We start from the raw sequence: 114,215 nt of genomic DNA on the forward strand, positions 1-114,215 counted from the left end.
GTCGTGGGTCTCAGCCACGAACTGCGCACGCCGCTGAATGCCGTCCTCGGTTATGCCCAGATCCTCGAACGTGATGAGACGATCCCTGCGCCGCGCCACTCTTCCATCAAGGTGATCCGCCGCAGCGCCGAGCATCTTTCCGGCCTCATCGATGGCCTTCTGGATATCTCGAAGATCGAGGCCGGCCGCCTGCAGGTCTATTCGAACGAGATCAATATCCAGGACTTCCTCGACCAGATCGTCGACATGTTTCGGCCGCAGGCGCAGGCAAAGGGCCTGTCCTTCATTCATGAGCGCTCGCAGGCCCTGTCGCAATTCGTGCGCACCGACGAGAAGCGGCTGCGCCAGATCCTCGTAAATCTCCTCTCCAACGCCATCAAATTCACTGACGAAGGCAGCGTCACCTTCGATGTCGCCTATCGCAGCCAGGTCGCGACCTTCACCGTCTCCGACACCGGTCGTGGCATCGCCGAGAAGGACCTGACGCGTATTTACGAGCCCTTCCAGCGTGGAGAGGCGGAAAGCGTGCGGCCCATGCCAGGCCTCGGGCTTGGCCTCACTATCACCCGCCTTCTGACCAACACGCTCGGCGGCGAAATCTCCGTCACCAGCGAGAAAGACAAGGGCTCCACCTTCCGCGTCCGCCTCATGCTGTCGGCAGTGATGCGTCCCGCAGCACCGCCGCAGGAGAAAAAGATCGTCAGCTATGACGGTCCGCGCCGCACCATCGTCGTTGTCGACGACAATGAGGATCATCGCGAGATGATGCGCGAAATCCTGGTCCCCCTCGATTTCATCGTGCTGACGGCGGCGACCGGCCCGGATTGCCTGACGCTGGTTGAAGGCATCGAGCCGGATCTGTTTCTTGTCGATATCTCCATGCCCGGCATGAATGGCTGGCAGCTAGTCTCCCGGCTGCGCGAGACTGGACGCACTGCACCGATCCTGATGCTGTCAGCCAATATCGGTGATGCCGCCGCACACAGCGACAGCGATGACAGCCACAATGATGCGATCGGCAAACCTGTTGATATCAAGCAACTGCGTGACAAGCTGGCTCTGCATCTCGGCCTGAAATGGCTTTATGCCGACGATCAGGCGCCGGCGCCGGTGATCGCCCCCATGCCGCTGAAGAGCCCAGGTGCCGCGCATGTGCATGAACTGCTTCGCCTCGGCGAGATCGGCTATATCAGAGGCATAGAAGCCAAGCTCGCCGACCTTGCCAAAGTAGAGGCAAATCAGCCATTCACAGAGAAACTCCATTCCTATGTCGCCGCCTTCGATCTCGCCGGCTTCATGGATTTCCTGCACAAATTCGAAGAAAAAGGTGAAACCGTTGGCTGAGCTTCCCCGCGACATCGTTCTGCTGGTCGATGATTCGCCGGAGGCTCTCGGCTTCCTGACCGATGCGCTGGAACAGTCGGGCTTTTCCGTGCTGATCGCCACATCGGGCGCAGCCGCGCTCAACATCGTCGAGCGCATCACGCCCGATCTCATCCTGCTCGATGCGGTCATGCCCTTGATGGACGGCTTCGAGACTTGCCGCCGGCTGAAGGCCAATGCCGCAGTCGCCCAGGTGCCTGTTATCTTCATGACCGGGCTGACCGAAACCGAGCATGTCGTGCATGCTCTGGAATCAGGCGGGGTCGACTATTTGTCGAAGCCGATCAACATCGACGAATTGCGCGCCCGCATCCGCGTTCATCTGCGCAATGCCCGCTCGGCACAGAGCGCGCGCGTGGCGCTCGATGCTGCCGGCCGCCATCTGCTCGCGGTGAAGGGCAATGGCGCAATCCACTGGTCCACGCCGCAGGCAACCCGCCTCGTCAACGCCGCCATGGGCAGCGATGACGGCATGGAAGTCGTCTCCCGCACGATCGGCAACTGGATGAAAGAGCGCGCCGCTGCCGCCCGCGATGCCCTCATCTCGATCGCACATGCAGGTCAAGCAGCGCTGCAACTCGCCTTCCTTGGCGCCATCGGCCCGGACGAGTATCTGTTCCGCCTGACGGCCGCCAACAAGCGCAACGACGACCAGGTCCTGCGCCAGCACTTCTTGCTGACGCAGCGCGAATCCGAAGTGCTCATGTGGATCGCCAAGGGTAAGGCTAACCGTGATATCGGCGAAATTCTCGGTCTCTCCGCGCGCACGGTGAACAAGCACCTGGAGCAGATCTACGTGAAACTCGGTGTGGAGAACAGAGCATCCGCCGCCGTGAAGGCGGCGCATGTGTTGCATGAAATGTRAGGGATAGCCGGCGCCGCGCCTTAAACCACGCGGTCCGGAACGTCTCGCCCCTCAAAGAACGCTGTCACATTCTCCACGACCTTCATTCCCATCGCTGTGCGGGTTTCCTCCGTCGCGCTGCCGAGATGCGGCAACAGAACGACATTCTCCATCCGCCGTAACGCTTCAGGCACATGCGGCTCCGCCTCGTAGACGTCGAGCCCTGCGCCGCGGATCGTGCCTTTATCAAGCGCTGCAATCAACGCTGTCTCATCGACCACGTCGCCGCGTGCCGTATTGATGAGAAAGGCGCCTGGCTTCATTGCCGCAAACCGCGCCGCGTTCATCAGATGCCGGTTTTCTGCTCCGCCTGGGCAATGCAGCGAGGTGAAATCGGAAGCCGCAAGCACCTCCTCCACCGAAGCAAGCTGACGTGCACCATAGCGAGCCGCCTCCGCCGGATCGACCTGTGAGCGGTTGTAGAACACGATGTCCATGCCGAAACCGAAATGGCAACGCTGCGCGAAAGCCTTGCCGATCCGGCCGAAGCCGATAATGCCGACGGTCTTCCCGGTCACCTTCGTACCGACCATATGCGTCGGGCACCAACCCTTCCATTCACCGGCGCGCACCTGACGCTCGCCCTCCCCGCCGCGGCGCGCGACGGACAGCAGGAGCAGCATGGCGATATCAGCCGTGCAATCGGTCAGGACCCCAGGCGTGTTCGTCACCACGATGCCCTTCGCCTTGGCACTGGCGATATCGATGTGATTGAAGCCGACCCCGAAATTGCCGAGGATTTTCGTACGGACATCCCCGGCAAAGACCGCTGCCGGCAGCTTGTCGGAAACGGTCGGGAGCACGGCATCATAATCCGCCAGCGCCTGACGCAATTCGCTTTCAGCAAGCGGTACATCATCTCTGTTGAGCGTCAGGTCGAAGCGCTCTGCGAGCACGGCCTCTACCGCGGCAGGCCAGCGCCGGGTGACGAGAATGCGGGGGTTTGGCATGAATCTGGATCCTCCATCCTTGCCTCTGGCTTAGGCCATGAAGGCCAGGAATGGAATGGCTTTCGAACCCGTAAAGACTGAGATCTTGAACTGCGGAGGCGAAACGAAAGAAGCCCGGTCGATGACCGGGCTTCCATAACAGGCATCACTGCCAGAGGCTTACTTCTCAGCCTTCTGGAAGTAGCTGTACTTGCCGTCGTCGCCCTTCTTCCATTCGTACATGACGTAGCCCGGAAGCTTCGGGTCGCCCTTTCCGTCGAAGGAGATGTCGCCGAGAACGGTCGGGAACGGACCCTTTTCCTTCATGGCCGCAGCAAYGGCTTCAGCGTCCGTAGAACCGGCAGCCTTGGCAGCAGCAGCGATTGTCTGCAGAGCAGCGTAGGAATAGAGCGTGTAAGCTTCCGGGTTGAAGCCGGCAGCCTTGAACTTCGCAACGAGGTCCTTGTTGGCCGGGTTGACCGTCGGATCCGGGCCGAATGTGTTCAGCGTACCGGCAACGGCGTCACCAGCGATGGAAGCAAGTTCGTTCGAGACGATACCGTCACCCGAAACGAGCGCTGCCTTCAGGCCCTGGTCGGCCGACTGGCGGATGATGAGACCGGCTTCGGTGTGCAGACCACCCCAATAGATGATGGAAACACCGGCTTCCTTCATCTTTGCGATGAGAGCCGAGAAGTCCTTGTCGCCGACGTTCACGCCTTCGTACATGGCTTCGGTGACACCAGCGGCATTCAGAGCCTTCTTGGTTTCGTCAGCGAGACCCTGGCCGTAAGGAGTCTTGTCGTGAATGACGGCGATCTTGGCGTCCTTGAAGTGGTCGGCCAGATACTTGCCGGCAATCGCGCCCTGCTGGTCGTCACGACCGCAGGTGCGGAAGGTGTTCCACAGGCCGCGCTCGGTGAAAACAGGGTTGGTAGCAGCCGGGGTGATTTCGAGAATGCCGTTCTCGGCGTAAACTTCAGAAGCCGGGAYGGAAACGCCCGAGTTGAAGTGACCGATAACGAACTTCACGCCGTCAGCAACGAACTTGTTGGCAACGGAGATGCCCTGCTTCGGGTCGGAAACGTCGTCGCCGAGTTCGATCTTGATCTGCTCGCCGTTGATGCCACCAGCAGCATTGATGTCGGCAGCTGCCTGCTCGGCACCCTTCTGCAGCTGTGCGCCGAATGCAGCGTTCGGGCCTGTGAGCGGGCCACCAACGCCGATCAGGATGTCAGCTCGTGCGATGCCGCCGAAAGCGACGATCGCCGTCAGTGCCACCGCTGACAAGAGAGACTTCTTCATATTGTTACTCCCAATTTTTGGGCGGGTTTCGTTAGAAGACCCAGCGCACTACCCACCATTGACTACGCCGGGAAAGCTGTTCCACTCTGGAGGCAATTCATGCCTAGTTTCAACGGGCTGTCAATGTTTCTCCTTCCACGAAAACGCGGAAGTTTTTTCGTACAGCCAGTAATAGTTGTTGACCATTTGATTGGTGCGGCGATAGCGGAACCCGGCTGTCGAGAAGATCAGCAGGGTGATGAAATCAATAATGTAGAAGAACGCGCTGAGCATCGGTCCGTCGAACAGCGCATGATGCAGGAACTGCATCGCCCAGGCCAGCAGGAAGGTATAGACGACGACCAGCGGATAGTTGCTCCAACCGTCCGCAACCGCCTTGCCGGCCCGCCATGCTGTCCAGAAACCGATGAGCACGACAAACGCGCGGATGACGAGCTTTACGCCGTTGTCGCTTTCGAAGAAAAGTCCCTGCATAGTCAAACTCTCCCTTCTGCAGCGATCAATGCCGCCCGCCTTCGAGATAGGCGGCGCGAACTTCCGGATTTGCGAGCAGTTCCTTGCCGCTGCCGCTCATCGTCACCTTGCCGTTGACGAGCACATAGGCGCGGTGCGACAGCTTGAGTGCTGCGAATGCGTTCTGCTCCACGAGGAAGACGGTCAGCCCCTCCTTCTCGTTCAGCACCTTGATGGCCTCGAAGATGCCCTTGACGATCAGCGGCGCAAGCCCGAGCGAAGGTTCGTCGAGAAGCAGGAGCTTCGGGCGCGCCATCAGCGCACGGCCGATCGACAGCATCTGTTGCTCGCCTCCCGAAAGCGTGCCGCCGCGTTGCGACTGGCGCTCCTTGAGGCGCGGGAACATTACAAAGACCTTCTCCACGTCCTCATTGAAATATTTGAGGTTGTCGAGGCCGGCACCCATCTGCAGGTTTTCCAGAACGGTCATGCGCGGGAAGATACGGCGGCCTTCGGGAGACTGCGCGATACGCAGCCGCGCAATCTCATGCGTCGGCAGCTTGGTGATGTCCTGGCCGTCGAAGATGATCGAGCCGGTGCGGGCCTGCGGGCTACCGCAGATCGTCATCATCAACGTCGACTTGCCGGCGCCGTTCGCGCCGATCAGGCTGACGATTTCGCCCTTTTTCACCTCGACATCGATCCCGGCGAGCGCACGGATATTGCCGTAATACGTTTCGACGCCCTGAACCTTGAGAAGCTGTTCCCCGGCCATTAGATTGCGCCCCCCTCTACGATCGCAATGACCTCTTCAACTTCTTCGTCTTCGACACCGAGATAGGCCGCGATGACCTTCGGGTCGTTCTTCACGTGGTCAGGGTTACCGTCGGAAATCTTCTGGCCGTATTCCAGAACGATGACGTGGTCGGAAATTTCCATGACCACCGACATGTCGTGCTCGATGAGCAGGATCGAGGTACCGGTCTCAATGCGGATGCCCTTCAGCAGCGCGTTGAGCGCTGCCGATTCGCGTGGATTGAGGCCGGCGGCAGGCTCGTCGAGGCAGAGCAGCTCCGGACCGGTGCACATGGCGCGGGCGATTTCCAGACGACGCTGAGCGCCATACGGCAGATCGCCGGCCGGATCGTCGGCGCGGTCGATCAGATCGGCCTTCTCCAGCCAGTAGCGCGCCAGCTCGATGGCTGCTGCCGCTTCCTTCTTGTAGGGACCGATGCCGAGAAGACCGAGCACGGTGAAACCCGAAGCTTTCATCAGCTTGTTGTGCTGGGCAACGAGCAGGTTTTCCAGAACCGTCAGGCCCGAAAACAGGCGGATATTCTGGAAAGTACGCGCGACCTTCGCTTCCTTGGTGATGCGAAAATCCGGCAAGCGTTCGAGCAGATACTGCTTACCGCTCTTCTGCGTCAGCGTGATCATGCCCATCGTCGGCTTGTAGAAACCGGTGATGCAGTTGAAGACGGTCGTCTTGCCTGCTCCGTTCGGGCCGATCAGCGCGGTGATTTCGCCGCGCTTGGCCTCGAACGAGAGGTCGTTGATGGCCATCAGGCCGCCAAACTTCATCGACAGGTGCTCGACCTTGAGCAAAGTGTCATTCGACATGGTGTTCTCGACAGGGCTCATCAACCATGGCCCTCCTTGGTAAAGCTTCCGGATATCGCCTTGCGCTCCTTGAGGAAGGCGGTCGGCTCACGCGAGCCGACGAAACCGCGCGGCTTGAACAGCATGACGATGACCATGGCGAGGCCGAAAAGCAGCATGCGATAGAGTTCCGGCGTGAATTCCGGTCCGAAGATGACCTTGAGGAAATCCATTTCACGCAGCAGTTCCGTGCCGCCGACCATGACGACGGCAGCGATCGCGATACCCGTCAGCGAACCCATGCCGCCCAGGACGACGATAGCGAGGATGACCGCCGATTCCAGGAACACGAAGGACTCCGGCGAGACGAAGCCCTGGCGGGCTGCGAAGAAGGAACCGGCGAAGCCGCCGAACATCGCACCGGTGGCGAAAGCCGTCAGCTTCGTCGTCACCGTGTTGATGCCGAGCGAGCGGCAGGCGATCTCGTCCTCACGCAACGCTTCCCAGGCGCGGCCGATCGGCATGCGGCGCAGGCGGATCGTCACATAGGCGGTGAGCATGCAGAGCGCCAGGATAACGTAGAACAGGAAGATCTTGTAATAGGCCGACGACGACGGCAGGCCGAAGACCTTGGCGAAATTGTTCGCCTTGCCGACATCGAAGCTCAGGATACCGAAGACCGAAGCCTTGGCGATGCCAGAGATACCGAAGGTGCCTTTGGTCACTTCGGTCCAGTTGATGATGACGAGGCGGATGATTTCACCGAAGGCAAGCGTGACGATCGCCAGGTAGTCGCCGCGCAGGCGCAGCACCGGGAAGCCGAGAATGACCCCCCAGAGAGCCGCAAAGATGCCGGCGAGCGGCAGCAGTACCCAGAAGGACAGGCCGAAATGGGCCGACAGCAGCGCGTAGGAATAGGCGCCGACCGCATAGAAGGCGACATAGCCAAGGTCGAGCAGACCGGCGAGACCGACAACGATGTTCAGCCCCCAGGCGAGCATCACATAGATGAGGATCTGGATGCCGAAATTGTCGACCCACTTCAGCGCGCCCTGCGGACCGAGGAAATAGGCCGTCGCCAGCGGATAAACCAGCAGGAATACGAGGGCGATCTTCAGGAAATGCGTCCGGAAAAAGCCCTTGTCCGTCGAAATCTCCAGATCGCCCCGGCGCGCCTTGAGAAGCTTGCGCTGGTCGAGATGCGGCTTGACGAAAACCACCATGATGAAACGGCCGATGGCGGCGACCAGCACGAAGACTGCAAGCAGACCCCAGCGCTGAACGATGATCAGCTCGTTGTTGATGTTCTGCTGCGTGCCGAGACCGACATAGAGAACGAACAGGCCAAGTGAGATGAGACCGGCGAAGAAGGCTTCCCTAAGCCCCTTCTGGACAAGCCCCGCGTTGGACTTGCCAGTGGAAGTGTCGATGTTTGCCATGACTTATACCTTCTCGACTTCCGGCCGCCCAAGAATGCCCGTCGGCTTGAAAATCAGCACGAAAGCGAGGATGGCGAAGGTGGCGACATCCTTGTACGCGATGGTGAAATAGGCCGACCACAGGGATTCGATAAGACCGATCATCAGCCCCCCGAGAACGGCACCCGGCAGCGAGCCGATGCCGCCGAGAACGGCTGCGGTGAAGGCCTTGACGCCCGGAATGAAGCCGTCATTGAACGACGCGACGCCATAATACATCAGGTACATCGTGCCGGCGACGGCTGCGAGCGCCGCCCCCATGACGAATGTAATGGAGATCGTCTGATCGACATTGACCCCGAGCAGGGCCGCCATCTTGCGGTCCTGTTCAGTAGCGCGCTGGGCTCGTCCGAGCGCCGTCTTGTTGACGATGTACCAGAAGGCCGCCAGCAGGACCACAGTGACCACGATAATGATGATCTGCTTCAGCGAGATCGAGAGACCGCCAACATTATAGACCGTGCGGACGAGCGGCGGGATCGGCTTGTTGCGCGGCCCCTGCGTGACCTGAATGAAATTCGACAGCGTGATCGACATGCCGATCGCTGTAATCAGCGGCGCCAGGCGGAATGAGCCGCGTAGCGGGCGGTAGGCGACGCGCTCGATCGTCCAGTTCCACAAACTCGTCATCAGCATCGCGACCACAAGCATCGCCAGCAGCAATACCGCTACCGGAAGACCTGCGAAGATGGATGTGAGAACGAGAAAGACGATAAGAGCAGCGAAGCCACCGAGCATGAAAATATCGCCATGGGCGAAGTTGATCATGCCGATAATGCCGTAAACCATCGTATAGCCAATAGCCACAAGGCCATAGATGGATCCGAGAGTCAGCCCGTTGAAGAGCTGCTGGACGAAATACTCCATATGTCATTTCCCCTGGATGCGAACCATATTTAAGTTGCATCTCTTATTGGTTTTATCGCCTGTGCTTTCACACAAGCCACTAGCTCGCATTGCATAGCGGTTTCATTGGAAATGTGAAGACAAAAAGGATTTACTGCGTCAGAATCTTGGGTAAACAGGCCTAAATGGCGCAATTCAAACCAAAATCCACACAAAAGCGGCATCGATTGGCAAATTTTTAGCCAGGGCGGAATTCACCAATTAATCTTAGATGCTAAACGAAGCCACGCTGGCCTTCTGCGTAAACTGTTCCGCAAGTTGACGAAATTTCAAGCTCGAAGATGCCGCTCATTGCAAATGCCAGTTTTCGAGCACTGCTCCTGACGAGCTTTGTGCAAACCGGCGAACCCATGCTAGTGTGACTGCATTCCGCCAAAGGGGTGCGGCAGCGCCGGGTATACACTATATAGTGAATGTGATCCCAAGACGAATTCGCAGACGAACGGCAGGAATATGCTGAGGACATTTGAACGCGCGGCACTCGAAGCCGGCAAGGTCATCATAGAAGTCTTCGACAACGGCTGCCCGGTGAGAATGAAGGCAGATGAAAGTCMGGTGACGATTGCCGACCAGGAGGCCGAGCGCATCATATTGGCGCATCTGGAACGCGATTTCCCTGAGATCCCCGTTATCGCCGAAGAATCGGTAGCTGCCGGCAAGGTGCCTGATATCGCCGGAAAGTCCTTCTTCCTTGTCGATCCGCTCGACGGCACCCGCGAATTCCTGGATAAGCGCCAGGAGTTCACCGTCAACATTGCATATGTGGAAAGCGGCGTTCCCATCGCCGGTATCGTCTATGCCCCGGCACTCGGAATCGCTTTTTCCGGCGAGCGCGCAAGCGCGGAGAAGCTGGTGATCGACGAGAACTTTGCGATAACGGAGAGAATGCCGATCAAAGTGCGCAAGCAGCCGGCAGAGAGTATGGCGCTCGCCAGCTTCAGGCATGACAGCCCCGAGACCAGCCTTTTTCTCGCCAGGCATGCGATCTCCAAATGTACCAACATCGGCTCGTCCCTGAAATTCTGCCTGCTGGCAGAAGGCAAGGCCGACGTCTACCCACGCTTCACCCGCACCATGGAGTGGGATACCGCGGCCGGCGACGCAGTGTTGCGCGCGGCCGGCGGATCGACCGTCACGATGGACGGCCAGCTGCTCATCTACGGCAAAACCGGTGCGGCTGCCGATTTCGACTTCGCAAATCCCCATTTCGTCTCCTGGGGCGGCACGAAGCCTGCGCTCGCACGGGCGTAGCGATCGCCGAAAGTTTCGCATCTTTCAGCTTTGTCGCAGGAATATCGCAACGGGGTGGTTTTACATCGGCGCCCTGATGCCCTTCCTCGGGAAATCACACTTGGCTTCGGTCTTCATTTTTGATTCGGAGGAGACGTCCTTCCGCTCGGACAGCGCGACCTCTCGCCGCAATGTCGCCACAATCAGGGCCGCCAGCAAGCTGTGACTTCGGTAACATCGCCGCAGCAAACAGACATAATAATGGAATATCCCGTAATTACGGAAACCCCGTTCCGCTGGATCGTCTCATTCCCACTCTGGCACAATAGGCAACAAACTCGACCCTGGCACAACCGAGATCGCCTCGACCCTGTAGGGGATGGAGCGTTTTGGTACGGTGTGGGTGCCTGCAATCACAACCGTMGTTTGCCGTCCCGAATCTGCCAAACACATAAAATTGCTAATAAAAACCCCGGTTGAAAAATAAAACTCCTGATTTTGCATTAACTTAACGCAACTGCGAAGTTTGCTGCGCTGCGAAATTTCTCTGGACTCGGTTAAACAAATGTCGCAAATTTAGGATGTAGTAGGGTTAAACGTCGCCTAACATTGTGGCGCCTTATTGTGGCGCTAACCAAACCTGCGAATGACACCGCCGAAAGCTTCAAAATAAAAGCTTCAAAATACAAAGGGTAGATCCTTGAGCGTCATGGACCTTAACAAAAGTATTTCTGAAGAGAGCTTTCGCGTTCCGCCTGTTCATCAGGTAAACGCGAGGTTCCCAGTTACCGCACTCGACAGCATCGTTCCGCCACCTGCCTCCATGCAGTTCGTGCTGAAGCGAGCCTTCGATATTTTTGCTTCGATCAGCGCACTCATCGTGCTTGCTCCTCTTCTTCTGGTCGTCGCCGCCCTGATCAAGATGGACAATCCCGGTCCGGTGCTTTTCAAGCAGACCCGCTGGGGCAAGAACTGCCGCTCCATCAAGGTCTACAAGTTCCGCTCGATGCGTACCGACATGTGCGACGTCACGGGCGTTGCCCAAACCGTGAAGAACGATCCGCGCGTCACCCGCGTCGGCGCTTTCCTGCGTCGTTCGAATATTGATGAGCTGCCACAGCTTCTCAATGTGCTGAAGGGTGACATGTCGGTTGTCGGACCGCGCTGCCATGCAATCGGCATGCGTGCCGGCGGCATGCTCTATGAAGAGCTGGTTCCGCAATATCATCATCGCCACGCAATGCGTCCCGGTATTACCGGCCTGGCTCAGATGCGCGGCCTGCGTGGTCCGACGGACCGTCCAGCCAAGGCGCGCGCCCGCATTGCCTCCGATCTCCATTATGTCGAGAACTTCTCGCTGGTGATGGATATCCGCATCATCTTCGGAACACTGATTTCCGAACTGAACGGCGGCAAAGGCTTCTGATTGAAAAAGAGAGGGTATCGGCTGTTAGAGCAGCCGATACCTGAATGCTCGGGCGACAGCCTGCATACGGTTGACCGAATCCAGCTTGCGCATCGCGCTCTTCAAATATCCCACCACCGTATGCGATGAGAGATCGAGAATGATCGCAATCTCATCGCTGCTCTTGCCCGCGGCTGACCAGCGCAGGCATTCGATCTCCCGCCGGGTGAGGCTTTCCGATGGCCTGTCTTCCGGCTTCTCGTCGCTCGGCAGTGTGTCCAAAAGCTCCATGCAGCCATAAACCAGCGCCGTCGCTTCCTCGCGAGAGGGCATGGCACGCGTACCGGAAAAAGCGAAGATGTATTGTTTCAGGTCAGCGTCGTGCAGCGCAAACGCGAAGGTATGCTGCAGCCCGTGCATCTGAAACATCGTGTTCAGACGGCGGTTTTCCTGATTCGCTGCATTGCCACCAAAAGACCCCTCCTCGCAGAAGACAGGCATGATCGTGYGCTTCATGACAGCGACCAGCTTGCTGCAATAGAAGAGGTCCGCCTCCTCGTAAAAGTTGACGAGGCTCTGCGGCCAGTTGCTGATCAGCTTGTTTTCCAGAAAGGCCGTCCGGTCCCCGCGCGGGAATACGGAAAACAGGTGGAATTCGAATCCGGCAGCCTTCGTCAGCTCGTCCAGGCGGCTTGCACCGTCGACGGCGGAAATGCCCGCAGGACGGGCTGCGAAGGGCGAAAATGCGGTATCATCGGCGCAGTCGCGGACTGCGCGTTCACGTCTCTTCATTCTCTTGTTCCTTCACGGGCCTGGCTTCGCCTCGGCCTCGCAACCGGCCGCGGATTGGACGCGCCGGACGATCAGGAAAGACGGCATTTGCCCCGCATCCGAAGGATACGAAGCATTCAAATGGCCATCTTTATTGATACTGCGAGAAGAACGGAGACGAAGTCTTTGCGCTCATGCTTATGTTGCAGCGCTTATAAGATTATCCGGGAAAAATATGTAACATTTATTCCGCATGGCTCCCATGCAGTCGCCTCAAATTGACGTAACGGCAGGCGATCCGCAAATCACCCCCGCTGGGCATCTAAAGTTGTTATCAAAGTGTTACGATGGGTTTAGGCAATTTTTAAATGTGGCAAGTTAGAGTGGCGTCCGTGGTCTTGCGTTGTGTAGAGAGTCCAATGACCGAAATGATACGTCCCCGAGTGAAATATGTCATCGGCCCCGATGGCAGCCCCCTGACGATTGCGGATCTTCCCCCGCCGAATACGCGGCGCTGGGTCATCCGCCGGAAGGCAGAGGTTGTCGCGGCTGTTCGCGGTGGCTTGTTGAGCTTGGAAGAAGCCTGCGAGCGTTACACGCTCACTGTCGAAGAATTCCTTTCCTGGCAGTCCTCCATCAACAGTCATGGCCTCGCCGGTCTGCGCACCACGCGCATCCAGCAGTACCGCCACTGATCCCATTCCATTCTAGTTGATTATTTCGGGCCGGACGCGTTTCCCTCAAGGGAATGAAGAAGGCCCGAAATCATTGCCGAGGCCGCGTAACACCAGAGGCCGGGCTGCGTAAACGCATTCGCAAGTCCCGTCGTCTTCGCCGCCGCAATCACGATCGCGACGAGCAGCACGTCCATCATGGACCACTTGGACAGATGCGGCACGACGTTGCGATAAAACAGGCTGCCGGTGCCGCCGGCAGCCATGGATCCCGCCGCGATCCCGATCATCTTCAGAACCGGCAGGACAATCGAGACGAGCGCAACGACTGCCGCAAGCGCCACGTCACCGCCATTCCAGAGCGAAGCCACGATTTCCAGGAGCGACGGCGTCTCGTCGAAGAACCAGAGCTTCTCGAAGCGGACGAGCGGCAGGACGAGGCCAAGCGCCAGAAGAAACGGCGCTGTCACCAGCAGAACGGGCCGAATCGCCGAAAGCCTGCTCAATTTGCCGCCTCTCCCTTGAACACACTGTCTCCTGCCACCACGGCTTGGCACGCCGGCGCCGCCATGTCACGTTCCCGATCACATAATTCATCAGGAGACGGACATGGATATCAGGATTGAGGAAAACACCTCCGGCGGCCGCTATGTTGCAGCCTTGGAAGGCCATGAAGCGGAGATGACCTATTCTCGCACATCGCCGAAACTGATCATCATCGATCATACCGGCGTGCCGGACGCTTTGCGCGGCAAGGGCGTCGGCCAGGCGCTCGCCCTTCACGCGGTCGAGGCGGCCCGCGAGGGCGGCTGGAAGATCATCCCGCTCTGCCCCTTCTTTAAATCACAGGCGCAGCGCCACCCCGAATGGAATGACGTGGTAAACTGAGGACGTCGCGCATACGATAGAAACACCAAAAGCCATGCATGACGGACACTGCGTCCGGCATGCATGGCTTCTGTGGTTATCCCCAAGGCGCCGGTACCGGCGCCTGCAATATTCGTCAGGCCCGGGCGCGAACTGCGCCGTCGCGCTCTTCGAGCGCCGTTGCCCTGGCATATTCCGCCTGCATTTCCTCTAGCGCCAGTTCCAGCGCCTCCTCCTGAACCTTCAGTTCCTTGATCGAAACCTGAAGATTGTCGGCGCGCTGACGTGCGGCCTTAGCGAAGGTCGGATATGCAAAGTGATTCGGGTCGGAAATACCGGACTTCTTTTCTTCTACGACGATCTGGCTCTCCAGATCCTTCGTCATCCGTTCAAATTCGGACATCATCATCTGCAACTGCTGCAATTGACGACGCTTTTCGTTAACCTGAAACTCTTTCAGGCGAACGAGGCTCTCTCGCGACTTCATACGCATTACTCCCGTGATGCGAGACCCCGGCTCAACTCTAAACTGCCCTTGCGCGCCGCTTTGACACGGTTTGCCGAAAAATTTCCTCCGATATTAACAAAAACCTACCGCTGGTAACCTTTCGTTTACGGGCATCGTTAATGATAGGTCCGATGATTTARGGGTCGGTAAACGCCAATACAGGAAACCGAACCTTTTCATTAGCGAGTCAGATGAATCACTTAGCGCAGATTCTTAATGTCGAAGTTGAGATTTGTGGTTTGAGATTTCCATTGGAAAACATAGAAATGGAAAAATTATTTAATAAATTCGATACTCCTTGCCAGAGTGAATTAGAATTTGTTAACCATTTCGTGGCAGCTTCCAAATCACGTAGCTTATTCGGTATCGCGTAGGGGGCCAGGCCACCTTTCGGCGGCGGTAAAGGGGATAATTATGCGGGTACTTCTCATCGAGGATGATAGCGCTACGGCGCAGAGCATCGAACTGATGCTCAAATCTGAGAGTTTTAATGTTTATACGACGGATCTCGGCGAAGAAGGCGTGGATCTGGGCAAGCTGTATGATTACGACATCATCCTTCTCGATCTGAACCTTCCGGACATGTCCGGATATGAAGTGCTGCGCACTCTCCGTCTGTCGAAGGTCAAGACGCCGATCCTTATCCTCTCGGGTATGGCTGGCATCGAAGACAAGGTTCGTGGCCTCGGCTTTGGCGCCGACGACTACATGACGAAGCCGTTCCACAAGGACGAGCTCGTCGCCCGTATCCACGCCATTGTCCGCCGCTCCAAGGGTCATGCCCAGTCGGTCATCATCACGGGCGAACTTATCGTCAACCTCGACGCCAAAACCGTCGAAGTCGGCGGCCAGCGCGTTCATCTGACGGGCAAGGAATACCAGATGCTGGAGCTTCTCTCGCTCCGCAAGGGCACCACGCTCACCAAGGAAATGTTCCTGAACCACCTCTATGGCGGCATGGACGAGCCGGAACTGAAGATCATCGACGTCTTCATCTGCAAGCTGCGCAAGAAGCTCGCAAATGCTGCCGGCGGCGCAAATTACATCGAAACCGTCTGGGGCCGCGGCTATGTGCTGCGCGAGCCCGATGGTGCCGAATACGCCGAAACCGCCTGATCCGCCGAATCCCCTTACCGAAGAAAAGTCCCGCCTCTCCGGCGGGACTTTTATTTTGTCGGCAATGTCCGGAAAAGAAAAAGCCGCCCCACAAGGACGGCTCGCGTTAACGATTTGCGCGACCTCTTCAGGCAGCGATTGCGCGATTTCCGAACACGGCGGTGAGGATCTTGCGGTCGAAGGGCTTGAGCAGGAAGTCGGTGGCCCCTGCCCGCTTGCCGGCCATCAGCTTCTTCAGATCGGCCTCGATGACACAATAGTAGATCTTGACCTCTTTGCCGCCGTCCATGGCGCGGATATTGGCGATGAGTTCGAGCGCGCCTTCCATACCCGAATCGACGATCAGATATTCGGGTAGCTCAGCCTGGCAGCGCTGCAGCGCCTCTTCGGCATTCGAAGCTTCGCTGACCAGAAAATCGAGCTCGGAAAGGATTCGCTTGCCGACCTTGCGAACGATGTCCGAACTATCGGTGATCATGAATCTCTGCATGGCGGCTCCTTATCCCTCGCGCTGTCTCCGTCGAGGGCCTTCCTAACCTTCGAGGATAGGTTCATCAGGCTAAGGAATCGTTACTGCGCCCGCCTCGATCAGCGATCGATGAACTAGGCTGCGGCCACCTTGGCAGTGAAGACGATCTCTTCGGCGCTGGCCGAATAATCCAGAATCATGCCGCATTCTTCCGCCAGCAGCACAGTATAATAAGGCTGGATCGAATGCGCATCGATCGCTTCCTCGACGGTACCGGTGGCGATTTGGACGAATTTCGGCGGCATGCGCATCAGCTTGCCCTTCGCCACGAGCTTGAAACTCGCGTCGAATTCCGGATTCTCCAGCGTAATATCCAGATTGCCGCCGCGCGGAATGGAAGAATATGCGACGAGGAAGAGGTTCAGGAGCAACTTGACCCGGTTCTTGGCGACAATCGCGCGCGGGCCGCTCCAGCTCAGCTCGGTCTTCTTCTCGGCCACGGCAAAGTCCTTGGCTGCACGTTCGGCCTCGCCGGTATCGATCGAGGCGCCGACGGAACCGGATGCACCGAAGGCAAGGCGTGCGAATTTGAGACGAACTGAAGCATTGAGCGCACTGGTGCGGATGAGATCCATCGCGTCCGAATCCGCTCCGCCTTCGTCCAGAAGCTCCAGACCGTTATTGATCGCGCCGACGGGCGAGATCACGTCATGGCACACACGACTGCAAAGAAGTGCGGCCAGGTCCGGGCCGGATAGAGTGAGATTCGGGTTCTTGGACATCATCGTCTCCTGAGGGCGGCAGTATCATTCCACCCGGTAGTGTGCCTGATCAAAATTGCGCGAAGTTTGCGACCGTACTTGCCGCCATAATGACACCATATTTGGTAAACCGATTGTTAAGACGATCGGAGCAAAATGCATCAAATGCCAATGCCCCCGACAATGACGAATGGATGACATCATGCGCCTCCAATTTCTCGGAAGATTTATCGGCTTCTGCAGGTTGCTGACCGCTATCATGGTATCGTCGGTGATTGTTGCTGGACAGGCCGCTGCCCAGCAGAACAATGGCCAGTACACGGTGCAGGAAATCGTCGATGCCGGTCACTCCTTCTTCGGCGAAACCAGCGGCGGCCTTGCCAAGGTCGTTGAAAGCGCCTTCCAGAAATACGGCCTGCCGAACGGCTATATTCTCGGCCAGGAAGGCGGCGGCGCCTTCATCGCCGGCCTCACTTACGGCGAAGGCCAGCTCAACACCAAGAATGCCGGCGAGCACCCGCTTTACTGGCAGGGTCCGTCTCTGGGTCTCGACTACGGCGGCCAGGGCTCGCGCGTCATGATGCTGGTCTATGACCTGCCCTCCATCGACTCTATCTATGCGCGCTTCGGCGGCGTCAGCGGCTCTGCCTAYGTCATCGCCGGCTTCGGCATGACGCTTCTCAAGAACAACAATGTCCTGGTCGTGCCGATCCGCACGGGCGTCGGCGCCCGCCTCGGCATCAATGTCGGCTATCTGAAAGTCACCCCGAACCCGACCTGGAACCCCTTCTGAAAAGCCCAAATCACCGCTAATATCCTTGGGAATATGGTCTTGCCTGTGCTCGCAGCCTTGCCGCTGCGGGCTCTGCGTGCTTAATCAGGCGGACTGACCCGTATCAACCTTCGAATCGATGGCCGCGCCGTGATCGAATATGCTCTCTTGTTCGGATTGGGCTTCCTGACCGCGGCCTTTCTTGTCTTTCTGGTCTCGCCTGCCGTCCACCGCCGCGTCGTCTGGTATACCGAAAACCGCCTGAAGGCGACCATGCCGCTGAGCCCGCAGGAAGTGCGGGCGCAGAAGGACATGGTGCGCGCCCTCTATGCCGCTGAAAACGCCCGCACCGCACAGGACCTGCACCGCGAACGCGAAAAGTCGCTCTCCCTCCAGCTGCGCCATGACGCACTCGCCGTCGATGCCGGCAGGCTGGCCTCGGAGGTCAACGAGGCGCGTGCACAGATCGGCGAGATGCAGGTCGAGGCTGCCGAGCATCGCTCCCACCTGCGCAAGGACGAAAACTATATCAGCCAGTTGAAGACCAGCCTGCACATTGCCGAACAGGCGGGCTCCAACAAGGATAGCGAATTGGAAACTCTGCGCGCGCGGCTTTCCAAGATCACGGAACAGACCAACAACCTGAAGATCGACCTTGCTGCGCGCGAGACCGAGGCCGAAAATCTGAAATTCCGCACCAATGCCCTGCGAGACGAACGTGATACGATGCGCCAGGACATAACGGTGGCACAGAAGCGTGCCAAGGATGCCGAGCAGAAGCTCAGCCAGCAACAGCACATGGTCATCCGCCTGGAAGACAAGGCCGCCCGCGAGGCCGCTTCTGCCGCGGACAAGGAAGCCCTGCTCGGCCGCCGGCAACAGGAGATCGCCAAGCTGAAGGATCAGGTGAAGGCTGCCAATGCCGAAATCCGCAAGGCCGCAAAGGCGCTGCGCGATGCCGGCCTCTCCAAGGCGATTGCCGATCTGCCAGCCGAACCCGCCGGCGAGACCGAGCCCGCCACGCTGGATGTGGCGGCCATCACCGCGCAGATGGGCGATAATGTGCGCCGGCGTAGCGCCGCACTTGCCGACCATCTGCAGAAGGCAAGAAACAATACCGGTCGTGACGGCGCCCTTCGCGAGGAGATCGCCTCGATCGCCGCCAACATGGTAGCGCTCACGGCGCTCGATGAAGGCCCGTCCTCTCCGATCCTGCCCCTCCTGCCCGGCAGGGAGAAGAAGGGACCGAATGAACGCGTGAACCTCGCCGACCGCGCGGCTGCGATCATCGCCGATCCGCAGCGCTGAACTTATTCAGATCCGCTCCATCGCCGAGGATATGGCAAAGAGCGCAATACCTGTGGCCGTTGCCACATTGAGACTGTCCAGTCCTTCGGACTGCGGAATGCGCGCACTGCGGAAACGGGAAAGCACCGCCTCCGGCAAGCCCTCGCCCTCGGTGCCGACGACGAGCGCCATGCGATCGGAGGCTGGTATCTGCCGGATGTCAGTCTCGCCGCGTGGCGAAAGCGTCCAGATAACAAAGCCCCGCTCGGCAAGGCTCACGAGAAGATCGAGCGCATCGCCGCCGCGACGATAGGGCATGCTCAGAACAGAACCGACGGAAACGCGCAGCGCCTTGCGGTAGAGCGGGTCGCAGCAGGTTTCGTCAAGGAGGATCGCATCCGCCTTGAAGGCAGCGGCATTGCGGAACATCGACCCGGCATTGTCGTGATTGGAAATGCCGCAACCGACGAGGACCAGCGCCTGCTCGGGCAGCGTATCCAGAAAGACGGTTTCCGTGGCCTGCTCGCGGCGACCGAGCGCAAGCACGCCGCGATGCATGTTGAAGCCGACGATACCATCGAGAACATCGGCGTCGGCCACATAGACAGGTACGTCTTTGGGAAAGCGGTCGAGGATCTCCGCCACGCCGTCGAGCCTGTTGCGAAGCAGCAAGATCTTTTCGGCAGAAAATCCTCTACCCGCCGCATGCGCATCGGCGAGCATACGCAGCACGACGGTACCTTCGGCTATGAAGCGGTTCTGTCGCCCCGTCAGGTCGCGCTCGCGGATATCGCGAAACTCCGCGATCCGCGGATCGTCCGGGGTTTCGATCGTGAGAGGCTTTCCGGCCATGCCGGTCTCAATTGCCCGACAATGTGATTTCGGCCACGATGCGGCCCGCCTTGATATCGAAGACCAGCGCCTTGCGCTTGCCGTTGACATCGGCGCCGTAAAACAGGATCTGTCCGCCCGAAAGCGATGTCTGCTCGATCTTGAAGCCGAGTGGCAGCGAGGCCGTCGAATTCACCGGCGCGTCGGAGGGAACACCGGAAGAGCCTGCGGACGCTGTAGTCTGCGAAGGTTCCGTACGCGTCACCTTGTAGACAACAGCGCCGAAGACCGCCATAAGGCTCACGAACATGATGGCGCCCGAGACGATCTGCAGGCGAACCATCTTGCGCCGGACACTTTCCATAGCCGGATCAAGGGGCTTTTCTTCCTGCTCATCGTCGGCTGGCTCGAATTTCGTCATCTATGGCGTCCCGTTCTAAAAAATACGTCGGAGAAGAAGCGTCTTGAGCGACCCCTTTAAACAAGCAGATGACAATAGAAAAGTCCTGACCGCCGATGAGACAGCCGAAGGCCGCCTCGACGCCTGGCTGACCGCGCAGGTCGGCGAGGAGTTTTCCCGCAGCCGCATCAAGGCGCTGATCAAGGATGGGCAGGTCTTTTTGAAGGGCGCACCGATTACCGATCCCCAAAAGAAGGTGCGAGCCGGCGACAGCTACGAGATCATCCTGCCTGAACCGGAAGACCCGGCGCCGAAGGGGGAGGACATTCCGCTCGATATCCTCTACGAGGATGAAGACGTCATCGTCATCTCCAAGCCGGCTGGTCTCGTCGTCCATCCGGGTCCCGGCAACTGGACCGGTACGCTCGTCAATGCGCTGATCTACCATTGCGGCGACACCCTCTCCGGCATCGGCGGCGTACGCCGCCCCGGTATCGTGCACCGCCTCGACAAGGATACGACCGGCGTCATGGTCGTCGCCAAGAACGATATGGCTCACCGCCACCTCTCGCTGCAGTTTGCCGACCACGGCCGCACCATGCCGCTGGAACGCGCCTATCAGGCGATCGTCTGGGGCCGTCCGCGCTCACTCTCGGGCACGATCGACGCACCGCTAGGCCGTGACACCGGAGACCGTACCCGACGTGCCGTCAAGCGCCCGGACAACGAGAACGCCGACGAGGCGATCACCCATTACCAGGTGCTGGAGCGTTTCCATGAAAGCCCGGATGCGAGCGCGCTCGCCTCGCTCGTCGAATGTCACCTGGAAACGGGCCGCACGCACCAGATCCGCGTCCACATGGCTCATATCGGCCATCCGCTATTGGGTGATACCGTCTACGGCGCCGGCTTCAAGACCAAGGCCAATCTTCTGCCCGACGAGGCCCGCAAGATCGTCAAGGCTTTCGGCCGCCAGGCGCTGCACGCCTTCATGCTGCAATTCGAGCATCCGCGCACTGGCGAGGTGATGCACTTCGAGGTGCCGCTGCCGGATGATATGGTGGAACTCGCCGACGCCCTGCGCGCATAAGAAATGCCGCTGCTATCTCTTGGCGCCGGCACCCAGGACCCGATGCGTGGCATTGTCGAGAGCGTGGCTGGTGTCACGCCCGTCCTGCGCCAATCCCCTTGCGGTATTTCCGCAGGATGAAAGGGCGGCCGAAAGCGTGAGCAGCAGAAGGGCGGCAAGGGCTGGTCTGATCATCTGTTTCCCCTCATGGAATCGGCGGGCGAGAGTGCTACCGTCACTGGAAAAATGCAGCAGTTGTCCGTAAAATCAATGCCTCCAGCCGCCACTGGCAGAGGCCGGATAACGCCCTCGTGAACGCCGAGACGACCTTGAATCCCTGTTTCGCCATACTTATCTGTACATAGACTTATTGCGGGCTTGGAGAGAGCCGCATGTCCCGGTTTGCCTTTAACGCAAGGGCGCGTTCCATCGGGAACCGGAATCCATATAAGGAGGGTGCATTATGGCCCGAAATAACTTGCCGTCCATTACCGCCGGCGAAGCCGGTCTCAATCGTTACCTCGACGAAATCCGTAAATTCCCGATGCTGGAGCCGCAGGAAGAGTACATGCTCGCCAAGCGTTACTCCGAGCACGGAGATCGCGACGCGGCACACAGGCTCGTCACCAGCCACCTTCGCCTCGTTGCGAAGATCGCCATGGGCTATCGCGGCTACGGCCTGCCGATCGGCGAAGTCGTGTCCGAAGGTAACGTCGGCCTCATGCAGGCCGTTAAGAAGTTCGATCCGGAACGCGGTTTCCGCCTTGCCACCTATGCTATGTGGTGGATCAAGGCCTCGATCCAGGAATATATCCTGCGCTCGTGGTCTCTGGTGAAGATGGGCACGACCGCCAACCAGAAGCGTCTGTTCTTCAATCTGCGTCGCCTGAAGGGCCGTATCCAGGCCATTGATGAAGGTGATCTGAAGCCAGAACATGTGACCGAGATCGCCACCAAGCTGAACGTCTCCGAGGAAGAGGTCATTTCGATGAACCGCCGCCTGTCCGGCGACGCTTCGCTGAATGCTCCGATCAAGGCTTCTGAAGGCGACAGCGGCCAGTGGCAGGATTGGCTCGTGGATGACCATGAGAGCCAGGAAGACGTGCTGATCGAGCAGGATGAACTCGATACGCGCCGCCGCATGCTGTCCAAGGCCATGAGCGTGCTGAACGACCGTGAACGCCGCATCTTCGAGGCACGCCGGCTTGCTGAAGATCCGGTAACGCTGGAAGACCTTTCGTCCGAGTTCGACATCAGCCGCGAGCGTGTCCGTCAGATCGAAGTCCGCGCCTTTGAGAAGGTGCAGGATGCGGTCCGCAAGGAAGCGCTTGAACGCGCCAAGGCAGTGCGTGTGGTCGAAGCCACCGCATAAGCCGGTTGTCTTTATGATATGAAAAAGGCGGGTCCTTGCGGCCCGCCTTTTGCTTTGCACGATTTTGATGCGCCAGGGAAGCGCCGGCCTTATTTACTGGCTGGTCGAAAGGTCCCCGAGGGCCGTCCATTCCTTGATCGCCGAGGTAAAGGCAGTTCCTCCGGTGGCGCCCTTCTGCATAGTCAGCAGCGCCCGGCGGCCATTGCGATAGGTGATCGGAATGTCGATCCAGTCGCGAGTGCCGAGCAGGTCCAGATTGGCCTTGCGCGCATCCGGATAGTCGTTGAGCGCGATCATGTGGAAATCGTCGGTGATCTTGGCCGGCACTGCAATCAGCGGATCGCCGCGATCCTGCTCCGTGCGCTTCATCGAGATACGCTGAACGCTGTCGATGCTGCCGCCCTCGAAATTCGGCGGAACGGAAAAGACGATCTCGACGAGATGGCTTGCCGGCAGCGACGGATCGGAATTGCGCTTGAAGGTCAGGAGCGCTGAGAGGTTGCGCTCCGGCACGGTGACGTTACCCTGCACGGTGGCTTCCTGGCGGCCGTCCTGCCCGGCTTCATGCTGCATCGTCCAGACAACCGAACCCTCGATTGCGGTCGGCGAGCTTTCGCCGATCCGCTCCTCGTAGAGGAACATCTTTTCCGTAGCGCCAACAGGCACATTCTGCGCCGGTGCGGCCGCGGGGCCGTTCGGCGTCAAGTTTTCGGCAGGCGCTGCATCGGACTGGACGCTCGGTGTGCTGGTATCGGCTGCCGCGACATTCTGCTCGGCGACCGACTTGCCTTCTGCCGTCGGCGTGCCCGGCACTGCCGCAGCGCCGTTATCGACTTCTGTCCCATCGGCGAGCAGCCGCTGGGTGAACTTGGTATTGGCGGCTGAACCGTCCAACGAGGCAACTTGCTGGTTGGGTCGCGTCGGCAGTGTCGCAGCACTCGGATTTGCCGGCGGGGTCGTGGCCGGCGTGCTGCTCTGCTGTGCCGGAGGCGTTGTCGTCGACGTGGCCGTCTCGTTGCGCACAGCCTGTGACGGTGCGGAGCTGACGAGGCCGTCCACCATTTCCATCACCGCATCGCGGTTCATCCAGCCGGCATAGGCGCCACCACCGATAATGCCCAGCGTGACGAGGATCGCCAGAATGGTGCCGATGCCGAAGCGTCGGCGCTTGGGCTCCATGCGGAAGCTCTTGCCCTGCATCTTGGAAGCGACGATCTGGTCCAGATCCATCGGCGGGTTGCCGTCGTCGTCATCGGCAACAGCATTGCGTCGGTCGTAGCCGCGCAGCGCACGCGCCTCACGCCAGTCTTCGCTGGGGGCGGCGGGTGTGGGAGTCGCGGAGCCTGAACCATTGCCGGCATGCACTTCCGCAAAGATATCGACATCGTCGAAATGCGCGGAAGTCGGTGTTTTCTTGTCCGTGCCAGCCTCGATCGGTGGCAGGTCGTCGAAAGCGGCCGCTTCCCAGGAGAGATTCTCCTTGGCAGCCGGCATGACGGCCGGCGATGCGCTATTGCCGAGCGTCGAGATGACCTCATCGAAAGCGCGCGCCGAAGCATCGGCGGGAACGGCGGGAACCGCCTCTGCATAGGACTCGAGCTCTTCGCGCGCCCACTCTGTCTCGGCTTCCTGCGGCGCAGGGGCCGGCGTTTCGGCAGCCGGTTCGGACCACATGCGATCGAAATGCGCCGCCGCATCTGCAGCAAGCGGTTCCTCGCGTGCATGCTCGACGAATTCCTCGACTTGCGGCTGCGATTGCGGCTCGAAATTGGCCATCGGCTCGACGAGCCGATTGGACGCACGGTCTATGCCGCGCGGAGCCGGCTGATGAACCTCCTCGTGCTGAAGCTCTTCTTCCACCTCATGGGCGGTTTCAGCTACCGGCTCGGCAGCGACCTCATCCAGCCGCGGCTCTTCCGGATAATGCTCTTCTACAAGCTCAGGAAGCTGCTCGGGCTCGGCATGAACCTGCGCCTGCTCCGGCGCACGCCATTCTTCGGCAGGCGTCTCTTCCTCATGAGGCGGATGCCACTCGGCATGCTCGGGCACCACCTCTTCGGCGGAAGCGGCAGCCTGAACGACCTCTTCCGGCTCGGCAGGCTGMTGCTCGTTGACAGGATGTTCTGCTTCCTGCTGCTCAGGGCTTTCAGGGACAGGGGCCTCAGCAGCAGGCGCCGCCTCTGCGACAGGCTCCTGCTCTAGAGCAGGCTCTTGATGGACCTCGGGGGCCGAAGCGGCCGCAACCGGCTCCTCGACATCAGTGGCCTCTGCATGCTCGGTCTCGACTTCACGGATTGCGGCCTCAAGCTTATCAAGCTGACGTTGCAGCATGGCTTCCGGCGGACGCGGCTTCATGTTCTCGAGCTGCCGCTGCACAGCGCCGCGCGCACGCTCGTAGACCTTCACCCGCATTTCGGGCGTATTTTCAGACAGGCCGTCGACTGCCCGCCGAATAACTGCAATAAAATCCGCCATCAGTACTTTCTCAAGAAGTCCGGCACACTCCCGAACGGTCGCCCTAAGTGACCCGCGACATTAATCCTCAAACGGATCGGTCACAAGTATGGTGTCGTCACGCTCAGGGCTTGTGGAAAGAAGCGCGACGGGCGCACCGATCAGCTCTTCGACCTGGCGAACATACTTGATCGCCTGCGCCGGCAGATCGGCCCAGCTGCGGGCGCCAACCGTCGATCCCTTCCAGCCTTCCAGCGTGATGTAAATCGGCTCGACTCGAGCTTGCGCCGCCTGGCTTGCCGGAAGATGGTCGATCTGTTCGCCATCGAGCATATAGCCGACGCAGATCTTCAATTCATCGAGGCCGTCGAGCACATCAAGCTTGGTGAGCGCGATGCCACTGATGCCATTGGTCGCGACCGACTGGCGCACGAGTGCGGCGTCGAACCAGCCGCAACGGCGCTTACGGCCCGTTACCGTGCCGAATTCATGACCTTTCTCGCCGAGGAACTGACCGATCTCATCCGTCAACTCGGTCGGGAACGGACCTTCGCCGACTCGCGTCGTATAGGCCTTGGTGATGCCGAGGATATAGCCGAGCGAACCCGGACCCATGCCCGAACCGGCAGCGGCCTGGCCGGCCACCGTGTTGGACGAGGTCACGAAGGGATAGGTGCCATGATCGATATCGAGCAGGCTGCCCTGCGCACCTTCGAAAAGGATGCGGGCGCCCTTGCGGCGTTCCTTGTCGAGGAACAGCCAGACTGTATCGCGGAAGGGCAGCACACGGTCGGCGATCGAGGTCAGCTCATCCATGATCGTCTGGTGGCTGACTTCGGCAACACCGAGGCCGCGGCGAAGCGCGTTGTGATGGGTCAGGATGCGATCGACCTTGCCCGGCAGGGCTTCAAGGTCCGCAAGGTCCATGACGCGGATGGCGCGGCGGCCGACCTTGTCTTCATAGGCCGGGCCGATGCCGCGCCGCGTCGTGCCGATCTTGGTGCCGCTGTTGGAAGCTGCATCTTCGCGGAAAGCGTCCAGTTCGCGGTGCAGGGAAAGAATGAGGGTCGCGTTGTCGGCGATACGCAGGTTTTCCGGCGTGACCTTCACGCCCTGGGCTTCCAGCCGGCCGATCTCCGCAATCAGCGCATGCGGATCGACGACGACGCCGTTGCCGATGACGGCCATCTTGCCCGGGCGCACCACGCCGGATGGCAAGAGCGAGAGCTTGTAACTCGTGCCGTCGATGACGAGAGTATGACCGGCATTGTGTCCGCCCTGATAGCGCACAACGATATCCGCACGTTCCGAAAGCCAATCGACAATCTTGCCTTTGCCTTCGTCACCCCATTGCGAACCGACCACGACTACGTTCGTCATCAAACTCTTCCTGTTACCGGCGGAGAACCGCACACCTGCTCAAACCCGCGCATCTATAAAGCTTTGTTTTTGGGAAAGCGACCCTGTTGTCACAGCAGATTCGGCTTTTTACGTGACAAATCAGCCGTCAGCAGGCTAAGCCCGATCGAAAAAGCCTCCCAGAGACGGCAAGACGGGAAGATCAGCCTTTGCAAGCTACAGCCTATATCTGCCTCGTCATTGCAACTCTCTGCTGGGGCGGCAATGCCGTTGCAGGCAAGCTGGCGCTCGGCCATGTCAGCCCGATGATGCTGACCTTCCTGCGCTGGTTCCTGGCCGTCATGCTGATCGCCGCCGTCTCGCTGCCGCAGTTGAAGAAGGACTGGCCGGTCGTGCGCAAAAACCTGCCCCTGCTCTTCTTCTACGGCGTCATCGGCTATACGATCTTCAACGCCATGCTCTATTCGGCCGTGCAATACACGACTGTGATCAATGTCGCCATCGAGCAGGCCGGCATTCCCATGCTGATCTTTCTCTTGAATTTCGCCTTTTTCCGAACCGGTGTTTCGCTGGCGCAGGTCGTCGGCTTCGGCATGACGCTTATCGGCGTGGGGCTGACGGCAGCCCACGGCGATCTCGCGACGCTCCTGCGGCTCAACCTGAACCGCGGCGACGGCCTGATGCTGATCGCGGTGGCGGCCTATTCCGTCTATACGATCTTTCTGCGCTGGAAGCCCATCGTCGACTGGCGCACGCTGATGGCGATCCCGGCACTCGGTGCGGCCCTGACTGCCCTGCCGCTGCTCTTGTGGGAGGCCTCCCGCGGCGCGGCTCAATGGCCCGATGGACAAGGCTGGGCGATTGCCTTCTATACGGCAATCTTCGCCTCTCTGCTGGCGCAGATACTTTATATCAGAGGCGTCGAGGAAATCGGCGCCAATCGCGCCGGCCTGTTCATCAACCTCGTCCCGGTTTTCGGTACGCTGCTGTCCGTCGCCCTGCTCGGTGAAACGCTGCAGCTTTTCCATATGATTGCGCTGGCGCTGACGCTCGGCGGCATCGCCATCGCCGAAAAGGGACGGCCGAAGTCGGCTGCGCCCACCGTGCCGGCTTCGCCTGTCGACTAACCAAGCTCCAGCGTCGTCACGCCAAAGACGTTCTTCAGCGGGATTTCCGGCGCCGGACCGCGATACATGCGCGCGGTCTCCATGACCGGCTCAAGCCCCGCGCTTTCGGCAAGCGCAATCGCCTCGGCATTGGCGGCGGGGATATCAATATAGATCGACGCACCGTGCGCCTGGGGAATGAGGCCGGCCAGAAGGGCGGCAGCGCTGTCCGCCTCAGCGGCGAAAAGCGGGCCGATCTTGTAACCCTCATAACAGCGGCGGATCGTGCCGTAACCGCGGATCTTGCCGCTCTTGCGCACGACAACAGAACTTCGCCCCTTGCGGCCCGTGCACCAGGCAGAAAGGAAAGCCGGACGGGGCTGCGGGAAAATGCCGCTGTCGTAGCGCTGCAGGCCTTCGAGCCGCGCATCCGGAACCGGTTGTGCGACGAGCGAGGATTGCGGCACGGATGACGGCACGCCGCCATAGCGGATCGTGTTGTAGGCAACCTCGAAACCGGCCTTCCGATAGGCTGCCTGCTGCGCAGCAACCCCGTCGAGACCGATCGTACGGTTTCCCGCAGAAGCGATGCCCGCGTTCCAGATCGCCTTGCCGAAACCTCGGCCGCGGAAGTCGGGGTGGACAATGTAGAGGCCGAGGAAGGCGAAGTTGTCGCCATATTTGACGACAGAGATAGAGCCGACCGGCACCTCACCGATGGCGCCAACGAAAAATCCGGAAGGATCGGCTTCATGGAATGCGATCGCATCATCGAGGCCGGGATTCCAGCCCTCCTGGCGTGCCCATTCCAGCGCAAGCTCCAGTTCGCCGGGCCGCATGGAACGAACGACAAATTCCGAATTCATGCAACCTTCCCAGATTGAAATCAGCAAGTCCATTCGGTGATGCACCAAGCAATCGTCAAGTCGATTGTCAGTGCGCTCGGACCGGTGATGATGAACTCGCGTTCACGGCTTGAACGATGCGTATCGTCGTTTTGAAATGCAATGCAAAAGAACTTCGATCTCGCCTTACCATGAAACAATGCAATTGCAATCTCAAGAAAATTACTGCGCCCGCAGGATCCTTCCGGCGGGCGCAAATCGAAAGACGGCAGTATCCAATATTTAAGTGTTAACGCAGAAACGGACCCAGCGCTTCGGCAGCACCGATGGTCTGGGCAGCCTGGCTGAGAACGCTGTCGAAAACGAAGCCGACGACGACAGTCAATTGGTGCGAATAGGCCTTCAGCTTATATCCTTCGCTGTCGACCTGTGCCGGAGCACGCAGAGCGAAGGGCATGTTCGGACGAACGAAGCCGGCGCTCGTCGTCAACGGCTCCTCAGGCAGATGGCCGATGGCCGAGGTGTACATGAGATCGCGACCGAAGCCACCAGGGCCAAAGGCAAAAGCCGGCTGGCTTGCAGCCGATACGGTGATTGCGAGCGTCGCGGCGAGAAGAAGTCTGCTCATCTTGAAGTCCCCGTTTTCCAGTCGGCCCGACGATTTCCGCCTGGCCGCAGCGCCGGTCGCATCTGTCCATGCCCGGCCGCTTTCATGAGGGTCACTCTACATGTCGGTATTTGCAGGCCTTTTAAGCCGATCCGTACAATTTTATTGAAACGCGATTTTTTAGACTGTCGCTCTTCAGGCGGAAAACAATCTTTACCATACGCCTTGACCGTATCTTCGCATCCTTACTTCTAAGGTGCCCCAAAACAAAACAGGGCCGAAAACAATGCACGAAGTTCCAGTCAAATCCAGGATTATCCAGAACGTCTATTTCAGCCAGGAAGACGGGCGCCTGCGCATCTGCTTCCGCAACGGTGAAGAGCGTCTGTTCGAAGGCGTGCCGGTCGATGACGTCAATACCATGGTGGCCGCGCCCTCGCCGGGCCAGTACTATATCGACCAGATCAGAAAACGTTATCGTCGTATCGCGGCTTAAGGCGCGTCGATACTTTCACCGGCGCGGCTTTAAATCGATTGCCCCATGCTCCGGATGAGATCGATTGCCACATTGGTCCGAGCCTTATAAATGATGACTTCCGTTGTCCGAGGTCTCGCGAACTGACGATGCAGTCGTCCGATCAGAATATGAAACTAGCGCCGCAGCCGCGAAGAGGCCGCGCCGTCATGTGGCTTCTGATCATTCTCTCCTTTTCAATTGTCGCCGCCACTGTGCTGCTGTCGAATGACATGCGTCACCTGAAGTCGCTGGCTCACTACTTCGGCATAGAACTTTTCCCGCCGGAGGCACCCCCGCCTCCCCCGCCGCCTAAGGTTTTCCGCCGAACCGAACCAGTCAGCATCAAGATCGCGCCGCGAATGTTCGACCCGCCGCAGCCGGCTCTTGCGAGCGTTTTTCTGCGGACCTGGCGCATTTCCGGTCCGGCCATGTGCGAGGCGCTGCGTTCTGCCGGCGTCCAAACAAGTGATTGGACGGCGACCGCCTTCAATTCCGATACGTTCGAATGCTCGTACGAACAGATTTTCAAGAAAGAGAAGGAGCACATCGCCAGCTCGCTCTTCCTCGTCGTTCGCGGCAACGGCAATGGCACGATATCAAGCATGCGGGTGAAACTCGTCGGCCCGGCAACCAACAATGACGGGCAGCTCGACGCTGGCACAATGCGCATCTTCGAAACCATGCTCACGCAGCCGGCGTGGCTGGATTTCCATGATGCGCTGGCAGCAATCCGTAATCTCAGGGATGTGAAGGACGAAGGCTTCGGCTCGCTGATCAACTTCACCCAGGAACATTCGCGTCCGGGCAGCTTCAATTTCACGCTCCTGCTTCAGGAGACCTCCCCCCAACAGCGCCGCACGAAGGATTATTTTTCCGCGAAGACCTGGCTGCCTGCGCCCGATCCCTCCTGGCTGGTGCCGGAACTCATCTTCTGGCGACGCGCCTGATCACTTCGCGCTGGCAACAAGCTGCGGCCTTGACGTGTCGTTGAGCACGCCGGCAAGATCCTGACCGTCCCGTCTGCAACTGACCATGAACAGCTTCGGCGCCAATTCCTTGCGGCTGCATTCGATGAAACTGCGGCGCAAGGCAGTCCGCAGCGCGCCCGCTGCATTCTGGCCGCAGGCAAGACGGCGCCCCTGCACATCGACACAGAGCGCCTGCGGGGCGATGCGCGATACACCAGCAATGACGAACGTGTCGCCATTAAGGGAAAAGGTCGCATTGTCGATGACCTTCAGGGACCGACCGGCGGAGAATTTGAAGGGATAGCGGTCGGGCTCGCGGTCATAGGGCTGATGGCCCGGATCGATATGAACCGGTACAGAGGTCCAGATCGCTCCACTTTCCGCATCCATCCGCGGCGTCGCATCGACCGGAGAGGCAATCAGATAGGAGGCAAAAGCCATCGCACCCGCCACGGCCACAAGCGCGCCGCAGACGCGGCCGAAAAGAATGAGCAGCTCTGCAATCACTCGCAAGAAATCACCGTGCCTGAGGCTAGATAGAACGTTTTTTGAACGCTCACCGGCGGACGATGGTTCCGTGAAGGGCGCGCTCCATTTTCCATAGTGCGCCCGGCCTAATTTAGGGCGTCAAACTTCAGACGCATTTAACTCAAAATAGGTGCAGCCAAACTCTTTCGATCCTTGACTTGAATCGACCAGGGATTAGCTTTGACGCTGTCTTGAACCGCTCGTCGGATCCAGCAGCCACCTCTCTCGCGCGAAACACATCGGGGAGTACCGCATGGAAACTAGACTGCAGTCCAAACTCATTGAAGCGATTGATTATAAGCGCGAAACTCGACACCTCACGCTCTATCTGACCAACGGCCAACGCCGTCATTACGAAGATGTCCCCGAAGGCATCGTCGTCGGACTTGCCGCAGCAGCTTCTCCTGGCGACTTCTACATGAGCCAGATCCGGGGCCGCTTCCGCACTACCTGAAAAATACGGCACGCACCCAAGGCGTGCCGTGTCGGTGCACTAGGAACCAACCTAAATTGTTCACCGATTGGACCRTTCATACCGAGATCGGCCTCGCATCCCTCCATCGACTAGACTTCAGCCTCAAATCTCAGCCGGCCACACTTCGCGATTTGTCGTCGTGGCCGTTTGATGCAAGAAGGCGTCCCGTATCGGCAGCGCTCGAGGGATAGCCGAGCGCAAAGCCCTGCAGGCTGTCGCAGCCGAGCCATGACAGCGTCACGGCATGAGCCTCGGTTTCCACCCCTTCGGCGATTACTTCGACATCGAGAGCCTTGGCGATCTCGACGATCGATCCGACCACGCGCCTCTGCTCGGCCGATTCCACGACATCTGTAACGAGCTGGCGGTCGATCTTCAGCCGTTTCGGTTTCAGCCGCACAAGACCGATGAGCGAAGCATGGCCGGAACCGAAATCGTCGATCTCGATATCGATGCCCATTTGCTTGATGAGGTCGATATTGGCGAGGAACTTATCATCGCAATCGTCGAGGAAGATCGTTTCCACCAGCTCGAAGACGATGGCGCCCGGCGGAATGGCAAGCCGGCGCAACTTGTCCAGCAGAGCTGGATCGGCAAGACGCGCAGGAGAAATATTCACGGCGATGCGAGGTACGCTGCAGCCCATAGCCTGCCAGACAACGCGATCTTCGAGCGCACGCTGCAGGATCGCGGCATCGATCTCTGCCGAAAGCCCATACTCATCCGCAATGCGGAGGAAGACGCTCGGCGCCAGCAAACCCTTTTCCGGATGGTTCCAGCGTGCCAGCGCTTCCAGCCCGGTGATCTCGCGAGTGCGCGCATCGAGCTGAACCTGATAGTAGGGAACGATCTGGCCCTGCTCCAGAGCTTGGGCGAGCTCCTCGGCGAGGCGGCGTTTGCCGCGCAGGTCTTCCTGAAGCTGTCGGCTGAAGAATTCGATGCGGTTGCGGCCGAGCTTTTTCGCCTGATAAAGCGCCAGATCCGATTCGGCGAGCAAATTGCGCGCCCGCCTGTTGCTGCTCCAGGATACCCCGATCGACGCACCGGATTGCAGCATCTCCTGCCCAAAACGAATTTTCTTCCGCAATCGCCGCTGCACATCCTCGACAATCGCTTTCAGTTCGGCGAGGCCGGCGAAGTTGATCAGAACGATGACGAATTCGTCGCCGCCGACACGCGCGGCCATGCCACTTGCAGGAATGGCAGCTGCAATTCTGAGCGATGCCGCGCGCAACACGGCATCGCCAGCCGTGTGACCATGGCTGTCATTGATCTGCTTGAACTGGTCGAGATCGAGGTGCAGAACGGCAAGCATGGATACGCCCCTGTCGGTCGGCAGTTCGGCAAGCCGCTTGTCGAGCAGACGCCGGTTCGGCATGCCGGTCAGGTAGTCACGGTCGGCTACATGCTCGATCCGCGCATTGCTTTCCTCAAGTGCGAGCGCCCGGGCCTCGGCCACTATCTTCTGCTTGCCGAGTTCGGCATTGAGCAGCACGTCGGAGGTCACGTCCCATTCCGCGCCGATGAAGGACGGGGCCCCCCCCTCATCGACATAAAAATGCGCCCGCGACCTCAGATGGCGGATCTCACCGCTCGGCAGGATGATGCGAAACTGGGAATTATAGGCGCCACGGGCGGCAACCGCTTTTTCGAAGTCTTGCTCGGCCCGTTCCCTATCCTCTGGATGCAGGGCATTCGACCAGATCCAGGTCGGCACCTCCCGGTTTGTCTGACCGGTTCCGTAGAGGCGGTGCATCTGCGCATCCCAGAGAATGGCATTCTTATTGATACTGTGCTCCCACACACCGATCTGCGAAGCGTCCAGCGCAAGCTCCAGTCTCCGGAGAAGATCCTGGAACTCTCGCTCGGATCGCGTTGGTTTATTCTCGGGCAATTCGGTTTCAGCCTCGAAGCCTGCAAAAACTCTAATATAGTCGCAAGCCCTCATTAATGAAGCCTTTTTGTAAGTACCGAACTAGTTACTAGGTGAACTGTTCGTTACGACTGCCTCCTTTTCGATCAGTATTGCTTTAGCCAGACAATTTCTTCAATTAGTGATTGTGACGGGGCGAATTCTTGGCAATCTGGCGGAAGTCCGCCGCACCCTCGATCACCGCACCGTCCGAAAGCTGTGTGACCGAACTGCGGTATAGGCGCTGCCAGGGCGTCGCATCGGCCGGCACAGGCGGAATTCCGTCCCCCTTGCGCCGCTCGATTTCGGCATCGTCGACGAGCATGTCGCAGCGCCCCTGGTTGAAATCGATGCGGACGATGTCACCCGTCCGCAGCCAGGCAAGCCCACCGCCGGCAGCACTTTCGGGCGAAGCATTGAGGATCGAGGGGCTGTCCGACGTGCCGGACTGGCGCCCGTCGCCGATCGTCGGCAGACTCTTGATGCCGCGCTTCAGGATATGATCCGGCGGCTGCATGTTAACGACCTCCGCCGAGCCCGGCCAGCCGAGCGGACCGGCGCCGCGGATGGCAAGGATCGTGTTCTCGTCGATACCGAGGCCCGGATCGTTGATGCGCTTGTGGTAGTCTTCCGAGCCATCGAAAACGACAGCCTTGCCTTCAAAGACGCCTTCGCGGCCTGGCTCCTGCAGGTATCGCTTGCGGAAGTCCTCGGAGACGACGCTCATCTTCATGATGGCGAAATCGAAGAGATTGCCCTTGAGCACGAGGAAGCCGGCGCGTTCCTTCAGGGGCTCGTCATAGGGCTTGATGACATCGCGGTCACGCGCCTCACGCCCTCTCAGATTGTCAGCCATGGTCCTGCCGGTGACGGTGCGACAGTCACCGTCGAGCTTGCCGGCCTGCAGCAATTCCCACATTACCGCGGGGGTGCCACCGGCACGGTGGAACTTCTCGCCGAGATAGGCACCTGCCGGCTGCACATTCGCCAGTAGTGGAATGTCGAAACCATGGACCTGCCAATCCTCGGGATATAGCTCGACTCCTGCATGTTTCGCCATGGCGGCAAGATGCGGCTGGGCGTTGGTCGAGCCGCCGATGGCCGAATTGGTCTTGATGGCATTGAGGAAGGCTTCGCGCGTCAGGATATCCGACGGCTTCAGGTCTTCGAGTACGATTTCGACGGCGCGCCGGCCCGTGCGATAGGCCATCTGGCCACGCTCGCGATAGGCAGCCGGGATATTGCCGCAGCCCGTCAGCGACAGGCCGAGCGCTTCGGCCAGTGCATTCATGGTCGAGGCCGTGCCCATCGTGTTGCAATGACCGATGGAGGGTGCCGAATCGAGCGCCGTTTGCAGGAATTCCTCTTCATCGATCTCGCCTGCCGCCAGCTTCCGGCGCGACTGCCAGATCGCCATGCCGGAACCGGCGAGCTTGCCTTCGTGCCAGCCGTCGAGCATCGGCCCGCCCGAGAGAACGATCGCCGGAATATCGACCGTCGACGCCGCCATGATCGCCGACGGCGTGGTCTTGTCACAGCCGGTCGTCAGTACGACGCCATCGAGCGGATAGCCGTAGAGGATTTCAACGAGGCCGAGATAGGCAAGGTTGCGATCAAGTGCTGCCGTCGGGCGCTTGCAGTTCTCGAAGATAGGATGCGTCGGAAACTCGATCGGGATGCCGCCCGCATCGCGGATGCCGTCACGCACGCGCTTGGCAAGCTCGATATGGACGCGATTGCAGGGCGTCAGATCGCTGCCGCTCTGGGCAATACCGATAACAGGCTTGCCGGACCGCAGCTCCTCCGGCGTCACACCATAGTTCATGAAGCGCTCCAGATAGAGCGCCGTCATGTCGATATGATCAGGATTGTCGAACCAGTCCTGTGAGCGCAGGCGGCGCTTGCCGGTCTTGCTGTCGGTCATTTCTTCCCTCCCATTCGGGCATTCGTATCTTCGAGATGGAGCAGCAAGGCACTGTGATCCGTCTCGCCGTTGCCTTTGCCAACAAATTCTGTGAATTCGGCATGCACCGCTTCTGTCAGCGGCAAGGTCAAAGACAGCGTCTTTGCCATCGCCATGACGGCGTCGAGGTCCTTCAACTGATTGGCCGAAGAACCGCCCGGTGCAAATTGCCGGTCGATCATGCGCTTGCCGTGGATCTCCAATATGCGACTGTCCGCAAAGCCGCCACGCACGGCATCCCGGAAGGCCGCCGGCGAACCCCCGCCCGCCTCGATCAGCATCATCGCCTCGGCAACGGCGCCGATCGTCACGGCCACGATCTGCTGGTTTGCGAGTTTGGCAAGCTGCCCTGATCCACTTGGCCCGACATGTGTAGCACGCCCCATTGGCGCGAAAACTTCGGCGAGTTCGGCAATGACCGCAGCATCCCCGCCCGCCATGATGGCAAGAGTACCGGCCGCCGCGCCGACCGTGCCGCCCGAAACCGGCGCGTCGATGTGACGGATGCCGCGCGCGGACAGTTTTTCCGCATGCTCCCGTGCAAAAGGCGGGGCGATGGAACTCATGTCGAAGATAGCCGCGCCCGGTCTCATGGCGTCGGCAACGCCCAGATCGAACAGAACCTGCCCGACGGCCTGTGCATTTGTCAGCATGCAGATGACGACATCGGCTGAAGAAACGGCTTCAGCTGGGGATGCGGCGATATCGGCACCATCTGCGGAAAGAGCCTCAGCCTTGGCGCGATCACGGTTCCAGACGGTGACGGCAAAGCCTGCGCCAAGCAGGCGCCGCACCATCGGCGCTCCCATGAGCCCAGTGCCGAGAAAGGCAATCTTCGGCTTTCCAGTGTTTCCCGATGCGTGTGTCATCCAGCCCTCCCGAACCGTTGCCTGCCTTTGATACCCCCCTTACCTCAGCATGCAACCGTTTTGATGGACGTAACGCATTTTTGTCGCATCCCGCGACATCGCCCCTAAAATCGAATTCGATCGAGTGTACTTCACCTTAAAAACGAAACGGGCGAGGACCGAAGTCCCCGCCCGGTTTACCCGACAAAGGAGAGGTTATTCYGCAGCGACGCTCATATGGTCGTCCTTGTCCTGCGGATGATTGTCGTTGTGCTGGACGAGCGGACGGTTGCCCGTCATCCGGCGCAGGAGCACGTAGAACACCGGCGTCATGAAGATGCCGAAGAAGGTGACGCCAATCATGCCCGAGAACACCGCGACACCCATGGCGGCGCGCATTTCCGAACCCGCGCCGGTCGAGGTGACGAGCGGCACGACGCCCATGATGAAGGCCATGGAGGTCATGAGGATCGGCCGAAGACGCATGCGGCTGGCCTCGATCGCGGCTTCACGCGGCGTCCTGCCTTCGAACTCCAGTTCGCGGGCAAATTCCACGATGAGGATCGCGTTCTTGGCCGATAGACCGACAAGCACCACTAGGCCGATCTGCGTGAAGATGTTGTTATCTCCACCGGTGAGCCAGACGCCGGTCAAGGCGGCTAGAACACCCATCGGCACGATCATGATGATCGCAAGCGGCAGTGTCAGGCTTTCATACTGGGCAGCGAGCACCAGGAAGACGAGCAGCAGGGCGAGCGGGAAGACGACGATGCTGGAGTTACCGGCAAGGATCTGCTGATAGGTCAGATCCGTCCACTCGAACTCGATGCCCGCAGGCAGCGTCTCGTCCAGGATCTTCTCGATCGCTGCCTGCGCCTGCCCGGACGAGAAGCCCGGTGCCGGACCGCCGTTGATATCGGCAGCGAGGAAGCCGTTATAGCGGTTGGCACGCTCCGGACCGGTGCTTGCATCCACCTTCAGGAGAGCTGCAAGCGGGATCATCTGGCCCGATGCCGAGCGGACCTTCAACTGGCCGATATCTTCCGGCTGGGCGCGGAACTTTGCATCGGCCTGCACGCGGACGCTGTAGGTGCGACCGAAGGCGTTGAAGTCATTCACATAGAGCGAACCGAGATAGATCTGCAGCGTCTGGAAGACGTCGGTGACGGAGACTCCGAGCTGCTCGGCCTTGGCGCGGTCGAGGTCGGCATAGAGCTGCGGCACGTTAATCTGGAAGCTGGAGAACAGCCCCGCAAGTTCCGGCGTCTGATAGGCCTTGGCAAGCACCGCCTTCGTGGCTTCATCAAGCGCCTGGTTGCCCAGACCCGCACGATCCTCGATCTGCAGCTTGAAACCGCCCGTCGTGCCGAGGCCGTTGACCGGCGGCGGCGGGAACATGGCGATGAAGGCATCCTGGATGACGCCGAACTTCTGGTTCAGGGCCATCGCGATCGCCCCGCCCGAAAGGTCGGGCGTCTTGCGCTCATCGAAATCCTTCAGCGTCACGAAGACGATGCCGGCATTGGACGAGTTGGTGAAGCCGTTGATCGACAGGCCCGGGAAGGCGATGGCGTTGGCAACACCCGGCTGGGCCAGGGCGATATCGGTCATGCGCTTGATAACGTCTTCCGTGCGGTCGAGGCTTGCGGCATCCGGCAACTGGGCAAAGCCGATCAGATACTGCTTGTCCTGCGACGGCACGAAGCCGCCCGGAACCGTATTGAAGATACTGTAGGTCGCACCAACAAGCACAAGATAGATCACCATGACGATGCTCTTGCGCGATACCAGACCGCCGACGCCCTTGCCGTAATAGTTCGAACCGGCACCGAAGGCGCGGTTGAAGCCACGGAAGAACCAGCCGAAGATCGCATCCATGAACCGCGTCAGCCAGTCCTTGGGCGCATGGTGACCCTTCAGGAGAAGAGCGGCAAGCGCCGGAGACAGCGTCAGCGAGTTGAAGGCGGAGATGACGGTCGAGATTGCGATCGTCAGCGCGAACTGGCGATAGAACTGACCCGACAAGCCCGAGATGAAGGCGAGCGGCACGAAGACCGCAACAAGAACCAGCGCGATCGCGACGATCGGGCCGGATACTTCCTTCATGGCCTTGTAGGTCGCAGCCCGGGGACTGAGGCCGCTTTCAATGTTGCGTTCGACGTTTTCGACGACGACGATCGCATCATCCACGACGATACCGATCGCCAGCACGAGACCGAAGAGGCTGAGTGCGTTGATCGAGAAGCCGAACATATACATGACCGCGAACGTACCGATGATCGATACAGGAACGGCGATCAGCGGGATGATCGATGCGCGCCATGTCTGCAGGAACAGGATGACGACGAGAACGACGAGCGCGATCGCTTCCAGCAGCGTGTCGATGACCTTCTCGATGGAGGCGCGAACGAACTTCGTCGTATCGTAGACGATCTCGTACTTCACGCCTGTTGGCATGGCGAGTTGCAGTTCGTCCATGGTGGCGCGAACATTGTCGGCAATCTCGATTGCATTCGAACCCGGGGCCTGGAGAACGGCGACGGCGACAGCCGGCTTGCCGTCGAGCAGCGAACGCAGCGTATAGTCGGCGGCACCGAGTTCGATCCGGGCAACGTCGCGCAGACGGGTGATCTCGCCATTGGCGCCCGTCTTGACGATGATGTTGCCGAATTCCTCGGGCGTACGCAGACGGCCCTGGGCGTTCACGTTGAGCTGAAGGTCGACGCCCGGCTGGCTCGGCGAAGCGCCGATGATGCCGGCGGCGGCCTGAACGTTCTGCGAGCTGATCGCATTGCTGATGTCGCTGGCGGCAAGATTATGCTCGGCAGCCTTCTGCGGATCGATCCAAACGCGCATCGAATAATCGCCGGCACCGAAAACCTGCACCTGGCCGACACCGGCGATACGGGCGAGCCGGTCCTTGACGTTCAGTGTCGCGTAGTTGCGCAGATAGGTGATGTCATGGCTGTTCCCGTCGGAGACGAGATTGACGACCATGATGAAGTCCGGCGAGCTCTTGACGGTGGTGATGCCGAGTGCACGAACTTCCGCCGGCAGACGGGGTTCTGCCTGCGAAACGCGGTTCTGAACCAGCTGCTGCGCCTTGTCCGGGTCGGTGCCGAGCTTGAAGGTCACGGTAACGTTCAAGGCGCCGTCCGACGTCGCCTGGCTGGACATATAGAGCATGCCCTCGACGCCGTTGATCTGCTCTTCGAGCGGCGTCGCAACAGTTTCGGCGATGACCGACGGGTTTGCGCCGGGATAGGTGGCGTGCACGACGATCGACGGCGGCACGACCTCGGGATATTCGGAGATCGGCAGCGCCTGGAGGCCGATGAGGCCGGCGACCACGATGAGGACCGAAAGAACACCGGCAAACACCGGGCGGTCGATAAAGAATCTGGATATGTTCATTTTAGAGCCCTCTCCGGGGTGAACATGGATGCAAAGTCCCTCTCCGGTGGCCTGAAAAGCCCACCGGCAGGTCATGTCTTTTAGGGTAGCGGCCTCCTCCCCGAGGGAAGGAGGCTCAGATCTTACTGAGCGGTCGCGACTTTCTCTTCCATCTGAGGCGCAACGACTGCACCCGGACGGATACGCTGCAGGCCGTTGACGACGATCTTGTCGCCGACCGCAAGGCCGTCTTCAACCACGCGCTGACCGTCGAACAGCGAACCGAGCTTGATCTGCCGGTAACTGACCTTGTTCTCACCGTCGACGACGAAGACGAACTTCTTGTCCTGGTCGGTACCGACGGCGCGGTCATTGATGACGATCTTGTTCTCGGCCTTCGGCTGGCCCATGCGCACCCGTACGAACTGGCCGGGGATCAGCCTGCCGCCGGGATTGTCGAAGACTGCCCGCACTGCAATGGTACCGCTTGCGGCGTCGACTTCGTTATCGACGAGCTGCAGCTTGCCCTTGATCGGCGTCCCGTCATCGGCAAGCGTGCCGATCTCGACCGGGATCTGCTCGACGGCCTGCAGTGCCGCGCCGGTTTCCGGAAGCTCGGAGAGCGCCTTCGTGACCATCTCTTCGCTCGCATTGAAGCTTGCATAGATCGGATCGACAGAGACAAGCGTCGTCAGCTCAGGAGAAGCCGAGCCGGCCGCGACAATATTGCCGACCGTGACCTCGATCTTGCCGATACGGCCGGAAACCGGCGCTTGAACCTGCGTATAATCGAGATCGAGCTGCGCGGACTGGAGAGCCGCCTGTGCCGAACGCAGGCTTGCCTGGGCTTCAGCTAGCGTGCTCTGGCGTTGGTCGAGGTCGCTCTGCGAAATCGTCCGGTTATCTGAAAGACGGTGGCCGCGGTCGAGTTCCGTCTGCGCCAGGCTGACCTTGGCTTCGGCCGAAGCGACCTGACCCTGCGCTTGGGAGACGGCCGCCTGATAGGGAGCAGGATCGATGGCGAAAAGCAGATCGCCCTGCTTGACCAAAGCGCCCTCACGGAAATGCACTGATTGAATGGCGCCCCCGACGCGGGGACGGATCTGCACACGGTCGATGGCTTCCAGACGACCGGAGAAATTCTCCCAGTTCGTCACATCACTGCTGGCGACGACGGCAACCGTCACCGGCACGGCGGGAGCCTGCGCAGGTTCGGAGGCGGCCGTGGCGGTTGCACTCATCGGCAATTCGAAAAAGATGGCAGCGGCCGAAACGGACGCAGCAACACCCAGACCGGCGCCCACTAGGGCCCAGCGCTTATTTCTGGACGTCATTGGTACTCTCCTTGCGGCCCTGAATGGCCGTAAAAAATCAGTTCGTCTTCAATGCAATTGTGGCTCAACGCTCACGTCCTGAAGGAAATCTCCGAAATGGCGGCTGACGTTGCCCTGCCACGTGGGAGTTCCCTCAGATTTCCCGCCGTAAATGGATGGCCAACCTGTCCCGGCGGGAAGAACATGCTGGCGCACACCAACGCCTGCCTTCTTCAGGCGAGCGGCGTAACCGATGGTTTCGTCGTGCAGCGGATCGTCCTCCGCCGTAAAAATCAGTGCCGGTGCAACACCTGATATACGCGAACACAGGCAAGGCGCAGCATAAGGGTGGCAGCCGCCGCCGCTCAAATAATGGCTCCAGCCTTCCGTCCAGCGCTGGCGCATGCCGATCTTTTCCGCCTTGCGGATCGAGGACGTACCCATAAAAGGATCGAGAAGCGGAGAAAGCAGGATCTGGCCGTCGAGCGCATCCGGCATCTGGTCACGCGCCTTGAGCGCAACACCGGCAGCGACATTGCCACCCGCCTCTTCGCCGGCGACGAAAAGCAGCGACTTGCGGTCGCCGAGGCCGGCCTTCTTGAGGGCGAGATAGGAAAAGATCGAGAAGGAAACTTCGAGCGCCTTCGGAAAGACATTGCCCGAAAGCGTGCTGTAATCTGCGCAAACAACGATCGCGCCTGCCTTGGCGAGGCTGCTTGCGATCGGGCGGTCGGCCTTCGGATCGCTATCGAGAAATGCCCCGCCATGCAGGTAGAGCACGATCGGCGGACCCTTGCCAAAATCAGCGCCCATATAGACGCGCGCAGAAACGGGGCCTGCGGCCACCTTTTCCAGCACCATGTCTTTGATCTCGGGCACCATCGTCTCTATCTCTTCGCTGCTTAGCGATGGACGGACAACGCCCGCCTCTTGCATTTTGAACTAAAAAGATATTGTTATTCAAATCGGGGAATAAGAAGCGATATCGCGATAACACTATTCCAAATCCCGAACAATGTTGCAACGCAAACTGCGGAATTGAACCGATGGATCAGCTCTCGGCAATGCGCGTCTTCATCCGCGTGGTGGAGACGGGCAATTTCACCCGCGCCGCCGACATGCTCGCCATGCCCAAGGCGACGGTGACCAATCTCATTCAGGGCCTGGAAGCGCATCTGCGCACCAAGCTCCTCAACCGCACAACGCGCCGGGTCATGGTGACGACGGACGGTGCCCTCTATTATGAACGCGCCGCACAGATCATTTCCGAACTGGAGGAACTGGACGGCAGTCTTTCAAATTCCCAAAGCCTGCCGACGGGACGGTTGCGGGTAGAGATGGCCGGCGCCTTTGCCGACTCCATCATCGTGCCAGCGCTTTGCGATTTCTACCTGCGTTATCCCGATATCCGCATCGACCTCGGCGTCGGCGACCGCACCGTCGACTATCTCGCCGAAAACGTCGACTGCGCGCTGCGTGCCGGTACGCCCGCCGACCAGTCGCTGATTGCAAGACGCGTTTCGGAGATCGAAATGATCACCTGTGTCGCACCCCTCTACGTCGAGAAATTCGGACTGCCACAGCGGCCGGAAGAACTTGAAACGGAACATTATTCCGTCAATTATTTCCGAGCTCAGAACAATCGCACGGTGCCTTTCGAGTTTCGCAAGGACAATGAGGTTGTCGAGGTAAATCCGCGATACATCGTCTCCGTCAACGACAGCCGCACCTACATGACAGCGGCACTCGCCGGCCTCGGCCTCGCCCAGATCCCGATCTTCATGGCGCGTGGACCGCTCGCAAACGGCGAACTGGTTCAAACCTTGACGGAATGGACCCGCGAGTCGCTGCCGCTCTACGTCGTCTATCCGCCGAACCGGCACCTCAGCAACAAGGTCCGCGTCTTCGTCGACTGGCTGGTGAAACTGCTGGCGGATGCGAATCTCAACGCCCGTTGAAAAACTCACCCACAAAAAGAAAGCGGCCCGTGATGGGAGGGATAACCATCACGGGCCTTGATCTGATGTCTGAAACTGAAGGCCTGTCGCGCGCAGGGAAGGCGCGGCAGGCCCTGGAGTGGAGGTCAGGAGGCTGGCGGCAATCTGCCGTCCACCTCCGTCTAAGCTGATATAGGTGCGCTTAGCCGGATAGTAAGGGGCAGCGCCCAAGAGATCGTTCACAACTTTGCGACAGCCGGTTATCTCTTGATAGCAGGCTTCAGCAGATCCTCGATGCCGATGCGGCGGAAGAGTTCCGCACGGACACGATCGGCGACGCCATTGACGATCTCCGCACCGTCTTCCGTTGGATCGATATGGGTGCGGAACGGCCGCTTGCCGAAGGGCATATTCACCACATCGACGATGGCGGTCGCGACGGAGTCGGCATCCGCATCGGCAGGTTCGAGAGAGGCGAGGCCATTCAGCGCCTGTTCCGGCAGCCCTTTGTAGGGACCGTCGTCATATTCGGCGGCGCGAGCCTTATCGGCCGGCGAGCCGGAATGGGCGAAGTGGTTCGTGCCCTTGGTGAAGGCGCCGGGAACGATGATTGCCGTTTCGATGCCCCAGCGGGTCAGTTCACTCGCATAGGAGACGGCAAGCGAGTCCATCGCCGCCTTGGCTGCGAAATAGGGAGCAAGGTACGGAGGCGTGCCGCCGCGGGTGCTCGAGGAGGAAACCCAGACAACCAGGCCTTTGCCCTGCTTGCGCAGGTGCGGAAGCACAGCGCGGTTCACCCGCTGGGTCGACAGCACGTTGATATCGAAAAGCTCGGCATATTGCTCCGGCGTGAAGGCTTCGGCCGGGCCGAAGGACATATGGCCGGCATTGTGGATGATCGTATCGATATGGCCTTCGGCAGCGATCACCCTGGCGACGCCGGCTTCGACGGAGGCATTGGAGGTGACATCCAGTTCGACGGCTTTCAGTTCTACGCCGTTTTCCTTCGAGAAGGCTTCGACTGCCTCGACCTGCGGCCTGTTGCGGCCTTCGGTTTCGCGCATCGAGGCATAGACAGTGTAGCCGGCCTTGGCGAGCGCGCGGGCAGTAAGGGCGCCGAAACCACTGGAAGCGCCGGTGATGACGATGACTTGCTTGCTCATGATCCTGTTCCTTCTGGAAGAATTGGGTTGCTTGAAAGAATACGGGGAAGAGCGTGGCGGCGCGCCGCCACGAAACCTGTCTCAGACCATGCCGCCATTGGCGCGCAGCACCTGACCGTTGACCCAGGCGCCATCGGGCCCGGCGAGGAAGGCAACGACAGCAGCGATATCCTCTGGCGTACCGAGACGTTCGAGCGGGTTTGCCTTTGCAAGGCGGTCGATCAGCTCGTCGGACTTGCCGTTGAGGAAGAGATCAGTGCCTGTCGGGCCGGGAGCGACCGAATTGACGGTGATCTGGCGGCCGCGCATCTCCTTGGAAAGGATGGCGCTCATCGTTTCGACGGCCGCCTTCGTAGCGGCGTAGACGCTGTAGGTCTCCGGCTTCAGCCCGACGACCGAGCTCGAGAAGTTGATGACCCGGCCACCGTCACGCAGGCGCTTGGCGGCCTCGCGCAGGGTGTTGAACGTGCCCTTGAGGTTGACGCTGATCTGGCGGTCGAACGTGGCGTCATCGACATCGGCAAGACGGGAAAGCAGCATGATGCCGGCATTGTTGACGAGCACGTCGACACCGCCGAAAGCGGCCTCTGCGGCATCGAACATGCGGCGCACCGCGTCCGCATCGGCGACGTCGGCCTGTGCCGTCAGCGCCTTGCCGCCGGCCTTTTCGATCTTCTGGGCCAGTTCTTCAGCAAGAGCTGCATTGCCCGAGTAGTTGATGACGACGGTAAAACCGTCCTTTGCGAGACGTTCAGCGATCGAAGCTCCGATGCCGCGGGAAGCGCCGGTAACGAGAGCGACCTTGTTTTGATTGGCAGACATTTTTCTTTTCCTTTGCTTCGGCGCCGCAGCGCCCCTTCGATGAGAAGAAGATGCCCCTTTCTATCGCACGGATAATCAGCCATTATTCGGCATCACTATCCGGGAAATACGAACAAATAAAATGGACAGATTCGATGCCATGCGGGTTTTCTCCCGCGTCGTGGAGCGCCGCAGCTTCACGCTTGCGGCCGAAGATACCGGCCTGCCGCGCTCGACGGTGACGGATGCGGTCAAGCAGTTGGAGGCCCGCCTCGGCGCGCGCCTGCTTCAGCGCACCACGCGCCACGTTAGCCCGACGCTCGACGGCGAAGCCTATTACCAACGCTGCCTGTCGATCCTCGCCGATATCGAAGATGCCGAAGGCGCCTTCGCCGGCGCCAAGCCGAAAGGCCTGCTGCGGGTCGACGTCCACGGCACGCTTGCAAGGCATTTCGTGTTGCCGAGCCTGCCCTCCTTTCTGGAAACCTATCCAGACATCGAATTTTACATGAGTGAGGGTGACCGGCTGGTGGATCTGGTGCGCGAAGGCATCGACTGTGTGCTGCGCGTCGGCACTCCGCAGGACAGCGACATGGTTGCGCGTCGCGTCGCCATGCTCGACGAGGTCACCCTCGCCTCACCGTCCTATATCGCCGCTTTCGGCACGCCCGACCATCCCGACAGGCTGGACGCGCACCGCATGGTCGGCTTCCGCGCATCCGGCAGCGCAGGCCCGCTGCCCCTGGAATTCATCGTCAACGGCAGTGTCCGCAATATCAGCATTCCCGCGACTGTGACCGTCAATGCCGCGGAAAGCTACATTTCCGCTGCCCGCATGGGCCTCGGCATGATCCAGATCCCGCGCTACCACGCCGAACAGGATCTTGCCGCCGACACTCTTGTTGAGGTGCTCGCCGATTTTCCGCCCACGCAGACACCGGTCTCGCTGCTCTACCCGCGCAATCGCCAGCTTTCGCCGCGCGTACGCGTCTTCATCGACTGGCTGGTCAAGGTCTTCGCTCGACAAAACCCCGAAAACGCGGTTCACTCATATTAGCATTTTCGGAGAAAGAAATATGGCAGTTAGCGATATCATCGTCTACCAGACGGATGAGGGCTTCGTCGTCGAATTCGGTGGCGAGGGGGAGGACAGGATCGCAGTCACACTGCGCAATGCCTCCGATCTCACACATGACAATGCTATCGCAAGGGCGAAGGCACTTCTCACCTCCGCATTCGAGCCTGCTCACGGCGACGGCGCCCGCAACAAGGATGCGGCATTGCTCGAAGAAGAACTCCAGGAAGGTCTCGAGGACTCGTTTCCCGCAAGCGATCCTGTTTCCGTCACCGTTTCCTCCATCCCGATGCGCGACCCGAAGGCCGGTCACAAGATGTGAGCATCAAGAGGCTGTCCTCGGTCAGACCTGTGTCGAGATGATATTGTCGACCCGGACCTGGCCGCGCACGACGCCGCGCTCGGTGATGTCGGTGCTCGGCGCTTCCTCGATAACGGTGTAGAGTTTCTCGTTGCGAAAGGCGCTCGCCATCTTCGTCGACTTGTCCTCTGCCGGCGAACCGTCGATTTCCAGAAAATCGAGCTCAGCCTCCGCCGCCACGACACGTGCATCGCCGGACGTCAGCGCGGCGACGACGACCTCTCCGTGGGAAGGTGCGAGATCCCAGTGGGGGTCATCAGGGGCAGCGGCCGGCACCAGCCGATAAAGCTTGAGACCGTCCATGTTCCATCTCCTTGCTATTGTTGGCTTGCATCCGAAACGCCGGCCGGCGAACCATTGTTCCGGGTGGCGGATCGGCAAAGGGGATGATATCGGCAATTCCCATGACGACAGAAATGATTGACGGCACGATCGGCGCCGGCCCGCTTGCCGGGGAGAGCCTGCGCCATTTCTTCGAACGCGATGCGATCGAGGTCGCCCGCGACCTGCTCGGCTGCCACCTCACGGTCAACGATACGGGCGGGCGGATCACCGAGACGGAGGCCTATTATCCAGACGACGAAGCCTCTCACAGTTTCCGCGGCCCGACGAAGCGCAACGGCGCCATGTATGGCCATCCCGGCAACGTCTATATCTACCGCATCTACGGCATGTATTGGTGCCTGAACTTCGTCTGCACACCGGGTTCGGCAGTGCTGATCCGCGCGCTGGAGCCGGAAATCGGCCTGTTCGGGATGATCGAGCGACGTGGGACCGATGTCCTGACCCAGCTCTGCAGCGGCCCCGGCAAGCTCTGCCAGGCGCTTGATGTCGACATAACCATCAACGACCGGATGCTCGACCATCCGCCCTACGCGATCTCACCGTCTGCGCCCGTCCCCATCGTCTCCGGCAAACGTATCGGCATAACGAAAAATGCCGAAGCACCGTGGCGCTTCGGCATTCAGGGATCGCGATATCTGAGCAAGCCGTTTCGTTAGAGCAATTGCAGCAAAGTTTGCAGCGGTTTTGCGTCCGGAATTGCGTGAAACCGAGAGCTCTGGACGAAGGCGTGCAAACTCATTCCATGACGGCACTGTGGTCGATTGCCGGCGCGGCCCTCGGCTTGCGCAGCAGCAGCACCAGCGGCATGACGGCAAGCGACATCAGCATCAGCAGTTTGAAGTCATCCATATAGGCGATGATGGTCGACTGCAGCGTGATGACGTCGTTGAGCGCCGCGCGGCCGACCGCCGTCAGTGGGCTGAGGCCTTGTGCCGCCGTGGCATTGAAAGCGTGGTTGAACGGCGTCACATAGGCGGCGATCGACTCATGATTGCTCTGCGTATTCTCGACGATCAGCGCCGCGACGATGGAGATGCCGACCGAGGAGCCGATGTTTCGCGACAGATTGTAGAGGCCGGTTCCGTCGCCGCGCATCTGGGCCGGCAGCGTCGCAAAGGCGATCGTCGTCAGCGGCACGAAGAGGAAGCCGAGGCCCGCCCCTTGGATGAAGCCGACCGACACGATCGTCCACTGCGAGACGTCAGGCGTCCAGCCGGTCATGTCGTACATCGCCCAGGCCGTCAGGCCGAGGCCGAGCAGCAGCAGCCAGCGCGTATCTACCTTGCCGATCAGCCGACCGACGATGAACATGCAGAGCATGGTACCGAGGCCCCGCGGTCCCATAACGATGCCCGCGGTGATGACCGGATAGCCCATCAATGTCTGCAGATAGGGCGTCATCAGCGCCAACGAGGCGAGATAGGTGATGCCGATCACGAAGATGAAGATCATGCTGACGGTGAAATTCTGGTCGAGGAACAGCCGCGGATTGACGAAGGATTTTTCCGCCGTCAGCGTGTGCACCAGGAGCAGGTAGAAGGCGGCAGCACAGATGATCGCCTCGACCACGATCTCCCCGGAGGAGAACCAGTCGAGCTGTTCGCCGCGGTCGAGAAAAAGCTGCAGCGAGGCGATGAACAGGCTCATCATCCCGAAGCCGAACCAGTCCAGCTTGGCGAGCACATCCCTCTTCGTCTCCGAGACGAAAATGACAATGCCGGCAAAGGCGAGCGCGCCGATCGGAATGTTGATGTAAAAGACCCAGCGCCAGCTGATATTGTCCGTCAGCCAGCCGCCGATGACAGGACCCAGAACCGGCCCGACCATGACCGAGACGCCGAAGAGGGCCATGGCCGAGCCGCGCTCCTCGACTGTATAGATGTCGAGAAGGATGCCTTGGGAAAGTGGGACCAGCGAAGCGCCGAACAGGCCCTGCAGCAGGCGGAAGGCGACAATCTGTGGCAGCGACTGCGCCAGACCGCAAAGGATCGAGGCGATGACGAAACCGACGATCGCAGTCAGCAGCACGCGCTTGCGGCCGAACTTGGCAGCAAGGAAACCCGACGGCGGCGTCATGATCGCGGCCGCGACGATGTAGGAGGTCAAAACCCAGTTGATCTGGTCGGCGGAAGCCGAAACACTGCCCTGGATATAGGGCAGCGCCACGTTGGCGATCGTCGTATCCAGCGCCTGCATGATGACGGCCAGGATGACGCAGGCCGTGATCGCGCCGCGATTGGCAACCGGGGTTGCCGGTGATGCAGGAGCAGTACTCATGGCCGTTACTCGGGGCTCTTGCCGTGGCCCAGAAGGTTGTTGACGAAATCAGGCAGGCCGCGCGCATGGCCGGTATCGACGTCGACGACTGTGCTCATGCCGACGCGGAGCGGCGGCTTGCCCTGAGAATCGTCGATGCTGACGCGCATCGGGATGCGCTGCACGACCTTTACCCAGTTGCCGGTCGTATTCTGTGCCGGCAGCAGCGAGAAGGAGGAGCCCGACGCCGGGCTGATGCTCTCGACCTTCCCCTTCCACATCACGCCCGGATAGGTATCGACGTAGATATCGACCGACTGGCCGGGCTTGACGTAAGTGAGCTCGGTTTCCTTCGGGCTTGCGGCGATCCATAGATGCGAGGTCGAAACCAGTGAGAAGGCCTGCTGCGAAGCCTGGAGGTAGGAGCCGACCTGCAGCGCGTTCACGTTGGTGACGATACCGTCGAAAGGCGCCTTGACGACGCTGTGGTCCAGCTCGCGCTGGGCGTTGTCGACCTGAGACTTGGCCTGCAGGTAAAGCGGATTTTCCTCGACCGGCTGGTCGGCATTGCCGCCGAGCTGGGCAAGCGTCGTTGCGGCTTCCGCCTTGGCGACGGAAACCTTCTGCTGCGCGGCCTCGAGATTGTGCTTGGCTTCATCATAGGCCGACTGCGTCGCGCTGCCATTGTTGACGAGATTTTGCTGCCGGTCGAACTGATCCTGATAATAGGGCAGATCGGCTTGCGCCTGCGTGATCTCGGCAAGCGACTGCTGGTAGCTGGCCTTGAGGTTCATGATCTGATTGCGCTGCGCTCCAAGCTGCGCCTTGTCGCCATCGAGCGCGATCTTGAAGGAATCCGGTCGCAGGCTGAAGAGCACCTGACCGGCCTTGACCTGCTCGTTCTCATGCACGTTGATTTGCTCGACAAGGCCGGAAACATCGGTCGTGATGCCCACCATGTCCGCCTGGAGATAGGCGTTGTCGGTCGACATGATCTGACCGCCATTGACATAGTAGTAGCCACCGACGGCGAGCGCCACAGGCAGTAGGGCAAAGAGGACGGGTCGGGTGAAGCTGCGCCGGCGGCGGACCTTGTTGCCGCCAGGCGCAGCCACCGCGGCAGCCGCGGGCGCTGAATTGGATGAAGGCGCCTCAGCCACCGTTTCCGGTTGTTGGGGAATTTCTTTTTCTTCGACAGGGTTCTTGGCGTTCGCGTCGGACACGACACGCAGGGGGGATTGGTCAGCCATGTTTCGTCTCATTATCGGCGACCGGAGACCGGCACGCCTGCACCAGGTTCGTCTTCATTATGGATAGGGTGTGGAAAAGCTGCTCGCGCTGTTCGGGCGTGACGCTTTCCAACGCTTCGCCGCGCGTCACGTCGCCGATCTCACGCATTTCGGCGAGAATCGGATGAGCTTCCTCACGCATGTAAAGCAGCCAGATACGCCGGTCCGTGGGATGCTGACGGCGTTCGACCAGACCGCGCTCGGCAAGCTTGTCGAGGATGCGGACCAGCGTAATCGGCTCGATTTCGAGGATTTCGGCAAGCCCGCTCTGATGGATGCCCTCATTGTTGGCGAGATAGGCAAGCGTCTGCCACTGAGACCGCGTCAGCCCAAGGTCCTTTGCGCGCTGCTCGAACCGCTTGCGAAGCAGGCGGGCAACGTCGTGCAGAAGAAAACCGAGTGTTGGATTGTTGGTCATATACCTTCGCCGGTAAGTAATAAGCATCCTTATGATATCGGTAGATATATTGAGCACGGGCGTTGCACAAGGATGCACCCGCAAGATTCCGCATCTGCGGCCAAAATGCCGCAGCCCACGATAAGCAGAGCTTTCGATATGGCTTTTGAAAGATTGAAAGGTGATCGGAGGTTTGCTTGACCAACACCCGGAAGCAAGCTCCGGTGAAAGCTGATGCCTGGAAACCCAAACCGGTTCAATCAATTGGCATTTGCAATTTTTTGATTCTCCCGTTTATAGTCTCTCTTCAGAGGGTTACGGAGAAGCAGATCTCTCCCTCCGGTTGTTTTCGGGGTGCTGACTTGCACCTGTCATCTTACGGCAGCCGCACATGGGTAAGTTCGGACTTAGGACGAAGGCTCGGTGCTTTCGTCTCCACAGCAGGCATGGACAGCGCATTCAAGCATAGGTTCAGGCGGCTGCGATATGCCGCCCGCAACGGGGGACTGGCATGGCTAATTCGCTTCGACAGACATTGGCGCTCGGCTGCTTTGCGGCCTTCCTGCCGCTCATCGCTCAGGCGCAGCAGGCGGCCGCTCCCCCGCCCGTCACCGTTGCCAAGCCCGTCATGCGCGACGTGGTCGACAATGATGAGTTCATCGGCCGTTTTGAACCGGTCGATGAGGTCTCCGTCCGTTCGCGTGTCGGTGGCTACCTTCAGGAAATCGACTTCACCGACGGCGCTCTGGTGAAACAAGGCGACCGGCTCTTCGTCATCGATCAGCGACCCTTCGTAACCGCGCTCAATCAAGCCAACGCCGCGCTGGAAGCGTCGAAATCGGCTCTGGTCTTTGCCGATGCGCAATATAAGCGCGCCCAGTCGCTTGCTTCGAGCGGCAGCCAGTCGGCGCAGACGCTGGACGATCGCCGCCGCGAATTCGATTCCGCCCAGGCCAATGTCCGCGGCGCACAGGCTGCATCCGATCGTGCTACGCTCGACATGGAATATACCGAGATCACCGCGCCGCTCAGCGGCCGTATCGATCGCCGCCTGATCTCCGCCGGCAACCTCGTGCAGACCGACCAGACCGTGCTCACGACGATCGTTTCACTCGACCCGATCGATTTCTATTTCGACGTCGACGAACGCCGCCTGCTGAATTTCGCCGATACGGCACGCAAGCTGGGCAAGGATCTCCAGCAGGGCGGCGGCGGCCTTGATGTCATGGTCACCATCTCGGATCCCAATGCCAAACCTTTCAAGGGGAAACTCGATTTCGCCGAGAACCGGATCGACAATGAGAGCGGCACGATTCGTCTGCGTGCCCGCTTTCCCAATCCCGATCTCGTCCTTCAGCCCGGCCTCTTCGGCCGCATCCAGGTCGAAGCCTCCAACACCTATCAGGCCATTCTCGTCCCCGACGAAGCCATCGGCTCGGACCAGAATGAGCGCGTCGTTTACGTCGTCGGCGCAGATGGCACGGTTTCGACCAAGCCCGTGAGGCCCGGTCCCCGGCTCTACGGCTACCGCGTCATCCGTGAAGGCCTCGACGGCACCGAGACGATCGTCGTCAACGGCCTGATACGCGCCCGGCCCGGCGCAAAGGTCACGCCTCAGATGACCGAACTGCCGAAGGAGCGGACGGACGCTCCGCCGGAAACCGCTGSTGCGGAGAGCGGACAATGAGATTTGCTCATTTCTTCGTAGACCGGCCGATTTTCGCGGCCGTCATCTCGATCGTTCTCCTCGTCGTCGGCAGCATCGCCTATACGCAGCTGCCGGTCTCCCAATATCCGGAGATCGCGCCGCCGACCATCGTCGTGCGCACCTCCTATCCGGGCGCCGATCCGCAGACGATCGCCGATACGGTTTCGACCCCGCTCGAACAGCAGATCAACGGCGTCGAAGACATGCTCTATATGTCTTCCTACTCCAGCGCCGATGGCGCCATGTCGCTGACGATCACCTTCAAGCTCGGCACCGATCTCGACAAGGTCCAGGTTCTTGTCCAGAACCGCGTTTCCATCGCCCTGCCCCGCCTTCCCGAGGAAGTCCAGCGGCTCGGCGTGACCACCGATAAAAGTTCGCCTGACCTGATGATGGTGGTGCATCTGCTGTCGCCCTCGCACCGCTATGACCAGCTCTATGTCTCGAACTACGCCCGCAACCGCATTCGCGACACTCTCGTGCGCCTTGATGGCGTCGGCGACGTGCAGCTTTTCGGCGAGCGCCAGTATTCGATGCGAATCTGGCTGGATCCGGAAAAGCTCTCCGCCTACGGCATGACTTCGGATGACGTCGTTGCCGCGCTGAGAGACCAGAACGTCCAGGTATCGGGCGGCAAGATCGGCGCCCCACCTGTTACCGGTAAGAATGCCTTCGAATATACGGTGCGAACGGACGGACGCTTCTCGGACGTGCGCCAATTCCGCTATGTCATCGTGAAATCGACGACCACCGGCCGGCTTGTGAGCTTGCAGGATGTCGCTCGCATCGAGCTTGGCGCGCAGGACTACGTCACCAACAGCTATCTCAACAATGACCCCGCAGTCGCGCTCGGCATCTTCGCCCGGCCTGGAACCAATGCGCTGGATACGGCCCATCAGATCCAGGGGATCATGAAGGACCTGTCGCAGAATTTCCCGCAGGGTCTGGAGTACCGCATCGTCTATGATACGACCGAATTCATCTCGGATTCGATCAATGAGGTCTACAGGACCATAGCCGAGGCGGCGATTCTCGTGGCGATCGTCGTCCTCGTCTTCCTGCAATCCTGGCGAACTGCCCTCATTCCGATCATCGCCATCCCCGTATCGCTGATCGGCACCTTCGCCGTGCTGCTCGCCTTCGGCTTTTCGCTCAACATGCTCACCTTGTTCGGTCTCGTGCTGGCGATTGGTATCGTCGTCGACGATGCGATCGTGGTGGTGGAAAATGTCGAGAGAAACCTGGCGCGGGGCATGACCCCGAAACAGGCCGCGCATGTCACGATGGACGAAGTCGGAACCGCGGTCGTCGCCATCTCGCTGGTGTTAATCGCGGTGTTCGTGCCGACGGCGTTCATCCCAGGCATTTCCGGCCAGTTCTACAAGCAGTTTGCAGTGACGATATCGGTCACGACGGCAATTTCCGCATTGAATTCACTGACCCTTTCGCCTGCGCTCGCAGGCATTTTGCTCAAAACCCATGATCATGAGAGCAAGCGCAAGAATATCTTCTCCCAGCTGGGAAGCGGTCTTGCAAACGGCTTCAACCGTGGCTTCGATCGAATGAGCTCCGGCTATTCCTGGATCGTCCGGCATCTGGTCAGCAGCTGGGTCGGATTGACCTCTTCGCTCGTCGTCTTCGCCTGCCTGCTGGGCGCGACCTGGTATATGGGGCAGAAGGTTCCTTCCGGCTTCATCCCCACCATGGACCAGGGTTACGCGATCATCGTCATCCAGCTTCCGGACGGCGCATCGCTTGCGCGTACTGACGCCGTCGTTAAGCAGGTGGGCGATATCGCCCGAACGGTGCCCGGTGTCGGCAATGCCGTGCAGTTTGCCGGCTTCAGCGGGGCAACCTTCACCAACGCCTCGAATGCCGGCGTCGTTTTCGTCCCGTTCAAATCCTTTGCCGAACGTGAGGAAGGCGGCGAGACCGCCAACAAGATCATTGGCGAGCTTTACGGCAAGCTGCAAAGCATCCAGGAAGCCTTCATCATTGCCATCCCACCGCCATCCGTGCGTGGCGTCGGAAATTCAGGCGGCTTCAAGATGCAGATTTCGGATCTTGAAAACGCGGACATGACACGCGTCCTTGGTCTGGCCCGCCAGATGATGGGTGCCGCTGCAACGACCGAGGGGCTGACCGGCGTCTTCACCACGTTCTCGGATGCAAGTCCGCAGTATTTTCTCGCAATCGACCGCGACAAGGCACGTTTCCTCAACGTGCCGATTCCCAATATCTTCAACGCACTTTCCATCAACCTCGGCGTCGCTTACGTAAACGATTTCAATGCGTTCGGGCGCGTCTACCAGGTTCGTGCCCAAGCCGACCGACAATATCGCATGGACAGGGATGACATCCTCGCGCTGAAGGTTCGATCGGCAACCGGCGCGCTGGTTCCGCTTGGCACCCTGATGGATATCCAGGATTCCAGCGGTCCGGCGCTTGTCCAGCGCTACAACATGTATGTCTCGGTACCGCTTCAGGGTAATCCCACACCCGGCACATCGACCGGCGACGCAATCAAGAAGATGGAAGCGCTGGCGGCGCAGATCCTTCCGCCGGGAACGACGTTCGAATGGACGGAGCTTGCCTATCAGGAAACCCACACCGGCAATACCGCCGTCTACATCTTCGCCCTGTCGGTGATCTTCGTCTTCCTTGCGCTTGCGGCACAATATGAGAGCTGGGTCCTGCCTCTGGCGATCATCCTTATTGTCCCGCTCGCAGTGCTCGCCGCGTTGATCGGCGTGTGGCTCCGGGGAATGGACAACAATGTCCTGACGCAGATCGGACTTATCGTGCTGATCGGCCTTGCTGCCAAGAACGCCATTCTGATCGTCGAGTTTGCAAGACAGGCCGAGGAAGAAGGAAAAAGCGTCGTGGATGCCGCAATCGAGGCAAGCCATCTTCGTCTGCGCCCGATCCTGATGACGGCCTTCGCTTTCATTTTCGGCGTACTGCCGCTAGCCATCGCCACCGGTCCCGGTGCTGAAATGCGCCAGTCGCTCGGCACCGCCGTGTTCTCCGGCATGCTTGGTGTAACGATCTTCGGCCTGTTCCTGACGCCGGTCTTCTACGTCGTGCTGCGCCGTTGGCGCAAAAAGCCGGCAGAAGTGCCGGCTCAAGCCGATGCTGAGGAAAATGCCGCCTAGAGCAATTCCAGCAAAAGTGCATTGCGGTTTTGCGTCCGGAATTGCGTGAAAACAAAGAGATAGAGTATTTTCATGTTTCGAAGAAAAACGGAAATACTCCAAGGCTCAGGTGGAGAAGAGGTGAACCTGCCCCTGCCAGAAGCGGGCAACGGAAAGCCTGCCGCTCCTGAAGGCGCGGGTATCGAGGTTCAGCCGCATCGGCTGCACATCCGGCTGGTCGGCCGGCGTATGTCCGTGCACGACGAGTTTCGGCAGCGTCAGCGGGCTTTCCAGGAAACGCTGGCGAATGAAGGCCAGGTCGTCGTCGGCCTGCTCTTCGAGCGGCACGCGCGGATCGATGCCCGCATGCACGAAGACGACATTGGGCGTGTCGAGCATGATCGGCAGGGAGCGGATGAAATCGATGTGCGTATGCGGCAGAGACTGACGGATGAAGCCGTCGAGCTGCGCACCGGAGCGGAAAAGCAGCGGCAGGTGATCGGGATCGAGACCGTAGGATCTCAGAAGTTCGGCGGCGCCCATGGTCATCCAGTCGTCATAGGATGCCCAGCCGTCGATATAGTCGAGCATGACGATTTCATGATTGCCGGCAAGGCAGATGCGTTCGAATCCATCAGGCGCCGGATCCATGAGATGGCCGATGACATGCGCCGATTGCGGGCCACGATCGATATAATCGCCGAGCATGACGATGAGCTTGGTGCCCGGCAGATGCTCCGCATCGCGCGCGATCGCCTCTTCGGCCTTCTGCAGCAGATCGAGACGCCCATGCACGTCGCCGATGGCATAGGTCGGAATTTCGGTTATATCCATGCTCACGCGCGGGCGCGGCTGACGTCCAGCCTTCGAACCCTCGCGGCTTCGTGCAAGAGAATCGCTCATCATCATTCCTGATCAGTTGGCCGTCCCCTAACGATAAGTAGAGCATACGGCAAGGCGATCAAGCTGGTAAGAAAATTCAGCCGGCCGGGCTTTTGTGGAAAAACCGGCCTTACGCAAGCTGATGCAATCGCGCACTTTTTTAACATTAGGAAAGAGTGGCAGATGGGCACCATATCGCAGTTACACGACAATGTGCGCCCTCCGGCGCACCGTATCGAGACCGAGGAAGAAGCCGTTTCCACGGCGCGCGAGCTTGCAGCCACCTTTCGCCGGCAGGCAAGCGAGCGCGACATCAACCGCCTCATGCCCAATACCGAGCTCGACACGCTCTCGCAATCCGGCCTGACGGGGATCACCGTCCCCCCGGAATATCAGGGGCTTGATGTTTCCAACGCCCTGCTCGCCGAGATCATCGCCATTATCGCCGAAAGCGATGCCTCGATCGGCAACGTGCTGGCAGCTCATTTCCGCGTGCTGGAGGGGCTGCGCAACCAAACTTCGGAAGAGCTGAAAAGCACCCTCTTTGCCCGCGCACTGGACGGCGATCGTTTCGCCGCTGCCCGTTTTGCCGATCAGGCAAGCCTTACTGCCGAAGGCTCCGGCTTTCGCCTGGCAGGCCGGTCGGAACAGGCCGCCGCCATTCTTTTCTCCGACTGGATCGCTGCAGCAGCGATCGATCCCGGCGGCCGCAGGGTAACGCTCCATCTCCATCGTGACGGCGACGAACTGCAAGCGGTGGACGATTGGGACGCCTTCGGCCTGCGCACCAACGGCACGGCAACGCTGATTGCCGCTAAGCTGCATGTGAATGCCGATACCGTCACCGCTGCCTTATCCGGCGATCACACCACGGAAAAATCCTTGGGTCTTCTGCTGCAGGCAGCCGTCTGCCTCGGTATCGCCCGCGCCGCCTTTTCCGACCTGCTTGTCATGGCGAAGGAGCCCTCTACCCTTTTCGGCAAGATCGGCGAGCGCGCCATCCGCACCGAAACCGCAACCGGCGCGCTGGAACAGGCCGGCCGCAAACTGGATATTGCCCAGGTAAGCCCTGCCGAGGCAGCCATGGCGGAGGCCTATTTCTCCGCCTCCTCCGCCTGCCTAACAGCAACCGAGCTGGCGCTGGACACGGCAAATGCCCTCTTCGAACTAGCCCGGGGTGCCACCGGCAGCATCGCGCTCAACCTCGACCGTCACTGGCGCAACGCCCGCATCCACGACATGGCGATTCAGCGCGAGCCGCTACTGAACGCAGCAGGCGCGCATATTCTGAAAATCAGGGAAAGATGAAGCACTTCCAGTAGAAGTGCGCCGCGGTTTTGCGTCCGGAATTGCGCGAAAACGAAGAGAGCGGATCAGCTCGCGGCAGAAACCGGCACCTTTTCCTCGACAGTTTCGATGCCGCCACCGGCAACGAACTGCTCGAGCGTCATATTGTCGAGAATGGCGGCGATCGCGTCCCGCACTTCGGTCATCGAGCGCCGCACCTGACAGGTCTCGGGATCGGCACAGTCGTCGCACGCCTCGTAAGCCGTGCGGCTGGCACAACGGATCGGCGCAAGCGGCCCATCCAGCGTGCGGATGACATGTCCGATGCGGATGTCCGATGCGGGCCGCGACAGCGAATAGCCGCCGCCCGGCCCCTTTTTCGATCGCAGGATGCCGACATTGCGAAGCTCCAGGAGGATCGTATCGAGAAACTTCTTCGGGATATTGTTGCGCGAGGCGATATCGTTGATGAAGGCGGTCTCGCCCGGCGCCAGCCGCGCCAGATCAACCAGCGCCTTCAACCCGTATTTTCCCTTTTTCGTCAACATGTGGATCGCCCTGCACTTTGCGGCATTATGCTTCTGTAATAGCAGGCAAATAGAGTCAAAACCATGAAGAGACAACAAAATAACCAGTTTTTATAGGCTACATAAGCAATATGTTGCCGTAATACCGCGCTTCAGAGTTTCCTGAACCTTGCAGGCCCCAGAAGATGGTCTCGCACCGCCAATCGATGCGAGACCGGAAGCCCCGTCTAGACCGTTTTCAGCATGCCGCCATCGACGAAATAGGTAGAGCCGATGCTGTAGCTCGCTCGGTCGGAGCAGAGGAAGACGAAGAAATTCGCCAACTCCTCCGGCGTGCCGAAACGCTTGGACGACGCATGTTCATCCGCCACACTCTGCAAGTAACCCTCCCAGTCGCCACCGGTCTCCGCCGTCAGCTGCTTGGCAGTCTTGATCCAGTCAGGCGTCAGGATGAGGCCGGCATTGACGCAGTTGACGCGAATGTTTTCCTTCACCAACTCAGTGGAGAGCGTCTTGGAAAACATCATCAGCGCTGCCTTGGTGACATTGTAGATCGGCTCGTACCAGAGCGGCTGCACTGCGCAGATCGAGGCATTGTGGAGGATCACGCCGCCACCGCGTTTCATCATCTGCGGCGCGATGCCGCGCGCAAGCCGCACGGCCGCCATAACATGCAGATCCCAGTAGTCCTGCCACTTCTCATCCGGCGCTTCCATGACAGTCTCGTTGGAGCCGGTGCCGGCGTTGTTGATGAGAATATCAGCCCCGCCACGTTCGGCTGCCGCCGCAATAATCGCCTGCGTACCCTCGACGGTCGCCACATCGCTCTCAACGGCGATGGCGCTGACGCCATATTTATCGGCAATGCGGATAGCTTCAGCATCCAGCCGCTCGAGCCCCCGCGCCGACAGCACGAGGTTGGCGCCTTCAGCCGCCAGCCCTTCGGCGATGGCAAGCCCGATGCCGACGGAACCGCCAGTGATGACGGCGGTCTTTCCCTTCAATCCAAGATCCATGAAATCCTCCCTATCCGGCCGGCAGACCCGGTCGATCCACCAACTCTTCCGGCATTGGTTCTGCCCGTCAAGCCGTGACGGAAAATCATCGGTGCCGTTAGCTGATCCCTCTTGCCGCAGGCAGCGATCTGTCGCATGGCTGCAGGCATAGTGGAGGAGTTTTCATGCGACTTTATTCAGCATGCATCGAATGGCTGTTCGTCGAAGACGGCGATCATTTCGCCGATCGCATTCGCCGTGCCCATGCCGCCGGCCTCGAGGCCATCGAATTCTGGCGCTGGACGGACAAGGACCTCGACGCGATCGAAGCCGCATTGAAAGAGACCGGCCTCAAGGTGACGAGCCTTGTCGCCGAGCCGATGATCGCGCTCACAAACACCGCCAATCGCGAGACTTGGCTGAAGGGCCTTGCCGATTCCGTTGCCGTCGCAAAACGTCTCGACGCTCCTGTGCTGATCGCGCAGGCAGGCGACGATCTAGAAGGCTTCACCCGAGACGAACAGCGCAAGGCGCTGACAGAAACGCTGCAGGCCGGTGCCGACATCTTGAAAGGCAGCGGCGTGCGCCTCGGCGTCGAGCCGCTCAACATCCGCATCGACCATATCGGCTATTTCCTCGATTCCACCCGCGAAGGGCTCGATATCGTCGATAATGTCGGCCGCCCGGAAATCGGCATCGTCTACGATATCTACCATTCCGCCGTCATGGACGAGCGCACTGAGGATGTTCTGGCCGGTCGCATCGATAGCATCTTTCACGTCCATGTCGCCGACCATCCCGGCCGCAACGAGCCCGGCACCGGCACGATCGATCTTGCCCACCGCCTGAACTGGATCTTCGCCAACGGTTATACCGGCGCTGTCGGACTGGAATACAAGCCGACGAAGCCGGGCGCGGATGCAGTTAGGGCAGCGATTGCAGCCCTGGGCTGACGGTCGCCGTCAGCTGCGACCCGACAGAATCAATCTGATCACTTCACACGTGCACTGAACTCAACTGGTCCCGATTCCTGCTTTGCCGGATCGATCGCCGCCGACACCTTGCACGGACCTGCGGAGCGACGCTCGACAATGCGCGAGGCAACCATTATCCGCCGGGCAGGCATGCCCGGCAGGCGCGGATTTTCGATCCGCTCCAGCAAAAGCCGAAGGCCTACTGCCCCGCATTCCTGCCCTTCCATCCGTACCGTCGTCAGTGGCGGCGATATCTGCGTAGCGGGCGAAAAATCACCGAAACCGACGACGGAAACATCGTCGGGAATGCGATAGCCCTGCCCCAGTAACTCCGAAACCACAGTCAAAGCCAGGCCGTCATGGGCGCAGAAAAAGGCCGTTGGGTGTATGCCCTTCGCCTTAAGATCCCGGAAGGCTTCACCGAAGCCGATCTGCTCATCGAAGCGCAGGACATGCAGCGAAACGTCTTCGCAGCGCTCGGCGATCTCCCGCGCCCCGTAGAAGCGCTCGCGCCGGCCACGGAAACCGGGCGTGCCGTTGACATAGACGATCGACCGATGGCCGAGTTCGATAAGATATTGCAGCACCGCCTGCCCCGCCTCATGATCGGTCCCGGTGACCTGATCAGCCTGCTCCAGTGGGTCGACCCAGCCAAAACGCACGACAGGGATTCCGGTTGCCGTCGCCGCCACGATCGCCTCGCGGTCATGCGGGCCGACGAGCAAAAGCCCGGCACAGGAATGCGCCAGCTCTTCCAGCTGGCCGGGGCTATGGGTCCAGCGGATACGCAGCGCCATGCCCAGCCGATGCGCCTCGCGCTGCAGGCCGTTCTGAACCTGCATGTAGAGCTCACTGTTGACGGCATCGAGATCGTGGAAAACGACGGCAATATCACTCGTCAGCGACTGGCCTGCAGGACGTGTATAACCCAACCGTTCGGCGGTGGCGCGGATCAGCGCACGCGTCTCGTCGCTGACGCCGCTCTTGCCTGCCAGCGAGCGCGAGACCGCATACTTCGAGAGGCCGACCTCCCGCGCGATCGTCTGTAAGGTAACTCGCCCCCTGCTTCCCACTTTCCACCTCGATGTTTCATCCGGAATTGAGACGTTTCGCTACACCGCCCATACCGGAATTGCAAATTCTCGCACTAACAAAACATAACGCTTTACCTAACAATATCCAAATGTATTCTTTCCGTTATCCCAACCTGAAAGCAAAAATAACGATAAGGGTTGCGGATTTTTGGAGGAGAACCCTATGATCAAGCTGAAACGTCGTGCGTTTCTGGCCGGGACTTCGGCCGTTCTGATCTTGCCGGCCCTGCCGGCTTTCGCCGCCGACTACAAGGAAGCGGCCATTCTGAAAGACAAGGTTTCAAGCGGCGCGTTACCGGCCCTGAAGGATCGGCTGCCGGAAAATCCGCTCGTCGTCAAACCGGTCGAAAGTGTCGGCAAACACGGCGGCGACTGGAATATGGCGCTGGTCGGTGGTGGCTCGCTATCCATGCTGTTCCGCTACCAGGCCTATGAGCCACTGCTGCGCTACACGCCCGACTGGTCCGGCGTGACGCTGAACGTTGCCGAAGCCTTCGACGGCAATGCAGATTCCACGGAATATACCATCCGCCTGCGCAAAGGCATGAAGTGGTCGGACGGCCAGCCCTATACCACTGCCGACGTGAAATTCTGGTACGATACTATTCTCACGGACAAGCGGGTCGCCGTGAACGGCCAGGGTCACTGGAAGACATCAGGCAAGCCGGCCAAGCTCGAAATCGTCGACGAACAGACGTTTAAAGTTATCTTCGCGAAACCTAACGGTATGTTTCCGTTGCAGGTCGCCTGGGCCAATAGTGACCACACGACGCGCTGCCCCAAGCATTATCTCGAGCAGTTCCATATTGACTACAATCCGAAGGCCGACGAGCTCGCCAAACAGCGCGGCTTCGAGACCTGGATCGCCGCCTTCCAGTCCGCCTCCGGCTTCCAGGATGATAATGCCTTCTTCCTGAACTCCTCGAAGAAGCCGTGCCTGCACGCCTGGATGTTTACGACTGCGCCCGGCGAGAATACCGAACGCGCCGTTGCCGAACGCAACCCCTTCTACTGGAAGGTCGATACGGAGGGTAACCAGCTCCCCTACATGGACCGCATCGTCTATCAGATGGTCGCCGACCCGCAGGTGCTGCTTTTGAAGGCCATGCAGGGCGAGATCGACCTGATGGACCAGTATATCGCAACACCGAACAACAAGTCGGTGCTCTATGATGCGCGCGAGCAGGGCAAGTATGATTTCTACACGCTGACTTCGACCGAAGCCAACGTGATGAACTTCATCTTCAACCTCAACCACAATGACGAGACCAAGCGAAAACTCTTCCGGAACAAGGATTTCCGTGCAGCGCTCTCCATGGCGCTCGATCGCCAGTCACTGATCGACGCCGTGCTCGTCGGCCAGGGCGCCCCTGCCCAGCCATCGATCAAGCAGGGTGATCCGCTCTACAACGAGCAGCTCGCCACGCAGTTCACGAGCTACGACGTCGACAAGGCAAACGCCATGCTCGACACGATCATCCCGAAGCGCGACGACCAGAACTTCCGTCTGGACGACCAGGGCCGCCGCCTGACGGTGATCTTCGAAATCGACCAGGCACGCGCCGTCTTCCTCGACCTCTTCCAGCTGGTCATCCCGATGTTCCAGGCAGTCGGCATCGATGCGCAGATGCGCACTATGGACCGCTCGCTCTGGGAAACCCGCGTCCGCCAAGGCCGCGATTTCGATGCGACGGCCCACCAGTTCGGTGCGAACGGCGGCGTCGCTGCCATGCTCGACCCGCGCTACTACGTGCCGACGGATTCGAACGCCATGTACGCTCCGGCCTGGCAGCTCTGGTATCTCGACCGCAACAACGCCAATGCGGAAGAGCCCCCGGAAGAGACGAAGAAGCTGCTCGAGCTCTACGACAAGCTGAAGGCGACCTCCGATCCCGCCGGCCAGCAGGAGATCATGAAACAGATCCTGCAGGGTGCTGCCGACAACTTCTATGTCTTCGGCATTTCCCAACCACCGGATGGCTACGGCGTCGTCAAGAACAACATGAAGAACATCACCAAGACCATGCCGAATTCCTTCGGCTGGCCGACCCCCGCTCCCACCATGCCGGAGCAGTTCTACAAGGTCTGATGACCTGCAAAATGATGACGCATTCAAGGCGCCGGCTTTATCGGCCGGCGCCAAGGCCCCTCTTTTGCCAATGATTGGATGAAGACGATGCTCGACGCCAGAAGACAGAATACCGACACGCTGCGCACGCCGGACTGGTTCAAGACTGCAACGCGCTGGACCCAGCTCACCTTCGTGGAAGACGATCCGGAAAAATACGATCCGGCCTTCTGGGTCGATGTCTTCAAGCGCACCAAATCCAATGCCGTATGCCTCAGCGCCGGCGGCTACATCGCCTATTATCCAAGCGAAGTACCTTACCACTATGTGAGCAAATATCTCGGCGATAAAGACATCTTCGGCGCGCTCGTCGATGCCGCCCGCAAGCTCGACATGCATGTCATGGCCCGCGTCGATCCGCACGCGATCCACGACGATGCTGCAAAAGCTCATCCGGAATGGGTGATGATCAACGCCGACGGCACGCCGCGCCGTCACTGGGCCTATCCCGATGTCTGGGTCACCAATGCCTATGGCGACTACAACACCGTCTTCATGCCCGAAGTCGTCAAGGAAATCGTCCGCAAATACGATATCGATGCCGTCTTCGCCAATCGCTGGCAGGGCCACGGTGTCGACTATAGCGAAGACAGCGCACGCCGTTTCAAGGATATGTTCGGCCACGCCCTGCCGAAAAAGGCGGATGCTGATGATCCCGCCTGGCAGGCCTGGCTGCAATGGCGCCGCCGCGTGCTGACTGACATGATCGCCCAGTGGGACGATGCGGTCAAAGCGATCCGCCCGCATGCGAGCTTCATCCCGAATATGGGCGGCGCTTCACTGATGGAATTCGACCTCTCGGTCATCGCCAAACATTGCCCCTTCCTCGTTGTCGATCATCAGGGCCGCAAGGGTCTCGAACTCGGCTGGTCTGCCGGCCGCAACGGCAAGCGCATCCGCGCCACCTTCCCCGATCGCCCGGTCGTGCTCATCACCTCGATCGGCCCGGAAGAAGAATATCGCTGGAAGGATGCCGTCACCTCCGGCGAGGAAATGCAGCTCTGGATCAATGACGGCACGGCTCATGGCCTCTATGCCTGGTTCACCAAGTTCAACGGCGTCGTGCCGGATAAGCGCTGGGTAGAACCGGTCGCCGACGCCTTTGCACTGCAGGCAGCCGTCGAGCCGGTTCTCGAAAGTATGCAGCCGACAGCCGAAATCGCCGTCGTTGATCCTTCGACCACCCTTCGCCACTGGGCGCCGGAAGAACGGCACAATGCCGAGAAGCACGATCTCGGTTTCTACCACGCGCTCGTCGAAGCCCGCCTGCCCTTCGAGCTTCTCTCGGATCAGGTTCTGACCAAGGAAAATCTCGACCGTTTCAAGGTAATCATCCTCGCCAACGCTTCCTGCCTTTCGGATGCGCAGAACGAGGCGATCCGCGGCTATGTCGAACGTGGCGGCAGCGTCGTCGCTTCCTACGAAACCTCACTCCGCGATGAATTCGGCAAGAAACGCAACGAATTCGGCCTTTCGGATGTGCTGGGCGCCAAGTTCGTTTCCGGCCCGCGCGGCATCGTCAAGAACACCTATGTGGCACTGTCAGGCGATCATCCTCTCAACCAGGGCTACGAAGGCGCCGAGCGCATCATGGGCGGCACCCGCCTCATCCATGCCGATGCAACAGGCAATGCGACGACACCCTTCCTCTATGTGCCCGATTTCCCGGACCTGCCGATGGAGGAAGTCTATCCGCGCAAAGCTCCTGAAGGCGCCGGCGTGATCGCCCGCGAAACCGGCAAGGGCGGCCGCACGGTCTATATTCCCTGGAATATCGGCGAGATCTTCTGGGAAGTCTTCGCCGTCGACCACGGAAAGCTGATTGCCAATGCCGTCAACTGGGCGCTCGGCAAGACCTCGCGCGTCACGGTCGAAGGTCCCGGCGTCATCGATATGGCACTGCGCGACAGTGCCGAAGGTATCGCGGTCAGTCTCTTCAACCTCACCAACCCGATGATGATGAAGGGGCCGATACGCGAAAATTACCCTCTGGCGGCCCAGACGGTTTCAGTGGAAATTCCTCAGGGCAAGTCGGTCGCCAAGGCATGGCTCACCGTTACCGACCGCGCCGCAAACTTCAGCGTCAAGGACGGCCGCGTACAGGTGGAAGTGCCTGATATCGAGCGGCTGGAGGTTCTGCACCTCACCTGGAAATGAGGTGTCGAGACAAGGAGGAGCGTTTTCGGCCTGGAGGGGCCGAAAGCGGATGGAGATCCGAAGGAAGCGCCTGACCGGGCGCTCTCAACGGGAGGAGAAACATTCCGATGCTTGGCTATATCTTCAAGCGCGTGCTCTACATGATCCCGACCCTGTTCGGCATGTCGCTGATCTCGTTCCTGATCATCCAGCTGCCGCCGGGTGATTACCTGACCTCGATGATCGCGACGATGAGCGACAGCGGCCAGGCGGTCGACCCCGCGCAGATCGAGCGGCTGAAAGAGATCTACGGCTTCGACGACCCCTTCTATATCCAGTATCTGAAGTGGATATGGGGCATTGTCAGCCGCGGCGATTTCGGCTGGTCCTTCGAGTGGAACCAGCCCGTCTCCGGTCTCATCTGGGCACGCATGGGTTCAACGCTGGTGATTTCACTCCTGAGCCTGCTCTTCGTCTGGGTCGTCGCCCTGCCGATCGGCATCTATTCGGCCGTACGGCGCCACTCGATCAGCGACCACGTCTTCACCTTTTTCGGCTTCATCGGCCTTGCGGTACCGAACTTCATCCTGGCGCTGACACTGATGTATGTCGCCTATCGCTACCTCGGCCAGAGCGTCGGCGGCCTCAACTCCCCCGAATTTGCCGAAGCATCCTGGAGCCTCGCCAAAGCAGGCGATTTCCTCGCCCATCTCTGGATCCCCATTATCATCATCGGCGCGTCGGGCACCGCCGCCATGATCCGCATCCTGCGCGCCAACCTGACGGACGAGCTGCACAAGCCCTATGTCATCACCGCCCGCGCCAAGGGCCTGCCGGAATACAAGGTGATCCTCAAATATCCAGTGCGCATAGCGCTGAACCCCTTCGTCTCGGCGATCGGCTGGGTGCTACCCCATCTCGTCTCCGGCGTGACAATTACCGCCATCGTCCTGAACCTGCCGACCGCAGGTCCCCTGCTTTTCCGCGCGCTGGTCTCGCAGGACATGTATCTCGCCGGCAGCTTCATCCTGCTGCTCTCGGCACTCACCCTCGTCGGCATGCTCCTGTCGGACCTGCTGCTTGCGCTGCTCGATCCGCGCATCCGGTTCAATTGAGGAGGCGCCGATGACGCACGAAACATTCGGAACTCACACCGGCCCCTTGCATGTCGTCGCCGACGGCCCTTCGATCAGCCCGCTGAAACAGGGTAAGACGGTCTCGACAGCTGCCATCGGCCCATGGCGGTTGATCGCGGGCAAGCTGATCCGACAGAAGGTGGCAATGGTCGCCGGCGCGATCATCCTCTTCCTCTATCTCGTCGGCCTCTTCGCCGAGTTCCTGGCGCCTTCGCTGCCCGCGATCTCCAAGCCGCAATATACCTACGCCCCGCCGCAGGGTTTCAGCTTCTTCGTGGAGAAACCTGATGGTAGCTCGGAATTCAATTTCCATGTGAAGGGCTACAAGGTGGAGATCGACAAGGTGGCGCTCAGGCGCACTTTCGTGGTCGATGACACCAAGGTCGTACCGATCGGCTTCTTCGTCAAAGGCCCAGCCTACAAGCTCTGGGGCCTGATCCCGATGACCACGCGTTTCATCGGGCCGATCAACCTCAATGATCCTATGTACCTGCTCGGCGCTGACCGCCTCGGCCGCGACGTTCTCACCCGCCTGATCTACGGCACCCGCATTTCCATGTCGATCGGGCTCGTCGGCGTCGCCATGTCGCTTGTGCTCGGCGTTGTGCTCGGCTCCATCTCCGGCTTCTACGGCGGCTGGGTGGATACGCTGATCCAGCGCATCATCGAAGTTGTCAGTGCCATGCCGACCATCCCGCTCTGGCTCGGTCTTGCCGCGGCGATCCCGCTCGCATGGTCGCCTGTCAACGTTTATTTCGTCATTACCATCATCGTCTCGCTGCTCGGCTGGACCAGTCTTGCCCGCGAAGTGCGCGGCCGCTTTCTGGCGCTGCGCAGCGAGGATTTCGTCACCGCCGCCAAGCTCGACGGGTCGAGCGAGGCGCGGCTGATCTTCCGCCATATCCTGCCGTCGCTTACGAGCCACATCCTAGCCGTCGTCACCCTCGCAGTGCCGACGATGATCGTCGCCGAAACCTCGCTCTCTTTCCTCGGCATCGGCCTCAAGCCGCCGGTCGTCAGTTGGGGCGTGCTGCTGCAGGACGCCCAGAATATCCGCACGGTCGCGACCGCGCCGTGGCTGCTGATCTGGCCGTCTCTGGCAGTCGTCATAGCCGTCCTGTCCTTCAACTTCTTCGGCGACGGCCTGCGCGATGCAGCCGATCCCTATGACAATTGAGGAGGAAGCCATGACCGATCTTCCCGATGACGTCGTCCTCTCGGTTGAAAACCTCTCGATCGATTTCCGGCTGCGCACGCATATCCTGCATGCCGTCGAGGATGTGAGCTTCCAGCTGAAGCGTGGGCAGACGCTCTGCCTCGTCGGCGAAAGCGGCTCAGGCAAGAGCGTGACTGCCCGCTCGCTGCTGCAGATCGTCGACAAGCCAGGCACGATCGTCGGCGGCCGCATCCTGCTGCGCAATGGCAGCGAGATCACCGATATCGCCACCCTTCAGCCCGGCAGCCGCGCCATGCGGGAAATCCGCGGCCGGCACATCGGCCTCATCTTCCAGGAGCCGATGAGCTCGCTCTCCCCGGTCCACACGATCGGTTCGCAGATCATTGAAGCGATCCGCCTGCACAGCAATCTCGACAAGAAGGCGGCGCGTGCCCGCATGGTCGATTTGCTGGGCCAGGTGGAAATTCCCAATCCCGACAAGATGGCCGACCGCTACACATTCGAATTCTCCGGCGGCATGCGCCAGCGCGCCATGATTGCCATGGCCCTTGCCGGCAATCCCGATATCCTGATCGCCGACGAGCCGACGACCGCTCTCGACGTGACGACACAGGCCGAAATCCTCGACCTCATCAAGCGCCTGCAGGTCGAGCGCGGCATGGCGATGTTGCTCATCACCCATGACATGGGCGTGGTGGCCGAAGTGGCGGACGAAGTTGCCGTCATGCGCTTCGGCCATATCGTCGAGCGCGGCCCGGTCGATGCCATCTACCACGCCGCCACTCATCCCTATACACGCCAGCTGCTGGCCTCGACAGTGAAGCTGACGCATCATGTCGAAGGCAGGCAGCCGGCAATCGCCCTGTCTTCGGAAGCGCCGAAACCGATCTTGTCGGTCCGCAATCTCGGAAAAACCTTTGGCTGGCACGGCAATACCAATACGCTGCGCGCGGTCGATGACGCCAATTTCGATCTCTATCCCGGGGAGAACCTCGGCATCGTCGGCGAAAGCGGTTCCGGTAAGACGACACTCGGCCGCCTGATCCTGCGCACCGTCGAGCCGACGACCGGCACTGTCCTCTACCGTGGCAAGGATGGCAGAGAGACCGATGTCACCAAGCTCGGCAAGAAGGAACTGCGCAACTTCCACCGCGAAGTCCGCCTCGTCTTCCAGGATCCTTTCGCCTCGCTCAACCCGCGGATGACCGTCAAGGAAGTGATCGCCGATCCACTCATCGTCAACGGCCTTGCCAAAGGCAAAGCGCTGGAAGATCGCGTTGCCGAACTGATGCGGCTCGTCGGCCTCGATCCGATGGGCATGGAGCGTTACCCGCACGCCTTTTCCGGCGGCCAGCGCCAGCGCATCGGCATCGCCCGCTCACTCGCGCTCGATCCGCGCATCATCATCGCCGACGAAGCGACCTCGGCGCTCGACGTTTCGATCCGCAGCCAGATCCTCGACCTGCTACTCGATATCCGCCAGCGGCTGAACCTTAGCTTCATCTTCATTTCCCACGATATTTCCGTGGTACGCTATTTCTGTGACCGCGTGGCCGTCATGCATCGCGGTAAGATCGTTGAACTCGGCGAGGCTGAGCAGATCTGCACCGCACCGCAAGAAGCCTATACGAAAAGCCTCATTTCAGCCGTTCCCAATCCCGATCCCCGCGACAAGCGCATGCTGCACCGGCATCGTTTCGTCGCCCCCGCCAATGCCTGAGGATGTTCCAGTGCCGAAATTTTCCGCCAATCTTTCCTTTCTTTATCAGGACCTCGCCTTCCTCGATCGTTTCGCGGCAGCCGCCAAAGATGGTTTTGGTGCGCTCGAATATCTCGGCCCCTATGCCGAGCCGAAGGAAAAGGTCGCAGAGACGCTGAACGCAAACGGCCTGAAACAGGCGCTCTTCAACGTGCCCTCCGGTGACTGGGCCGGCGGCGAACGCGGCATCGCCTGCCTGCCGGATCGCATCGAGGAATTCCGCAGCGGCATCTCGCTCGCCCTCGATTACGCCAAGGCACTCGCCTGCCCGCAGGTCAACGTTATCTCCGGCCTCGTACCAAAGGGAGYCGATCTCGAGACGCTGGAAAAGGTGCTGGTTGAAAATCTGAAATATGCCGCGGAGCGCACTGCCGATGCCGGCGTGAAGTTGCTGATCGAGCCCATCAACCTGCGTGATATTCCGGGCTTCTTCCTGTCGAGCACCAATCACGCCGAACGCATCCTCGACAAGGTCGGCTCCGACAATCTCTACATCCAGTATGATTTCTACCACATGCAGATCATGCAGGGCGACCTGATCCCGACCTTCACGCGGCTGAAGGACCGGATCGCCCACGTACAGATCGCCGACAATCCCGGCCGCAATGAACCCGGCACGGGCGAGATCAATTACGGCTTCATCCTCTCCGAACTCGACCGCCTCGGTTACGACGGCTGGGTGGGCTGCGAATATAAGCCGAAGGCCGGCACCAGCGAGGGGCTTGGCTGGATGAAACCCTATCGGAAGTGAGCGTGACATGAATATCGGTTTTATCGGACTGGGCGTCATGGGCCGCCCGATGGCGGAACATCTGATCGATGCCGGCCACACGCTGCATCTGAGCCGCGTGAAGGACGCTTCGCAGCATCTCATCACCAAGGGCGGCAAGGCTGCCCATAGCGCCAAGGCTGTTGCCGAGGCCTCCGACATCATCATCCTGATGCTGCCGGATACGCCCGATGTCGAGGCGGTGCTCTTCGGCGAGAACGGTGTGGCCTCCGGCCTGTCGGCAGGCAAGCTCGTCATCGACATGAGCTCGATCTCGCCGGTTGCCACCAAGGATTTTGCCAGGCGCATCGAAGCGCTCGGCTGCGATTATGTCGATGCTCCGGTCTCCGGCGGCGAGGTCGGCGCCAAGGCTGCCTCGCTGACGATCATGATCGGCGGCAAGGAAGCGGCTTTCGAGCGCGCCCGGCCGCTCTTCGAAAAGATGGGTAAAAACATCACGCTGGTGGGCGGCGTCGGCGACGGCCAGACGGCCAAGGTCGCCAACCAGATCATCGTCGGGCTGACGATCGAGGCCGTCTCCGAAGCCCTGCTCTTTGCCAAACGGGCCGGCGCCGATCCGGCCAAGGTGCGGGCAGCCCTGATGGGCGGTTTTGCCGCCTCGCGCATTCTCGAAGTGCACGGCGAGCGTATGGTCAAGGAGACCTTCGAACCGGGCTTCCGCATCCGCCTGCACCGCAAGGACATGACGCTCGCGGTTGACGCCGCACGCGCGCTCGATCTTTCGCTGCCGAATACGGCGGCCACCCAGCAACTCATGAATGCCGCTGTTGCCAATGGCGACGGCGAACGCGACCATTCCGCCCTTATCCGCACGCTCGAGCTCCTCGCCGGAGGGCCGCGCTAGATCACGACCACCTAGAACACCCGGACGACATCTTCGACCGCCTCCTGCCGGAGCCTTTTTTCCGGACGGCGAAGCCATGTCCGGACATCGATAGAGAAGGACAGGACAATGCTTAGAAACGATATCCAATTCCCTTTCGGCGCCGTCTATTTCCGCAAGTCCAATCCGCCGCGCGACGATTGGGAGCGCGACTACACGACGGCAGGCGAAGATGGCATGAACATCTTCCGCCACTGGTTCATGTGGAGCGCAATCGAAGTGGCCCCCGGTGTCTATGACTGGGAAGAGTATGACCGCCAGCTCGATCTCGCCGCCAAGAACGGCATCAAGACAGTTATCGCCGAACTCATCCATGCCGTGCCGGACTGGGCCGTCCGCAAATATGCCGACGCCTTGCAGGTCAATGCCGATGGCACCAAGCTCGGCTCCTACATGGGCGTCTCGGCCGCAACCGGCGGCTTTTCCAACAATGGCGGCGGCGCCGGTGCGCTGACGCTGAACTGCCCGGAAGTGAAGGAAGCCGCCGGCAAGTTCCTGACCGCACTCGCCACCCGCTACAAGGACCATCCGGCGATCTACGGCTATGACGTCTGGAACGAGGTCAACTATTCCGCCGATGTCGATTACAGCAGCTATGCCAAGTCCGCCTTCCGCAAATGGCTGGAGAAGAAATACGGCAGCCTGAAAGTGCTCGCCAAGGCGTGGCATCGCTACAGCTATGCCGAATGGGAGGATATCGAGCCGCCGGTCCATATGGCCCCCTACCCCGAATGCATCGACTGGCTGCAGTTCAAGCGCGACAATTTCTATGGCCAGATGCAGTGGCGTATCGATACGATCCGCGCCGTCGACCAGAAGAATGTCATTGCCGCCCACGGCATATCCGGCGCGATCCCCAACATGGCCGCCAATGGCTGCGACGACTGGCTCGCCGCCTCCAAGGTGGAAATCTACGGCTTCACATGGATCCAGGCCCGTAAGGGCACCGAGCCCTGGAAGACCTGGTACGGTGTCGACATCAATCGCGCCGCTGCCCGCGGCAAGCCCTTCTGGCACGCCGAGCGTCAGGGCGGCCCGCTCTGGCTGCAGCCGCAGGTGATCGGCCGCGACAAGGAAGACGGCCGCGTCGCCGAGCCTGAGGATATCCGCATCTGGAGCATGACCTCCTTTGCCGGCGGCGCCCGCGGCGTCCTCAATCTGCGCTGGCGCCCGCTACTCGACGGCCCCCTCTTCGGCGCCTTCGGCGCCTATGGCATGGACGGCAGCCGCACGCCGCGCTCCGACCTGCAGAGCGCCATGGCGAAATGGGCGAACGACCCGGCGCAGAAGACACTCTGGGACGCAAAGCCGGTGCGAGGCGAAGTCGGCATTCTCGTTATCCCCGAAACACAGGAATGGGATTACCTGCTGAATTACGACCGTAAAGAAAAACCTTATCCGGAAGCCATGTGGGGCGCCTATCGCGCCTTCCTCGGCCAGGGCTTGCAGCCGGATTGGGTGCATATCGACGATATTGACGCCTATGACTTCCTCTATTTCCCCTGCCCGATCATGTTCACTGCCGAACAGGCCGCGCGCCTGAAGACCTGGGTGGAAAAGGGCGGCACACTGATTGCCGAAGCCTGCCCCGGCTATTTCGGCGACCGCGGCCATGTCGGCCAGGTGCAGCCGAATATGGGTCTCGACGAGGTCTTCGGAGCCCGCGAGGAGGAAGTGGAATTCATGCCCGATATCGGCAACCGTATCCACTTCAAGTTCGACGATATCGCCGTCGATGGCGGCGGTCTCCTGCAATCCTACCGCCTCACCGGCGGCACCGGCCGCGGCACGTTCGATGGCGGGCGTTTGGCCGTCATCGAAAACCGCTTCGGCAAGGGCCGCACCCTGCTGATCGGCACAAACCCCTCGGTCGCCTTCTACCGCACCGATGGCAAGGCCAATGCCGCCTTCTTCGCCGAACTGGTGAAATGGAGCGGCAGGGCGCGTCATGCGACGCTTTCCAATGATGCGGTCTTCGCCCGCATCCACAAGGGCGAAAAGGGCAGCTTCCTCTGGCTGGTCAATCCGACACGCAAGGCCCAGACGACCACGGTCAGCCTCGCGGACGGAAAACTGTCAGGCAACAAGCCCGCCTGGCCGGTAAACCACGCCTATGATGCTGGCCGCCTCGAAGTGCCGGCTCGCGATGTCCTGATCCTGCCGCTGGCCTGATCAGCGAGCGACAAGCTGCTCGACCCAGCCGCCTTGCGAAAGCGCGGCGCGGTCGAGTTCGCTTTCGATGCGACCGGCCTGCATCAGCACGGCCCGGTCGCACATATGCGCGACGACGCCGGGATCGTGGCTGACGAGCACGAAGGTCATCCCATGCGAAGCCTTCAGGTCGTTCAGCAGATTCAGGATTTCGGCCTGCACCGAGACATCGAGCGCCGAGGTCGGCTCATCGAGCAGCAAAAGATTCGGCTTCAGGAGCAGCGCGCGGGCAATCGCCACACGCTGCCGCTGCCCGCCGGAAAGCTGGTGCGGATAGCGCCCGGCAGCAGTGGCCGGCAGGCCGACCTGATCGAGCGCGATACGCACCTCATCCTCGACATGGCGTACTCCCCGCAGAGCCAGCGGCTCGCCCAGAATGCGGGAAATGCGGTGGCGCGGATGCAGCGAGGAATAGGGATCCTGAAACACCATCTGGATATTGGAGCGTAGCGCGCCGGTGATCTTATGTCCCGGCAGCAAGGCCTCATCGAAGACTGTGATGGAGCCCTGCCAATGGGTGTTCAGCCCCGCAACGGCACGCAGCGCCGTCGTTTTGCCGCAGCCGGAGGGACCGATCAGCCCGAAGGTCTCGCCCGGCGCAACCTCGAAGCTGACACCACGTACGGCGGTAAAACCCTTGCCGCCGCTCTGAAAAGTCACGGAAAGATCGGAAACGGAGAGCGCGCTCATGCCTCGTCTCCGTAAACCGGCAGCCGTGTCCCGTAGGTCGCCGCCGAAGGCCGCGCCGCCCAGAGCGCCCGCGTATAATCCGATTTGGCATTGGCAAGATCAGCCGACGCCATCTGTTCCTCGATCTTGCCATGCCGCATGACCATGACGCGGTCGGCATAACGCGAGACCTGCTGCAGATCATGGCTGATGAGCAGCAGCCCCATGCCGAGTTCTTCGGTCAGCGACCGCAGCAAGGTCAGGATCTGGTCCTGCAGACCGCGATCCAAAGCCGATGTCGGCTCATCGGCGATCAAGAGTTTCGGCCGGTTGATCAGCATGGCCGCGATCATCACGCGCTGCCCCATTCCGCCGGAAAGAGCAGCCGGAAAGCTCGAATAGACACGCTGCGGATCGGGCAAACCGACCTTATCCAGCATATCGAGCGCCCGCTCGCGCCGTTCGCCAGACGATAGTTTCGTGTGCAGAAGTAGCGCCTCTTCGACCTGCCGGCCGACCTTGTGGGCCGGGTTCAGCGAATATTTCGGATCCTGCAGGATCAGCCCGATACCACTACCGCGCAGCCTGTTCCAGCCGGACGCAGGTAGCGTCGTCAGCTCCTGCCCGTCGAAGGTTAGACGCTTTGCCCGCACCTCCGCTCGACGTGGCAGTAGCCCCATGATTGCGCGACCGGTCATGGACTTGCCGGAGCCGGATTCACCGACCAGCGCCACGACCTCGCGACCCACCGAGAAGGAAATGCCATCGACGACGCGCACCGGCCCTGCCTCTGACGGAAAGGCGATCGACAGATCCTCGACGGAAAGCAGCGGCTCAGTCATGGCGCGGATCCAGGATATCGCGCAGGCCATCGGCCAGCATGTTGAAGGCGAAGGAGGTGATCAGGATGGCAAAGCCAGGTACAGCCGCCACCCACCATTGATCGAAGATTACCTGYGTTCCCTCCGATACCATCGAACCCCATTCCGCTGTCGGCGGACGCACCCCGAGACCGAGGAAGCCGAGGCCTGCGGCAGCAAGGATAATGCCCGAGAGGTCGAGCGCCAGACGAATGATCGCCGAAGGCAGCACCAGCGGCAGGATGTGCCCCCAGAGTAGCCTTACGCCGCGGATACCAACCATTTCGGCCGCTGCCAGATAATCGCTCCGCCGCAGCGCCGCCGTCTCGACGCGGGCCTGGCGCGCATAGGCGGGCCAGCTTGTCAGCGCCAGCGCCAGCGCACCGTTGATCAAGCCCGGCCCCATGATCGCGACGAAGGCGAAGGCCAGCAGCAACCGCGGAAAGGACATGACGATATCGGTAATCCGCATCAGCACGCGCTCGGTCATCCCGCCGAAGAAACCCGAGAGGATGCCGACGAGAATGCCGAGCGGCGCCATCAACAGCACGACGACGAGCACCAGCAGCAGCGTTGGCCGCGCGCCATAGATGATGCGCGACAGAATATCCCGGCCGAAACCATCGGTGCCAAACCAGTGCGCAGCATCAGGCGGCATCAGGCGATTGGCCGTTTCCTGCAGGTTCGGATCATAGGGCGCAATCAGCGGCGCCAGTAGCGCCAGTGCCAGAATGAAAAGCACGACCACACTGCCCACCGCAGCCGAAGGTGAGCGCAGCACGCGACGCAGGAAGGATGGACCGCCGAGCGGCGCCTGGACGATCGCACTCATCGCTTCCTCCCCGATTCCAGCCGTGCCACGCCAAGATCGGTCAGCGCGTTGAGAAGCACGAAGGAGGCACCGACGACCAGCGTCGCGCCAAGGATTGCCGGCATGTCGCCGGCAAACATCGCCGTGGTCAGATACCGGCCGATACCCGGCCAGGCAAAGACGGTCTCGGTCAGCACGGCGCCTTCCAGCAGGCTTGCATAGGAAAGGGCAATCACTGTCAGCAGCGTCCCGGAAATATTCGGCAGGATATGGACGAAGACGATACGGCGAAGGCTCGCGCCCTTGGCGCGCGCCGTCGTCACATATTCCTGCCCGAGTTCGGTGAGGATCGCGGCGCGCGTCAGCCGCGAAATCGCGGCGAGAGCATGGAGGGCCAGCACGATCGCCGGCAACGCCAGATGCGCCAGCGCGTCGCGAAAGGCACCCGCCTTGCCCGATATCCAGGTATCGACAAGCGCAAAGCCGGTGACCGATTTGACCGTATATTGAAAGACGACATCCGCCCTGCCCGGCCCCGGCGCCCAGTGCAGCCGCGCGTAGAACAGCAGCAACATCAACAGGCCAAGCCAGAAGATCGGCACGGAATAGCCAAAGAGAGACACGAAACGGGCAAGCCCGTCCACCCATGTCCCCTGCCGCATGGCGGCGGTGACACCGAGCGCAAGACCGATGACCGCGCCGAGAATGATCGCCGCCGTCGCAAGCTCTATCGTTGCCGGGAATGTGCGGGCGATATCGTTTGCGACGGGTTGACCGGTCGAAATCGACTGACCGAAATTCCCCGAGAGCGCCGTCTCGACATAACGGAAAAACTGCACCGGCAGCGGCTGATCGAGCCCAAGTTCGAGGCGCGCCTGTTCATAGGTCGACTGGCTGGCATGATCGCCGACGAGCTGCAGCGCCGGATCGATCGGCGATAACCGCGTCATCGCGAAGGTCACCAGCGCCAACCCGAAGAGCGTCAGCGCGAAGGACCACAGCCACTTCGAAAGCGGCCAAACGAACGACAACTCCCGCCAGCTGTTGCGCTGGCGGGAGTTGGTCATGTCGGCATTGTCAGTCGTTGCCGTTTGCGGCACTTATTTTGCTACCTTGTCGTAATAGACCTGGTCTGCGTTCAGACCCTGCGCATAGTTCTTCACCTTGTCGCTTAGCACGACCTGGTCATTGCCTTGAAGCATGAAAACGAAGGGCGAGCTTGCCTGGATCTTCTTCTGCAGATCCTGGTAAAGCGCAGCGCGCTTGGCGGCATCCTGTTCCTTCACCGCGGCAAGCGTTTCGTCGGTCAGTTCCGGGATCACCCAGCCAGCCTGCTTGGCAACGGTATTGGCCGAGTTGTCCTTGTTGATCGCGAAGGCGCTGGCGTTGGAATGGGCGTCGAAATAATCCGGGATCCAGTAGCGCAGCGTCATCTCGAATTTGCCGGCGCGGCCGCGGGCATAGATGTCGCTGGCAACACCCGGCTGAATGTCGAGCGTGATGCCAGCCTGAGCGAAGGTCGACTGCAGCGACTGGGCGATCGACAGGAACGGCTGGTCGTTGAAGACGATGAATTCGATCTTGAACGGCGTCTTGATACCAGCGTCCGCAAGGATCTTCTTTGCCTTCTCGACATCGAGCTTGAAAGGCGTGTCGCTGAGCGCACCAGGGAAGCCGTTCGGCAGGAAGGCCTGGTGAACGCTGCTCTGGCCACGCAGCAGGTTCTTGGTGATGCCGTCATAATCGACGAGGTAACGTGCCGCTTCCCATAAGGCGGGGTTGCCGAGCGTCGGGTTCGCCTTGCTGTTCAGCAGGATATAGTCCTGGCGGGCGGAAGGAACGGAGAGCACCTTGACGCCGCTCTTGTCCTTCAGCGCTTCGATCTGGTCGGCGGACAGGCCACGGGCGATATCGGCATCGCCCTGCTCGACGAGCAGGCGGCGGGCGCCGACGTCAGGCACATTGCGGATGATGACGCTTTCGAGCGTCGGCTTGTCGGAAGAATTGGCATTGGCCTGCAGCACCAGCGCCTCATGCGGCGTGTAGGTAGCGATCGTGTAAGCGCCGCTGCCGGCCGAATTGGTCTTTAGCCAACCATTGCCGAAATCGTTGTCCTTGGCCTGCGGCGAAACCGTCTGCTCGTCGACGATGGAGGCAATCGGCGCCGTCAGGATCGAGAGCGCGAAGCCAGAGCCAACATCGGCCGTCCAGGTGAGCTTGATATGCTTGTCGTCAACCTTGGTGATCGCAGCATCGACATTGTCGGCCTTCCAGCCGAGTTCGTTGAGGATGAAGGCCGGCGACTTGTTGAGCTTCACGGCGCGCGTCAACGAGAAGATCACGTCTTCGGGGCGAACCGGATTGCCGGACGCGAACTTGGCATCAGAAAGCGCGAACGTCAGGCTCTTGCCATCGCTGCCGGCTTCCCAGCTAGCGGCAAGTGCAGCCTCGATCTTCGTGCCGTCATCGCGGTTGGACTGCACGAGGCGCTGATAGATATTGTTGAAGGACTGGACGGTCGTCAGCTCGAAGCCTTCGGCCGGGTCGAAGCTGACGGCATCGTCGATCGACTGGGCAACGACGAGCACGTTCGGCGGCGTTTCGGCGTGAACGACCGGCGCGCTGAATGCCAGCGCCAGGCTGAAGACAGTGCCGAGCAGCTTGGCGCGGCTGGTGATGATGGACATGGAAAACTCCCCTCGGGTGATGAAAAAGTCAGTTGGCGCCTTCGGCGAAAGCCTCAAGCTCGGGATCGAAATCGACCTCGACAACATTGATGTAGACGGCAGTGGCAATCATGATACCGGCAAAGGCGACGAGATCGACGAGCACCTTGGTGTCGTAGCGCGCCTTCAATTCGGCCCAGATATCGGCAGGAATGGCCTTGGAATCGGCGACAACAGCCGTGCCAAAACGTTTAAGCAGCGATTCCGTTTCGCTGAGTTCGAGAGCATCCGGGTTGAACCCGGTCTTGATCAGCGCTCGGCGAAAGAAGGTGATGGCGATATCGGACTTCAGCGCCTTGGAGATCGAATGCGAGAAGATCCATATCTCGCGATCGCTGATGGCGGGATTGAGCTCGGCCCGGAGCGTGAACCACTCGGCATAGATACGGTGGGCTTCCGGCGAATGCAGCAAGGTCCGCTTCATGTTGGTCATGTTGCCCCGAACGCGCACTTCCTCGTCATGCGCTGCGCGAATCTCTTCGGAAGCGGTGTCGTAATCGATGTAGGGAAGCTGGCTCATGCGAATTGCTCTTTCTTTGTGCGATAAAGGCTAGCGGGATGGCGAGATATTGTGCAGTCCATATTCATCCAGCTTTCCCGCCTTTTGACGAAAAATATTCCGCAGAACGTTACCGGGAAAAACGAACTTTTCGTCACAGATATATCAGCATTCCTTATTGGGCGTTCTTGACATCAGCGCGCACAAACGACACGATGAAACCGGTTTCAATCGTACATAAGGGAGTGATCGTGCGGTTCGACCTTTCGATCCTCTTGCCCCATCTGGGCTTTCTCGGTCAAGGCGCGCTGCTGACAGCAGAAGCTTGTGCTCTGGCACTGATCGGCAGCGTCATCATGGGCGCTTTCGTCGCCATCGCGCGCACGTCTTCATCCACCCTTCTGCGCCGGATTTCCTTCGTCTACGTGGATATCTTCCGCAACGTGCCTTTCATCGTGCAGCTGTTCTTCTTTTATTACGGCCTGCCGGAGATCGGCATCTATATCGATGCCTTCACCACGGGTGTCGTTGCGCTGTCGATTGCCGGCGGCGCCTATGCCTCCGACGTTATCCGCGCCGGCATTCTGGCGATCGATCCCGGCATCATCGAAGCCGCAGAAGTAAGCGGCCTGTCCCGCCGGGTGACCTTCACCAAGATCGTACTGCCGATCGCGCTTAGAACCTCCGTTCGCCCGCTCGGCTCGGTGCTGATCAACATGGTCCTGACCTCCTCGATCCTCTCGACCATCACGCTTAACGAGCTCACCGGCTCGGCCCAGATCGTCGTCTCGCAGACTTACCGGCCCTTCGAAGTCTATGTCGTGCTGCTGGTCGTCTATGCCGTACTGACCTATCTCGTTTCGCTCGGCATCGCCCTCCTCCACCGCCGCCTGAACCGCGACATGATGGAGGCCGTAGCCTGATGCGTTTCTCCGATTTCACACCATTCGACATCTGGCTGCTGCTACAGGGCCTCGGCGTCAGCCTCGGCCTGTTCTTCTCGACTTCGCTGATCGGCCTGCTGATCGGCACGCTCTGGGCCGTTTGCCGCTTCTATCGCGTGCCGGTGCTGACATCAGTCATCACCTTCTTCGCCGAACTCCTGAAGAACTCGCCCGTGCTGGTGCAGCTCTTCCTTGTCTTCTTCGGCCTGCCCGGCCTCTTCCATATCCGCATCACACCGACAACGGCCGCGATGATCACGCTGTCTGCCAATTCGGCGGCCTTCGTCTATGTCATCGCGGTCTCGGCAATCGAATCCATCGGCCGCGACCAGATCGAGGCCGCCCGCGTCTTCGGTCTCACGCGTTGGCAGGTGCTGCGCCACGTCGTGGCGCCGCAGGCCATGGCCTTCGCGATCGGCCCGCTGACAGCGCTTCTCGTCAACCAGTTGCAGGTCACCTCGCTGATCTCGGTCATCGGCGTCGTCGATCTCACCAAAATCGGCAACATCCTCAACCTGCGCACGCTGAAACCCTTCATCGTCTGGACGGTGGTCGGCCTGCTTTATTACGCCTGCGCCAAGCTGCTCGCATGGCTCGGTGCCCGCTTTGAAAACCGCCTCAGGGCGCATGCCGCCTGGAGAGGGCTCTGATATGCTCAAAGTAGAAAACGTCAAAAAGGCCTTCGGTCCCGTCATAGTCCTCGACGGCGTCAACCTCACCATCAAGCCCGGCGAGGTCGTCTCCATCCTCGGCTCATCCGGTTCCGGCAAGTCGACGCTGATCCGCTGCATCAACGGTCTGGAAAAATTGAACGGCGGCAGCATTACCGTCGACGATTTCGACGTCAGCAAGCCGAAGGATCTGGCGGAAGCGCGCAAACGGTCGGGCACCGTCTTCCAGCTCTTCAATCTCTATCCGCATATGACTGTGCTCGGAAACATCACGCTGGCGCCGATCGAAGTGTTGAAGAAGCCGCGCGCCGAAGCCGAAGCTGGCGCCCGCGCCCTGCTACAGTCTGTTGGCCTTGGCGATCGCGCCGAAGCCTATCCCGCGCAGCTTTCGGGCGGCCAGCGCCAGCGCGTCGGCATCTGCCGGGCGCTCGCCATGCAGCCGCGTTATCTGTTGCTTGACGAAGTCACCAGCGCGCTCGACCCGGAAATGACCTCGGAAGTTCTGGCGATCCTCGCCAAACTGGCGACCGAGGGCACGACCATGCTCTTCGTCACCCACGAGATCGAATTCGCCCGGCAGATTTCCAATCGCATCGTCTTCCTCGACAAGGGAAAGCTGCTCGTCGACCTGCCGACTGCCGATTTCTTCGCTCCCGAAGGCGGCATGTCGCATCAGCGTATCGCCCAGTTCCTGTCCAAAATGCGCAAAGATTAGAGGTATTCATGCTGCTCTTGGCCAATAAAGAAGCCTGGCCCGGTTTCCCGACGACGGTGCAGATGTTGCGCGAGGGTGCCATCAGCCTCGACGCCATGGTCGCCGGCATCAGCAAGGTGGAAAGCGAAGTCAAGGTGCGCAGCGTCGGTTACGGCGGCTGGCCGAACATGCTTGGCAATATGGAGCTCGACGGGGCCGTCATGGACGGCAACACCCGCGATGTCGGCACCGTCGGCGCCGTGCCGAACACGCTGCCGGTTGCCCGCCTCGCCCACGAAGTCATGAAGCGCCTGCCGCACGTCATGCTCACCGGCGACGGTGCCCGTCGCTTTGCCAGTGAAATCGGTTTCTCCGAAGACGACGTGCTGTTCGAAGACAGCAAGCGCGTCTGGTGGGAACGGCTGGAAAAGGAGCTTTCGCCGGAGGAACTGGCGAAATTCCCCAATATTCCGCTGGCCCCGCTGAGCCGCACCATCACCGATCCCGAGCGCGTGCGCGACACCACCGTTTTCCTGTCGGCTGATCCGGCGCGCGGCATCCACGCTGCGACGTCCACCTCGGGTTGGGCCTGGAAATATCCCGGCCGCCTCGGCGACAGTCCCATTCCCGGCGCCGGCTTCTATGCCGATAGCCGTTATGGCGCAGCCGCCTGCACCCATACCGGCGAGATGACCATGCGTTGCTCGACTGCGCGCACGGTCGTCCTGGCGCTCAAATTCGGCTATTCGCTTTCCGACGCGGTTAAGCTCGCCGTCGAGGAGCTCAAGGAATTATCCTCCGGTTTCCTGGCCGGCGTGGTCATCCATGCCGTCGATGCCAAGGGCAACCATGAGGTCGTGAATTTCAGATGCGAGGGCGAGATCCGCTACTGGCTCTGGGAGGACTCGATGCCCGAACCGGAGCTTCGGGCAGCGAAACAGGCATAATCAAGAAGAGGGAAATGGAACCATGAAACGCATTCTCACAGCCATTGCCGCGCTGGCCATCGTTGCCGGCTCTGCGCTTCCGTCCTTTGCCGGCATGATCGACGATATCCGCTCGCGCGGCGTCGTGCACATCGGCGTATCGCTCGGCGGCGAGCCGATCGGCTTCCGCGACGCGCAGAATAACCCTGTTGGTTATGACGTCGACGTCGCCAATCGCCTGGCCGAAAAGCTTGGCGTACCGGTCGAATTTACCGACGTCTCCGGCGACGCCCGCATCTCCATGCTCGTTTCCGGCCAGATCGACGTGGCGATCGCCAATACTTCGGCCACGCTCGAGCGCGCCAAGGTCGTCAACTTCTCGATCCCCTATAATCGCGCCGGCCTGCGTGTCATCGTCCAGAAAGACTCCGGTATCAAGGAATTGAAGGATCTCGCTGGCAAGAAGGTCGTCGTCGGCCGCGGCACAACGGGCGAAACCTTCCTGAAGACGGCCGTGCCGGATGCGCAGCTCGTCTATGTCGACCAGTTCGCACCTGACGGCGTTCTGCAGCTTCAGCAGAAGCGCGTCGATGCGGCGATCGAAGACTCTTCGCTGCTCGACTACCTCGCTACCAAGAACCCGACGCTGGTCACCCTTGCTGGCCTCTATTCCAACGACCCGATCGGCATCGCCGTTGCCAAGGGCGATCCGGAATTCGTCCGCTGGCTCGACATGTTCGTCTCCGACTACATCCAGTCGGGTGCGTATGAAGCCAACTACAAGAAGTGGTGGGGCGCCGAAGCCAACCCGCCGGCTCTGAACCCGCAGTGGTAAGCTGATCCTGACAGGCCGCCTCCGGGCGGCCTGTTTGCCATCAGGCAGTCAGGCGCGGAAAGAAGGTCGTCGGCACGATGACCGGCGGCTGGTTGGGCCGAAAAGTGCCGGGGTTGGCGATGAAATCCACCATCTGCTCCACGTAGACACCCTTGTCGTAGCCGATCGAGGAAATCGGATAGGCATCGAAATCGGTGAGCGACAGGTTGTCGAAGCCGTACAGACGAAAGCGCGTCGGCCGGTTGGCGGGAAAGTCGACGCGGCAGACATCGAGAATACCCATGGCCATCGCATCCGACGTGCAGAAGATCGCATCGGGGCAATCGGCGCCGGTCAAGACCGCAGCCGCAGCATGCCCGCTCTCATAGGAGTAGTCGCCTTGCACCGTCCGCCCCAGCTCTATGCCGTTTTCAGCGAAAGCCTGCCTGTAGAAGCCGATGCGTGCCTGCTCCACCGGCGAGGACGAACGACCGGTCACGAGCCCCGCCCGCTTCACACCCTTCGTTGCGGCATCGGCGACGGCTTCAGCAATTCCACTGCCTTCATCGGGAATGACGACTGGCGAAAGGTCGTCATGCAGGCCGTTCAACATGATAACCAGATCGGAACGAAACATGCGCCGCACGGTGGCAGCATCCGCAAAATCCGAAAACACGAGCGCCGCATCGACGTGATAGGCAACGCCATTGCGCAGAAATTCCTCGACGCGGGCCACCGAACCGATGCGGATCATGATGACCTGCTTGCCGATCGATTGGATCTGGTCCAGCAGCCGGTCGAAAAGATCGAGGTCCGAGAGATCGTGGATGTGGTTGACGACAACGGCGACGAGGTTGACCGTTTTGGTCGTCAGGCTCTGCGCCAGAAGGTTCGGCTTGTAGCCAAGCTGTGCAGCCGCCTCGACCACTCTTTCACGCTTATCGGCCGAAACCGGTCGCGGCTCGGTGGAGAGCGCCCGGCTGGCGACCGCACGCGACACTCCGGCCAGCTTTGCAACATCGGCAATCGTCGGGGCGGCATCGCGGCCAATGTTTTGTGTCATGTTCGAGCGCTTTCCAACCTGTCATGGCGTGATAGCGCAGGGAAGCGCATCTTCGCTATCGGAAACTTGCGATCATCCACTTTCGTGGCATTGAAACCGATGCCACGATCCCTTTTCGCCTCAATGCCAGCCTGAATGGAGGAACTGTATGGCAATCACCCTATCACCCATAGCCCTGCCCGATTTTGGACCTGTGGCCGCCGAACAACCGCAGATTCCGGCGGCAACCTATGCCGCCCGCGCGGATGCCGCGCTGAAAGCTGCCGGTACCGACTGGCTCGTCGTCTATGCCGACCGCGAGCACTTCGGCAACATCATGTTCCTCTCCGGTTTCGAACCTCGCTTCGAAGAGGCCCTGCTATTGCTCGGCCCGAAGGGAAAGCGGGTGATTATCACGGGCAATGAATCCGAGAGCTATACGGTGCTTGCCCGCCTGCCGGGCATCGACGTGCTGCGAGCGCAGACCTTCAGCCTCATGGGCCAGGACCGCAGCCAAAACCCGCGCCTCTCCGACCGTCTGCGCGACGCCGGCATCGGCAAGGGCGACAGCATCGGCCTCATAGGCTGGAAGTATCTTTCGGCGGAGGAGGATGAGGATCATGCAAACTGCTTCTTCGTGCCCGACTTCATCGTCTCTGCGCTACGCCGCTTGGCCGGCAAGATCACCGATGCGACTGCCGTTCTCATGCATCCCGAGACCGGCTTGCGTGCCGTCGTCGATGTCGACCAGCTCGCCGCCTTCGAATGGGCTTCGGCCCGCTGCTCACGTGCTCTCTGGCGTGTCGTCTCAGGTGTTCGCGAAGGCGACAGCGAGTTCGAGGCACTCGGCAGACTGGGCTACCAAGGCGATCCGCTGAACCTGCACACCATGTTCGCCTCTGTCAGTTCTGGCGAGGCCATCGTCGGCCTGCGCAGCCCGACGGCACGGCGTCTGAAGAAGGGTGATGGCGTAACGACTGCCCTCGGTTACTGGGGCGCCCTCTCCTCCCGCGCCGGCCTGCTGACCGACCATGACGACGCCTTCCTGAAACCTGCCAAGGCCTATTTTGAAGCGCTGATCATCTGGTACGAGACGGCCGATATCGGCACGACCGGCGGCGATCTCTTCGCATCCGTCACCGAAAAGCTGAAATCCGCCGGCCTGAACTCAGCGCTCAACCCCGGCCATCTCGGCAGCCACGAGGAATGGCTGCATTCGCCGGTCCGCCCGGGCTCCACCGAACGCCTGCGCTCAGGCATGCCCTTCCAGGTCGACGTCATCCCCGTGCCCATGCCGGCCGGCCGGGCGCTCAACTGCGAGGATGCGGTCGCCTTTGCCGATGCAGAGCTTCGTGAGGCAATCCGCACGAAGTACCCCGAGATGCATGCCCGCATCACCGCTCGTCGTACGTTCATGGCGGATAAGCTCGGCGTTTCCTTGAATGAGAACATACTGCCTCTGTCCGACACGCCGCTTTACCTGCCACCCTTCTGGCTGAAAGCGAACCATGTGCTGGTCCGCGCATAGCGCGCAAAGGATCGACGGCCCTTGGCTGTCGGTCCGACCTTACCTAAATTTGGCTTGAAAGCAGGAGGAGCGGCATGAGCGACGATCACAAGCATATCGACTGGCGCGAACATGGCGTGAAGGTCATTCCCGGCAACGCACTCGATCCGAATACGGCGCAGACACCGGGCATGAACCGCGCAACCGCCATCAACAATGCRCGCGCCGGGGCGGAAAAGATCTGGGCTGGTACGGTGACGATCCATGCCAATGCCAAGACCGGCGCCCATCATCACGGCGATCTCGAAAGCATCATATATGTGGTGAAAGGCAAGGCACGCATGCGCTGGGGCGAAAACCTCGAATTCACCGCAGAAGCCGGCCCCGGCGATTTCATCTACGTGCCGCCTTTCGTTCCCCATCAGGAAATCAATGCCAACCGTGACGAGACGCTGGAATGCGTGGTCGTGCGATCAGGCCAGGAACCTGTGGTCGTCAACCTCGACATCGAACCGGTCGAAAAGCCCGAAGACGTCCCCTGGATCGACCCCATCCACCGCCACTAGCTCTCAAGCAGCGGCGACGATCATCGCCGCGCCCTTTTCCGCCACCATCATCGTCGGCGCGTTGATATTGCCGGCTGTGATGTTCGGGAAAACCGAGGCATCGACGATCCGCAGCCCGGTGATGCCGTGCACCCTCAGGGAGGCGTCGACCACGGATGTCGTAGCATCCGGCCCCATCGAAGCCGATCCGCAGAGGTGGTAGATCGAACCGGAATTGCCACGGAAATAGGTCAGCAACTCCTCATCCGTCTGAGCTTCTACCGAAGGCGGCATTTCGGCTTTGGTGATCGATTGCAGAGCCGGCGCTTCCATGATCCGGCGCACCAGCCGGCTGCCCTGAATGACCTCTTCCTCGTCATGCACAGTGCCGAGATAGTTCGGCTTGATCTGCGGCGCTTCCGTTATCTCGGGCGAGACGATGCCAACCGTGCCGCGGCTCGTCGGCCGGCAGGAATTGAAGGCGAGCAGAAAACCGGAATAGGGCTCCGGCTTCAAACCTGCCTTCGGATCCGTCGGAATGCGATAGGAGAGCGGGTTGAAATACAGCTGGATATTCGGCCGCTCTTCCTCCGGACGGCCGCGCAGGAAGGCGCCGGCCTGGTTGACGCTGAGTGCCAGCGGCCCGCGCCGCGTCAGGATATAGCGCAGTGCCTGCCGCGCCTGGCCGAACAGCGTTCCAAGCTCGTCATTCAGCGTCGGCACCGTGGAGCGGTAATAGAAGCTGGCGCAGAGATGATCCTGCAGGTTTTTGCCGACCGCCGGCAAATGCCGCACCAGCGGAATGTCGAGCGATTGCAGATGTGCACCGTCGCCGATGCCCGAGAGCTGCAGAAGCTTCGGCGTATCGACCGCACCGGCCGAGAGGATGACTTCCAGTCGCGCTGAATAGCTGGTGATGCCGCCGGCACCGATCACCTCCACGCCGGTCGCGCGAGCTTCCGCATCCACTATCACTCGGCGCACCCGGCTGTTGCGCAGGATGGCAAGATTGGGCCGCCCGAGCGCCGGCCTCAGATAGGCGAGCGATGATGAGGAACGAACGCCATTCCGCGTATTGATGTCATAGATGCCGGCGCCTTCGATGCTTTCGCCATTGAAATCCGCATTCAGCGGCATCTGCAGTTCGGCACAGGCTTCCAGGAAACGGTCGGTAATCGCATGCGACTGACCACGCATCGGCGTCACATGAATCGGCCCGCCGCCGCCATGATATTTGCTCTCGCCGCCCGCATGGGTCTCCAGCTTGCGGAAGAATGGCAGCACGTCCTCATAACCCCAGCCGAGATTGCCGGCAGCCTTCCAGTCTTGGAAATCGTCGGCAGCACCGCGCACGAAGATCATCGCATTGATGGAGCCCGAACCGCCCTGCACCTTGCCGCGCGGCGCATAGATACGCCGGCCGTTGAGCGCGGCCTCCGGCTCGCTCCAGTACATCCAGTTGACCTTCGGATCGTAATAGGAGCGTGCATAGCCGACCGGGACACGGAACCACGGTGAGCTGTCATTGCCGCCGGCCTCGATGAGCAGCACATTGTGCCTGCCGCTCTCGCTGAGGCGCGCGGCCAGAATGCAGCCGGCCGAGCCGGCGCCGACGATGATGTAATCGTATGTCGTCATCTTCGTTCTCAGCCGCGAGCCGGCGCAAAGGCCTTCACGTCGGCGGGCTTGTCATCCATTTGCAGATGCAGTCGCTGTCCTTCGTAAGGCGAGTGTTTGGCAACGACATCGAGATTGAGTTCCACCCCCAGCCCCGGCTCGTCTGATGGGATCAGGTAACCGTCCTCGAAGCGCAGCGGCGTCTTCAGGATCTCGGCGTAGAAGCCCGAGAAATCGACGATCGCCTCGTGGATCAGGAAGTTCGGCGAGGACGCAGCAAGCTGGATGCTGGCCGCAGCGCCGATTGGTCCGTTGTAGAGATGCGGCGCGATCTGCGCGTAATAGGCTTCCGCCATGCCAGCGATCTTCTTGGATTCCAGAATGCCGCCGGCGCGTGCCACATTCATCTGCAGGATCGAGGCTGCACCCGTTTCCAGCACGCGCTGGAACTCGTATTTCGTTGTCAGCCGCTCACCGGTCGAAATGGGGATCGAGGTCCTGCGGGCGACTTCCGCCATCGCCTCTTCGTGGCCGGGAGGCACCGGCTCCTCGAACCAGAGTGGATCATATTTCTCCAGCCGCTGCGCCAGCCGGATCGCCGAAGACGGCACCATCTGGCCGTGCGTGCCAAAGAGCAGATCGGCACTGCTTCCGACAGCCTCGCGAATCTTGGCGCAGAATTCCTCGCAGCGATCCATCACTCCGAGCGACACCTGATGGCCGGAATAGGCCGTATAGGGGCCGGCCGGGTCGAACTTGACGGCGGTAAAGCCCATCTCGACCATCTTCACCGCGCATTCGGCGGCGAGGTCCGGATCGTTATAGTCATATTCGCCAGCAGCGTTCTTCGGATAGAGATAGGTATAAGCGCGCAGCCTCTCATGCACGCGCCCGCCGATCAGCTTGTGCACCGGCTTGCCGGCGGCCTTGCCAATAATATCCCAGCAGGCGATCTCCAGCCCGGAGACAATGCCCATCATCGTCGGGTCCGGGCGTTGTGTGAAACCGCTCGAATAGGCAAGCCGCCAGAAGCGTTCGATATCATGCGGATCATGGCCGAGCAGATAGCGCTGGAAGACATCCTCGATCAGCGGCACGAGTGCGTTCGGATGGAAAGCGGTGGAATAGATCTCCCCGACACCCTCRATCCCGTCTGCCGTCGTCAGTCGTACGAAGATCCAGTACATGCCGCCGATATGCGGCGGCGGAACGGCGACGACATGGGTGGAAAGCGATGCGATCTGCATGGCCGTGATCCTCAATGCTTGAGTATGACGAGGCGTGTCTGGGTGAATTCGAGCATGCCGTGCTTGCCGTCATCGCCGCCGAGACCGGAGCGCTTCCAGCCGGCGTGATAGCCCTGATAGGGATCGGCCGGGAAACGGTTGACGTAGAATTCGCCGGCCTCGATCGCGTCAGAAAAACGCATGATCGAGCGGTGATCGTTGGTGAAGAGCACCGAGCTCAGACCGAACTGGTGATCATTGGCAAGCACCAGCGCTTCCTCGGTCGTGTCGTAGGCGACGACAGGAAGAACCGGACCGAAGATCTCCTCGGCGATGATCTCCATGTCCTGCCGGCAGTGGGACAGCAGTGTCGGCGGATAGAAGAAACCGGGGCCATCAGGCAAGGTACCGCCGGCCTCGATGCGCGCGCCCTGCTCCACTGCCTTGAGGACGGCCTTGTGCACATTCGTCTGTGCTGATTTCGTGGCGAGCGGCCCGACGCGAGACGCATCAACCGAGCGGTCGCCAAAGACACGTGAAGCAAAGCCGGCCTTCAACTTGGCAAGTAGCGCGTCATGAATGGAGCGATGCACGTAGACGCGCTCAGGCGCGGTGCAGAGCTGGCCGCAATGATTGGTCTTTGCAGCAACGAGCTGTGCCGCGACTGCATCCAGATCCGCATCCGGCTCTATGATGACGGGTGTCTTGCCGCCGAGTTCCAGCGACGGCTTGGCGATATTAGCCTTGCAATAATCGAGCACGACACGGCCCGCCTGCAGGCTACCTGTCAGCGTGATCATCCCGACCTTCGGATGCGTGCAGAGCGTGGCCGCAACATCATGCGACATGGCGAGAATATTGACGAGCCCGGCCGGCAAACCTGCCTCGGCAACGGCTTCGGCGATCTCGAAGGCCGAGGTCGGCGTAGAATTGCTCGGGCGCACGACGACGGCATTGCCGGCGATCAGCGCCGGCGCGATCTTGCGCACCAGCGTATAGATCGGAAAATTGAAGGGGATCAGGCAGGCGACGACGCCGATTGCCTCGCGCTTCAGAAGCAGCGTCTCGTTGGCATTGTCGCTCGGAATGATCTCGCCTTCGATGCGACGTGCCCACTCGGCATGGTAACGCATCAGCTCTGCGCCGTAGATCGCCTCGCCCGTCGCGTCGGCAAGACTCTTGCCGGATTCCAGTGCCAAGGCGGCACCGATCTTCTCCGCTCGCTGTTCGATAACGGCAGCGACCCCCCGCAGCGCGTCGCCACGCGCAATCGCCGGCAGCGCCCGCCATTCCTTCTGCGCCTTCGCCGCTGCCTCGACAGCCTCGATGGCTTCAGCCGCGGTCGCTGACGGCACCCTAGCGAATTGAGCTTCTGTTACCGGATTGAGCACCGGTACCAGCGTGCCGGAAGACCGGAATTCACCGGCGATAAAATTGCGATATTCCGTCATGACGACATCCTCAGGACAATAGCTGACCACGCGCATGCCAGCTTCTGCCGGCCATGCGTTGAAACGAAACAGGGTGCCGACGCTCGAAAGCGGCGACTAGAACGTGCTGCGGCCCGGCGCCGCGTCGAGAAGTGTTCTCGTATAGGGGTGTGTCGGCGCCTGCAGCACTTGGGCCGCACTGCCGTGCTCGACGATTTCACCCTTCTGCATCACCACGATCTCGTCGCTGATCTGGGCAGCGACGCGCAGGTCGTGAGTGATGAAGACGATGGCGAGCTGCAGCTTCTCCTGCAGCTCGCGAAGCAGTTTCAGAACCTGTGCCTGCACGGAGACGTCGAGCGCCGAAACGCTCTCGTCCGCGATCAGCACATCCGGCCGCATGGCGAGCGCACGCGCAATGCCGATGCGCTGTCGCTGTCCACCGGAAAAGGCCGATGGCTTGCGCCAATAGGCACTCTTCTGCAGGCCAACGAGGTCGAGCAACTCTTCCGCCCGACGCCGCGCCTCGTCTGCCTCCATGCCGGCAAGCCGGGCTGAGCGGGCAATCATCGGCCCGACACGGCGGCGCGGATTGAGTGAGCCGAACGGATCCTGGAAGATCATCTGGATCGACCGCCGTCTGGCGCGCAACGGCGCCGGCGCGAGACCAAGAATGTCAGCACCCGCCACTTCCACCCGGCCACTCTTCGGCTCGATCAGGCGGATCATCGCCTTGGCAAGGGTAGACTTGCCGCAGCCGGATTCACCGACGATGGAGATCACACGGCCCGGCGAAAGGCTGAGTTCCACATGTTTCAAAACCTGGACGCTGCCATAGGAATGCTGCAGGTCGTGCACGGCAAGGACCGGCGCTTCACCCTGCGGCGGGGCCGGACGGTCGTGCGGCTTCAGGCTTGGCACGGCGGCGATAAGCTCTTTGGTGTAGGGATGGTTCGGAGCCGTCAGCACCTGTCTTGCCTCACCGATCTCGACGATCTCACCGTGCCGCATGACGGCCACGCGGTCGGCGATGTCGGCAACCACACCGAAATCATGGGTGATGAAGACGATGCCGTGGTCATGCATGTTGCGCAATTCGCGCACCAGCTTCAGCACCTGCGCCTGCGTCGTCACGTCGAGCGCCGTCGTCGGCTCGTCGGCAATCAGTACGCGCGGGTTCATGGCAAGCGCCATGGCGATGACGACACGCTGGCACTGCCCACCGGAGAGTTCATGCGGATAGGCCTGCAGGATGCGGTCCGGGTTCGGCAGATGCATGGATTCGATCAGCGCGCGGGCACGCTTCCTGCGCTCGGCGGCATCGAAATCCGAATGCAGCTCGAAGACTTCCTCAATCTGCGCTGAAACCGTCATCGCCGGATTGAGCGAAGCGATCGGCTCCTGGAAGATCATGGCAATGTCGCTGCCCCGGATGGCGCGGAACGCCCGCTCGGAAAGGCCAACGAGATCGGTATCCCCGAGCATCACCTTGCCGCCGGAAACCTTCAATCCCTCCGGCACCGCGCCCATGAGTGCACTGGACAGCACCGACTTGCCGGAGCCGGACTCGCCGACGATGCAGAGAATTTCACGCGGCCTGAGATCGAAACTCGCCGTCTTGACGGCATAGGGTCGGTCGGCGCCCTTCGGCAGTGCGACACTCAGATTTTCGACCCGAAGGATCGGTTGGTTTTCGTTGCTGCTCATGCACGCCTCCCCTGCGCTTCCGAGACTTCCCGCAATCCGTCCGCCAGCAGGCTCAGGCCCAGCATCAGCGACGAAATCGCAAGGCATGGAAAGATGACCAAGTGTGGGAAGGCGATCGCCATGGCGCGTCCTTCGTTGACCATCGTGCCCCAATCCGGCGTCGGTGGCGGCAGGCCGAGGCCAAGGAAGCCGAGCGTGCCGATGGTGATCGCGGTGTAGCCGAGGCGCAGGCAGAAATCGACTGCGAGCGGGCCGCTGGCATTGGGCAGGATATCGAAGAGCATGATGCGCCAGGTGCTTTCGCCCTGCGTCACAGCAGACGCCACGAAATCGCGGCTCGACACATCGATGGTAATGCCGCGCACGATACGGAAGATCGCCGGCGCGCTGCCGAAGGTAACCGCAAGCACGATGTTGAATGGAGAGGAGCCGACCACGACGATGATGACAATGTAGAGCACCAGCACCGGGAAGGAGAGCACCACATTGGCGATATAGGACAGGACCGCATCGATCCAGCCGCGCCGGTAACCAGCGATAAGCCCGAGTGCCACGCCGACGATATAGGCCGTCACCGTCGCAAGCGTCGAGAACACCACGACGGTGCGTGCGCCGTAGATCAGGCGCGAAAGGATATCGCGGCCGAGCTTGTCGGTGCCGAGCCAGAATACGCCGCCTGTCGGAGCGGCAGTACCCGGCTTTGCCAGCGGCAGCAGCGTACGGATCGGGTCAAAGGGCGCAAGGATTGGCGCAAAGATGGCCACCAGCAGCCAGCCGATGGTCAGGAACCCGCCGATCAGCACGACCGGATTGGTGAGATAGGGTGTTACAGCTTTCCGCATGGCGCCCTCACTTCCGTCCCTTGGCTGCATCGAGCAGCGAGACACGCGGATTGAGCCAGCCATAGGCGAGGTCGGAGAGGATCTGCGTCGCGACGACGACGACGACGCTCACCATCGCGCACGCCTCGACGAGTCGGATATCGCTGTTGAGCGCGGCGTCATAGAGCAGCGTGCCGAAGCCCTTATAGGCATAGAAGACCTCCACGACGATGACGCCCGAGAGTAGCCAGGGAAACTGCAGCATGATGACGGTGACAGGCGTGATCAGGGCATTGCGCAGCGCATGCTTCCAGACGATGCGAGCCGTGCTGGCCCCCTTGAGGCGTGCCGTGCGAACATAATGGGTGCCCATGACTTCGATCATCGAGGCGCGGGTGACGCGCGCCAGGTAGCCGGTGGAATAGAAGGCGAGCACCAGCACCGGCAGAATGATCTGCTGCAGCGAGAAGCCCGTCAGCATGGTGCTGGCGCCGGGCAACCAGTGTAGCCAGAAAACGAAGACGGCCGAGAAGAAGACCGCAGAGGCGAAATCCGGGATCGAAGTCGTGACGATTGCGATGAAGGAGACGACACGATCGAGCAACGAACCAGGCCGCATGCCGGCAATGATGCCCGCAAACAGGCCGACAGGGACGATCACGAGCAGCGCACCGCCAGCAAGAATGCCGGAGGCCGCAAGGCGGTCCGGGATAAGCTGGGCAACCGGTGCACGATAGTAGGTGGACATGCCCCAGTCACCGGTCACGAAGGACCAGAGCCAGCGGCCGTAGCGAATGATGAAGGGGGAATCGTAACCGTTGGCAGTCAGCCACTGGGCGCGCTGTGCCGGCGTCGAGAACTGGCCGAGGACTTTGACGGCGACATCGCCGACATTGACCTCCAGTGCCAGGTAAACGAGCAGCGACACGGTGAACATCACCGCGAGCGCGCTTGCCAGTTTACGGAGAATGAAAAGGAAAACGGTCACGAACCACCTCTTTGCCGGGTCGGGGCCGCCGCGATGAGCGGCCCCGCCGAAGATCAAGCCTTGACGAGCCAGACGCCGTCCATGCGGAAGTAGTCCGCCGGATGGAGCACGAAACCGCGCACGGTGGTGGCTGCGGCGCTGAAGCGGTTCGGCCAGTAGGGTTGAACGATGACGCCGGAATCCTGCAGGATCTGCTGGACATCCTTCATGGCTTCGGGACGCTTGGCCGGATCGACGACGGCCAGAGCCTTGTCGAGCGCGGCGTCGAATTCCTTGCTGGCGAAATGGCTCTCGTTCCAGGCACCGCCGGAGCGATAGGCCAGATCGAGCGTCATGGCGCCGAGCGGACGGTGCGCCCAGTAGGTGAGGCCGAAAGGAACCTTGTCCCAGATCGGCCAGTACTGCGAGGCCGGCAGGACATTCAGCTTCAGCCGGATGCCGGCTTCGGCCAGATTCTGCTGCAGTACCTGCGCGGTATCCTGCTCCCAGGTACCCTGCGTGTTGCCGAGCGTCAGCTCAAGATCCAAACCGTCCTTGTAGCCGGCTTCTGCGAGCAGGGCCTTGGCCTTCCCGACATCGCGGGGCACAGCCGGCAGCGCGAAGTAATCGGGTTGAACCGGCGAGACGTGGAAATTGGCGCCAACTTCGCCTTCGCCGCGATAGGCGACGTCGAGCATCTGCTTGTTGTCGGCGGCAAGCTGCACGGCCTTGCGGACGCGAACATCGTCGAACGGCTTCTGGTCGGACTGCATGCGCATGACGAGTGTATGGGCAGCCTTGCCGGTCAGGATCTGGATGTTCGGCAGCGACTTCATAAGATCGTATTCGGCGATCGTCGCGCGGTAGATGATATCGATCTGACCGCTCGAAAGCGCTGCGAGATGCGTGGTGATATCGGTGCCGAGGTCGATATACTGGATGCCGTCGAGATGAGCCGGCTTACCCCAATAGTCAGCGCGCTTGCTGAACACAGCCTGACGGCCGACTTCGTAAGCGTCCAGCTTGAAGGGGCCGGTACCAACAGGATTGGCCGGCCAGTTGGCGCCGCCCTTGACGAAGTCGCGGTGCAGCATCGGGCAGGTGTAGGAATAAAGCTGCTCTGGCAGCGAGGAAACCGCACGCGATAGCGTAATGCGAACCGTATGGTCGCCGGTCTTTTCCACCTTCGCGACGGCCGAGAAAGCGGTCTTGTTGGAAGACTGGGAGTCAGGCGCAATCCAGCGCTGGATATTGAAGATCACGTCTTCGGGTGTGAAGGCATCGCCATTCGACCACTTGGCGCGCTCGTCGAGCTCGAAATCCCAGATCTTCAGGTCAGCAGACGGCGTCCAGCTCTTGGCGAGGTAGGGATGGGTGACGTTGTCGGCATCGACATAGGTCAGGAATTCGAGGCTGTTGCGATAGAGGTTTGAAGCCTCGATCCAGCTCGTCATCATCGGATCGGTCAGTTCCTGGATCTGGCAGCCGAAACGCAGTGTGCCGCCATCGGTAGGCGTCTCCTGAGCGAGTGCGGGCTTGCTGTCGCCGAGGAAGGCGCTGGCGGAGGCCGCCGTCACACCGAGCCAGGCGACGGCACGCAGGAAACCGCGGCGATCGATCTTGCCGGCGCGGACCTGTTCGCACAGTTCCGGCACGGAGGGATGCAGCGGATTGCCGCTGTTGGTTTTCAATTCAGTCATGATCTGCCTCCTCCTTGAATGGCAGTATGTTCGCTATCAGACACCCTCTGTGCCAGACACGATGCGCAGGGCGGGCTTTTCACCGTCGTTCACCACACGATTGCTGAAGCGGCTGATGATCCAGGATCGAAACCCTGCAATCAGAGGATCCACCAGCCCTTCCGCATCGGTCTTCAGGTAATAGCCGAAGCCTTCGTAATAGTGTGCGGTGACCGGCGCAACCAAGCGGCCGCTTTCTATTTCCTCCCGAAATAGCGCCGGATCTGCAAGCACCAGCCCCTGCCCCGACAATGCGTATTGAACCCCGAGGCTGGCGCTGTCGAATGTCACGCCCCGCGCCACGGAAACCCCTCCAAGACCGTTCTGCACAAGGAAGCGCTGCCACGTGAGGTAGGGCTCCATGTCTACGATCTTGATGTGGATGATCTCGTTTGCAGCAATGAAAGCCGCGATATCCGACACGCCTCCCCTGACCAGATCGGGATGGCAAAGGATCGTCGGCCGCTCCTCCCAGAGCAGGTCGGTGATCCATTCATCGACTGCTGGCCGCGTATAGACGACCGCCACATCGAATTCGCTGTCCGGCACCCCATAGGGGGTCGAAACCTCCAGAAGCACTTCCGGGAAGCTGCGCCGGAAATCCGTCAGCAGCGGCACGGTGAGCTTCATGGCAAAGCTCGGCGGCAGGTTGATGCGCAGCTTGCGTTGGCGCTGTTCGTCCGGCGCGCAAACTTCCTTCAGCGCCTGCTCGATGCGGTCGAAGCCCTTGCCGATGCCGGCAGCGAGCGAGCGCCCGGCATCCGTCAGCGTCGTGGCCTTATGGCCGCGTTCGAAAAGCTTGCGCCCGATACTCTCTTCCAGACCGATGACATGCCGCGAAAGCGCGCTCTGCGAAATGTTGAGCGCCACGGCGGCCGCCGTGAAGCTGCCGTGATGCGCCACCGCCTCGAAGGCTCGTAGCGCATTCAACGGCAACCGGCGGCGATCGACCGCCGGCTCCTTCTTCGTCTGGGGAGAGCGATCCTCCGTCATCAGCCCGACAGCCCGCCGAACAGGACGTATTTGCTCTCGAGATATTCATCGAGCCCTTCGGCAGCACCTTCACGGCCGAGCCCGGATTGCTTGACGCCGCCAAACGGAGCAACTTCCGTCGAGATCACGCCCTCGTTGATGCCGACCAYGCCTGCCTCCAGCGCTTCGGCGACACGCCAGGCGCGGCCGAGATTCTGCGTGAAGAAATAGGCCGAAAGACCGGTTTCCGTATCATTGGCAAGCGCGATCGCCTCTTCCTCACCCTTGAAGCGGAAAAGGCCGGCAACCGGACCGAAGGTCTCTTGCGTGGCAAGCGCCATATCGGTCGTCATGCCGGTCAGCACCGTCGGTTCATAAAACAGGCCGCCGCGCTCGTGCGGCTTGCCGCCGGTCAGCACCTTGGCGCCCTTTTCGACAGCGTCGGTCACATGCCGCTCGACCTTCGCCAGCGCCGGCGCATCGATGAGCGGACCTTGCAGTGCGCCATCCTCGACACCGGGGGCGACCTTCATGGCCGCAACCGCCTTGGCCAAAGCCTCGGCGTAACGGTCGTAAATGCCGTCCTCGACGAGGATACGGTTGGCGCAGACGCAGGTCTGCCCTGTGTTGCGGAATTTGGAAGCGATCGTGCCGCGCACGGCCTGGTCGATATCGGCGTCGTCGAAGACAATCAGCGGAGCGTTACCGCCGAGTTCGAGACTGATGCGCTTCACCGTGTCGGCACTCTGGCGCATGAGCAGCTTGCCGGTCGCCGTCGATCCCGTAAACGAGAACTTGCGCACGACCGGGCTCTTCATCCAGACGCCGACGACATCGGCCGGAGACTTCGTAGTCACCACGCTGACAACACCGGTGGGGACGCCGGCCTGTTCGCCAAGACGGGCAAGCGCCAGCGCCGAAAGCGGCGTGTCTTCGGCCGGCTTGATGATGATAGTGCAGCCGGCGGCAAGCGCCGGGCCGACCTTGCGGGTGATCATCGCCAGCGGGAAGTTCCACGGCGTGACCGCCGCAACAACACCAACCGGCTCCTTCATGACGACGATGCGGGCATCAACCTTGTGCGACGGCACGACGCCACCATGAGAGCGGCGGCCCTCTTCGGCAAACCAGGTCAGAAAGCCAGCCGCATAGGCGACTTCGCCGCGCGCCTCGGCAAGCGGCTTGCCCTGCTCGGCCGTTAATAGGCGCGCGAGGTCTTCCTGGTTGGCAAGCATCAGCTCGGCCCAACGGCGCAGAACCGCGGAGCGCTCGGAGGCGAGCGTCTTGCGCCAAGTCTTGAAGGCTTTTGCTGAGGCATCGACCGCCTGCTGCGCTTCCGCCGCGCCGCAATCCGGCACGGTCGCAAGCTCGCTGCCGTCAGCGGGGTTCAGCACGGCGAAGCGCTTGCTGTCAGCAGCACTTCCCCAGCCTCCACCGATCAGTGCATTGTCTTCGACAAGCTTCATATCAGGCGACCTTCGGTGTGAAGAACGGATTACCGACCGTTGCCACGCCTTCGGCAAGCTCAGCACGCGACGGCCAGCCCTTCAGCAATGCGCGCTTGGCGGCAAGATGCGTTGCAGCCTTGTTGTTATGATACACTTCTTCGGCATCGTTTGCCGACGGATTGACCCAGACGGCGGCAATCGCGACCCAGTCATCTTCAGCTTCCGCCGGCAACGAGCCGTCGAGCAGCGCTGTAGTAATACCGGCGGCAACACCGGCCTGCGCCGGACCCCAGGTCATTAGCTCATGCGAGGAACCTGACTCCATCACCGCCTTGGCGATGAACAGCGTCACTGGCTTGGCAGGCAGGTTCGGCTTCAGCACTGCCTGGAACGGCAGGTGACCGGGACCGGGGCTTGCGGCCGCACCGGCGAGTGCACCGGAAATCGGGCCGTTCTTCGGGCCGATATAGAGGTTGATATGGGCAGCGTTCGGGCCGGAACCCTCGAAGCCTTCACCGATATAAAGCATGGAATTCTCCAGTAAAAATGCGAGTCGAACCCATTATGCCTTCGAAAGGGCGCGGGGGCGACGGACCGTGTTGTAGTCGTTGATCATGTCGCGCGGGCGATAGGGCTCTTCAAGGAAAGCACGCTCTTCTGCCGTCAGCTCGATCGCCGCAGCCTCGATGGCGGCAATGACATGCTCGGGGCTCTCCGTGCCGACGATCGGAACCGTGCTGTTGCCGGAGCCGATGACCCAGGCCTGGGCAATCTGGCTCGCCGTCTTGCCGCGCTTGGCAGCGATCTCGTTGACACGCTTGGCAATCTCCTGGTCGATCTCGTCGCCGAACCAGTCGAGATAGAGGTCATGGGCGATACGCGGCGCCGAGCCGCCGCCGGCCAGATAACCACGGGCGAGCGGCGAGAAGGTTGTCACCGCGATGCCAGCGTCCTGGCAGTAAGGCATCATTTCGCGCTCTTCTTCACGATAGAGCAGCGAATACTGGCACTGCATGTTGACGAACCGCGTCCAGCCGTTCTTGTCGGCGACATGGTTCATCTTGGCGAACTGCCAGGAATACATGGTGGAAGCGCCGATGTAGCGCGCCTTGCCCGACTTCACGATGTCATGCAGGGCGCTCATCGTTTCTTCGATCGGGGTTTCCGGATCGAAAGCGTGGATGACGTAAAGGTCGACATAGTCTGTGCCCATCTGCTTCAGCGACTTGTCGATCGAGGCCATCAGATGCTTGCGCGACAGGCCCTTGTCGTTTGGATCATCGCTCATCGGATAGAAGGCCTTGGTGGCAAGCACCAGCTTTTCGCGGTCGGTCAGCGACAGCAGCGTGCGGGCGACGACCTGCTCGTTGACGCCTGTCGAATACCAGTCCGCCATGTCGAAGAAATTGATGCCGACATCGAGCGCCTTCTTGAGGATCGGTACCGACTTTTCTTCGTCCAACACCCAACCCTTCCACTTGGATGAGCCGATACCCATGGTACCGAGGCAAAGCGACGAAACCTTCAGGCCGGTCTGGCCAAAGCGCACATATTCCACAGCAATGTCCTAAAAGTGTTTCTCCCTCCTAAGACTATGCCGTGGCGACACTATTGTGACAAATAGGTTTATTCGATGCGGCTATCTCAAAATGAGATGGCGCCATCAACCGCCCGCAGGGGCCTATGCCGCAGGCTTTTCCCTTGCGGACCTGATGTCCAGCAGCACCGCGACAAGCCCGTAAACCGCGGCAAGTATCCACAGCGTAAGGAACGGTTCCCTGACCGCCTGAAGCGGAGCGCCGAGCTGTGACACCTCGACGATGCCGTTGATGGCGCTGGTGCTTGGCAGCAGAACGGTCAGCGCCCGCAGCGGCTCGGGTATGGCTTCGCTCGGCCACGAAAAACCGGCAAGGAACATGAAAGGCAACCCGAGCGTGGCGCAGACGAGCTGAACGGCGAGCGGCTTGCGGAACAGGGAGGCAATCACCATCCCGAGCGTGGCAACTGCCAGAACGAACGGCAGGCAGAAGATGAAGATCGTCAACAAACCACCCAACCGCGGAATGCCGTAAAGGTAAGGCAGCACGATCAGGTAGAATGGCAACACGATCGCCTCGATAACAAGATAGGCAAGCAGCCTGCCTCCGACCCGGGCAAAGGGGCCAGCCGCCGAGGCAGCGGGATTTCGCGCCGCCGCATCATTGCCGATCGTGCCCAGAAGGCCGACGCCGATCAACAGCGTCTGCTGCAGGATCAGGACGAAGGCTGCGGGCAGGATATAGGTCGCATAGCCGCCTTGCGGATTGAACAATGCGACCGTCGTCAACGGCATCGGATCAGGGGCAGCTGCCGCCAGCACCGGATCGATATTGGCCGCAATCAGCCGCGCCGTCTCGATTTCCGCACCCATGGTTCTGGCAACGGCAACGACCGCGCCGGAAATGCGCTGATAGATCAGGAAATAACTCGCATCCCCGTAAAGCGCGACCGGCGATTGCCGCCCATGCAACAGGTCACGTTCGAAATATTGCGGGATGACCAGAATGCCGTGAAGCTGGCGTCCCTGCACCGCCCGCTCGGCGCTCACCTGATCCGGCAGCGTCGCAGCCACCGCGACATCACTCGACGCATCGATACGGCGCACCAACTCACGGCTGCTCGTCGTATCATCGAGATCGACGACAGCAATCGGCACGTCGCGCAGCGCCTCGTTGGCATAAGGCTGGGGATAATAGAGGGCATAGATAAGCGGCCCGAAGACCAGTACCGCGAGCGCCGGGCGCAGCGTCAGGATGCGGATCAGCTCGATGCGAAAGATCGCGAGGAAGGCCCTCATGGCGTGACCTCCCTCAGCCTCTGCGCTGCCTGTCGCTCCCGGCGAATGCGGAACACTTCCAGCCGCAGCGCCGTCACGATCGCCAGCACCAGGACGAATATACCAAGCACCATCAGTGGCTTCAGGGACAGATCAACCGGCGTGCCGCGGATCGTCTGATCGATCCTCGCCGTCAGATACCAGGTGCCCGGAATGAGCTCACCCCACCAATAGGAAAACCCGTTCATTGCCAGACGCGGAAAGCCGATACCCATATAGCCGAAGGATGGGGCGAAGATCAGCGTGCCAACGCTGATGGCGCTTGCGACCGGCCGCAGGAAAAGCGCCAGCAGCACGCCGATAAACTGGTTCGCGAGGATGAAGAGCAATCCGGCAACGACGAGTATCCAGCGCTCGCCCCTGAGCGGCATATCGAGCACGCCGAAGAGAACGGCGTCCGACAGGCCAAGAACCACAAGGAAGATCAGCGTGTAGGGCAACATCTTGCCGGCCATCGCCGGCCAGAGACCGCCGCCGAGCCGCCGCAGAATGACAAGACGGTGCATGGTTTCAGCATCCATGCCCACCGTGTAGGCCATGGTCGTGACGATCACCACCTGCAGCAAGGCGGGCATCAGCGCTGCCAGCAGGAAATGCGCATAGTTGAGCGTCGGATTGAAGAGTGGATTGACCTGAACGGGGATCGGCGAAAGATCGGCCTGCGCAATATCGACCGGCTGCCCTTGCGCCGTGCGCAGCGACAGGCGGATGCCGGCAGCCACAGTCGGCACGGCAGCACTGACGCCCCTGAGCGTAAGATTACCTGTTGTCAGTGTCTGCGTATTGTAAAAGAACACCACCTCGGGACGCCGGCCGGCGAAGACGTCGCGCTCGAGATTGTGCGGCAGCATCAGTAGCCCGTGAACCCTTCCGGACAGGATCAGCGCGCGGCCTTCTGTGAGATCGCTGACATTGATGGCGACAGCGGTATCCGGCGTCGCATCGACCGCACGGATGATCGTTCGCGAAAGGTCGCTGCCATCGAGATCAAGCACGGCGATCGGCAGCCGTGTTGCAAGTCCCGCGCTGAAGACGATGGCGAGCACGCCCATCAACAGCAGCGGCAGCAGAGTCGTCAGGAAAAGCAGGAAAGGCCGGCGATAGAACCAGTCGAACTCCCGCCGGAACACCAGAAGAAAGCCGGGGCGGAGCCCGCCGGGCGGCTTCATCTCAATGCCCCGCCGGCGGCCAGGAGGCGATGACACTCATGCCCGGCCGCAACCCTTCGACGGGATTGGCGGGCACGGCGCGCACCTCGAAGGTGCGCAGGTCGAAATCGCCGGTAGCGCGCGTCGCACGCCAGGTCGCATATTGGCCCTGCGCGTTAATCATCGTTACCTTGACCGGGATCGACTGACCGCCACCAAGCGCCGGAACAGTGACATTGAAGCCGTCCCCGACCTTGAGTCCCTTCAGCAGGTCCTCACGAAGATTGAAGGTGAACCAGGGGCTCTGCAGGTCGATGATCGAAAACAGCGGCGAACCGGCGCTGAAGTTTTCGCCGAGCTCGGCAACGCGCGTCGTCACCTGACCGGAAATCGGCGCATGGATGGTGAGTTCCGAGACATCGACTTGCCGTTGATTGAGGGAGGCGCGCGCCTGCTCCACCTGGGCGGCGGCAAGCGCTTTTTCTTCCTTGCTGGACCCGGCCGTCGCAAGCCGCGCATTGGCTGCAGCCGATTCCTGTTTGCGGATCGCCGCTTCCAGATTGCGGGCCGTCTGATCGACCTGCGCCTGCGTCGAGGCCCCTGTCGTTATCAACCGCGCCTGACGGGCGGACTCTTCCTGATAGAGCGTGACGTCGGCGCTCGCTGCCGCAAGCTCGGCATTGGCCGCATCGATGGTTTCCGGACGCGTGCTGTTGACCCGGGTCAGATCGGCTTCGGATACGCCGACTGCCGCTTCGGCCAGATGCAATGCCGCCGTCAATTGCGGGCTTTCCAGCTCGGCGATAACAGTGCCCTTCTCGACATTGTCACCGACATCGGCGTTGAGTTTGAGAATACGGCCAGCGACACGCGGGCTGATATCGACGCGATTGGCGGAAACCTCGCCCTGCACTACCAGCGGCGGCGGGCGCGTCGCAAACCAAAGCAGAACACCAAGAACGACGAGGGCCACGATCCCCACGACTGCCCGTACCATTCCTGCTGCCCTCATCGGTGCCCTCTTTCAGATGGAGTAGTCCGGCTGACTGTGTCTCAGGATTATGCCTCTGGCAATATGACAACCGTGCTGCGACGCCTTGCACGCCGTAAAAGTCGTGACCGTGTCCGATGGATTTTCATCGGTTCTGCGTGCCACCTGCGGCGTCATCCTTGCGGAAGTCATCAACCCAAGTTTCAAAGCCATTCGCCCAGCAAACGGACCTGCCGCTTCGTATGGCCGGACCAAAACCTAAGTATAGTTACGCCACAGGGCTCTTCGATTTACCTTCTACTCGTAGCTCGGAGCCGACCTGACCATTCACGGTTCCAAGCTGGTGGCACCGCCCCTTGCCACCTCTAGGGCAGGCGTCCCCCTCCGCCGAAGCCCTGCGGATCCTCCCATCCGCCATAGACCGTCCCGCCGCTCGGGGCGGTCTTTCTTTTTGGCCGGAGGAACTATTCGCCCTTTACTTCCAACACTTTTGTATAGCTTTGCGCGGCTAAACACCGCATTAAGCTACGCGAGAATTAACCGGTTCGAATAGGACCGGGGCCACAGCGAGGGGGCATGGGATCATCTGTATTATTGAAGCTGGTCAACCGGCGAGGAACACCCTCGCATGAAATCACGCTTGGCCTGATCGCCCTGGTTCTCGGCGCCACTGTATTCTACGTCGATGCCTTCACCGAGATCCAAAGCGCCATCGCAGTCCTCTATGTTATCGTGCTGCTGCTAGCTGCCGAAATACTGACGAGGATCGGAACAACGCTGCTTGCGGTCATCTGCACCGCTTTTACACTTTTTGCTTATTTCTACTCGCACGGCCTGGGGGAAGATGTTCCGGCGCAGTTGCGCTTTGCGGTTTCTCTAGCCGCGATCACCATCACCTGCGCCCTTATTCTCCGGAACGAAACCGCGCGCACCGGGCTCATCGAGGCCAACCTGCACCTTCGCGACAGTGAGACCCGCTTCCGCTATATTTTCGAGCACAGCCGCATCGCACTCTGGGAGCGCGATTATTCCGCAGTGCGAGCCTTCCTGATGTCTTTGAAGGCCGAAGGTGTCAGCGACCTCAAAGATTACTACCGAACGAACCCCAGCATCATCGCCACCTGCACGGGCCTCATCCGTACCATCGCCTTCAATGACGCGGCGCTGGAACTGCTCGGCCACGTCGCCGACGGCCTGCAGTCGCGCACGATGCGCCGCTACATCGCCCCTGACGATGATACCTTCCTGGACCTGATGAATGCCATCTTTCGCGGGGAACGTCATTTTGAAGGCAAGGGCAATCTGATTGCTGAAAACGGCGAGATCAGGCTTGTCATCATGAGCATGAGTTTTCCCGAGGACCCTGCCGCCTTCAACCGCGTGGTGGTCGGCATGGTGGATATCACCCAGCGCGAAATGACGCAGAAGGCTTTGCGCGAAGCGCAGGACGAGCTTGCCCGTGCCTCCCGCGCGGCGACCGTCGGCACGCTTTCAGCCTCGCTCGCCCACGAACTCAACCAGCCGCTCGGCGCCATTGTCGTCAATGCTCAGACGCTGCTTCGCTGGCTGAACCGCGAACCGCCGGATCTTGCCGCCGTGCACCGTTCGGCCGAGCGCATCATCCGCGACAGCCAGCGCGCGAGCGAAATCATCCACAACACCCGCTCGATGCTGTCCCATACCGACCGTACGCCCGAATATGTCGATCTTGAAACCCTGATCGAGGAAACGCGCGCCTTGATGGATCACGACTTCCAGCGCGACATGGTGAGCTTCGAGGTTGAACGAGGCGAAAAAGCGCCTTCGGTAAAGGCGATCCGCATCGAACTGCAGCAAGTGCTGATCAACCTCGTTACCAATGCCGTGCAGGCGATGCAGGCGACGGCGATCGACCAGCGTAAGATTCTGATCTCGCTCGAAAGGAAGGATGATATGTTTGTCAGCCTCTCCGTGAGAGATTTCGGCCCTGGTATCAGCGAGGAGGCAATGACGAAGCTTTTCACGCCCTTCTTCACGACCAAGCCCTCCGGAATGGGCATGGGACTCTCCATCTGCCGCAGCACGCTGGAAGCCGGAGGCGGCCAGCTGATTGCCGGCAATCATCCTGAAGGCGGCGCCATCTTCGAAATRATCATACCGATTGAGGACGACCATGACCGACACTAGCGCCGCATCGAAGGCAGCCTCGCAGTCCGTATTGCCAATCGTCTATGTCGTCGATGATGACGAATCCATCCGCGAGTCGCTTGTCGACCTCTTCCGGTCGGTCCAGATGGACGCCGCCTCCTTTGCCACGACCACTGCCTTTCTCGATACCGCCGACCTGCGCCGGCCGGGCTGCATTCTCCTCGACGTGCGCTTGCCGGGCCTCAGCGGACTGGATTTCCAGCTTCATCTCGAACGGATCGGCAGCAGGATGCCGATCGTCTTCATGACCGGCTTCGGCGATATTCCGATGAGCGTGCGCGCCATGAAGGCCGGCGCCGTCGACTTCCTCACAAAACCTTTCCGCGACCAGGACATTCTCGATGCCGTCGGCATCGCGATCGAGAAGGACATGGCGCGGCGCCGGGAAATGGCAGCAAGCGATGCTGTCGCCTCGCTGGTGGATACGCTCACGCCCCGCGAGCGGGAGGTGATGGCCGCTGTCGTCAAGGGACTGATGAACAAGCAGATTGCCTATGACCTCGGCATCAGCGAAATCACCGTGAAGCTGCATCGCGGCAATGTCATGCGCAAGATGCAGGTGCGCTCGGTGGCCGATCTGGTGCGCAAGACCGAAATGCTGGAAGGCAGGTAGTGTAACCTAGACCCTTGTATGGTACCGCGACACGGTCATGAGCCTCATAATATAACCTAACGTAATGCAGGAATAAGCAAGGCTACCAATCTCGTGTCACATACATCCACAATCGCGGTCGTCGATGACGACCAGGCCATCCGGGAGGCTCTTGACGATCTGATCCAGTCGTGCGGCTACCGCAGCAAGCTTTTTGCTTCTGCGGAAGAGTTTCTGGCCTTTAATGACAGGGCGGCGATCGACTGCATGCTCGTCGACGTCAAGATGCCGGGCCTCAGCGGCATCGAACTGCAGGAAATCCTCAACGGCGAGCCCGAAAAACCGCCGATGATCTTCATGACCTCCTATCGCGACGAGCGGACTAGGACGGCCGCCATTGAAGGCGGCGCGCTGGCCTTTCTGGGCAAGYCGGTCGAATTTGATTCCCTCATCAAGTATCTGGAAATGGCTCTGAAGCCGTAAGGCTCCACTGCGGCGAATTCCGAAGTATTGCTTCCGCCATCAGATCAAATTTATACACCTATGTATAATTTTGGACGGAAGCATTAAAGAATAGAATTCCTTCGTTACATCCAGTACACTGGATAGAAAAACGAGGTGACGCCATGATGAAGTTCAAACGTCCGATATTTATCAGCGTGGGGAAGAACATTCTGATGGATGTAATCTTCTCCAACATCGTAACCGGTGCCAATTACAAGTTCCACTGCGCGCTTCTGCGCCTGGAACCGGAAAATCCGATCTACGAATACCAACCGGTCCGCATTGCCGCGCATCGCCGCCCGGATGAAATCAGCCGGACGCATTTCTGATCCTCCCAATACCTGGTACTGACCGGTTTACTCCTCCCGGCCGGTCAGTGAGATAACGCCGCCATCTCTCGGCTTCAGGGAAAAGACGACATGACAGGCATCACGGACCTTTCCGTTCTTCTTTCGACCATGGAGCCGGAATTGGCAGACGGCGAATTTGTCTATTGCACCGTGCCGGCCTTCCAGCCGGAAGACTACCTGCATCTTCGCCCGCTCGGCCTCTTTCACGAAACGGAAGGGCTGACGCTCATCCTGTCGCTGGAGGCGGCCCGCAAGGCCGGCCTGCAGGCTAGCCCGCCCATGCGGCAGATCACGCTGAAGGTGCATTCCTCGCTTGAAGCGGTGGGCCTGACCGCCGCCTTCTCCCGCGCGTTAACGGAAGTCGGCATCAGCGCCAATGTGGTTGCGGCCTATCACCACGACCACATTTTCGTGCCTGCCATTGATGCCGAACGGGCCGTCGAAGCGCTGCGGCAGTTTTCGGCTGCAAGCCAGAACTGAAATCAGGTCGGTGGCGCGTCGAGCGCGTGCAGAATGCCGCGTAGCTCGGCAAGGCCGCGAAGACGGCCGATTGCCGGATAGCCGGGCGTGACATTCTTCTGCAGATCGTCGAGCATGCGGTGGCCGTGATCCGAGCGGAAGACGATCGACTGGTCGGCGCTGCGGCGGCGATCCTCGGCAACGAGCTCCTTCAGCACGGCAACCATGTTCACGTCACCTTCGAGATGTGCGCTTTCATGGAAGGTACGGCCGTCGCCCTCGCGGATCGTAGCGCGAAGATGGGCGAAATAGATGCGCGAGGCAAAACGCCGCGCAATCGCCGGCAGGTCGTTGCCGGCGCGCACGCCGAGGCTGCCGGTGCAATAGCACATGCCGTTGGCGGCCGCCGGCACGGCGTCGAACAGTGCTGCGTAGTCCTCAGCCGTCGAAGCGATACGCGGCAGGCCGAAGAGCGATCGCGGCGGATCGTCCGGATGCAGGGTCAGCTTCACGCCTCGCGCTTCTGCGGCCGGCACGACGGCTTCAAGGAATTCGATGAGGTGCTGGCGAAGCTTCTTCGCGTCGATCCCCTGATAGGCGATAAGCTTTTCGCGAAAAGCCGGAATGGTCAGCGGCTCGGTCGTCGAGCCTGGCAGAGCCGAGGTGATGATGCGGGTAATTTCGGCAATCTCGGCTTCCGTCATGCTCTCGTAGACGGCCCTGGCCCGCGCTTTATCCTCTTCAGAATATTCTTGGGCAGCACCCGGCCGCTCCAGCACGAACAACTCGAAGGCCGCAAATCGCTCATGGTCAAAGCGCATGGCGGTTGCACCGGTCGGCGTTACATAGTCGAGATCGGTGCGCGTCCAGTCCACCACAGGCATGAAGTTGTAGCAGACGATCGGAATACCGCAGGCGGCGACGGCTTCGAGGCTGGCGATCCATGCTTCGATCTCGGCCTTGGCCTGCCCGCCCTTGCGCTTGACGGCATCGGGGATCGGGATGCTCTCGACAACGCTCCAGGTCAGTTTCGAGCGGCCGGCCGGCGTCGTTTCAATCAGCGACTGGCGCTCGCGCACTTCCGCTTCGGTCCAGGCGCGGCCGATCGGCACCTGGTGTAACGACGAAACGATGTTTGTCGCACCCGTCTGGCGCACCTCGTCCAGCGTGACCGGCGCCTCCGGCCCAAACCATCTCCAACCTTGCCGCATTTCCTCTCTCCTTGATATCCTGTGTTCTGTCGTTCCGCCGTCAGCAGAAATAGTCGGGGAACTGCGACCGCAGCTCCGCCACGTCGGGTATAACGGCGCTCAAGTGATGAATCATAGCTTCGCGCGCCGCCGCGACATCGTGCGCGGCGATGGCGTCGCGGATGCCAATATGCTCGTGCACGACATTGTCCATGCGGCCGAGCACCGGCAGCGTCAGTCGCCGCGCCCTGTCGATCTGTACCTTCACGGTCTTTAAAATAGTCCAGATGCCGGGATAGCCGGCAATCTGCGCGATCGCCTCGTGAAAGGCCTCGTCCTCTTCATGGAAGCTCGAAGCATTGCCGAGTGCTGCATGTGTCTTCTGCCGCGCTATGATTGCATCCAGCCGCGCAATGTCGCCACCTGTCGCAATGCTTGCCGCCGTTTCTACCGTCGTTCCCTCAAGCGCCTTGCGCACGACGACCGCTTCCGGAATGGCCGAAACCGGCACGCGCGAAACCACCGTGCCGGACTGCGGATAGATATCGACGAGCCCACCCTCGGAGAGCCGCAACAGCGCTTCGCGCACCGGCGTGCGGCTGACGCCGAAATCCTCGGCGATCCGCTTTTCCTGCAGCGCCGTTCCCGGTGGAATCCTCAGCGAAACGATGTCGGCATGCAGGCGCTCATGGATCGCCGCTGCCGTCGTCACGCGGCGGATCTTTCCGCCGGCGTCGCGTGACGTCGGGAAGGCGAGGATTTCAGGATCGGAAGCCTGCCGCATGCATGATCTCGGGACGTTGACACTCTCGTGCATACTAGTATATCAATTGAATTCTGTTGCCAAGACATGCTGCGGAGGAGAACAGCGGCGTGGCATTGCACCCGGAGGAAAAGCTTCGAGCTGCGGGCATTTGATGCTGCCGGAAAACCGGCGCATCGAGGCATTGAGACGTGCATTGCGATGCAAACGGGCGGCGCTCGGGGTTAAGGCCGACACCGCCGCAAAGGAGGAGGACAGAATGAAGATCACACGCAGAACCTTCGTCGGCGGAGCTGCCGGCGTCGCCGCGGCCGGATTGCTGCCGCTTCGCGCTTTCGCGCAGGCAAAGGCACCGGCAAGCCCTGTTACCATCACCGTCGTCGATGTCGCCGGCAACCTGGCGCTGACGCAGGGTATGTTCCAAAACTACGCCAAGGCTAAGCCGGAATTCGTTTCCAGCTTTTCCTTCACCAAGGCTCCTGCTCCGGAACTGCCTGCCAAGATCCAGGCCCAGCAGGCTGCCGGCAAGGTCGATATCGATCTCGTCCTGACCGGCACGGACGCGCTTTCGGCCGGCGTCGACCAGGGTCTCTGGGTCGACCTAACCAGCCACAAGTCGGCACTGCCCAATCTTGAAAGCATCCTGCAGCCACAGGCATTCAAGATGCAGGCGCTTGCCAAGGACCAGGGCGTCGTCATCACCTATTATCCGTCCGGCCCGCTGATCGAATACATGCCGGACAAGGTGGCAACCCCGCCGAAGACGGCGCAGGAGCTGCTCGACTGGACGAAGCAGAACAAGAACAAGTTCCTCTATGCCCGCCCGGCAAACTCCGGCCCGGGCCGCACGCTGCTGATGGGCCTGCCCTACCTGCTCGGTGACAGCAATCCGCGCGACCCGGTCAACGGCTGGGCCAAGACCTGGGAATATCTGGCCGCTCTCGGCGAAAACATCGAATACTACCCGACCGGCACCGCAGTGGTCTTCAAAGAACTAGGCGAAGGCACGCGCGACATCGTCGCCACGACCACCGGTTGGGACATCAACCCGCGCGCGCTCGGCATCGTTCCCGAGGAAGCCAAGGTCGGCAAGCTCGAAGGCTTCCACTGGGTCACCGACGCCCACTATGCGGCGATCCCGAAGGGTGTTTCCGACGAAAAGATCGGCGTTCTGCTCGACGTCCTGAACTTCATCTATCAGCCGCAGCAGCAGGCGATCGCCTATGACGCCGGCTACTTCTATCCCGGCCCGGCGGTGAAGGATGTCACCCTCGATATGGCGCCGGCAGAAAGCCAGGAAACCATCAAGGAATTCGGCCGGCCGGAATATGCCGACTGGATCGCCGGCAGCCCTCTGGAAGTTCCGCTGGAGCCCAAGCAGCTCGTCCAGGCCTTCCGCATCTGGGACGAAAAGATCGGCGCCAAGAAGGGCTGATCCCTGCTGGTCATAATAATCCGGCGCTGGCTTCACGGCGCCGGAGTTCCAAAGCAATTCCCGCAAAAGTGCACAGCGTTTTTGCGGGAACTGCTTGAAAACAAAGGATAGAGCGTCGCCGTGCTTCAAGAGCGGTGATGCTCTATCGGCCATGATTGCCGATAAATGGAGATTGCATTGACTTTGCCGGTTCAAAACGCTGCAACGCTGTCTTCGCGGAAGAATGCGCGACTTGAGCTTGATGGCATCAGGCGATCCTTCGGCGCCTATAACGCCCTTGATGGCATCGATCTTGCCATTGAGCCCGGCGAATTCATCGCACTTCTCGGCCCCTCTGGCTGTGGCAAGTCCACGGCGCTGAACTGCATTGCCGGTCTGCTTGGCCTTACCGGCGGCGAAATCCGCCTCGGCGGCAATCGCATCGATCAGTTGGAGCCGGAAAAGCGCGGCTTCGGCATGGTTTTCCAAAGCTACGCACTCTTCCCGCACATGAGCGTGCGCAAGAATGTCGGCTTCGGCCTTGCGATGCAGGGCATCCGCGGCGCAGAGGCCGACAAACGCATCATCGATGCCCTGGCCCTCGTGCGCCTCGAAAGTCAGGCCGACAAGCTGCCCGGCCAACTCTCCGGCGGTCAGCAGCAACGCGTCGCCATCGCTCGCGCCATCGTGATCCGCCCGCCGATCGTGCTGATGGACGAGCCGCTCTCCAACCTGGACGCCAAGCTACGCCTGGAAATGCGCGCCGAAATCCGAGGCATCCATGATCAGATCGGCTCCACCACCGTTTACGTGACCCATGACCAGGATGAGGCACTGTCGCTTGCCGACCGTATCGTCGTCATGAGCCAGGGCCATATCCAGCAGATCGGCACGCCTCAGGACCTCTACCAGCGACCGGTCAATCTTAATGTTGCCGATTTCATGGGCTTCCGCACCCGCATCCCCGGCCGCGTCGTGTCCGTCTCCGGCAACGAGGCCGAGATCGAAACCACCGGCGCCCGGCTGACCGGTACCATGCGTGATACGCTTAAAGTAGGCGATGCCGCCGTGCTTTCCGTGCGCCCAGAAGATCTCGTCGCAACCAATGACGGCATCGGCATTCCCGTCACCGTCGCCAGCACCGAATATCGCGGCCGCGCCTTCTTCGGCATGGCTCGCTCGGCCGACGGATCGGACCTCTATTTCCGCGCCGATGACGCATTGCCGCGCGGCGCCGCAGCGACGCTACAGCCGGTCGCGGGTCGCTCGCTCGTCTTCAAGGGGGCAGCCGGATGAGCGGGCCGTCACTGAAAACCAGGCTCGCCGCCCAAGGCCTTGATGGCACGACGCTGCTTGTGCTGCCGGGCCTGCTCTTCATGATCGCGCTCTTCATCTATCCCTTCATCTACGGCGTCGCGGATTCGCTGATGCCGAAGGATGGAGGGTTCTGGTACGAAAATTACGCGAAGTTCTTCTCCGACCAGTTCCAGTACGGCACGATCGCCAACACCATGTGGCTCGCCTTGCCTGTCACCATCGTCAACCTGGCCTTCGCAGTCCCCGTGGCCTTCCGCGTCCGGCTGATGCGCCGGCAGCGGCTGCTGACAACCATTCTCGTGCTACCGATCACGCTCGGCACGGTCTTCGTCGCCGATGGTCTTCTGACTTTTCTCGGGCCGCGCGGCTGGTTCAACGAGACACTCATTCTTTTCGGCGTCCTGGATTCACCGGTCAAGCTGACTAACAACTACTGGGGCGTCTTCGCCTCGTTGCTGATCACGGGCTTTCCCTTCGCCTTCCTGCTGACGCTGTCCTATATCACCGGCATCGATCCAGCGATCGAGCAGGCTGCTGCCACGCTCGGGGCGAATGCACGGCAGCGCTTCATGCGCGTTTTCCTGCCACTGCTTGTGCCCGGTCTTGCCGTGACCTTCTGCCTCTCCTTCGTGCAGGCCTTCGCCGTCTTTCCATCAGCTGTCCTGCTCGGCGCGCCGGCCGGTCCAACGCGAGTCATCTCGATTGCCGCCTATCAGGCCGCCTTCGAACAATATGACCATTCCTACGGCACGGCCATCGCCCTTATCATGGGCGGCGTCGAGCTCTTCGTCGTTGTCGCCATTCTCGGCGCACGTTCGTTCTTCTACCGCGGCCCGGCCGGCGGCACGAAAGGCTGAGCCATGATCCGTGACCAGGGCCTTACTTCAAAGATCTGGCGCATCGCCGTCTGGGCGCTCGCGACCCTCTTCGTCCTCAACCTGCTAGCCGTCATCGCGGCCGTGATCGTCAACTCCTTCGCCACGCGATGGCTCGGCACATGGCTGCCGCGCGGTTGGACGGATCGCTGGTATTTCAGCGCCTGGAGCGAGTTCCAGCTTTCCAGCGTCGTCATCGTCACCTTCGAGATGGCCTTCGTCGTCGTCCTCATCTCGGGCATTCTCGGCGTGATGACAGCCTATGCGCTGGCGCGGCGCGACTTTCCGGGCAAGCGCGCCATCATCCTGCTCTTCCTTCTGCCGCTGCTGATCCCGCCGCTGACCTACGGCATTCCGCTGGCGACCGTGCTCTATCAGCTCGGCCTCGGCGGCACGTTCTGGGGCGTGGTGCTGATCAACCTCGTCCCGTCCTTCCCCTTCGTCGTGCTCGTCATGATCCCTTTCATCGAGCAGATCGATCCGCGCATCGAGGCAGCAGCACGCGTTTTCGGCGCCGGCACGACCAGCCTCTTCATCCGCATTCTGCTGCCGTTGCTTCTGCCTGGAATGCTGGCGGCACTGCTGCTGGTTCTGGTGCGCACGCTTGCCATGTTCGAGCTGACTTTCCTGATCGCGGGGCCGCAGACGCAGACGCTTGTCGTCTCGCTTTATTACGCGGTCTTTGCATCCGGCGTGCGCGCCGGCCAGTCGATCGATGCAATGGCGGTGATCTATATGGTGACGACGCTCTTCTGGCTCATCATCGCGCTGCAGTTCGTCAATCCGACGCAGATCGTCGCGCGCGCCAAGCAGCAATCAGCGCATTGAGCATGCTGCTGCCGGAAACCCGGCAGCAGCTTTCTTTTTCAATCGTCAGTAGACTTCGGGAACGTACATTTCCTGAGGAACCGCGCTGCGCTGATAATCATCGTGGCGCACACGATCGGGAAGCACGATCTCCTGCTTCGGCACCTCCTCGTAAGGAATCTGGCCCAGCAGATGCGCGATGCAGTTCAGGCGCGCCCGCTTCTTGTCCACCGCCTGGACGACCCACCACGGCGCTTCGTCGATATGGGTGCGATCCAGCATCTCTTCCTTGGCCTTGGTATATTCCTCCCAGTGGACGCGGCTCTGCAGGTCCATCGGCGAAAGCTTCCACTGCTTCAGCGGATCGTGGATGCGCATGTTGAAGCGGAATTCCTGCTCCTCGTCGGTGATCGAGAACCAGTACTTGATGAGAATGATCCCCGAACGCACCAGCATGCGCTCGAACTCAGGGACCGAGCGGAAGAACTCTTCCAGCTCGTCCTTGGTGCAGAAGCCCATGACGCGCTCGACGCCGGCGCGGTTGTACCAACTGCGGTCGAAGAGCACCATTTCGCCTGACGATGGCAGGTGTGGAGTGTAGCGCTGGAAATACCACTGGTTCCGCTCGCGCTCGGTCGGCGCCGGCAGTGCGACGACACGGCAGACGCGCGGATTGAGGCGCTGGGTCACGCGCTTGATCGCGCCGCCCTTACCGGCGGAGTCACGGCCTTCGAAAAGCACGACGACCTTGAGCTTCTTGTACTGAACCCAGTCCTGCAGGCGGACTAGTTCATGCTGCAGGCGGAAAAGCTCGCGGAAATAGAGCTTGCGTTCGAGCGTCTGTTCCGCCGGGCCGGACATGCCCTCGGCGACCAGCTCGTCGAGC

Annotated in this window: 106 protein-coding genes and 1 pseudogene; 47 read left to right on the top strand and 60 right to left on the bottom strand. The window is 60.6% G+C overall.

Annotated features, from left to right (window positions below):
• Together AC1D35_RS06680 and AC1D35_RS06685 are read left to right on the top strand one after the other, a co-directional pair.
• Positions 1 to 1,344, top strand: a 1,344-nt coding sequence (locus tag AC1D35_RS06680) for an ATP-binding response regulator (protein WP_477938371.1), incomplete at its 5' end; no start/stop codon positions are given.
• On the top strand, positions 1,337 to 2,248 hold the full coding sequence (locus AC1D35_RS06685; protein WP_113299771.1) for a response regulator transcription factor: 912 nt from the start codon (positions 1,337 to 1,339) through the stop codon (positions 2,246 to 2,248). The genes AC1D35_RS06680 and AC1D35_RS06685, both read left to right, overlap by 8 nt.
• Positions 2,249 to 2,268: 20 nt before the next feature.
• On the opposite strand, the gene AC1D35_RS06690 is transcribed toward AC1D35_RS06685, so the two are convergent.
• From AC1D35_RS06690 to AC1D35_RS06720, 7 genes are all read right to left on the bottom strand, one after another.
• Positions 2,269 to 3,237: a 2-hydroxyacid dehydrogenase gene (locus AC1D35_RS06690; protein ID WP_113311265.1), complete on the bottom strand. Its 969-nt coding sequence runs from the start codon at positions 3,235 to 3,237 to the stop codon at positions 2,269 to 2,271.
• A gap of 159 nt (positions 3,238 to 3,396) precedes the next feature.
• Complete coding sequence (locus AC1D35_RS06695) at positions 3,397 to 4,521, bottom strand: branched-chain amino acid ABC transporter substrate-binding protein (RefSeq protein ID WP_477938372.1); 1,125 nt, start codon at positions 4,519 to 4,521, stop codon at positions 3,397 to 3,399.
• A gap of 120 nt (positions 4,522 to 4,641) precedes the next feature.
• Positions 4,642 to 4,995 (bottom strand): DUF6867 family protein, encoded by a 354-nt coding sequence (locus AC1D35_RS06700; protein WP_113299774.1) that lies wholly within the window; start codon positions 4,993 to 4,995, stop codon positions 4,642 to 4,644.
• Between the two features lie 25 nt (positions 4,996 to 5,020).
• On the bottom strand, positions 5,021 to 5,749 hold the full coding sequence (locus AC1D35_RS06705; RefSeq protein WP_113299775.1) for an ABC transporter ATP-binding protein: 729 nt from the start codon (positions 5,747 to 5,749) through the stop codon (positions 5,021 to 5,023).
• Positions 5,749 to 6,615, bottom strand: coding sequence for an ABC transporter ATP-binding protein (locus AC1D35_RS06710; RefSeq protein ID WP_113299776.1), 867 nt, complete (start codon positions 6,613 to 6,615; stop codon positions 5,749 to 5,751). Before AC1D35_RS06710 ends, AC1D35_RS06705 begins: the two co-directional genes overlap by 1 nt.
• Positions 6,615 to 8,012, bottom strand: coding sequence for a high-affinity branched-chain amino acid ABC transporter permease LivM (livM, locus tag AC1D35_RS06715; RefSeq protein WP_113299777.1), 1,398 nt, complete (start codon positions 8,010 to 8,012; stop codon positions 6,615 to 6,617). The genes AC1D35_RS06710 and livM overlap by 1 nt, the downstream gene beginning before the upstream one ends.
• 3 nt (positions 8,013 to 8,015) lie before the next feature.
• A complete protein-coding gene (locus AC1D35_RS06720) occupies positions 8,016 to 8,918 on the bottom strand; it encodes an ABC transporter permease subunit (protein WP_113299778.1) in 903 nt (300 codons plus the stop codon).
• 492 nt (positions 8,919 to 9,410) lie between these two features.
• Here AC1D35_RS06720 and cysQ point away from each other — a divergent pair, with 492 nt between their 5' ends.
• Together cysQ and AC1D35_RS06730 are read left to right on the top strand one after the other, a co-directional pair.
• Positions 9,411 to 10,208 carry a 3'(2'),5'-bisphosphate nucleotidase CysQ gene (gene cysQ, locus AC1D35_RS06725; protein WP_477938373.1) on the top strand — a complete coding sequence of 266 codons (798 nt, stop codon included), beginning with the start codon at positions 9,411 to 9,413 and terminating at the stop codon, positions 10,206 to 10,208.
• Between the two features lie 688 nt (positions 10,209 to 10,896).
• The gene (locus AC1D35_RS06730; protein WP_113299780.1) at positions 10,897 to 11,613 is read left to right on the top strand and encodes a sugar transferase; all 717 of its coding nucleotides are present in this window, start codon (positions 10,897 to 10,899) and stop codon (positions 11,611 to 11,613) included.
• Positions 11,614 to 11,637: 24 nt separating this feature from the next.
• Here AC1D35_RS06730 and AC1D35_RS06735 read toward each other — a convergent pair whose 3' ends face one another.
• Complete coding sequence (locus tag AC1D35_RS06735; protein WP_477938374.1) at positions 11,638 to 12,384, bottom strand: helix-turn-helix transcriptional regulator; 747 nt, start codon at positions 12,382 to 12,384, stop codon at positions 11,638 to 11,640.
• Between the two features lie 398 nt (positions 12,385 to 12,782).
• On the opposite strand from AC1D35_RS06735, the gene sciP reads away from it, so the two are divergent.
• Positions 12,783 to 13,058 (top strand): CtrA inhibitor SciP, encoded by a 276-nt coding sequence (sciP, locus tag AC1D35_RS06740; RefSeq protein ID WP_007533628.1) that lies wholly within the window; start codon positions 12,783 to 12,785, stop codon positions 13,056 to 13,058.
• Between the two features lie 20 nt (positions 13,059 to 13,078).
• On the opposite strand, the gene AC1D35_RS06745 is transcribed toward sciP, so the two are convergent.
• A complete protein-coding gene (locus AC1D35_RS06745; protein WP_113311262.1) occupies positions 13,079 to 13,543 on the bottom strand; it encodes a paraquat-inducible protein A in 465 nt (154 codons plus the stop codon).
• A gap of 103 nt (positions 13,544 to 13,646) precedes the next feature.
• On the opposite strand from AC1D35_RS06745, the gene AC1D35_RS06750 reads away from it, so the two are divergent.
• Complete coding sequence (locus tag AC1D35_RS06750; RefSeq protein ID WP_113311261.1) at positions 13,647 to 13,925, top strand: GNAT family N-acetyltransferase; 279 nt, start codon at positions 13,647 to 13,649, stop codon at positions 13,923 to 13,925.
• A 115-nt stretch (positions 13,926 to 14,040) separates the two neighbouring features.
• Here the strand turns inward: AC1D35_RS06750 and AC1D35_RS06755 are convergent, their stop codons facing one another.
• Entirely contained in the window at positions 14,041 to 14,391 is a 351-nt protein-coding gene (locus tag AC1D35_RS06755) for a flagellar export protein FliJ (protein WP_112543982.1), read from the bottom strand.
• 435 nt (positions 14,392 to 14,826) lie between these two features.
• Between AC1D35_RS06755 and ctrA the strand changes: the two genes are divergently transcribed.
• Positions 14,827 to 15,528 (top strand): response regulator transcription factor CtrA, encoded by a 702-nt coding sequence (gene ctrA / locus AC1D35_RS06760; RefSeq protein ID WP_007815188.1) that lies wholly within the window; start codon positions 14,827 to 14,829, stop codon positions 15,526 to 15,528.
• Positions 15,529 to 15,655: 127 nt separating this feature from the next.
• On the opposite strand, the gene AC1D35_RS06765 is transcribed toward ctrA, so the two are convergent.
• Positions 15,656 to 16,018: a response regulator gene (locus AC1D35_RS06765; RefSeq protein ID WP_113299784.1), complete on the bottom strand. Its 363-nt coding sequence runs from the start codon at positions 16,016 to 16,018 to the stop codon at positions 15,656 to 15,658.
• 113 nt (positions 16,019 to 16,131) lie between these two features.
• Complete coding sequence (gene chpT / locus AC1D35_RS06770; RefSeq protein WP_113311260.1) at positions 16,132 to 16,779, bottom strand: histidine phosphotransferase ChpT; 648 nt, start codon at positions 16,777 to 16,779, stop codon at positions 16,132 to 16,134.
• Between the two features lie 181 nt (positions 16,780 to 16,960).
• Between chpT and AC1D35_RS06775 the strand changes: the two genes are divergently transcribed.
• Together AC1D35_RS06775 and AC1D35_RS06780 are read left to right on the top strand one after the other, a co-directional pair.
• The gene (locus AC1D35_RS06775; RefSeq protein ID WP_113299824.1) at positions 16,961 to 17,551 is read left to right on the top strand and encodes an EipA family protein; all 591 of its coding nucleotides are present in this window, start codon (positions 16,961 to 16,963) and stop codon (positions 17,549 to 17,551) included.
• A 129-nt stretch (positions 17,552 to 17,680) separates the two neighbouring features.
• Positions 17,681 to 18,838, top strand: a complete 1,158-nt coding sequence (locus AC1D35_RS06780; RefSeq protein WP_113311259.1) for a hypothetical protein — start codon at positions 17,681 to 17,683, stop codon at positions 18,836 to 18,838.
• A 6-nt stretch (positions 18,839 to 18,844) separates the two neighbouring features.
• Here AC1D35_RS06780 and AC1D35_RS06785 read toward each other — a convergent pair whose 3' ends face one another.
• Complete coding sequence (locus AC1D35_RS06785; RefSeq protein WP_113311258.1) at positions 18,845 to 19,669, bottom strand: TrmH family RNA methyltransferase; 825 nt, start codon at positions 19,667 to 19,669, stop codon at positions 18,845 to 18,847.
• 7 nt (positions 19,670 to 19,676) lie between these two features.
• On the bottom strand, positions 19,677 to 20,069 hold the full coding sequence (locus tag AC1D35_RS06790; RefSeq protein WP_113311257.1) for a hypothetical protein: 393 nt from the start codon (positions 20,067 to 20,069) through the stop codon (positions 19,677 to 19,679).
• Between the two features lie 43 nt (positions 20,070 to 20,112).
• On the opposite strand from AC1D35_RS06790, the gene AC1D35_RS06795 reads away from it, so the two are divergent.
• Positions 20,113 to 21,138 carry an RluA family pseudouridine synthase gene (locus AC1D35_RS06795; RefSeq protein WP_113299789.1) on the top strand — a complete coding sequence of 342 codons (1,026 nt, stop codon included), beginning with the start codon at positions 20,113 to 20,115 and terminating at the stop codon, positions 21,136 to 21,138.
• A gap of 12 nt (positions 21,139 to 21,150) precedes the next feature.
• On the opposite strand, the gene AC1D35_RS06800 is transcribed toward AC1D35_RS06795, so the two are convergent.
• Entirely contained in the window at positions 21,151 to 21,312 is a 162-nt protein-coding gene (locus AC1D35_RS06800) for an entericidin (protein WP_113299790.1), read from the bottom strand.
• Between the two features lie 268 nt (positions 21,313 to 21,580).
• On the opposite strand from AC1D35_RS06800, the gene rpoH reads away from it, so the two are divergent.
• Positions 21,581 to 22,489: an RNA polymerase sigma factor RpoH gene (gene rpoH, locus AC1D35_RS06805; protein WP_113299791.1), complete on the top strand. Its 909-nt coding sequence runs from the start codon at positions 21,581 to 21,583 to the stop codon at positions 22,487 to 22,489.
• 93 nt (positions 22,490 to 22,582) lie between these two features.
• Here the strand turns inward: rpoH and AC1D35_RS06810 are convergent, their stop codons facing one another.
• A complete protein-coding gene (locus tag AC1D35_RS06810) occupies positions 22,583 to 24,964 on the bottom strand; it encodes a hypothetical protein (RefSeq protein WP_477938375.1) in 2,382 nt (793 codons plus the stop codon).
• 60 nt (positions 24,965 to 25,024) lie between these two features.
• On the bottom strand, positions 25,025 to 26,323 hold the full coding sequence (locus tag AC1D35_RS06815) for an adenylosuccinate synthase (protein ID WP_113299793.1): 1,299 nt from the start codon (positions 26,321 to 26,323) through the stop codon (positions 25,025 to 25,027).
• A gap of 188 nt (positions 26,324 to 26,511) precedes the next feature.
• Here AC1D35_RS06815 and AC1D35_RS06820 point away from each other — a divergent pair, with 188 nt between their 5' ends.
• Positions 26,512 to 27,429, top strand: a complete 918-nt coding sequence (locus AC1D35_RS06820) for a DMT family transporter (RefSeq protein ID WP_113311255.1) — start codon at positions 26,512 to 26,514, stop codon at positions 27,427 to 27,429.
• Here the strand turns inward: AC1D35_RS06820 and AC1D35_RS06825 are convergent.
• A complete protein-coding gene (locus tag AC1D35_RS06825) occupies positions 27,426 to 28,274 on the bottom strand; it encodes a GNAT family N-acetyltransferase (protein WP_113311254.1) in 849 nt (282 codons plus the stop codon). The genes AC1D35_RS06820 and AC1D35_RS06825 overlap by 4 nt on opposite strands.
• A gap of 268 nt (positions 28,275 to 28,542) precedes the next feature.
• Positions 28,543 to 28,881 (bottom strand): hypothetical protein, encoded by a 339-nt coding sequence (locus AC1D35_RS06830; RefSeq protein ID WP_113299795.1) that lies wholly within the window; start codon positions 28,879 to 28,881, stop codon positions 28,543 to 28,545.
• Between the two features lie 265 nt (positions 28,882 to 29,146).
• Here AC1D35_RS06830 and AC1D35_RS06835 point away from each other — a divergent pair, with 265 nt between their 5' ends.
• The gene (locus tag AC1D35_RS06835; RefSeq protein WP_113311253.1) at positions 29,147 to 29,356 is read left to right on the top strand and encodes a KTSC domain-containing protein; all 210 of its coding nucleotides are present in this window, start codon (positions 29,147 to 29,149) and stop codon (positions 29,354 to 29,356) included.
• A 188-nt stretch (positions 29,357 to 29,544) separates the two neighbouring features.
• Positions 29,545 to 30,324, top strand: a complete 780-nt coding sequence (locus AC1D35_RS06840; RefSeq protein WP_477938376.1) for a DUF6030 family protein — start codon at positions 29,545 to 29,547, stop codon at positions 30,322 to 30,324.
• Here AC1D35_RS06840 and AC1D35_RS06845 read toward each other — a convergent pair whose 3' ends face one another.
• Positions 30,325 to 30,858, bottom strand: coding sequence for a hypothetical protein (locus tag AC1D35_RS06845; RefSeq protein WP_162747200.1), 534 nt, complete (start codon positions 30,856 to 30,858; stop codon positions 30,325 to 30,327). It abuts the gene before it with no gap.
• Positions 30,859 to 31,126: 268 nt separating this feature from the next.
• Here AC1D35_RS06845 and AC1D35_RS06850 point away from each other — a divergent pair, with 268 nt between their 5' ends.
• Positions 31,127 to 31,327 (top strand): KTSC domain-containing protein, encoded by a 201-nt coding sequence (locus tag AC1D35_RS06850; protein ID WP_113299799.1) that lies wholly within the window; start codon positions 31,127 to 31,129, stop codon positions 31,325 to 31,327.
• A gap of 130 nt (positions 31,328 to 31,457) precedes the next feature.
• On the opposite strand, the gene AC1D35_RS06855 is transcribed toward AC1D35_RS06850, so the two are convergent.
• From AC1D35_RS06855 to AC1D35_RS06880, 6 genes and pseudogenes are all read right to left on the bottom strand, one after another.
• Entirely contained in the window at positions 31,458 to 33,296 is a 1,839-nt protein-coding gene (locus AC1D35_RS06855; RefSeq protein ID WP_113311251.1) for a GGDEF domain-containing phosphodiesterase, read from the bottom strand.
• Between the two features lie 103 nt (positions 33,297 to 33,399).
• Positions 33,400 to 35,184 (bottom strand): IlvD/Edd family dehydratase, encoded by a 1,785-nt coding sequence (locus AC1D35_RS06860; RefSeq protein ID WP_113311250.1) that lies wholly within the window; start codon positions 35,182 to 35,184, stop codon positions 33,400 to 33,402.
• Positions 35,181 to 36,098 (bottom strand): annotated as a pseudogene (locus AC1D35_RS06865) (NAD(P)-dependent oxidoreductase); the annotation flags it as partial. The gene AC1D35_RS06860 and the pseudogene AC1D35_RS06865, both read right to left, overlap by 4 nt.
• Before the next feature lie 189 nt (positions 36,099 to 36,287).
• Positions 36,288 to 39,485 (bottom strand): multidrug efflux RND transporter permease subunit, encoded by a 3,198-nt coding sequence (locus tag AC1D35_RS06870; protein ID WP_113311248.1) that lies wholly within the window; start codon positions 39,483 to 39,485, stop codon positions 36,288 to 36,290.
• Positions 39,486 to 39,607: 122 nt separating this feature from the next.
• The gene (locus AC1D35_RS06875) at positions 39,608 to 40,798 is read right to left on the bottom strand and encodes an efflux RND transporter periplasmic adaptor subunit (RefSeq protein ID WP_113311247.1); all 1,191 of its coding nucleotides are present in this window, start codon (positions 40,796 to 40,798) and stop codon (positions 39,608 to 39,610) included.
• A gap of 48 nt (positions 40,799 to 40,846) precedes the next feature.
• The gene (locus tag AC1D35_RS06880) at positions 40,847 to 41,659 is read right to left on the bottom strand and encodes an alpha/beta hydrolase (protein ID WP_113299805.1); all 813 of its coding nucleotides are present in this window, start codon (positions 41,657 to 41,659) and stop codon (positions 40,847 to 40,849) included.
• A gap of 164 nt (positions 41,660 to 41,823) precedes the next feature.
• Between AC1D35_RS06880 and AC1D35_RS06885 the strand changes: the two genes are divergently transcribed.
• The gene (locus AC1D35_RS06885; RefSeq protein WP_113311246.1) at positions 41,824 to 42,735 is read left to right on the top strand and encodes a LysR family transcriptional regulator; all 912 of its coding nucleotides are present in this window, start codon (positions 41,824 to 41,826) and stop codon (positions 42,733 to 42,735) included.
• A 239-nt stretch (positions 42,736 to 42,974) separates the two neighbouring features.
• On the opposite strand, the gene AC1D35_RS06890 is transcribed toward AC1D35_RS06885, so the two are convergent.
• Together AC1D35_RS06890 and AC1D35_RS06895 are read right to left on the bottom strand one after the other, a co-directional pair.
• Positions 42,975 to 43,877: an SDR family oxidoreductase gene (locus AC1D35_RS06890; protein WP_113311245.1), complete on the bottom strand. Its 903-nt coding sequence runs from the start codon at positions 43,875 to 43,877 to the stop codon at positions 42,975 to 42,977.
• Positions 43,878 to 43,958: 81 nt separating this feature from the next.
• Positions 43,959 to 44,699 carry an SDR family oxidoreductase gene (locus tag AC1D35_RS06895; protein WP_113299808.1) on the bottom strand — a complete coding sequence of 247 codons (741 nt, stop codon included), beginning with the start codon at positions 44,697 to 44,699 and terminating at the stop codon, positions 43,959 to 43,961.
• A gap of 121 nt (positions 44,700 to 44,820) precedes the next feature.
• Between AC1D35_RS06895 and AC1D35_RS06900 the strand changes: the two genes are divergently transcribed.
• Positions 44,821 to 45,735 carry a LysR family transcriptional regulator gene (locus AC1D35_RS06900; protein WP_113311244.1) on the top strand — a complete coding sequence of 305 codons (915 nt, stop codon included), beginning with the start codon at positions 44,821 to 44,823 and terminating at the stop codon, positions 45,733 to 45,735.
• A 19-nt stretch (positions 45,736 to 45,754) separates the two neighbouring features.
• On the top strand, positions 45,755 to 46,075 hold the full coding sequence (locus AC1D35_RS06905) for a hypothetical protein (RefSeq protein WP_113311243.1): 321 nt from the start codon (positions 45,755 to 45,757) through the stop codon (positions 46,073 to 46,075).
• Between the two features lie 21 nt (positions 46,076 to 46,096).
• Here AC1D35_RS06905 and AC1D35_RS06910 read toward each other — a convergent pair whose 3' ends face one another.
• Entirely contained in the window at positions 46,097 to 46,417 is a 321-nt protein-coding gene (locus tag AC1D35_RS06910; protein WP_113299811.1) for a hypothetical protein, read from the bottom strand.
• A gap of 83 nt (positions 46,418 to 46,500) precedes the next feature.
• Between AC1D35_RS06910 and AC1D35_RS06915 the strand changes: the two genes are divergently transcribed.
• Complete coding sequence (locus tag AC1D35_RS06915) at positions 46,501 to 47,115, top strand: DNA-3-methyladenine glycosylase (protein WP_113311242.1); 615 nt, start codon at positions 46,501 to 46,503, stop codon at positions 47,113 to 47,115.
• A 79-nt stretch (positions 47,116 to 47,194) separates the two neighbouring features.
• Here the strand turns inward: AC1D35_RS06915 and AC1D35_RS06920 are convergent, their stop codons facing one another.
• From AC1D35_RS06920 to AC1D35_RS06930, 3 genes are read right to left on the bottom strand one after another with little or no spacing between them, the layout of a single operon-like run.
• Positions 47,195 to 48,736: a DHA2 family efflux MFS transporter permease subunit gene (locus tag AC1D35_RS06920; protein WP_113311241.1), complete on the bottom strand. Its 1,542-nt coding sequence runs from the start codon at positions 48,734 to 48,736 to the stop codon at positions 47,195 to 47,197.
• 5 nt (positions 48,737 to 48,741) lie between these two features.
• Positions 48,742 to 49,965, bottom strand: a complete 1,224-nt coding sequence (locus AC1D35_RS06925) for an HlyD family secretion protein (protein ID WP_113299814.1) — start codon at positions 49,963 to 49,965, stop codon at positions 48,742 to 48,744.
• The gene (locus AC1D35_RS06930) at positions 49,958 to 50,422 is read right to left on the bottom strand and encodes a MarR family transcriptional regulator (protein WP_113299815.1); all 465 of its coding nucleotides are present in this window, start codon (positions 50,420 to 50,422) and stop codon (positions 49,958 to 49,960) included. The genes AC1D35_RS06925 and AC1D35_RS06930 overlap by 8 nt, the downstream gene beginning before the upstream one ends.
• A gap of 490 nt (positions 50,423 to 50,912) precedes the next feature.
• Here AC1D35_RS06930 and AC1D35_RS06935 point away from each other — a divergent pair, with 490 nt between their 5' ends.
• The gene (locus tag AC1D35_RS06935) at positions 50,913 to 52,088 is read left to right on the top strand and encodes an efflux RND transporter periplasmic adaptor subunit (RefSeq protein WP_477938377.1); all 1,176 of its coding nucleotides are present in this window, start codon (positions 50,913 to 50,915) and stop codon (positions 52,086 to 52,088) included.
• Positions 52,085 to 55,264, top strand: a complete 3,180-nt coding sequence (locus AC1D35_RS06940) for an efflux RND transporter permease subunit (protein ID WP_113311240.1) — start codon at positions 52,085 to 52,087, stop codon at positions 55,262 to 55,264. The genes AC1D35_RS06935 and AC1D35_RS06940 overlap by 4 nt, the downstream gene beginning before the upstream one ends.
• Before the next feature lie 105 nt (positions 55,265 to 55,369).
• On the opposite strand, the gene AC1D35_RS06945 is transcribed toward AC1D35_RS06940, so the two are convergent.
• Positions 55,370 to 56,146 carry a metallophosphoesterase family protein gene (locus AC1D35_RS06945; RefSeq protein WP_113299826.1) on the bottom strand — a complete coding sequence of 259 codons (777 nt, stop codon included), beginning with the start codon at positions 56,144 to 56,146 and terminating at the stop codon, positions 55,370 to 55,372.
• Positions 56,147 to 56,308: 162 nt separating this feature from the next.
• On the opposite strand from AC1D35_RS06945, the gene AC1D35_RS06950 reads away from it, so the two are divergent.
• Positions 56,309 to 57,433 (top strand): acyl-CoA dehydrogenase family protein, encoded by a 1,125-nt coding sequence (locus AC1D35_RS06950; protein WP_113311239.1) that lies wholly within the window; start codon positions 56,309 to 56,311, stop codon positions 57,431 to 57,433.
• Between the two features lie 65 nt (positions 57,434 to 57,498).
• Here AC1D35_RS06950 and AC1D35_RS06955 read toward each other — a convergent pair whose 3' ends face one another.
• Positions 57,499 to 57,960, bottom strand: coding sequence for an RrF2 family transcriptional regulator (locus AC1D35_RS06955; protein ID WP_007815103.1), 462 nt, complete (start codon positions 57,958 to 57,960; stop codon positions 57,499 to 57,501).
• 206 nt (positions 57,961 to 58,166) lie between these two features.
• The gene (locus AC1D35_RS06960) at positions 58,167 to 58,955 is read right to left on the bottom strand and encodes an SDR family oxidoreductase (protein WP_113311238.1); all 789 of its coding nucleotides are present in this window, start codon (positions 58,953 to 58,955) and stop codon (positions 58,167 to 58,169) included.
• Positions 58,956 to 59,119: 164 nt separating this feature from the next.
• On the opposite strand from AC1D35_RS06960, the gene AC1D35_RS06965 reads away from it, so the two are divergent.
• On the top strand, positions 59,120 to 59,887 hold the full coding sequence (locus AC1D35_RS06965) for a TIM barrel protein (RefSeq protein ID WP_113311237.1): 768 nt from the start codon (positions 59,120 to 59,122) through the stop codon (positions 59,885 to 59,887).
• Between the two features lie 38 nt (positions 59,888 to 59,925).
• On the opposite strand, the gene AC1D35_RS06970 is transcribed toward AC1D35_RS06965, so the two are convergent.
• Positions 59,926 to 60,981 (bottom strand): LacI family DNA-binding transcriptional regulator, encoded by a 1,056-nt coding sequence (locus tag AC1D35_RS06970; protein WP_113311236.1) that lies wholly within the window; start codon positions 60,979 to 60,981, stop codon positions 59,926 to 59,928.
• 184 nt (positions 60,982 to 61,165) lie between these two features.
• Here AC1D35_RS06970 and AC1D35_RS06975 point away from each other — a divergent pair, with 184 nt between their 5' ends.
• From AC1D35_RS06975 to AC1D35_RS07010, 8 genes are all read left to right on the top strand, one after another.
• The gene (locus AC1D35_RS06975) at positions 61,166 to 63,091 is read left to right on the top strand and encodes an ABC transporter substrate-binding protein (protein WP_113311235.1); all 1,926 of its coding nucleotides are present in this window, start codon (positions 61,166 to 61,168) and stop codon (positions 63,089 to 63,091) included.
• 87 nt (positions 63,092 to 63,178) lie between these two features.
• The gene (locus AC1D35_RS06980) at positions 63,179 to 65,287 is read left to right on the top strand and encodes an alpha-amylase family protein (RefSeq protein ID WP_113311234.1); all 2,109 of its coding nucleotides are present in this window, start codon (positions 63,179 to 63,181) and stop codon (positions 65,285 to 65,287) included.
• Between the two features lie 107 nt (positions 65,288 to 65,394).
• Entirely contained in the window at positions 65,395 to 66,381 is a 987-nt protein-coding gene (locus AC1D35_RS06985; protein WP_113311233.1) for an ABC transporter permease, read from the top strand.
• A 10-nt stretch (positions 66,382 to 66,391) separates the two neighbouring features.
• The gene (locus AC1D35_RS06990) at positions 66,392 to 67,579 is read left to right on the top strand and encodes an ABC transporter permease (RefSeq protein ID WP_113311232.1); all 1,188 of its coding nucleotides are present in this window, start codon (positions 66,392 to 66,394) and stop codon (positions 67,577 to 67,579) included.
• 10 nt (positions 67,580 to 67,589) lie between these two features.
• Positions 67,590 to 69,299: an ABC transporter ATP-binding protein gene (locus AC1D35_RS06995; protein WP_113311231.1), complete on the top strand. Its 1,710-nt coding sequence runs from the start codon at positions 67,590 to 67,592 to the stop codon at positions 69,297 to 69,299.
• Positions 69,300 to 69,309: 10 nt separating this feature from the next.
• Positions 69,310 to 70,089, top strand: coding sequence for a 2-oxo-tetronate isomerase (otnI, locus tag AC1D35_RS07000; protein WP_477938378.1), 780 nt, complete (start codon positions 69,310 to 69,312; stop codon positions 70,087 to 70,089).
• 7 nt (positions 70,090 to 70,096) lie between these two features.
• A complete protein-coding gene (locus tag AC1D35_RS07005; RefSeq protein ID WP_113311229.1) occupies positions 70,097 to 70,972 on the top strand; it encodes a 2-hydroxy-3-oxopropionate reductase in 876 nt (291 codons plus the stop codon).
• Positions 70,973 to 71,080: 108 nt separating this feature from the next.
• Positions 71,081 to 73,183, top strand: a complete 2,103-nt coding sequence (locus AC1D35_RS07010) for an alpha-amylase family protein (RefSeq protein ID WP_113311228.1) — start codon at positions 71,081 to 71,083, stop codon at positions 73,181 to 73,183.
• Here the strand turns inward: AC1D35_RS07010 and AC1D35_RS07015 are convergent, their stop codons facing one another.
• The 6 genes from AC1D35_RS07015 to AC1D35_RS07040 are packed head-to-tail and all read right to left on the bottom strand — an operon-like array spanning position 73,184 to position 78,808.
• On the bottom strand, positions 73,184 to 73,912 hold the full coding sequence (locus AC1D35_RS07015; RefSeq protein WP_113311227.1) for an ABC transporter ATP-binding protein: 729 nt from the start codon (positions 73,910 to 73,912) through the stop codon (positions 73,184 to 73,186).
• Complete coding sequence (locus AC1D35_RS07020) at positions 73,909 to 74,733, bottom strand: ABC transporter ATP-binding protein (protein WP_113299840.1); 825 nt, start codon at positions 74,731 to 74,733, stop codon at positions 73,909 to 73,911. The genes AC1D35_RS07015 and AC1D35_RS07020 overlap by 4 nt, the downstream gene beginning before the upstream one ends.
• Positions 74,726 to 75,583, bottom strand: coding sequence for an ABC transporter permease (locus AC1D35_RS07025; protein ID WP_113311226.1), 858 nt, complete (start codon positions 75,581 to 75,583; stop codon positions 74,726 to 74,728). The genes AC1D35_RS07020 and AC1D35_RS07025 overlap by 8 nt, the downstream gene beginning before the upstream one ends.
• Positions 75,580 to 76,662, bottom strand: a complete 1,083-nt coding sequence (locus tag AC1D35_RS07030; protein WP_113311225.1) for an ABC transporter permease — start codon at positions 76,660 to 76,662, stop codon at positions 75,580 to 75,582. Before AC1D35_RS07030 ends, AC1D35_RS07025 begins: the two co-directional genes overlap by 4 nt.
• Positions 76,663 to 78,249 carry an ABC transporter substrate-binding protein gene (locus tag AC1D35_RS07035; RefSeq protein WP_113311224.1) on the bottom strand — a complete coding sequence of 529 codons (1,587 nt, stop codon included), beginning with the start codon at positions 78,247 to 78,249 and terminating at the stop codon, positions 76,663 to 76,665. It lies immediately after the preceding gene.
• A 28-nt stretch (positions 78,250 to 78,277) separates the two neighbouring features.
• Positions 78,278 to 78,808, bottom strand: coding sequence for a hypothetical protein (locus tag AC1D35_RS07040; protein WP_113311223.1), 531 nt, complete (start codon positions 78,806 to 78,808; stop codon positions 78,278 to 78,280).
• Positions 78,809 to 79,038: 230 nt separating this feature from the next.
• Here AC1D35_RS07040 and AC1D35_RS07045 point away from each other — a divergent pair, with 230 nt between their 5' ends.
• From AC1D35_RS07045 to AC1D35_RS07065, 5 genes are read left to right on the top strand one after another with little or no spacing between them, the layout of a single operon-like run.
• Positions 79,039 to 79,710 carry an amino acid ABC transporter permease gene (locus AC1D35_RS07045; RefSeq protein ID WP_113311313.1) on the top strand — a complete coding sequence of 224 codons (672 nt, stop codon included), beginning with the start codon at positions 79,039 to 79,041 and terminating at the stop codon, positions 79,708 to 79,710.
• Entirely contained in the window at positions 79,710 to 80,381 is a 672-nt protein-coding gene (locus AC1D35_RS07050; RefSeq protein ID WP_113311222.1) for an amino acid ABC transporter permease, read from the top strand. Before AC1D35_RS07045 ends, AC1D35_RS07050 begins: the two co-directional genes overlap by 1 nt.
• Before the next feature lies 1 nt (position 80,382).
• Positions 80,383 to 81,117 (top strand): amino acid ABC transporter ATP-binding protein, encoded by a 735-nt coding sequence (locus AC1D35_RS07055; protein ID WP_113311221.1) that lies wholly within the window; start codon positions 80,383 to 80,385, stop codon positions 81,115 to 81,117.
• An 8-nt stretch (positions 81,118 to 81,125) separates the two neighbouring features.
• Positions 81,126 to 82,043 carry an isoaspartyl peptidase/L-asparaginase gene (locus tag AC1D35_RS07060; protein ID WP_113299847.1) on the top strand — a complete coding sequence of 306 codons (918 nt, stop codon included), beginning with the start codon at positions 81,126 to 81,128 and terminating at the stop codon, positions 82,041 to 82,043.
• A gap of 22 nt (positions 82,044 to 82,065) precedes the next feature.
• Positions 82,066 to 82,857 carry a transporter substrate-binding domain-containing protein gene (locus AC1D35_RS07065; protein WP_113299848.1) on the top strand — a complete coding sequence of 264 codons (792 nt, stop codon included), beginning with the start codon at positions 82,066 to 82,068 and terminating at the stop codon, positions 82,855 to 82,857.
• A 40-nt stretch (positions 82,858 to 82,897) separates the two neighbouring features.
• Here the strand turns inward: AC1D35_RS07065 and AC1D35_RS07070 are convergent, their stop codons facing one another.
• Positions 82,898 to 83,899 carry a LacI family DNA-binding transcriptional regulator gene (locus tag AC1D35_RS07070; RefSeq protein ID WP_113299849.1) on the bottom strand — a complete coding sequence of 334 codons (1,002 nt, stop codon included), beginning with the start codon at positions 83,897 to 83,899 and terminating at the stop codon, positions 82,898 to 82,900.
• Between the two features lie 148 nt (positions 83,900 to 84,047).
• Here AC1D35_RS07070 and AC1D35_RS07075 point away from each other — a divergent pair, with 148 nt between their 5' ends.
• Both AC1D35_RS07075 and AC1D35_RS07080 read left to right on the top strand, forming a co-directional pair.
• A complete protein-coding gene (locus tag AC1D35_RS07075; protein ID WP_113311220.1) occupies positions 84,048 to 85,406 on the top strand; it encodes a M24 family metallopeptidase in 1,359 nt (452 codons plus the stop codon).
• 74 nt (positions 85,407 to 85,480) lie between these two features.
• Entirely contained in the window at positions 85,481 to 85,951 is a 471-nt protein-coding gene (locus AC1D35_RS07080; RefSeq protein ID WP_025668423.1) for a cupin domain-containing protein, read from the top strand.
• A gap of 3 nt (positions 85,952 to 85,954) precedes the next feature.
• Here AC1D35_RS07080 and AC1D35_RS07085 read toward each other — a convergent pair whose 3' ends face one another.
• The 14 genes from AC1D35_RS07085 to AC1D35_RS07150 all read right to left on the bottom strand — a co-directional run bounded on the left by AC1D35_RS07085 (position 85,955) and on the right by AC1D35_RS07150 (position 102,892).
• Positions 85,955 to 87,568: a GMC family oxidoreductase gene (locus tag AC1D35_RS07085; RefSeq protein WP_477938379.1), complete on the bottom strand. Its 1,614-nt coding sequence runs from the start codon at positions 87,566 to 87,568 to the stop codon at positions 85,955 to 85,957.
• 8 nt (positions 87,569 to 87,576) lie between these two features.
• Positions 87,577 to 88,794 carry a mandelate racemase/muconate lactonizing enzyme family protein gene (locus tag AC1D35_RS07090; protein WP_113311218.1) on the bottom strand — a complete coding sequence of 406 codons (1,218 nt, stop codon included), beginning with the start codon at positions 88,792 to 88,794 and terminating at the stop codon, positions 87,577 to 87,579.
• An 11-nt stretch (positions 88,795 to 88,805) separates the two neighbouring features.
• Positions 88,806 to 90,224 (bottom strand): aldehyde dehydrogenase family protein, encoded by a 1,419-nt coding sequence (locus AC1D35_RS07095; RefSeq protein WP_477855429.1) that lies wholly within the window; start codon positions 90,222 to 90,224, stop codon positions 88,806 to 88,808.
• A 96-nt stretch (positions 90,225 to 90,320) separates the two neighbouring features.
• A complete protein-coding gene (locus AC1D35_RS07100; protein WP_477938380.1) occupies positions 90,321 to 91,910 on the bottom strand; it encodes a dipeptide ABC transporter ATP-binding protein in 1,590 nt (529 codons plus the stop codon).
• Positions 91,907 to 92,752, bottom strand: coding sequence for an ABC transporter permease (locus tag AC1D35_RS07105; RefSeq protein ID WP_113311215.1), 846 nt, complete (start codon positions 92,750 to 92,752; stop codon positions 91,907 to 91,909). Before AC1D35_RS07105 ends, AC1D35_RS07100 begins: the two co-directional genes overlap by 4 nt.
• A gap of 7 nt (positions 92,753 to 92,759) precedes the next feature.
• Entirely contained in the window at positions 92,760 to 93,719 is a 960-nt protein-coding gene (locus AC1D35_RS07110) for an ABC transporter permease (RefSeq protein ID WP_477855431.1), read from the bottom strand.
• Between the two features lie 53 nt (positions 93,720 to 93,772).
• Positions 93,773 to 95,398, bottom strand: a complete 1,626-nt coding sequence (locus tag AC1D35_RS07115; RefSeq protein ID WP_113311214.1) for an ABC transporter substrate-binding protein — start codon at positions 95,396 to 95,398, stop codon at positions 93,773 to 93,775.
• 36 nt (positions 95,399 to 95,434) lie between these two features.
• Positions 95,435 to 96,430: a LysR family transcriptional regulator gene (locus tag AC1D35_RS07120; protein ID WP_113311213.1), complete on the bottom strand. Its 996-nt coding sequence runs from the start codon at positions 96,428 to 96,430 to the stop codon at positions 95,435 to 95,437.
• A complete protein-coding gene (locus tag AC1D35_RS07125) occupies positions 96,430 to 97,875 on the bottom strand; it encodes an NAD-dependent succinate-semialdehyde dehydrogenase (RefSeq protein ID WP_477938381.1) in 1,446 nt (481 codons plus the stop codon). The genes AC1D35_RS07120 and AC1D35_RS07125 overlap by 1 nt, the downstream gene beginning before the upstream one ends.
• A 1-nt stretch (position 97,876) precedes the next feature.
• Positions 97,877 to 98,386: a formaldehyde-activating enzyme gene (gene fae, locus AC1D35_RS07130; protein WP_113311211.1), complete on the bottom strand. Its 510-nt coding sequence runs from the start codon at positions 98,384 to 98,386 to the stop codon at positions 97,877 to 97,879.
• Between the two features lie 33 nt (positions 98,387 to 98,419).
• Positions 98,420 to 99,415, bottom strand: a complete 996-nt coding sequence (locus tag AC1D35_RS07135) for an aldo/keto reductase (protein WP_113311210.1) — start codon at positions 99,413 to 99,415, stop codon at positions 98,420 to 98,422.
• A gap of 123 nt (positions 99,416 to 99,538) precedes the next feature.
• Entirely contained in the window at positions 99,539 to 100,693 is a 1,155-nt protein-coding gene (locus tag AC1D35_RS07140) for an ABC transporter permease (RefSeq protein ID WP_113311209.1), read from the bottom strand.
• Positions 100,690 to 101,901 carry an ABC transporter permease gene (locus AC1D35_RS07145; protein ID WP_113311208.1) on the bottom strand — a complete coding sequence of 404 codons (1,212 nt, stop codon included), beginning with the start codon at positions 101,899 to 101,901 and terminating at the stop codon, positions 100,690 to 100,692. The genes AC1D35_RS07140 and AC1D35_RS07145 overlap by 4 nt, the downstream gene beginning before the upstream one ends.
• A gap of 1 nt (position 101,902) precedes the next feature.
• Positions 101,903 to 102,892 (bottom strand): HlyD family secretion protein, encoded by a 990-nt coding sequence (locus tag AC1D35_RS07150; protein WP_113311207.1) that lies wholly within the window; start codon positions 102,890 to 102,892, stop codon positions 101,903 to 101,905.
• 555 nt (positions 102,893 to 103,447) lie between these two features.
• On the opposite strand from AC1D35_RS07150, the gene AC1D35_RS07155 reads away from it, so the two are divergent.
• The 5 genes from AC1D35_RS07155 to AC1D35_RS07175 all read left to right on the top strand — a co-directional run bounded on the left by AC1D35_RS07155 (position 103,448) and on the right by AC1D35_RS07175 (position 106,984).
• Complete coding sequence (locus AC1D35_RS07155) at positions 103,448 to 105,037, top strand: sensor histidine kinase (RefSeq protein ID WP_477938382.1); 1,590 nt, start codon at positions 103,448 to 103,450, stop codon at positions 105,035 to 105,037.
• The gene (locus AC1D35_RS07160; RefSeq protein ID WP_113311205.1) at positions 105,024 to 105,671 is read left to right on the top strand and encodes a response regulator transcription factor; all 648 of its coding nucleotides are present in this window, start codon (positions 105,024 to 105,026) and stop codon (positions 105,669 to 105,671) included. Before AC1D35_RS07155 ends, AC1D35_RS07160 begins: the two co-directional genes overlap by 14 nt.
• Positions 105,672 to 105,764: 93 nt before the next feature.
• Positions 105,765 to 106,133: a response regulator transcription factor gene (locus tag AC1D35_RS07165; RefSeq protein WP_477938383.1), complete on the top strand. Its 369-nt coding sequence runs from the start codon at positions 105,765 to 105,767 to the stop codon at positions 106,131 to 106,133.
• 143 nt (positions 106,134 to 106,276) lie between these two features.
• Positions 106,277 to 106,483, top strand: a complete 207-nt coding sequence (locus tag AC1D35_RS07170; RefSeq protein WP_113311204.1) for a hypothetical protein — start codon at positions 106,277 to 106,279, stop codon at positions 106,481 to 106,483.
• Positions 106,484 to 106,573: 90 nt separating this feature from the next.
• Entirely contained in the window at positions 106,574 to 106,984 is a 411-nt protein-coding gene (locus tag AC1D35_RS07175) for an ACT domain-containing protein (protein ID WP_113299867.1), read from the top strand.
• Between the two features lie 2 nt (positions 106,985 to 106,986).
• On the opposite strand, the gene uxuA is transcribed toward AC1D35_RS07175, so the two are convergent.
• Both uxuA and AC1D35_RS07185 read right to left on the bottom strand, forming a co-directional pair.
• Complete coding sequence (uxuA, locus tag AC1D35_RS07180; protein ID WP_113311203.1) at positions 106,987 to 108,174, bottom strand: mannonate dehydratase; 1,188 nt, start codon at positions 108,172 to 108,174, stop codon at positions 106,987 to 106,989.
• Between the two features lie 40 nt (positions 108,175 to 108,214).
• The gene (locus tag AC1D35_RS07185; RefSeq protein WP_113299869.1) at positions 108,215 to 108,937 is read right to left on the bottom strand and encodes a GntR family transcriptional regulator; all 723 of its coding nucleotides are present in this window, start codon (positions 108,935 to 108,937) and stop codon (positions 108,215 to 108,217) included.
• A gap of 238 nt (positions 108,938 to 109,175) precedes the next feature.
• Here AC1D35_RS07185 and AC1D35_RS07190 point away from each other — a divergent pair, with 238 nt between their 5' ends.
• From AC1D35_RS07190 to AC1D35_RS07205, 4 genes are all read left to right on the top strand, one after another.
• Positions 109,176 to 110,351, top strand: a complete 1,176-nt coding sequence (locus AC1D35_RS07190) for an extracellular solute-binding protein (RefSeq protein ID WP_113311311.1) — start codon at positions 109,176 to 109,178, stop codon at positions 110,349 to 110,351.
• A gap of 165 nt (positions 110,352 to 110,516) precedes the next feature.
• Positions 110,517 to 111,626: an ABC transporter ATP-binding protein gene (locus AC1D35_RS07195; RefSeq protein ID WP_113311202.1), complete on the top strand. Its 1,110-nt coding sequence runs from the start codon at positions 110,517 to 110,519 to the stop codon at positions 111,624 to 111,626.
• Entirely contained in the window at positions 111,623 to 112,504 is an 882-nt protein-coding gene (locus AC1D35_RS07200; RefSeq protein WP_113299871.1) for an ABC transporter permease subunit, read from the top strand. Before AC1D35_RS07195 ends, AC1D35_RS07200 begins: the two co-directional genes overlap by 4 nt.
• A gap of 3 nt (positions 112,505 to 112,507) precedes the next feature.
• Complete coding sequence (locus AC1D35_RS07205; protein WP_113311201.1) at positions 112,508 to 113,350, top strand: ABC transporter permease subunit; 843 nt, start codon at positions 112,508 to 112,510, stop codon at positions 113,348 to 113,350.
• Positions 113,351 to 113,395: 45 nt separating this feature from the next.
• Here AC1D35_RS07205 and ppk2 read toward each other — a convergent pair.
• On the bottom strand, positions 113,396 to 114,215 hold an 820-nt coding region (gene ppk2 / locus AC1D35_RS07210; protein ID WP_477938384.1), incomplete at its 5' end, for a polyphosphate kinase 2.

The sequence above is a fragment of the Rhizobium sp. P1_E6 genome, from assembly GCF_056405875.1.

Bases quoted from the DNA above. Each gene is read 5' to 3' on its own strand.
- AC1D35_RS06690 (WP_113311265.1), bottom strand. From the start codon at position 3,237: ATGCCAAACCCCCGCATTCTCGTCACCCGGCGCTGGCCTGCCGCGGTA.
- AC1D35_RS06700 (WP_113299774.1), bottom strand. From the start codon at position 4,995: ATGCAGGGACTTTTCTTCGAAAGCGACAACGGCGTAAAGCTCGTCATC.
- AC1D35_RS06705 (WP_113299775.1), bottom strand. From the start codon at position 5,749: ATGGCCGGGGAACAGCTTCTCAAGGTTCAGGGCGTCGAAACGTATTAC.
- AC1D35_RS06710 (WP_113299776.1), bottom strand. From the start codon at position 6,615: ATGAGCCCTGTCGAGAACACCATGTCGAATGACACTTTGCTCAAGGTC.
- livM (WP_113299777.1), bottom strand. From the start codon at position 8,012: ATGGCAAACATCGACACTTCCACTGGCAAGTCCAACGCGGGGCTTGTC.
- AC1D35_RS06720 (WP_113299778.1), bottom strand. From the start codon at position 8,918: ATGGAGTATTTCGTCCAGCAGCTCTTCAACGGGCTGACTCTCGGATCC.
- AC1D35_RS06730 (WP_113299780.1), top strand. From the start codon at position 10,897: ATGGACCTTAACAAAAGTATTTCTGAAGAGAGCTTTCGCGTTCCGCCT.
- sciP (WP_007533628.1), top strand. From the start codon at position 12,783: ATGACCGAAATGATACGTCCCCGAGTGAAATATGTCATCGGCCCCGAT.
- AC1D35_RS06750 (WP_113311261.1), top strand. From the start codon at position 13,647: ATGGATATCAGGATTGAGGAAAACACCTCCGGCGGCCGCTATGTTGCA.
- AC1D35_RS06755 (WP_112543982.1), bottom strand. From the start codon at position 14,391: ATGAAGTCGCGAGAGAGCCTCGTTCGCCTGAAAGAGTTTCAGGTTAAC.
- ctrA (WP_007815188.1), top strand. From the start codon at position 14,827: ATGCGGGTACTTCTCATCGAGGATGATAGCGCTACGGCGCAGAGCATC.
- AC1D35_RS06765 (WP_113299784.1), bottom strand. From the start codon at position 16,018: ATGCAGAGATTCATGATCACCGATAGTTCGGACATCGTTCGCAAGGTC.
- chpT (WP_113311260.1), bottom strand. From the start codon at position 16,779: ATGTCCAAGAACCCGAATCTCACTCTATCCGGCCCGGACCTGGCCGCA.
- AC1D35_RS06785 (WP_113311258.1), bottom strand. From the start codon at position 19,669: ATGGCCGGAAAGCCTCTCACGATCGAAACCCCGGACGATCCGCGGATC.
- AC1D35_RS06790 (WP_113311257.1), bottom strand. From the start codon at position 20,069: ATGACGAAATTCGAGCCAGCCGACGATGAGCAGGAAGAAAAGCCCCTT.
- AC1D35_RS06800 (WP_113299790.1), bottom strand. From the start codon at position 21,312: ATGATCAGACCAGCCCTTGCCGCCCTTCTGCTGCTCACGCTTTCGGCC.
- rpoH (WP_113299791.1), top strand. From the start codon at position 21,581: ATGGCCCGAAATAACTTGCCGTCCATTACCGCCGGCGAAGCCGGTCTC.
- AC1D35_RS06815 (WP_113299793.1), bottom strand. From the start codon at position 26,323: ATGACGAACGTAGTCGTGGTCGGTTCGCAATGGGGTGACGAAGGCAAA.
- AC1D35_RS06825 (WP_113311254.1), bottom strand. From the start codon at position 28,274: ATGAATTCGGAATTTGTCGTTCGTTCCATGCGGCCCGGCGAACTGGAG.
- AC1D35_RS06830 (WP_113299795.1), bottom strand. From the start codon at position 28,881: ATGAGCAGACTTCTTCTCGCCGCGACGCTCGCAATCACCGTATCGGCT.
- AC1D35_RS06835 (WP_113311253.1), top strand. From the start codon at position 29,147: ATGCACGAAGTTCCAGTCAAATCCAGGATTATCCAGAACGTCTATTTC.
- AC1D35_RS06840 (WP_477938376.1), top strand. From the start codon at position 29,545: ATGTGGCTTCTGATCATTCTCTCCTTTTCAATTGTCGCCGCCACTGTG.
- AC1D35_RS06850 (WP_113299799.1), top strand. From the start codon at position 31,127: ATGGAAACTAGACTGCAGTCCAAACTCATTGAAGCGATTGATTATAAG.
- AC1D35_RS06855 (WP_113311251.1), bottom strand. From the start codon at position 33,296: ATGAGGGCTTGCGACTATATTAGAGTTTTTGCAGGCTTCGAGGCTGAA.
- AC1D35_RS06860 (WP_113311250.1), bottom strand. From the start codon at position 35,184: ATGACCGACAGCAAGACCGGCAAGCGCCGCCTGCGCTCACAGGACTGG.
- AC1D35_RS06875 (WP_113311247.1), bottom strand. From the start codon at position 40,798: ATGACGTCCAGAAATAAGCGCTGGGCCCTAGTGGGCGCCGGTCTGGGT.
- AC1D35_RS06880 (WP_113299805.1), bottom strand. From the start codon at position 41,659: ATGGTGCCCGAGATCAAAGACATGGTGCTGGAAAAGGTGGCCGCAGGC.
- AC1D35_RS06885 (WP_113311246.1), top strand. From the start codon at position 41,824: ATGGATCAGCTCTCGGCAATGCGCGTCTTCATCCGCGTGGTGGAGACG.
- AC1D35_RS06890 (WP_113311245.1), bottom strand. From the start codon at position 43,877: ATGAGCAAGCAAGTCATCGTCATCACCGGCGCTTCCAGTGGTTTCGGC.
- AC1D35_RS06895 (WP_113299808.1), bottom strand. From the start codon at position 44,699: ATGTCTGCCAATCAAAACAAGGTCGCTCTCGTTACCGGCGCTTCCCGC.
- AC1D35_RS06900 (WP_113311244.1), top strand. From the start codon at position 44,821: ATGGACAGATTCGATGCCATGCGGGTTTTCTCCCGCGTCGTGGAGCGC.
- AC1D35_RS06905 (WP_113311243.1), top strand. From the start codon at position 45,755: ATGGCAGTTAGCGATATCATCGTCTACCAGACGGATGAGGGCTTCGTC.
- AC1D35_RS06910 (WP_113299811.1), bottom strand. From the start codon at position 46,417: ATGGACGGTCTCAAGCTTTATCGGCTGGTGCCGGCCGCTGCCCCTGAT.
- AC1D35_RS06915 (WP_113311242.1), top strand. From the start codon at position 46,501: ATGATATCGGCAATTCCCATGACGACAGAAATGATTGACGGCACGATC.
- AC1D35_RS06920 (WP_113311241.1), bottom strand. From the start codon at position 48,736: ATGAGTACTGCTCCTGCATCACCGGCAACCCCGGTTGCCAATCGCGGC.
- AC1D35_RS06925 (WP_113299814.1), bottom strand. From the start codon at position 49,965: ATGGCTGACCAATCCCCCCTGCGTGTCGTGTCCGACGCGAACGCCAAG.
- AC1D35_RS06930 (WP_113299815.1), bottom strand. From the start codon at position 50,422: ATGACCAACAATCCAACACTCGGTTTTCTTCTGCACGACGTTGCCCGC.
- AC1D35_RS06940 (WP_113311240.1), top strand. From the start codon at position 52,085: ATGAGATTTGCTCATTTCTTCGTAGACCGGCCGATTTTCGCGGCCGTC.
- AC1D35_RS06945 (WP_113299826.1), bottom strand. From the start codon at position 56,146: ATGAGCGATTCTCTTGCACGAAGCCGCGAGGGTTCGAAGGCTGGACGT.
- AC1D35_RS06950 (WP_113311239.1), top strand. From the start codon at position 56,309: ATGGGCACCATATCGCAGTTACACGACAATGTGCGCCCTCCGGCGCAC.
- AC1D35_RS06955 (WP_007815103.1), bottom strand. From the start codon at position 57,960: ATGTTGACGAAAAAGGGAAAATACGGGTTGAAGGCGCTGGTTGATCTG.
- AC1D35_RS06960 (WP_113311238.1), bottom strand. From the start codon at position 58,955: ATGGATCTTGGATTGAAGGGAAAGACCGCCGTCATCACTGGCGGTTCC.
- AC1D35_RS06965 (WP_113311237.1), top strand. From the start codon at position 59,120: ATGCGACTTTATTCAGCATGCATCGAATGGCTGTTCGTCGAAGACGGC.
- AC1D35_RS06975 (WP_113311235.1), top strand. From the start codon at position 61,166: ATGATCAAGCTGAAACGTCGTGCGTTTCTGGCCGGGACTTCGGCCGTT.
- AC1D35_RS06980 (WP_113311234.1), top strand. From the start codon at position 63,179: ATGCTCGACGCCAGAAGACAGAATACCGACACGCTGCGCACGCCGGAC.
- AC1D35_RS06985 (WP_113311233.1), top strand. From the start codon at position 65,395: ATGCTTGGCTATATCTTCAAGCGCGTGCTCTACATGATCCCGACCCTG.
- AC1D35_RS06990 (WP_113311232.1), top strand. From the start codon at position 66,392: ATGACGCACGAAACATTCGGAACTCACACCGGCCCCTTGCATGTCGTC.
- AC1D35_RS06995 (WP_113311231.1), top strand. From the start codon at position 67,590: ATGACCGATCTTCCCGATGACGTCGTCCTCTCGGTTGAAAACCTCTCG.
- AC1D35_RS07005 (WP_113311229.1), top strand. From the start codon at position 70,097: ATGAATATCGGTTTTATCGGACTGGGCGTCATGGGCCGCCCGATGGCG.
- AC1D35_RS07010 (WP_113311228.1), top strand. From the start codon at position 71,081: ATGCTTAGAAACGATATCCAATTCCCTTTCGGCGCCGTCTATTTCCGC.
- AC1D35_RS07015 (WP_113311227.1), bottom strand. From the start codon at position 73,912: ATGAGCGCGCTCTCCGTTTCCGATCTTTCCGTGACTTTTCAGAGCGGC.
- AC1D35_RS07020 (WP_113299840.1), bottom strand. From the start codon at position 74,733: ATGACTGAGCCGCTGCTTTCCGTCGAGGATCTGTCGATCGCCTTTCCG.
- AC1D35_RS07035 (WP_113311224.1), bottom strand. From the start codon at position 78,249: ATGTCCATCATCACCAGCCGCGCCAAGCTGCTCGGCACTGTCTTCAGC.
- AC1D35_RS07040 (WP_113311223.1), bottom strand. From the start codon at position 78,808: ATGAGCCAGCTTCCCTACATCGATTACGACACCGCTTCCGAAGAGATT.
- AC1D35_RS07050 (WP_113311222.1), top strand. From the start codon at position 79,710: ATGCGTTTCTCCGATTTCACACCATTCGACATCTGGCTGCTGCTACAG.
- AC1D35_RS07055 (WP_113311221.1), top strand. From the start codon at position 80,383: ATGCTCAAAGTAGAAAACGTCAAAAAGGCCTTCGGTCCCGTCATAGTC.
- AC1D35_RS07060 (WP_113299847.1), top strand. From the start codon at position 81,126: ATGCTGCTCTTGGCCAATAAAGAAGCCTGGCCCGGTTTCCCGACGACG.
- AC1D35_RS07065 (WP_113299848.1), top strand. From the start codon at position 82,066: ATGAAACGCATTCTCACAGCCATTGCCGCGCTGGCCATCGTTGCCGGC.
- AC1D35_RS07070 (WP_113299849.1), bottom strand. From the start codon at position 83,899: ATGACACAAAACATTGGCCGCGATGCCGCCCCGACGATTGCCGATGTT.
- AC1D35_RS07075 (WP_113311220.1), top strand. From the start codon at position 84,048: ATGGCAATCACCCTATCACCCATAGCCCTGCCCGATTTTGGACCTGTG.
- AC1D35_RS07085 (WP_477938379.1), bottom strand. From the start codon at position 87,568: ATGACGACATACGATTACATCATCGTCGGCGCCGGCTCGGCCGGCTGC.
- AC1D35_RS07095 (WP_477855429.1), bottom strand. From the start codon at position 90,224: ATGACGGAATATCGCAATTTTATCGCCGGTGAATTCCGGTCTTCCGGC.
- AC1D35_RS07100 (WP_477938380.1), bottom strand. From the start codon at position 91,910: ATGAGCAGCAACGAAAACCAACCGATCCTTCGGGTCGAAAATCTGAGT.
- AC1D35_RS07105 (WP_113311215.1), bottom strand. From the start codon at position 92,752: ATGCGGAAAGCTGTAACACCCTATCTCACCAATCCGGTCGTGCTGATC.
- AC1D35_RS07115 (WP_113311214.1), bottom strand. From the start codon at position 95,398: ATGACTGAATTGAAAACCAACAGCGGCAATCCGCTGCATCCCTCCGTG.
- AC1D35_RS07120 (WP_113311213.1), bottom strand. From the start codon at position 96,430: ATGACGGAGGATCGCTCTCCCCAGACGAAGAAGGAGCCGGCGGTCGAT.
- fae (WP_113311211.1), bottom strand. From the start codon at position 98,386: ATGCTTTATATCGGTGAAGGCTTCGAGGGTTCCGGCCCGAACGCTGCC.
- AC1D35_RS07140 (WP_113311209.1), bottom strand. From the start codon at position 100,693: ATGAGGGCCTTCCTCGCGATCTTTCGCATCGAGCTGATCCGCATCCTG.
- AC1D35_RS07145 (WP_113311208.1), bottom strand. From the start codon at position 101,901: ATGAAGCCGCCCGGCGGGCTCCGCCCCGGCTTTCTTCTGGTGTTCCGG.
- AC1D35_RS07150 (WP_113311207.1), bottom strand. From the start codon at position 102,892: ATGAGGGCAGCAGGAATGGTACGGGCAGTCGTGGGGATCGTGGCCCTC.
- AC1D35_RS07160 (WP_113311205.1), top strand. From the start codon at position 105,024: ATGACCGACACTAGCGCCGCATCGAAGGCAGCCTCGCAGTCCGTATTG.
- AC1D35_RS07170 (WP_113311204.1), top strand. From the start codon at position 106,277: ATGATGAAGTTCAAACGTCCGATATTTATCAGCGTGGGGAAGAACATT.
- AC1D35_RS07175 (WP_113299867.1), top strand. From the start codon at position 106,574: ATGACAGGCATCACGGACCTTTCCGTTCTTCTTTCGACCATGGAGCCG.
- uxuA (WP_113311203.1), bottom strand. From the start codon at position 108,174: ATGCGGCAAGGTTGGAGATGGTTTGGGCCGGAGGCGCCGGTCACGCTG.
- AC1D35_RS07185 (WP_113299869.1), bottom strand. From the start codon at position 108,937: ATGCGGCAGGCTTCCGATCCTGAAATCCTCGCCTTCCCGACGTCACGC.
- AC1D35_RS07190 (WP_113311311.1), top strand. From the start codon at position 109,176: ATGAAGATCACACGCAGAACCTTCGTCGGCGGAGCTGCCGGCGTCGCC.
- AC1D35_RS07195 (WP_113311202.1), top strand. From the start codon at position 110,517: ATGGAGATTGCATTGACTTTGCCGGTTCAAAACGCTGCAACGCTGTCT.
- AC1D35_RS07200 (WP_113299871.1), top strand. From the start codon at position 111,623: ATGAGCGGGCCGTCACTGAAAACCAGGCTCGCCGCCCAAGGCCTTGAT.
- AC1D35_RS07205 (WP_113311201.1), top strand. From the start codon at position 112,508: ATGATCCGTGACCAGGGCCTTACTTCAAAGATCTGGCGCATCGCCGTC.